The 113,944-nt window shown below is 60.8% G+C and carries 105 protein-coding genes (2 of these 105 only partly in view); 54 read left to right on the top strand and 51 right to left on the bottom strand.

Features of this window, described 5'->3' with window-relative positions:
* Positions 1 to 673 carry the 5' portion of an NAD-dependent epimerase/dehydratase family protein gene (locus ACZCWR_RS23380; protein WP_487303986.1) on the bottom strand. Its footprint begins 332 nt before the window's first position, so 673 of the gene's 1,005 nt are visible here — the first part of the coding sequence; it begins with the start codon at positions 671 to 673; its stop codon lies off the left edge, out of view.
* A 94-nt stretch (positions 674 to 767) separates the two neighbouring features.
* Between ACZCWR_RS23380 and ACZCWR_RS23375 the strand changes: the two genes are divergently transcribed.
* The 3 genes from ACZCWR_RS23375 to ACZCWR_RS23365 all read left to right on the top strand — a co-directional run bounded on the left by ACZCWR_RS23375 (position 768) and on the right by ACZCWR_RS23365 (position 3,820).
* Complete coding sequence (locus ACZCWR_RS23375; RefSeq protein ID WP_487303985.1) at positions 768 to 1,670, top strand: LysR family transcriptional regulator; 903 nt, start codon at positions 768 to 770, stop codon at positions 1,668 to 1,670.
* Between the two features lie 97 nt (positions 1,671 to 1,767).
* Positions 1,768 to 2,406, top strand: coding sequence for a LysE family translocator (locus ACZCWR_RS23370; protein ID WP_487303984.1), 639 nt, complete (start codon positions 1,768 to 1,770; stop codon positions 2,404 to 2,406).
* Between the two features lie 151 nt (positions 2,407 to 2,557).
* Complete coding sequence (locus ACZCWR_RS23365) at positions 2,558 to 3,820, top strand: FUSC family protein (protein WP_487304788.1); 1,263 nt, start codon at positions 2,558 to 2,560, stop codon at positions 3,818 to 3,820.
* A 28-nt stretch (positions 3,821 to 3,848) separates the two neighbouring features.
* Here ACZCWR_RS23365 and zwf read toward each other — a convergent pair whose 3' ends face one another.
* The 11 genes from zwf to ACZCWR_RS23310 all read right to left on the bottom strand — a co-directional run bounded on the left by zwf (position 3,849) and on the right by ACZCWR_RS23310 (position 16,374).
* Positions 3,849 to 5,324, bottom strand: coding sequence for a glucose-6-phosphate dehydrogenase (gene zwf, locus ACZCWR_RS23360; protein ID WP_487303983.1), 1,476 nt, complete (start codon positions 5,322 to 5,324; stop codon positions 3,849 to 3,851).
* Positions 5,325 to 5,508: 184 nt separating this feature from the next.
* Complete coding sequence (locus tag ACZCWR_RS23355; RefSeq protein WP_487304787.1) at positions 5,509 to 6,408, bottom strand: LysR family transcriptional regulator; 900 nt, start codon at positions 6,406 to 6,408, stop codon at positions 5,509 to 5,511.
* Between the two features lie 111 nt (positions 6,409 to 6,519).
* Positions 6,520 to 7,413, bottom strand: a complete 894-nt coding sequence (locus ACZCWR_RS23350; protein ID WP_487303982.1) for a hypothetical protein — start codon at positions 7,411 to 7,413, stop codon at positions 6,520 to 6,522.
* Positions 7,414 to 7,417: 4 nt separating this feature from the next.
* The gene (locus ACZCWR_RS23345) at positions 7,418 to 7,756 is read right to left on the bottom strand and encodes a hypothetical protein (RefSeq protein WP_487303981.1); all 339 of its coding nucleotides are present in this window, start codon (positions 7,754 to 7,756) and stop codon (positions 7,418 to 7,420) included.
* A gap of 7 nt (positions 7,757 to 7,763) precedes the next feature.
* Positions 7,764 to 8,657: a hypothetical protein gene (locus tag ACZCWR_RS23340; RefSeq protein WP_487303980.1), complete on the bottom strand. Its 894-nt coding sequence runs from the start codon at positions 8,655 to 8,657 to the stop codon at positions 7,764 to 7,766.
* 4 nt (positions 8,658 to 8,661) lie between these two features.
* Entirely contained in the window at positions 8,662 to 12,612 is a 3,951-nt protein-coding gene (locus ACZCWR_RS23335; RefSeq protein WP_487303979.1) for a type VI secretion system Vgr family protein, read from the bottom strand.
* Entirely contained in the window at positions 12,609 to 12,731 is a 123-nt protein-coding gene (locus ACZCWR_RS23330) for a hypothetical protein (RefSeq protein WP_487303978.1), read from the bottom strand. Before ACZCWR_RS23330 ends, ACZCWR_RS23335 begins: the two co-directional genes overlap by 4 nt.
* 132 nt (positions 12,732 to 12,863) lie before the next feature.
* Positions 12,864 to 14,951, bottom strand: a complete 2,088-nt coding sequence (locus ACZCWR_RS23325; RefSeq protein WP_487303977.1) for a pyridoxamine 5'-phosphate oxidase family protein — start codon at positions 14,949 to 14,951, stop codon at positions 12,864 to 12,866.
* 24 nt (positions 14,952 to 14,975) lie between these two features.
* The gene (locus ACZCWR_RS23320; RefSeq protein WP_487303976.1) at positions 14,976 to 15,596 is read right to left on the bottom strand and encodes a glutathione S-transferase family protein; all 621 of its coding nucleotides are present in this window, start codon (positions 15,594 to 15,596) and stop codon (positions 14,976 to 14,978) included.
* 155 nt (positions 15,597 to 15,751) lie between these two features.
* Entirely contained in the window at positions 15,752 to 16,015 is a 264-nt protein-coding gene (locus ACZCWR_RS23315; RefSeq protein ID WP_487304786.1) for a hypothetical protein, read from the bottom strand.
* Positions 16,016 to 16,191: 176 nt separating this feature from the next.
* Entirely contained in the window at positions 16,192 to 16,374 is a 183-nt protein-coding gene (locus tag ACZCWR_RS23310; protein WP_487303975.1) for a DUF1289 domain-containing protein, read from the bottom strand.
* Between the two features lie 236 nt (positions 16,375 to 16,610).
* On the opposite strand from ACZCWR_RS23310, the gene ACZCWR_RS23305 reads away from it, so the two are divergent.
* A complete protein-coding gene (locus tag ACZCWR_RS23305) occupies positions 16,611 to 18,632 on the top strand; it encodes an AI-2E family transporter (RefSeq protein WP_487303974.1) in 2,022 nt (673 codons plus the stop codon).
* Between the two features lie 6 nt (positions 18,633 to 18,638).
* Here ACZCWR_RS23305 and ACZCWR_RS23300 read toward each other — a convergent pair whose 3' ends face one another.
* Positions 18,639 to 18,872, bottom strand: coding sequence for a hypothetical protein (locus ACZCWR_RS23300; RefSeq protein ID WP_487303973.1), 234 nt, complete (start codon positions 18,870 to 18,872; stop codon positions 18,639 to 18,641).
* Positions 18,873 to 18,951: 79 nt separating this feature from the next.
* Positions 18,952 to 19,767: a 3-hydroxybutyrate dehydrogenase gene (locus tag ACZCWR_RS23295; protein ID WP_487303972.1), complete on the bottom strand. Its 816-nt coding sequence runs from the start codon at positions 19,765 to 19,767 to the stop codon at positions 18,952 to 18,954.
* 434 nt (positions 19,768 to 20,201) lie between these two features.
* Here ACZCWR_RS23295 and ACZCWR_RS23290 point away from each other — a divergent pair, with 434 nt between their 5' ends.
* Genes ACZCWR_RS23290 through ACZCWR_RS23280 form a run of 3 tightly spaced genes read left to right on the top strand, consistent with a single transcriptional unit; the run spans position 20,202 to position 24,185 of the window.
* Entirely contained in the window at positions 20,202 to 21,329 is a 1,128-nt protein-coding gene (locus ACZCWR_RS23290; protein WP_487303971.1) for a metallophosphoesterase family protein, read from the top strand.
* A complete protein-coding gene (locus ACZCWR_RS23285; RefSeq protein ID WP_487303970.1) occupies positions 21,326 to 23,980 on the top strand; it encodes an AAA family ATPase in 2,655 nt (884 codons plus the stop codon). Before ACZCWR_RS23290 ends, ACZCWR_RS23285 begins: the two co-directional genes overlap by 4 nt.
* A complete protein-coding gene (locus ACZCWR_RS23280) occupies positions 23,973 to 24,185 on the top strand; it encodes a hypothetical protein (RefSeq protein WP_487303969.1) in 213 nt (70 codons plus the stop codon). The genes ACZCWR_RS23285 and ACZCWR_RS23280 overlap by 8 nt, the downstream gene beginning before the upstream one ends.
* Position 24,186: 1 nt before the next feature.
* On the opposite strand, the gene crcB is transcribed toward ACZCWR_RS23280, so the two are convergent.
* Together crcB and ACZCWR_RS23270 are read right to left on the bottom strand one after the other, a co-directional pair.
* Positions 24,187 to 24,576: a fluoride efflux transporter CrcB gene (crcB, locus tag ACZCWR_RS23275; RefSeq protein WP_487303968.1), complete on the bottom strand. Its 390-nt coding sequence runs from the start codon at positions 24,574 to 24,576 to the stop codon at positions 24,187 to 24,189.
* Positions 24,577 to 24,585: 9 nt separating this feature from the next.
* Entirely contained in the window at positions 24,586 to 25,173 is a 588-nt protein-coding gene (locus ACZCWR_RS23270) for a histidine phosphatase family protein (RefSeq protein WP_487303967.1), read from the bottom strand.
* A 217-nt stretch (positions 25,174 to 25,390) separates the two neighbouring features.
* On the opposite strand from ACZCWR_RS23270, the gene ACZCWR_RS23265 reads away from it, so the two are divergent.
* The gene (locus ACZCWR_RS23265) at positions 25,391 to 26,452 is read left to right on the top strand and encodes a hypothetical protein (RefSeq protein WP_487303966.1); all 1,062 of its coding nucleotides are present in this window, start codon (positions 25,391 to 25,393) and stop codon (positions 26,450 to 26,452) included.
* Positions 26,453 to 26,467: 15 nt separating this feature from the next.
* Here the strand turns inward: ACZCWR_RS23265 and ACZCWR_RS23260 are convergent, their stop codons facing one another.
* Positions 26,468 to 27,223: a COG4705 family protein gene (locus ACZCWR_RS23260; RefSeq protein WP_487303965.1), complete on the bottom strand. Its 756-nt coding sequence runs from the start codon at positions 27,221 to 27,223 to the stop codon at positions 26,468 to 26,470.
* A gap of 263 nt (positions 27,224 to 27,486) precedes the next feature.
* On the opposite strand from ACZCWR_RS23260, the gene hpnI reads away from it, so the two are divergent.
* The 4 genes from hpnI to ACZCWR_RS23240 are packed head-to-tail and all read left to right on the top strand — an operon-like array spanning position 27,487 to position 31,976.
* A complete protein-coding gene (hpnI, locus tag ACZCWR_RS23255; RefSeq protein WP_487303964.1) occupies positions 27,487 to 28,740 on the top strand; it encodes a bacteriohopanetetrol glucosamine biosynthesis glycosyltransferase HpnI in 1,254 nt (417 codons plus the stop codon).
* Between the two features lie 14 nt (positions 28,741 to 28,754).
* The gene (gene hpnJ, locus ACZCWR_RS23250; RefSeq protein ID WP_487304785.1) at positions 28,755 to 30,176 is read left to right on the top strand and encodes a hopanoid biosynthesis associated radical SAM protein HpnJ; all 1,422 of its coding nucleotides are present in this window, start codon (positions 28,755 to 28,757) and stop codon (positions 30,174 to 30,176) included.
* Between the two features lie 4 nt (positions 30,177 to 30,180).
* Complete coding sequence (gene hpnK / locus ACZCWR_RS23245) at positions 30,181 to 30,993, top strand: hopanoid biosynthesis-associated protein HpnK (RefSeq protein WP_487303963.1); 813 nt, start codon at positions 30,181 to 30,183, stop codon at positions 30,991 to 30,993.
* The gene (locus tag ACZCWR_RS23240; RefSeq protein WP_487303962.1) at positions 30,990 to 31,976 is read left to right on the top strand and encodes a flippase-like domain-containing protein; all 987 of its coding nucleotides are present in this window, start codon (positions 30,990 to 30,992) and stop codon (positions 31,974 to 31,976) included. The genes hpnK and ACZCWR_RS23240 overlap by 4 nt, the downstream gene beginning before the upstream one ends.
* Here ACZCWR_RS23240 and ACZCWR_RS23235 read toward each other — a convergent pair.
* The 9 genes from ACZCWR_RS23235 to ACZCWR_RS23195 form a co-directional block, all read right to left on the bottom strand.
* On the bottom strand, positions 31,966 to 32,349 hold the full coding sequence (locus ACZCWR_RS23235) for a histidine kinase (RefSeq protein ID WP_487303961.1): 384 nt from the start codon (positions 32,347 to 32,349) through the stop codon (positions 31,966 to 31,968). The two genes, ACZCWR_RS23240 and ACZCWR_RS23235, sit on opposite strands and share 11 nt — an antisense overlap.
* A gap of 23 nt (positions 32,350 to 32,372) precedes the next feature.
* On the bottom strand, positions 32,373 to 33,152 hold the full coding sequence (locus tag ACZCWR_RS23230; protein WP_487303960.1) for a COG4705 family protein: 780 nt from the start codon (positions 33,150 to 33,152) through the stop codon (positions 32,373 to 32,375).
* 926 nt (positions 33,153 to 34,078) lie between these two features.
* On the bottom strand, positions 34,079 to 35,137 hold the full coding sequence (locus ACZCWR_RS23225; RefSeq protein WP_487303959.1) for an ABC transporter ATP-binding protein: 1,059 nt from the start codon (positions 35,135 to 35,137) through the stop codon (positions 34,079 to 34,081).
* Positions 35,134 to 36,672 carry an ABC transporter permease gene (locus tag ACZCWR_RS23220; protein ID WP_487304784.1) on the bottom strand — a complete coding sequence of 513 codons (1,539 nt, stop codon included), beginning with the start codon at positions 36,670 to 36,672 and terminating at the stop codon, positions 35,134 to 35,136. Before ACZCWR_RS23220 ends, ACZCWR_RS23225 begins: the two co-directional genes overlap by 4 nt.
* A 77-nt stretch (positions 36,673 to 36,749) precedes the next feature.
* A complete protein-coding gene (locus tag ACZCWR_RS23215; protein ID WP_487304783.1) occupies positions 36,750 to 37,745 on the bottom strand; it encodes an iron ABC transporter substrate-binding protein in 996 nt (331 codons plus the stop codon).
* Positions 37,746 to 37,816: 71 nt separating this feature from the next.
* Complete coding sequence (gene efeB, locus ACZCWR_RS23210; RefSeq protein WP_487303958.1) at positions 37,817 to 39,103, bottom strand: iron uptake transporter deferrochelatase/peroxidase subunit; 1,287 nt, start codon at positions 39,101 to 39,103, stop codon at positions 37,817 to 37,819.
* A 33-nt stretch (positions 39,104 to 39,136) separates the two neighbouring features.
* Positions 39,137 to 40,291 carry an NHL repeat-containing protein gene (locus ACZCWR_RS23205; protein WP_487303957.1) on the bottom strand — a complete coding sequence of 385 codons (1,155 nt, stop codon included), beginning with the start codon at positions 40,289 to 40,291 and terminating at the stop codon, positions 39,137 to 39,139.
* Positions 40,292 to 40,336: 45 nt separating this feature from the next.
* Complete coding sequence (locus ACZCWR_RS23200; RefSeq protein WP_487303956.1) at positions 40,337 to 41,821, bottom strand: carbohydrate porin; 1,485 nt, start codon at positions 41,819 to 41,821, stop codon at positions 40,337 to 40,339.
* Between the two features lie 284 nt (positions 41,822 to 42,105).
* Positions 42,106 to 42,756, bottom strand: coding sequence for a hypothetical protein (locus tag ACZCWR_RS23195; RefSeq protein ID WP_487303955.1), 651 nt, complete (start codon positions 42,754 to 42,756; stop codon positions 42,106 to 42,108).
* Positions 42,757 to 42,912: 156 nt separating this feature from the next.
* Between ACZCWR_RS23195 and ACZCWR_RS23190 the strand changes: the two genes are divergently transcribed.
* From ACZCWR_RS23190 to ACZCWR_RS23175, 4 genes are all read left to right on the top strand, one after another.
* Positions 42,913 to 43,575 carry a response regulator gene (locus ACZCWR_RS23190; RefSeq protein WP_487304782.1) on the top strand — a complete coding sequence of 221 codons (663 nt, stop codon included), beginning with the start codon at positions 42,913 to 42,915 and terminating at the stop codon, positions 43,573 to 43,575.
* Positions 43,572 to 44,942, top strand: coding sequence for an ATP-binding protein (locus tag ACZCWR_RS23185; RefSeq protein ID WP_487303954.1), 1,371 nt, complete (start codon positions 43,572 to 43,574; stop codon positions 44,940 to 44,942). The genes ACZCWR_RS23190 and ACZCWR_RS23185 overlap by 4 nt, the downstream gene beginning before the upstream one ends.
* A gap of 156 nt (positions 44,943 to 45,098) precedes the next feature.
* The gene (locus ACZCWR_RS23180) at positions 45,099 to 45,761 is read left to right on the top strand and encodes a response regulator (RefSeq protein WP_487304781.1); all 663 of its coding nucleotides are present in this window, start codon (positions 45,099 to 45,101) and stop codon (positions 45,759 to 45,761) included.
* A complete protein-coding gene (locus tag ACZCWR_RS23175; protein ID WP_487303953.1) occupies positions 45,758 to 47,047 on the top strand; it encodes an ATP-binding protein in 1,290 nt (429 codons plus the stop codon). Before ACZCWR_RS23180 ends, ACZCWR_RS23175 begins: the two co-directional genes overlap by 4 nt.
* Positions 47,048 to 47,099: 52 nt before the next feature.
* Here the strand turns inward: ACZCWR_RS23175 and ACZCWR_RS23170 are convergent, their stop codons facing one another.
* Positions 47,100 to 47,837, bottom strand: coding sequence for an iron-containing redox enzyme family protein (locus ACZCWR_RS23170; RefSeq protein WP_487303952.1), 738 nt, complete (start codon positions 47,835 to 47,837; stop codon positions 47,100 to 47,102).
* Positions 47,838 to 47,915: 78 nt separating this feature from the next.
* Here ACZCWR_RS23170 and ACZCWR_RS23165 point away from each other — a divergent pair, with 78 nt between their 5' ends.
* Positions 47,916 to 48,101 carry a hypothetical protein gene (locus ACZCWR_RS23165; RefSeq protein ID WP_487303951.1) on the top strand — a complete coding sequence of 62 codons (186 nt, stop codon included), beginning with the start codon at positions 47,916 to 47,918 and terminating at the stop codon, positions 48,099 to 48,101.
* Between the two features lie 95 nt (positions 48,102 to 48,196).
* Positions 48,197 to 49,471, top strand: coding sequence for a HipA domain-containing protein (locus ACZCWR_RS23160; protein WP_487304780.1), 1,275 nt, complete (start codon positions 48,197 to 48,199; stop codon positions 49,469 to 49,471).
* On the opposite strand, the gene ACZCWR_RS23155 is transcribed toward ACZCWR_RS23160, so the two are convergent.
* Positions 49,472 to 49,858, bottom strand: a complete 387-nt coding sequence (locus tag ACZCWR_RS23155) for a hypothetical protein (RefSeq protein WP_487303950.1) — start codon at positions 49,856 to 49,858, stop codon at positions 49,472 to 49,474. It lies immediately after the preceding gene.
* 51 nt (positions 49,859 to 49,909) lie between these two features.
* Between ACZCWR_RS23155 and ACZCWR_RS23150 the strand changes: the two genes are divergently transcribed.
* Positions 49,910 to 50,128, top strand: coding sequence for a hypothetical protein (locus tag ACZCWR_RS23150; RefSeq protein WP_487303949.1), 219 nt, complete (start codon positions 49,910 to 49,912; stop codon positions 50,126 to 50,128).
* A 706-nt stretch (positions 50,129 to 50,834) separates the two neighbouring features.
* Here ACZCWR_RS23150 and ACZCWR_RS23145 read toward each other — a convergent pair.
* Positions 50,835 to 52,235: a GntP family permease gene (locus ACZCWR_RS23145; RefSeq protein WP_487303948.1), complete on the bottom strand. Its 1,401-nt coding sequence runs from the start codon at positions 52,233 to 52,235 to the stop codon at positions 50,835 to 50,837.
* A gap of 281 nt (positions 52,236 to 52,516) precedes the next feature.
* Between ACZCWR_RS23145 and ACZCWR_RS23140 the strand changes: the two genes are divergently transcribed.
* The 3 genes from ACZCWR_RS23140 to ACZCWR_RS23130 all read left to right on the top strand — a co-directional run bounded on the left by ACZCWR_RS23140 (position 52,517) and on the right by ACZCWR_RS23130 (position 55,603).
* A complete protein-coding gene (locus tag ACZCWR_RS23140; protein WP_487303947.1) occupies positions 52,517 to 53,950 on the top strand; it encodes a sigma-54 interaction domain-containing protein in 1,434 nt (477 codons plus the stop codon).
* A gap of 143 nt (positions 53,951 to 54,093) precedes the next feature.
* A complete protein-coding gene (locus ACZCWR_RS23135) occupies positions 54,094 to 54,357 on the top strand; it encodes a hypothetical protein (RefSeq protein ID WP_487303946.1) in 264 nt (87 codons plus the stop codon).
* Positions 54,358 to 54,388: 31 nt separating this feature from the next.
* Positions 54,389 to 55,603 (top strand): serine hydrolase domain-containing protein, encoded by a 1,215-nt coding sequence (locus ACZCWR_RS23130; RefSeq protein WP_487303945.1) that lies wholly within the window; start codon positions 54,389 to 54,391, stop codon positions 55,601 to 55,603.
* A 6-nt stretch (positions 55,604 to 55,609) separates the two neighbouring features.
* Here the strand turns inward: ACZCWR_RS23130 and ACZCWR_RS23125 are convergent, their stop codons facing one another.
* Both ACZCWR_RS23125 and ACZCWR_RS23120 read right to left on the bottom strand, forming a co-directional pair.
* On the bottom strand, positions 55,610 to 56,179 hold the full coding sequence (locus tag ACZCWR_RS23125) for a lipocalin family protein (RefSeq protein WP_487303944.1): 570 nt from the start codon (positions 56,177 to 56,179) through the stop codon (positions 55,610 to 55,612).
* 726 nt (positions 56,180 to 56,905) lie between these two features.
* The gene (locus ACZCWR_RS23120; protein ID WP_487303943.1) at positions 56,906 to 57,136 is read right to left on the bottom strand and encodes a DUF4148 domain-containing protein; all 231 of its coding nucleotides are present in this window, start codon (positions 57,134 to 57,136) and stop codon (positions 56,906 to 56,908) included.
* 476 nt (positions 57,137 to 57,612) lie between these two features.
* Here ACZCWR_RS23120 and ACZCWR_RS23115 point away from each other — a divergent pair, with 476 nt between their 5' ends.
* Entirely contained in the window at positions 57,613 to 58,164 is a 552-nt protein-coding gene (locus ACZCWR_RS23115) for an NADPH-dependent FMN reductase (RefSeq protein WP_487303942.1), read from the top strand.
* Between the two features lie 54 nt (positions 58,165 to 58,218).
* On the opposite strand, the gene ACZCWR_RS23110 is transcribed toward ACZCWR_RS23115, so the two are convergent.
* The 3 genes from ACZCWR_RS23110 to ACZCWR_RS23100 form a co-directional block, all read right to left on the bottom strand.
* Entirely contained in the window at positions 58,219 to 59,604 is a 1,386-nt protein-coding gene (locus ACZCWR_RS23110; protein WP_487303941.1) for a hypothetical protein, read from the bottom strand.
* A gap of 101 nt (positions 59,605 to 59,705) precedes the next feature.
* Positions 59,706 to 61,973: a hybrid sensor histidine kinase/response regulator gene (locus ACZCWR_RS23105; protein WP_487303940.1), complete on the bottom strand. Its 2,268-nt coding sequence runs from the start codon at positions 61,971 to 61,973 to the stop codon at positions 59,706 to 59,708.
* A gap of 344 nt (positions 61,974 to 62,317) precedes the next feature.
* Positions 62,318 to 62,467 (bottom strand): hypothetical protein, encoded by a 150-nt coding sequence (locus tag ACZCWR_RS23100; protein WP_487303939.1) that lies wholly within the window; start codon positions 62,465 to 62,467, stop codon positions 62,318 to 62,320.
* Between ACZCWR_RS23100 and ACZCWR_RS23095 the strand changes: the two genes are divergently transcribed.
* The 8 genes from ACZCWR_RS23095 (at position 62,448) to ACZCWR_RS23060 (ending at position 70,066) form a co-directional block, all read left to right on the top strand.
* Positions 62,448 to 62,816, top strand: coding sequence for a response regulator (locus tag ACZCWR_RS23095; RefSeq protein WP_487303938.1), 369 nt, complete (start codon positions 62,448 to 62,450; stop codon positions 62,814 to 62,816). The genes ACZCWR_RS23100 and ACZCWR_RS23095 overlap by 20 nt on opposite strands.
* Complete coding sequence (locus ACZCWR_RS23090; protein WP_487303937.1) at positions 62,809 to 63,447, top strand: chemotaxis protein CheC; 639 nt, start codon at positions 62,809 to 62,811, stop codon at positions 63,445 to 63,447. Before ACZCWR_RS23095 ends, ACZCWR_RS23090 begins: the two co-directional genes overlap by 8 nt.
* 10 nt (positions 63,448 to 63,457) lie before the next feature.
* Entirely contained in the window at positions 63,458 to 64,399 is a 942-nt protein-coding gene (locus ACZCWR_RS23085) for a sensor domain-containing diguanylate cyclase (RefSeq protein WP_487303936.1), read from the top strand.
* A gap of 242 nt (positions 64,400 to 64,641) precedes the next feature.
* A complete protein-coding gene (hpnD, locus tag ACZCWR_RS23080) occupies positions 64,642 to 65,490 on the top strand; it encodes a presqualene diphosphate synthase HpnD (RefSeq protein WP_487303935.1) in 849 nt (282 codons plus the stop codon).
* A complete protein-coding gene (hpnE, locus tag ACZCWR_RS23075; RefSeq protein WP_487303934.1) occupies positions 65,490 to 66,779 on the top strand; it encodes a hydroxysqualene dehydroxylase HpnE in 1,290 nt (429 codons plus the stop codon). Before hpnD ends, hpnE begins: the two co-directional genes overlap by 1 nt.
* Positions 66,776 to 68,764 carry a squalene--hopene cyclase gene (gene shc / locus ACZCWR_RS23070; protein WP_487303933.1) on the top strand — a complete coding sequence of 663 codons (1,989 nt, stop codon included), beginning with the start codon at positions 66,776 to 66,778 and terminating at the stop codon, positions 68,762 to 68,764. The genes hpnE and shc overlap by 4 nt, the downstream gene beginning before the upstream one ends.
* Before the next feature lie 26 nt (positions 68,765 to 68,790).
* Complete coding sequence (locus tag ACZCWR_RS23065) at positions 68,791 to 69,483, top strand: phosphorylase (RefSeq protein WP_487304779.1); 693 nt, start codon at positions 68,791 to 68,793, stop codon at positions 69,481 to 69,483.
* 112 nt (positions 69,484 to 69,595) lie between these two features.
* Entirely contained in the window at positions 69,596 to 70,066 is a 471-nt protein-coding gene (locus ACZCWR_RS23060; protein ID WP_487303932.1) for an acyl-CoA thioesterase, read from the top strand.
* Between the two features lie 867 nt (positions 70,067 to 70,933).
* Here the strand turns inward: ACZCWR_RS23060 and ACZCWR_RS23055 are convergent.
* Both ACZCWR_RS23055 and hpnN read right to left on the bottom strand, forming a co-directional pair.
* Entirely contained in the window at positions 70,934 to 71,833 is a 900-nt protein-coding gene (locus ACZCWR_RS23055; protein ID WP_487304778.1) for an MlaA family lipoprotein, read from the bottom strand.
* A 2-nt stretch (positions 71,834 to 71,835) separates the two neighbouring features.
* Positions 71,836 to 74,496, bottom strand: coding sequence for a hopanoid transporter HpnN (gene hpnN, locus ACZCWR_RS23050; RefSeq protein ID WP_487303931.1), 2,661 nt, complete (start codon positions 74,494 to 74,496; stop codon positions 71,836 to 71,838).
* A gap of 269 nt (positions 74,497 to 74,765) precedes the next feature.
* Here hpnN and ACZCWR_RS23045 point away from each other — a divergent pair, with 269 nt between their 5' ends.
* Positions 74,766 to 75,383, top strand: coding sequence for an MlaC/ttg2D family ABC transporter substrate-binding protein (locus tag ACZCWR_RS23045; RefSeq protein ID WP_487303930.1), 618 nt, complete (start codon positions 74,766 to 74,768; stop codon positions 75,381 to 75,383).
* Between the two features lie 17 nt (positions 75,384 to 75,400).
* Here ACZCWR_RS23045 and ACZCWR_RS23040 read toward each other — a convergent pair whose 3' ends face one another.
* Both ACZCWR_RS23040 and ACZCWR_RS23035 read right to left on the bottom strand, forming a co-directional pair.
* Positions 75,401 to 76,036 carry a response regulator gene (locus ACZCWR_RS23040; protein ID WP_487303929.1) on the bottom strand — a complete coding sequence of 212 codons (636 nt, stop codon included), beginning with the start codon at positions 76,034 to 76,036 and terminating at the stop codon, positions 75,401 to 75,403.
* Entirely contained in the window at positions 76,026 to 77,450 is a 1,425-nt protein-coding gene (locus ACZCWR_RS23035; protein WP_487303928.1) for a cache domain-containing protein, read from the bottom strand. Before ACZCWR_RS23035 ends, ACZCWR_RS23040 begins: the two co-directional genes overlap by 11 nt.
* Positions 77,451 to 77,598: 148 nt before the next feature.
* On the opposite strand from ACZCWR_RS23035, the gene ACZCWR_RS23030 reads away from it, so the two are divergent.
* From ACZCWR_RS23030 to ACZCWR_RS23020, 3 genes are all read left to right on the top strand, one after another.
* Positions 77,599 to 79,683: a carbon starvation CstA family protein gene (locus ACZCWR_RS23030; protein ID WP_487303927.1), complete on the top strand. Its 2,085-nt coding sequence runs from the start codon at positions 77,599 to 77,601 to the stop codon at positions 79,681 to 79,683.
* Between the two features lie 10 nt (positions 79,684 to 79,693).
* A complete protein-coding gene (locus ACZCWR_RS23025; RefSeq protein WP_487303926.1) occupies positions 79,694 to 79,888 on the top strand; it encodes a YbdD/YjiX family protein in 195 nt (64 codons plus the stop codon).
* 150 nt (positions 79,889 to 80,038) lie between these two features.
* A complete protein-coding gene (locus tag ACZCWR_RS23020) occupies positions 80,039 to 80,227 on the top strand; it encodes a hypothetical protein (protein WP_487303925.1) in 189 nt (62 codons plus the stop codon).
* A gap of 61 nt (positions 80,228 to 80,288) precedes the next feature.
* Here ACZCWR_RS23020 and hpnH read toward each other — a convergent pair whose 3' ends face one another.
* From hpnH to ACZCWR_RS23005, 3 genes are all read right to left on the bottom strand, one after another.
* Positions 80,289 to 81,440, bottom strand: a complete 1,152-nt coding sequence (gene hpnH / locus ACZCWR_RS23015) for an adenosyl-hopene transferase HpnH (protein ID WP_487303924.1) — start codon at positions 81,438 to 81,440, stop codon at positions 80,289 to 80,291.
* 14 nt (positions 81,441 to 81,454) lie between these two features.
* On the bottom strand, positions 81,455 to 82,432 hold the full coding sequence (ispH, locus tag ACZCWR_RS23010; RefSeq protein WP_487303923.1) for a 4-hydroxy-3-methylbut-2-enyl diphosphate reductase: 978 nt from the start codon (positions 82,430 to 82,432) through the stop codon (positions 81,455 to 81,457).
* 195 nt (positions 82,433 to 82,627) lie between these two features.
* Entirely contained in the window at positions 82,628 to 82,861 is a 234-nt protein-coding gene (locus ACZCWR_RS23005) for a hypothetical protein (RefSeq protein ID WP_487303922.1), read from the bottom strand.
* 13 nt (positions 82,862 to 82,874) lie between these two features.
* On the opposite strand from ACZCWR_RS23005, the gene ACZCWR_RS23000 reads away from it, so the two are divergent.
* Positions 82,875 to 84,077, top strand: coding sequence for a glycosyltransferase (locus ACZCWR_RS23000; RefSeq protein WP_487303921.1), 1,203 nt, complete (start codon positions 82,875 to 82,877; stop codon positions 84,075 to 84,077).
* Between the two features lie 836 nt (positions 84,078 to 84,913).
* On the opposite strand, the gene ACZCWR_RS22995 is transcribed toward ACZCWR_RS23000, so the two are convergent.
* From ACZCWR_RS22995 to hpnA, 3 genes are all read right to left on the bottom strand, one after another.
* Complete coding sequence (locus ACZCWR_RS22995; RefSeq protein WP_487303920.1) at positions 84,914 to 85,471, bottom strand: hypothetical protein; 558 nt, start codon at positions 85,469 to 85,471, stop codon at positions 84,914 to 84,916.
* A 210-nt stretch (positions 85,472 to 85,681) separates the two neighbouring features.
* Positions 85,682 to 87,922, bottom strand: a complete 2,241-nt coding sequence (locus ACZCWR_RS22990; RefSeq protein ID WP_487303919.1) for an NADP-dependent isocitrate dehydrogenase — start codon at positions 87,920 to 87,922, stop codon at positions 85,682 to 85,684.
* 218 nt (positions 87,923 to 88,140) lie between these two features.
* Positions 88,141 to 89,151: a hopanoid-associated sugar epimerase gene (gene hpnA / locus ACZCWR_RS22985; RefSeq protein WP_487303918.1), complete on the bottom strand. Its 1,011-nt coding sequence runs from the start codon at positions 89,149 to 89,151 to the stop codon at positions 88,141 to 88,143.
* A gap of 173 nt (positions 89,152 to 89,324) precedes the next feature.
* On the opposite strand from hpnA, the gene ACZCWR_RS22980 reads away from it, so the two are divergent.
* The 5 genes from ACZCWR_RS22980 (at position 89,325) to ACZCWR_RS22960 (ending at position 95,400) form a co-directional block, all read left to right on the top strand.
* The gene (locus tag ACZCWR_RS22980; RefSeq protein WP_487303917.1) at positions 89,325 to 92,414 is read left to right on the top strand and encodes a response regulator; all 3,090 of its coding nucleotides are present in this window, start codon (positions 89,325 to 89,327) and stop codon (positions 92,412 to 92,414) included.
* 5 nt (positions 92,415 to 92,419) lie between these two features.
* A complete protein-coding gene (locus ACZCWR_RS22975; RefSeq protein ID WP_487303916.1) occupies positions 92,420 to 93,265 on the top strand; it encodes a CheR family methyltransferase in 846 nt (281 codons plus the stop codon).
* A gap of 2 nt (positions 93,266 to 93,267) precedes the next feature.
* A complete protein-coding gene (locus ACZCWR_RS22970; RefSeq protein WP_487303915.1) occupies positions 93,268 to 93,894 on the top strand; it encodes a chemotaxis protein CheB in 627 nt (208 codons plus the stop codon).
* Between the two features lie 16 nt (positions 93,895 to 93,910).
* Positions 93,911 to 95,035, top strand: coding sequence for a hybrid sensor histidine kinase/response regulator (locus tag ACZCWR_RS22965; protein ID WP_487303914.1), 1,125 nt, complete (start codon positions 93,911 to 93,913; stop codon positions 95,033 to 95,035).
* Positions 95,036 to 95,103: 68 nt separating this feature from the next.
* A complete protein-coding gene (locus tag ACZCWR_RS22960; RefSeq protein WP_487303913.1) occupies positions 95,104 to 95,400 on the top strand; it encodes an acylphosphatase in 297 nt (98 codons plus the stop codon).
* Between the two features lie 4 nt (positions 95,401 to 95,404).
* Here the strand turns inward: ACZCWR_RS22960 and egtD are convergent, their stop codons facing one another.
* Positions 95,405 to 96,373: an L-histidine N(alpha)-methyltransferase gene (gene egtD, locus ACZCWR_RS22955; RefSeq protein ID WP_487303912.1), complete on the bottom strand. Its 969-nt coding sequence runs from the start codon at positions 96,371 to 96,373 to the stop codon at positions 95,405 to 95,407.
* A gap of 295 nt (positions 96,374 to 96,668) precedes the next feature.
* Between egtD and rarD the strand changes: the two genes are divergently transcribed.
* Positions 96,669 to 97,643: an EamA family transporter RarD gene (gene rarD, locus ACZCWR_RS22950; RefSeq protein ID WP_487304777.1), complete on the top strand. Its 975-nt coding sequence runs from the start codon at positions 96,669 to 96,671 to the stop codon at positions 97,641 to 97,643.
* A gap of 92 nt (positions 97,644 to 97,735) precedes the next feature.
* On the opposite strand, the gene ACZCWR_RS22945 is transcribed toward rarD, so the two are convergent.
* The gene (locus ACZCWR_RS22945; RefSeq protein WP_487303911.1) at positions 97,736 to 98,032 is read right to left on the bottom strand and encodes a hypothetical protein; all 297 of its coding nucleotides are present in this window, start codon (positions 98,030 to 98,032) and stop codon (positions 97,736 to 97,738) included.
* Between the two features lie 314 nt (positions 98,033 to 98,346).
* Between ACZCWR_RS22945 and ACZCWR_RS22940 the strand changes: the two genes are divergently transcribed.
* Together ACZCWR_RS22940 and ACZCWR_RS22935 are read left to right on the top strand one after the other, a co-directional pair.
* Positions 98,347 to 98,682: a hypothetical protein gene (locus ACZCWR_RS22940; protein ID WP_487303910.1), complete on the top strand. Its 336-nt coding sequence runs from the start codon at positions 98,347 to 98,349 to the stop codon at positions 98,680 to 98,682.
* Positions 98,683 to 98,777: 95 nt separating this feature from the next.
* Positions 98,778 to 99,146, top strand: a complete 369-nt coding sequence (locus ACZCWR_RS22935) for a hypothetical protein (protein WP_487303909.1) — start codon at positions 98,778 to 98,780, stop codon at positions 99,144 to 99,146.
* Positions 99,147 to 99,298: 152 nt separating this feature from the next.
* Here ACZCWR_RS22935 and ACZCWR_RS22930 read toward each other — a convergent pair whose 3' ends face one another.
* A complete protein-coding gene (locus ACZCWR_RS22930; protein WP_487303908.1) occupies positions 99,299 to 99,865 on the bottom strand; it encodes a transglycosylase SLT domain-containing protein in 567 nt (188 codons plus the stop codon).
* Between the two features lie 356 nt (positions 99,866 to 100,221).
* Positions 100,222 to 100,629: a helix-turn-helix domain-containing protein gene (locus ACZCWR_RS22925; RefSeq protein ID WP_487303907.1), complete on the bottom strand. Its 408-nt coding sequence runs from the start codon at positions 100,627 to 100,629 to the stop codon at positions 100,222 to 100,224.
* Between the two features lie 509 nt (positions 100,630 to 101,138).
* Here ACZCWR_RS22925 and ACZCWR_RS22920 point away from each other — a divergent pair.
* The 6 genes from ACZCWR_RS22920 to ACZCWR_RS22895 all read left to right on the top strand — a co-directional run bounded on the left by ACZCWR_RS22920 (position 101,139) and on the right by ACZCWR_RS22895 (position 106,922).
* Entirely contained in the window at positions 101,139 to 102,020 is an 882-nt protein-coding gene (locus ACZCWR_RS22920) for a DUF6088 family protein (RefSeq protein ID WP_487303906.1), read from the top strand.
* A gap of 842 nt (positions 102,021 to 102,862) precedes the next feature.
* On the top strand, positions 102,863 to 103,186 hold the full coding sequence (locus ACZCWR_RS22915) for a hypothetical protein (protein ID WP_488876492.1): 324 nt from the start codon (positions 102,863 to 102,865) through the stop codon (positions 103,184 to 103,186).
* A gap of 138 nt (positions 103,187 to 103,324) precedes the next feature.
* Positions 103,325 to 103,708, top strand: a complete 384-nt coding sequence (locus ACZCWR_RS22910; RefSeq protein ID WP_487303904.1) for a hypothetical protein — start codon at positions 103,325 to 103,327, stop codon at positions 103,706 to 103,708.
* A 335-nt stretch (positions 103,709 to 104,043) separates the two neighbouring features.
* Complete coding sequence (locus ACZCWR_RS22905) at positions 104,044 to 104,922, top strand: type II toxin-antitoxin system HipA family toxin (RefSeq protein WP_487303903.1); 879 nt, start codon at positions 104,044 to 104,046, stop codon at positions 104,920 to 104,922.
* Positions 104,923 to 105,563: 641 nt separating this feature from the next.
* Positions 105,564 to 106,574, top strand: a complete 1,011-nt coding sequence (locus tag ACZCWR_RS22900) for a hypothetical protein (protein ID WP_487303902.1) — start codon at positions 105,564 to 105,566, stop codon at positions 106,572 to 106,574.
* A gap of 168 nt (positions 106,575 to 106,742) precedes the next feature.
* Positions 106,743 to 106,922, top strand: a complete 180-nt coding sequence (locus ACZCWR_RS22895) for a hypothetical protein (protein WP_487303901.1) — start codon at positions 106,743 to 106,745, stop codon at positions 106,920 to 106,922.
* Between the two features lie 355 nt (positions 106,923 to 107,277).
* On the opposite strand, the gene ACZCWR_RS22890 is transcribed toward ACZCWR_RS22895, so the two are convergent.
* Together ACZCWR_RS22890 and ACZCWR_RS22885 are read right to left on the bottom strand one after the other, a co-directional pair.
* Entirely contained in the window at positions 107,278 to 107,751 is a 474-nt protein-coding gene (locus ACZCWR_RS22890; RefSeq protein WP_487303900.1) for an HU family DNA-binding protein, read from the bottom strand.
* Positions 107,752 to 108,064: 313 nt separating this feature from the next.
* Positions 108,065 to 109,795: an Ivy family c-type lysozyme inhibitor gene (locus tag ACZCWR_RS22885; protein ID WP_487303899.1), complete on the bottom strand. Its 1,731-nt coding sequence runs from the start codon at positions 109,793 to 109,795 to the stop codon at positions 108,065 to 108,067.
* Positions 109,796 to 110,138: 343 nt separating this feature from the next.
* On the opposite strand from ACZCWR_RS22885, the gene ACZCWR_RS22880 reads away from it, so the two are divergent.
* The 4 genes from ACZCWR_RS22880 (at position 110,139) to ACZCWR_RS22865 (ending at position 113,317) form a co-directional block, all read left to right on the top strand.
* Positions 110,139 to 111,446 (top strand): hypothetical protein, encoded by a 1,308-nt coding sequence (locus ACZCWR_RS22880; protein WP_487303898.1) that lies wholly within the window; start codon positions 110,139 to 110,141, stop codon positions 111,444 to 111,446.
* 10 nt (positions 111,447 to 111,456) lie between these two features.
* Entirely contained in the window at positions 111,457 to 112,149 is a 693-nt protein-coding gene (locus ACZCWR_RS22875) for an OmpA/MotB family protein (protein WP_487303897.1), read from the top strand.
* The gene (locus ACZCWR_RS22870) at positions 112,146 to 113,000 is read left to right on the top strand and encodes an HNH endonuclease family protein (protein WP_487303896.1); all 855 of its coding nucleotides are present in this window, start codon (positions 112,146 to 112,148) and stop codon (positions 112,998 to 113,000) included. The genes ACZCWR_RS22875 and ACZCWR_RS22870 overlap by 4 nt, the downstream gene beginning before the upstream one ends.
* 194 nt (positions 113,001 to 113,194) lie before the next feature.
* Positions 113,195 to 113,317 (top strand): hypothetical protein, encoded by a 123-nt coding sequence (locus ACZCWR_RS22865; RefSeq protein WP_487303895.1) that lies wholly within the window; start codon positions 113,195 to 113,197, stop codon positions 113,315 to 113,317.
* A gap of 64 nt (positions 113,318 to 113,381) precedes the next feature.
* Here ACZCWR_RS22865 and ACZCWR_RS22860 read toward each other — a convergent pair whose 3' ends face one another.
* Positions 113,382 to 113,944, bottom strand: partial view of a hypothetical protein gene (locus ACZCWR_RS22860; protein WP_487303894.1) — the 3' end only. The gene runs 1,267 nt beyond the window's last position; only the last 563 of its 1,830 coding nucleotides appear in the window; its start codon lies beyond the right edge, outside the window — the gene reads right to left on this strand; the stop codon is at positions 113,382 to 113,384.

Below are 113,944 nucleotides of genomic sequence, written 5' to 3'. Positions count from 1 at the left end.
CCATGTGAAAGCGCGCGAATGGTTCGAGCGTGGCGCGGCGCGCGAGCAGTTCGACCATCGTGCGCGCAACGTCCGGCAAATACGCCCATTGATGCCCGACGCCGCGCGCATTCGGATTCGCGATCTTCGTCACCGCTTTTCCCGGCTTGACGAGTCCTTGCGCGAACCAGTTGTTGCCCGCCTGCGGTCCGAAAAAATCCCCCGCGCGCACGATCAGCACGCGCGCGCCTTCCTCGCTCGCACGTTGCAGCCGCGCTTCCATTTCCACGCGAATCGCGCCTTTTTTCGTCACGGGATGCTGAGGCGCATCTTCATCGATGAAGGGAAACGCGTCCGGCCCGAAGTTATAGACCGTACCCGGCAACACGATGGTCGCGCCCTGCGCCTTCGCCGCCGCGATGGTGTTATCGAGCATCGGCAGCACGAGGTCGGCCCAGCGCTTGTAGGCAGGCGGATTCACCGCGTGCACGATCACCGATGCACCGTGCGCCGCGCGCGCCACGTCGGCGGGGTTCATCGCATCGCCTTGCAGCCATTCGATGTTGTCCGCAGGCGCATCCGCTTTTGCCGCGCCGCGCTTGAGTCCGCGCACGCGCCAGCCCGCATCGCGCAATTGCCGCGCGACTTCGCCGCCGATGCCGCCCGTTGCTCCGAGTACCAGAACCGTTTCCATTTTCCGCGCTCCGTTGCTGTCGATGAACCCATTGTCAGCGCTTTCCCGTCACAATAAAATTGCCGAACATCGTTGATCCGATATACAAAAACGTATGGCAGAAAACATCGGCTGGGAGCTTTATCGAACCTTTCTCGCCGTGGTGAACGAAGGTTCGCTGTCGGGCGCGGCGCGTGCGCTCGGCATCACGCAGCCCACGGCGGGGCGTCATGTCGAAGCGCTCGAACGCGCGCTGAAGGTCAGTCTTTTCACGCGCTCGCAAAACGGCCTTCAGCCGACCGATGTCGCGCTCGCGCTGCGCACGCATGCCGAGGCGATGCACAGCACGGCGGCATCCCTCGAACGCGCCGCCAGCGGCCACGCCGATGCCGACGCCAACGGCGCAGGCGTGCAGGGCGTCGTGCGCGTATCGGCGAGCGAGGTGGTCGGCGTGGAAGTGCTGCCGCCGGTCATCGCGGGGTTGCGCGAGCGGCATCCGCGCTTGATCGTCGAACTCGTGTTGTCCAACCGTGTGCAGGATTTATTGAGGCGCGAGGTCGATATCGCCGTGCGCATGGTGCGGCCGCGTCAGGCGCAGCTTGTCGCGCGGCGCATCGGCGTGATCGTCGTCGGGCTGCATGCGCGGCGCGCGTATCTCGACCGGCACGGCACGCCGCGCACGATGGCGGCGCTCGCGGACCACGCGGTCATCGGCTACGACCAGCCGAACGCGTTCATTCGCGACGTGAGCCGCAAAGTGCTCGGCTATCGTCACGCGACGTTTTCCCTGCGCGCCGACAGCGATCTCGCACAACTCGCGCTGATTCGCGCGGGCGCGGGCATCGGCGGATGTCATGAAGCGATCGCGCGCCGCGATGGCCTCGTGCGCGTGCTGCCCAAGGCGTTCGCGCTCGAACTGGAAACGTGGGTCACGATGCACGAGGACTTGCGCGCTAGCCCGCGTTGCCGCGTGACGTTCGATGCGCTGGCGGAAGGCATCGAACAGTACGTGAGATAACGGCGTGACTGGCCTGTTCAAAGGCGCCGGAAGCGTGACTGTGCGCGGCGGCGCGGCTCGTTGAGAATAGCGGATCGACATACGGAGCCTTTTCGTCATGACCAGTCCCGCTTTCATCAGCGCCAATCTTTTGCTCGCGTGGTCGGCGTATTTCGTCGGCACCGCCAGCCCCGGACCGAGCAATCTCGCGATCATGTCGATCGCCAGCCACTCGGGACGACGCGCCGCGTTCGCGTTCGCGGCGGGCGTCATGTCCGGCTCCTTCTTCTGGGCGATGCTCGCGGCGCTCGGGCTGTCCGCCGTGCTGACGGCGTATTCGGGCTTTCTCGTCGCGGTGAAGATCGCGGGCGGCGTGTATTTGCTGTGGCTCGCGTTCAAGTCGGGACGCGCGGCGTGGCGGCCGCCGGTGCGCGCATCGGCGACGATGGCCGATGAACCGAGCGCTCGCCGGCTTTACGCACGCGGCGCGCTTTTGCATCTCACCAACCCGAAAGCGATTCTCGTGTGGATGTCGGTGGCGGCGCTCGGTTCGTCGGCGGGGCAAGGACCGGCGCATATGCTGGCCGTGGTCGCGGGCTGTCTGTGCATTGGCGTGTGCGTGTTCTCCGGTTACGCCGCGCTGTTCTCGATGGCGCGCGCCCGGCGTTTCTATGCGCGCATCCAGCGTTATCTGGATGCTTGCCTCGCGCTCGTATTTGCCGCCGCGGGCATCCGCCTGTTGACCTCTCGCGTCTAAGCCAACCGATTCGCACTTTTGCAACTGTCAGCACGCCGATTTTTTTCGTGCTTTGCGTCGCGCGCGATCCGAGTCTAGTCTGCAAACAGACGCCTACGAATCCGACACGATGCCACCCAACGACACTTCGCCGCTCGACTCGCACGTTTTCATGCGGGATTCGTCCGCCGTACTCGGCGCGCTTGCCTTCACGGTGCGCGACGCCGTCTTCGCCCTCGGACGCGAACTCGTCGCGATCCGGCCCAGCGCGGCGCGGGCGCGCTTCGCCACGCAAGCCATGTTGTCGGTCGCGCTGGCCGTGGCGCTGGCCTACGTTTTTCATCTGGAGAACATCTGGTGGGCGGCGATCAGCGGCTTCGCGGTGATGCAGTCGAAGTTCTCCGCGTGCGCCCAGCGCGGCGTGCATCGCATGCTCGGAACGATTGCGGGTGCGTTGATCGGCGCTGTCGCCGGTCCCGTCATCGGCGATGTGCCGTGGTTGTTCGTGCCGTTGCTCGGGGTGATTGCAGGCGTGTCGGTGTATCGCGCGCTGGTGTCGGACGCGGGCTATGCGTGGGTGCTCGGCGCGGTGACGTCGCTGATGGTGACGTTCGAGGCGCACGAACTCGCGTCGGCGGCGGCGACGGCATCGTTCGCGTTGCTGCGTGTGGCGGAAGTGGGCGTCGGCACGTTGGCGAGCGTCGCGGTGTCGGCGCTGTTTCATGCGGGCGTGCAGCATTACCGCAAGTCGCGCGGCGCGGCACCGGTGCCGGTGGCGCAGGCGGCATCTACCGTCGATCGCGTCGATGGCCGCAACGTGCCGCCGCAAGTTGTCGCCATCGTGCCGTCCGATGCCGCGCAAGCCGTGCGCGCGCTCGAAGGCACGCACGCCGCCCGCGCGCAACTCGCCGCGCAGGTCATGCGCCGCCGTCTGGCGTGGCAATGCGCGTGGGCGGTGATGATCCTCGCATCGCTGGCTTATGCGTGGAATTTGCCGGGCTTCGCGCAGGCGCTGGTGACGGCCATCGCGGTGCTGATTCTGCCGGCATCGGCATTGGGCAAGCCCACGCGCAAGCCGATCGCGACGCGCATGGTTCAGCGCGTGCTCGGTTGTCTGCTGGCGGGCGCGGTGAGCCTGGCGCTGCTGCCTTTGCTCGGCGATGACGCGCTCGCCTGCATGCTCGTGCTATGCGTGGGCGTGTGGCTCGGCTGTCACGTGCAAACCGGCACGCAGGGCGCGAGTTATGTGGGACGGCAGTTCACCATCGCGTTTTTGATGGTGTTCGTGCAGGACCATCACTGGTCGTCGGACCCGATGCCGGCGTTGATGCGGTTGTCGGGGATTTTGGGCGGGATTGTGGTGTTGGCGGGGGTGATGGCGGTGGCCAAGGCGTGGTCGCAGCGCAAGACGAGAACGCAAATGGCGATGCGGTGACCGTGCGGCCACCGCATCGCGCTGAACCTTACGCCTCTTCCGCCCAGGCCAGATTCTCCCGCGCCATCAACGCCGACGAAGCCGCCGGCCCGAACGTCCCTGCCGTATAACTACGCGGCTTGTCGCCCAGTTCCTTCCAGCCGTTGAGAATCGGTTCGACCCACGTCCACGCCGCTTCCAATTCATCGCGGCGCATGAAGTGCGTCAGCCGCCCGCGAATCACATCGATCAGCAAGCGCTCGTAGGCTTCGGCGCGGCGTTGCGTCATCGCCTGCTGAAGATCGAGATTGAGGTTGACCGGTTGCATCTGCATGCCGCTGCCGGGTTCCTTCGCCATCATCTGCAACTGGATGGATTCCTCCGGCTGCAAGGAAATGGTCAGCCGGTTGCCGTAATGACGCGGCCCGCTCGGGATGATCGAAAACGGCAGGTCCGCGAAGTCGATGACGATCTCCGAACTGCGGTTCTGCATGCGCTTGCCGGTGCGCAGGAAGAACGGCACGTTGGCCCAGCGCCAGTTGTTGATCTGCGCGCGCAGGGCGACGAAAGTTTCCGCGTGGCTATCCGCCGGAACGTTGGCTTCCTGAAGATAACCCTTCACCGCCTCGCCGCCGACCGCGCCCGCCGAATACTGGCCGCGCACGGTATCGCGCGCGATATCGGCAACCGTCATCGGCCGCAGCGATTTCAGCACCTTGAGTTTTTCATCGCGCACGGCGTCCGGGTCGAGCGACACAGGCGGCTCCATCGCGACGATGCACAGCAGTTGCAGCAAATGGTTCTGCACCATGTCGCGCAGCGCGCCGGTGTGATCGTAGAAGCCCGCGCGGCTGCCCACGCCCACCGTCTCCGACACGGTAATCTGCACGCTCTTGATATACGGCGCCTGCCACAGCGGCCCGAAAATCGCGTTGCCGAAGCGCAGCACCATCAGGTTCTGCACCGTCTCCTTGCCGAGATAATGGTCGATGCGATAAATCTGGTCTTCCGTGAAATGCCGGCCCACCGCGTCGTTGATGGCGCGCGCCGAGGCCAGATCGTGCCCGAGCGGTTTTTCCAGCACCACGCGCGCCGTCGGATCGACGATGCCCGCGCCCGCGAGGTTGTCGCAGATCGTCGTGAACAATTCCGGCGATGTCGAAAGATAGAACACGCGCTGCGAATCGGGCCGCACGGCCTGCGCGAGCCGCTGAAAGTCCGACGGATTTTCCACATCCACACGCACGTAATCGAACAGCGCGAGGAATTTGTCCCACGCCTGGGCATCGAACGCGTTCTTGTCGATGAACGGGCGCGACTGCTCCTCCATGAAATTCTTGAGGTAGTCCTCGCGCGTCCAGTCCTTGCGGCCGATGGCGAGAATGCGCGTGTCGGCGGGCAGGTTGCAGTGCGTGTGCGCCATGTAGAGCGCGGGCAGCAGCTTGCGCGCCGCCAGATCGCCGCCGCCGCCGAAGATGATCATGTCGAGCGGGCGCTCGTTGCCAGCAGAAGTTTGAGTCGTCATGGTGCGTGAGCCGTTGAAGGTCTGTTAAGCCGAAAACATGCCGGTCGGGACAACCGGCGCAGACGCTTATGTTGCATGGTTTGCGGCCGTTTTGCACGGCGCGCGCCCTAACGTCCGTTCGATTCGGACGATTTGTTTCGCCGATGCGTGTCGCCATCGAGTGTTTAGCGCAAACCTCGCAACATTAGTTCAGCGATTCGTCCGCGCGCAGCGTTGCCACAGCGAGATCGAGAAACGCGCGCACCTTCTGCGTCACATGCCGCCCTTCGCGATGCACGAGGTGAATCGGCACCGGCTTCGGCTCGAAACGTTCGAGCAGCGGCACGAGCGTGCCCGCCTGCACATGCGGCGCGACCTGATACGACATGTTCCGCGCGATGCCGAAGCCCGCGATGGCCGCCGTGATCGCCGCATCGTTGGTGGTCGTGGTGAGGCGCGGATGCTCGCGCACGAGAATCTGCCGGTCTTCGTCGTAGAGCCGCCATTCGGTCGGCGACGACGAACCGGACGTCGCGATGAGCGTGTGATTCGCGAGATCGTCGGGATGCGTGGGCACGCCATGTTCTTCCAGATACGCAGGCGATGCGCACAGCACGCGCCGCACGTGTCCGACCGGAATCGCCTGCAAGGTGGAATCCGGCAGCGACGCAATGCGCACGGCCACGTCGATGCCTTCATCCACCAGATTCACCACGCGGTCGACGAACCAGCAGTTCGCGTCGGCCTCGGGATAGCGCGTGAGGTAATCGAGCACGATGGGCGTGACATGCAAGCGGCCGAACATGACCGGCGCGGTGATCGTGAGCATGCCGCGCGGCGACGAATGCGCGCCGCCCGCCGACGATTCCGCCTGATCGATCTCGCCGAGAATGCGCCGGCAATCCTCGAAATAACCGCGTCCCGCTTCGGTCAGACGCACGACGCGTGTGGTGCGCGTGAGCAGCCGCACGCCGAGCAGTTCTTCGAGTTCGGTCACGACGCGGCTGATCACCGAAGGCGACACGTCCAGCTTGCGCGCCGCCGAAGCGAAGCCGCCGGTATCGACCACGGTGACGAAGGTCGTCATTGCCTGATAGCGGTCCATGAGCGAGCGCGAAATCGGCGCGGTATCTGCGATGCCGTGCATTTTCGGGGATGCGGCAGTTGCTTGCAATCGTGTGGTTGCAGGTCGAGTTTAAACGCGCCGCATTGCGATTCAAGTCATGTGGTATTGAAGTCTGCGCAGTGGCACCATGCGTTCACCCGCCAGCTCGTCCTGATGCTCGGAACAAAGCCAAAAATATCGGGCATTTACGGCATATACGCGGCTTTCGCGGTACGTTTTCGCAGAATTGCGTGCCGTGGGAAACTGACCGCCGAACTTCATGAGTTCGACGTCAAGTATGCCGTTCGGCCCCCATGCTTCCCAGAAACCTGATTCTGGGCAGGCCATGCCTGAGCAAAGATTCATGTAGCCGTATTTCTGGCGCTTGGCGTCGTTACGCTGCCGAAGTTCTTCGGGCGTAAGGTAAGAGCGCACTATTTCAAGTGAACGGAAATCGGTGGTGTTTTCGAATGTTGATCGCGCGGGCTTATCAGGCGCGCGTTGATATTCTAGATTGACGTACACATCAAACGGTGAGTCTTCCGGCAAGGGAAGGCGTAGATTGAGGCCAACTCTGTTCGGAAACGGTGTTGGAAGAATGGGCACATTGAAATAGTTCAAGACCTCTTTCCTAATCCCGTCTATCAATTTCCCTCTCTGTACACGATGCAAGCCAAGACCTTGTTCAAGCGTGTCACGCGGAATATTGGATGTAATCCAGTCTTCTACATCCAAAGAAAATCGCCTTGATATGTGATGTTTTTGAAGATCCCACTTCGTCTCAATGTAAAATTCGGCGGCAAAGCCATCGAAGCCGTAGATATACGATTGCTTATCGCCGGGAAGAACAGGAGCCTTCTTTCCTAACTCTTTCTGCACTTCGTCCATACTCATGGTCCCGGCGACCCACGTCAGGCCGATATTTGTCACGCGGAAAATCTGTTCGCGTTGCTTATCGGTCAAATCGCGTTGTGCGGGCCAGCCGATTCTAGAGTTATCAATCATCGTCTTAGGCTCTGTTACCGGCGGGGCAGTATCGCTCGCGACCGTTATGGGCGAGTGTATACTGGCGGCTGCACTGATTACCAACCAAACCATCCGGCGCGTGATCGTTGCTCCAGTATTCCCCTGCAATTTCACCACAGAAGAAGGCGTCATTTTCCCAAGGGCGCGCTTGGTAACCTTCACCAAGGCCTGCCAGCATGTCGTCAATATCAATTGTGGTTCCTCCCGCTCCAAAGTCTTTAAGAATTTCTTTCGCCTGCTTATAGGCGCGGTTATATTCATCAGTGAGTGCCGAAGCATCCGGCGCGAAAGGCGAACGCGACGCAAATGCGTCGCGCCGCATTTGCGATTCAAGTCATGTGGTATTGAAGTCTGCGCAGTGGCACCATGCGTTCACCCGCCAGCTCTTCCTGATGCTCGGAACAAAGCCAAAAATAACGGGCATTTACGGCGTATACGCGGCTTTCGCGGTACGTTTTCGCAGAATTGCGTGCTGTGGGAAACTGACCGCCGAACTTCATCAGTTCGACGTCAAGTATGCCATTCGGCCCCCATGCTTCCCAAAAACCTGTTTCTGGGCAGGCCATGCCTGTGCAAAGGTTCATGTAGCCGTATTTTTGGCGCTTGGCGTCGTTACGTTGTTGGAGTTCTTCGGGCGTAAGGTAAGAGCGCACTATTTCAAGCGAACGAAAATCGGTGGTGTTTTCAAACGTCGACCGTTCGGGCTGATCAGGCGCGCGCTGATATTGTAGATTCACGTAGACATCAAAAGGCGAGTCGTCCGACAACGGAAGACGAAGATTGAGGCCGACTCTATTAGGAAAAGGTGTTGGAAGATTAGGTGCATTATAGTAGCTCAAAACCTCTTTCCTAACCCCGTCTATCAATTCCCCTCTCTGTACTCGATGCAGGCCAAGACCTTGTTCGAGCGTGTGACGCGGAATATTGGACGTAATCCAAGCTTCTACGCCCAATGAGAATCGCCTAGTTATTCCATCCCTTTCTGCCTCCCACTTCGTCTCAATGTCGAAGTCAGCGGCAAAGCCATCAAAGCCGTAGATATACGATTGCTTATCGCCCGGAAGAAACGGAGCCTTCTTTCCTAGCTCTTTCTGCACTTCGTCCATACTCATGGTTCCAGCGACCCACTTCAAGCCGATATTTGTTACGCGTAAAATCTGATCACGCTGCTTATCGGTCAGATCGCGTTGCGCGGGCCAGCCGATTCTGGAGTTATCGGTCATCGTTTTAGGCTCCGTTACCGGCGGGGCGGTATCGCTCGCGACCGTTATGGGCGAGTGCATACTGGCGGCTGCACTGATTACCAACCAAACCATCCGGCGCGTGATCGTTGCTCCAGTATTCCCCCGCGATTTCACCACAGAAAAAAGCGTCATTTTCCCAAGGGCGCGCTTGGTAACCTTCACCAAGGCTTGCCAGCATGTCGTCAATGTCAATTGAGGTTCCTCCGGCTCCAACGTCCTTAAGAATTTCTTTCGACTGCTTATAGGCGCGGTTATATTCGTCGGTCAGCGCCGAAGCATCCGGTGCGAAAGGCGGATACCATGCGTTTCCGGCGTTTTTGCTGCTCTGCCTCCATATGCTTAGGTCCCAAACATATATTCCGGCTGCCATTTGCTTTATGCCTGCAATAATCAGACTGTCGTTAGGGATAGGCTGATGTGCGGCGATAGCCGCGATCTTGGCTCCGTCCTTTAGTTTTGTCACCACGTTAGGCCAGGCTGCGATGTTGGGAGTATCGGGAAACATCGCAGTCATCTGCTGCGCTACCGCGTAGATCCAAAAATACTGCTGGCAGTGCCGCGTTTCATGAAAAATCGTGTCGGCGAAATCTCGTAATTTTGACTTGATAAAAATCTCGCGTTGAACCTGCTCTTGGAGGCCGCACGGTTGAAAAAGAATCTGCAACGCTTCCGTATTGATAGAGAGGCTCCAGTTATCGCCGTCAAATGCTCCCTTGGCGCCGCCTATTAGTACCGTGTCTGTCACGATGACGGTTGGTATAGCTCTAACAGGAAGAGCATATGTGCCACCGCCCGAGGAAGTGAGCGCCATCGTTATGACCGGAGAAAGTAACTTACGAAGGTTTGTAGTATTGAGTTCTCCAAGCGGAAACCGCTCAACGGTAATCTCCGGCCGCCCCTTACCAAAATAGTTTTCACCCCATTTCACTTTCTCAATCAGCACATCTGCGAGATCGATTGCAAATTGCCGCGCCACCGGGAACGCCAGTCGTTTCGGGTTTTCGCTGTCCTTCACGCTATAGCGCATCCCCCAGTTATACGGCTGGCAAATCGCATAGTAAATGCCATGGCCTGACGATTCAGGCGAAACGTCATTAACTTGAAGCTCACGATTACCCACGCGGCTCGTTTTCTTATCAGCGACGATGGCGGGTGGCGTACCTCGATTGGCAGATTGCGTGAGCACTGCGGACAGGATCGCGGTGGGATTGTCCGTGCCATCGTTATGCAGCACTTCCACGGTGGCGGGCTGCATGGTGTTGGCAAGGACCAATGCCATTTCCCCGGCGTCGTTGGTCTGGCCTTTGATGACCTGTCCGTCCTCCAGCGTGATGCGGTAGGGCTGGTTTGCAATGCGCAGCCCCGAGCGGTTATCAACCAGCACGAACGACTCTGCAATCTTCGCGTCTTCGATATCGGTCATCGGCAGCATGACCGGTTTTTCCTGTGGCGCGTCCGTCGCGTGACTTGCCGCATGAATCAGAAACTCGCCGAGGGTGAAGCCGCGCAGGCCTTGCGGACCAATCTCAAGCACCGAGCCGCCTCCATGCAGGCGAATGCCTTTGGCCGCGGTCAGATTGATCCAGCCATCCGTGCTGACGAGTTCGGTATCTTTGCGAGCGATGATTTCCACACCATCACGCTGCGCTTCGATCCGAATCCTGCCCGCTGCCGCCGTCAGCGCGATGCCCGCCTTCTGCACAAACAGCGCGAAGGTATTCGCGACGTTGGCAAACATCGAACGTGCCGCCGCGATGCTGACATTGCGCCCGCTCGTGACCGCGAGGTCTTCGCCGCTCGCAACATGCGTGCTGCCGGCCGTGGTGCTTTGAATCCCCACCGGACTCGACAGCGTGAGATGCGGCTTGGTGTATTCGGGGAAGGTGTCGGCGTCGCTCGTGCCGTTCCCGCGTAAATCATCGTTCGCCGCTTTGATCGTCCGGGCGACGTCGGTCTGATTACCCGCGCCGGGTTGCGCGCCGTGGTGCCTTGCAAGTTCGGCCAGCGTCTCGTGAAGATCACGCGCCTGCGTGAGCCGCGCAATCGTCTCGCCCATGTCGAGCGCGTGACCGCTCGCGTTAGGACGCGCCTTTGTCGTTATGAGCAGACCCTTGGCCGCGCGCGCCGCGCCGTGTCCGTCTGTCCGCAGTTCAAAACCCGATCCCCTGGGCCGTCCTCTTCCCGAGTGGCCGTCCATGAACGTATTAAAGCCCAGGCTCAGAATCGACTTGTCGTGATCGCTGGCCAACTGCGCCTGCATCTTCCCGAACGTGTCATCCAAAAAGCAGTGATTCGACGCCTGGCTATTGCCTAAACTCTGGCTTCGCTGGCCGCTGACGGCGGCGTTGTGCGGCAAATCCAAAGGTGTCCGGTTGTACTTATCCACCACGAAACCGGAGATATAAGGCCGATCAGGATCGCCATGAACGTGCGAGACAATGACCATCTGCCCGGCGCGTGCGGGCGTGACCACGCCCATCTCATTGCCTTGCCATTGCGACGCAAGCCGCACCCAGATCGATGTCGAGCCGTCGAACTTCGCCTCTCGGTCCCAATCGTATTGAATCAGCGCCCGGTTCTTATCGTCGATCCACCACTCATAGTTTCCGCCCTTGCTGTCTTTGGGCGTGACGATGACCGCATACTCATTGCCGACATGCGGACGTGGCGTGACTTGCGGCAAGCGATAAAACTCCGTGGCGGGCTGAAGTTCGAACGCCGTGTGCACGCTGTAATGACGCCACGAACCGGATGACGTGCCGACTTCCGTCAGTTCGAGTTCGCACGACAGAACGATATATTCACGGTTCGCCGCCTCTTGCGGATAATTCGCGAGCGTGAACGTGCGCCCCGGCTGAAGCCCGCGCAAATGCCCCTTGCCGTGCGCGCGCAATCCTTCGCAGCGCACCGCCTGAAGCATCACGCGCGCGAAGAGCTGGCCTTCCTCGTGGGCATTGTTGCTCGCATGCGGGCCGTCATACGAATCCGGTTGCGCGAACTCAGCGGGCGCATAGATTTCGATGCGCTCGTTGGCCGTGCCTTGCGGGTCCTCGTATTCCTCACGCAGCGGCGCATTGGCGCGGCGCAAGCGCGGGCGCATGTAGTCGTGATCGTTGACGGTCGCCTTGCCTGCGGTGGCGGTATAGGTCACCGACAACTCGTTGATGTGCTCCTCATCGATACGCCCGTCCGTGTGATACCGCAACGTTTCATAGGCGATGCCGTGATCGTGAAAGCCGCCCAACGTGTCGGAGATAACGAGCGTGTGTCCGTGATCGTTGTGCTCGAACCAGAAGCACAGCCCCCATTCCTCCATGAGCCGCAGCGCGAAACTCCAGTCGGTTTCCCACGCCTGCCGGATGAAGTCGCGCGGCGGATACGCCCGCATGCCGCTCCACGGCCCCGCGATGCGCCAGTCGAGCATGGTGCGATCGCGCAGCAGTTCTTCGAGGATGTCGGTCACCGAGCCCTTGAAGATGCGCGAGTTCCGGTTACGTGTCGCCCACCACACGGACGGCCGCAGCACGAACTCATAGACCGCCGCGCGATCCTCCGCGCAAATGATCCGGGCCGTTGCGATATTCCCGGCGATGTAGCGCGTATCGGCACCGATGTTCGCGCGTCCCGTATCGCCTTTCTGCGCGGCGCGAAATGTGCCGATGCCGTCGATTTGAAGCGAGACAATGCCGTGCGTCCCAACGATACGCTGTAGATCGACTTGCGCCGCGTCGCTCACGTTGACCAGAACATCGGGATGCTCGACCTCGGCGAGAACCGTATATTCGAACAGTTCGCCGACTGCCTCCCGTCCGCGAATGCTGCGCACGGTCAGCAAGGGCTCGCTGTATTGCTTACGGTCCGGTCCTCGATAAATGGTCTCTGGCAGCGCGGGACAATCGAACGTGATGGTTCGCGTTTGAATCTTCCACGTCATGCGAACCTCACGCGCCGATCAACGAGATGCGCGAGTTCAGCCGCGGCCTCGATGATCGTGCCGCCGTGGTCCGTCCTGTCGCCGAAGCGCGCGACTTCGCGACCAGCTCCATCTTTCATGATTTGTCATCCTTACTACGAGGCGAAGGCGACGAACCATACGCGTCGATTTTTTCAGGATGAATGAGGGGAACCCCTTAAGCGGATTCTGCTGATGACAGGCAACAAATGTCGAATTGAACGCTGGAGCGCTCAAAGATCCAGCTTAACCACAGCAGACTCATCGTCAGCAGACGCAGCAGGCACCGCACAACAAATCAGCGCTTCATCCTCGCCGACCTTGAACGACGGCTCACTCCCATACGTCACCGCGCCTTTCTCGACACGCGTCCGGCAAGTCCCACACGTTCCCCCGCGACACATGAATTCCGCATCGATACCGTGCGCCTCCGCGAGATCGAGCAGCGTGCCACTCTCCGGCTTCCACTCGACCGCCTTGTTCGACTTGACAAAGCGCACCGTCGCCTGCGTGGCGGCGGGCGCCATTGGCTTGACTTCAACCCCGCGATCCGCCGTGCGAGCCAATGACGCCGGACCGAACGCTTCCGCATGAATCCGCGTATTGCTGATGTTCAACCCGCGCAGGCCGTCATAAATCGACTGCATGAACGCGCCCGGCCCGCACAGATAAAAATCGTAGTCATTGAACGGCAGAAAGCTCGTCAACAAACCCATGTCGATGCGGCCCGAAACATCGTAATCGCGCTTGAATTCCGCGCCGCTCGCATCGCTCAGTACGCGAATAAGCGTGACCGCGCCGCCCGCACGCTTCACGAGTTCATCGATCTCGCCAGCAAACGCGCGATTCGCAAGCGTCCGCGACGACACGATCATCCACGTCGGACGCACGCGCCGCTTGCGCAAGCCTTCATACACGATGTGACGAAGCATCGCGAGCATGGGCGTAATGCCGACGCCTGCCGCGAGCAAGACCGCAGGACGTCGCTCCAGCGCATCGAGCGTGAAATCGCCCGCTGGTGCGCGCGCTTCGATGACATCGCCGACTTTCAACGTATCGTGCAGATACGCCGACACACGCCCCTCGCGCTTCACGCTGATGCGCACGATGCCATCCGATGGCGCGACCGACAGCGTATAAGTGCGCAGCATCGGTTTCGCCTCGCCCGGCAGCGCGACGCGAATCGGCAAATGCTGACCGGCGGCGTGCGGCACGATGCCCGCGCCATCCGCCGGTTCCAGGTAGAACGAGCGGATCACATCGCTTTCATCTTCGATGCGGCTCACGCGAAACGGACGCCACGCGTTGGCAAGCGCCGCCGCCTTCACGCGTTCGGCGGCTTCGTTCCAGTTGCCTGTCATCAGCGCGTTCGGCGACCACCCTTCCTGTCGGAACGTCCAGCGCAACGGCAGCGCCGCTTCGCGCAGCACGATATGACGCGGCGTGAAGCGCCACAGCCGTTCCGCGCCTTGAAACGCAGCGGTTTCGTGTGAATCGAGCAGGACTTCGGCATCGCCGGAAAGCTGGAGCATGTCGCCCGTTTCGAAGTCGGGAAACAGCAAACCCGCGCGGCCATTCACCAGAATATTGCCGAGCGTGTTGAAGAACAGATTGCCCGCGAAGTCGGGGATCGTGAACGTGCCGTCCTCGCCGATACGAACAAAACCCGTGCGCCCGCCGCGATGCGATACATCCACCTGACGATGCCCGTCTTCGCGGTCGAAATACGTCGCCACGAAGAACGTGTCGGCGCGTTCGATCATCGCGCGGGCATGAGGCGAGAGCGTATCGAGCACGACGGGTTGCGAGGCGGAAGCCAACGCCGGATCGCGCACGAAGGAAAAATCGCGCAACTGAATGTACTGCGGGCAATTGCCGAAGCTCTGCTCGACCGCCACCGCGAAACCTTCCGCGCCCGCGCGATGAATCACGCCATTCAGGCGATTGCGCCGCCGCGTATGCAGTTCAATGCCAAGCATGCCGATGGATGCGCCCTCGTTCATGCTCACCTGAGCCGGATCGAGCGGATCGCGCGTGCTTTGGATGGCGAGCGTCACGGCATCCGGCGTGGACATGAAACCCGGATGACCCGCGAGCAGCGTTGCCCACGGATCGCCGCGTTCGTCCACGCTCGCCGCGACCATGAACGGCAATTGCGCGAAGAATTGCCGATGCTGGTCCGGCATATACGAACGCACCGAACGCGCGCCGACTTCGCTCATGCGCGCATCGGCGCCGACGGTCTTTTGCAAGGCGATTTCACCGCGATGCCACGGTGAAGGCACAGTCTTCGGCAGAGCTTCAGCGGGCAGCGCGGACATGATCGTCGCCTCCGGAAAGGTCACTCAGGCAGCAAGCCCGATACGCGTCTTTTGAAACGGCAGGAATCCCGGCAACGCCTCGACGCGCCGCAGCCACGCATTGACGTTCGCATAATCGGCGAGATCGACATTGCCTTCGGGCGCGCTTGAAATATAGCTATAAAGCGCGATATCGGCGATGGTCGGATGCGACGCATCGATGTCCGCGATCCACTCGCGCCCGTGCAGTTCTTCGTCGATAACCTTCAGCACGACATGCGCGCGGGCGATGACTTCATCGCTATTGAACGGACTGCCGAACACGGTGACAAGCCGCGCCGCGGCCGGACCGAAGGCAATCGGGCCTGCCGCGACCGACAGCCAGCGTTGCACGGCGGCGGCATCGCGCGGCGCTTCGGGCAGCCATTTCGTGCTGCCGGTTTTCTTCGCGAGATAGACGAGGATCGCGTTCGAATCGGCGATGACGTGATCGCCGTCGATGAGCACGGGAATTTGCCCGAAGCGATTCATCCGCAGAAAGTCGGGCGTCTTGTGGCCGCGCGCGGCGAGATCGACTTCGATCGCTTCATGCTCGACCCCGAGCAGATGCAGAAAGACGCGCGCGCGATGCGAATGACCCGACAGCGGATGGTGATAGAGCTTCATGGCAAGTTTCCTTGGGTGTCCAGAGTGAAAGCCGGGAAGGTCCGGCGTCTGAAACCCAGTATGAAATATTGCCGTTTAAAGCGGAATAGGCCTGAAAATCAAATCACCGTTCGCGTTTCGAGAACGGTGATCCTGCGCATGCTGCTTAAATCACCCTAGTTTTGCGGCGCGTTGGACTTCACGCCCGCGAGCGGCGAACCATACCCGCCGCTTTGCGCATTGTTCGGCAGACCGTTGACGAGTTGCGCACGCGGATCGGTCGGGTTGAGGTTCAGTTCTCCGGCCTGTGCGTTGCCATGCGATGGATATTGGCTACCGACCGGCGCATCCGGCATGAGCTTCGGGCTGTTTTGCGGCGAGGACATATCGGTTTCCGCGCTCGGCGGATGCATTTGCGCGAAGGCGGCGGAACCGGCCATCGACGAAACCGAAACCACGACGATCAAACCGGCCAGCCGTAAATGAGCTTTCATGATGAGTCTCCTGACTAAGCCGTTGCACGTCCTTATATAACGTGGCGGCGCGTATTGAGTGTAGTCCCGTGCGACAACGCCAGAGCCGATCGCCCTACGGGCGACCAGACCAGCATTTGTCGTTACTTCTTGTGCTTCTTGAGCGCAGCCTTGCGCGCGTGCCGGTCATCGATGATGCGCACGCGCTGTTTGTCCTTGAGCTTTTTCCATTGCTTGCATTCCTCCTTCGTCCGCAGACAGCCGATGCACAGGCCAGTCTTTTTGTCGAATTCGCAAATCTTGATGCAGGGTGATTCCACGCCCATGACCTTTTCCAAATGACATCGTGATGAACGAATTTCGCATGCGGCGTGCCCGCGCGCTCAAATGAACGTGGTCCCGAACTTTCTCACCCTGGCGCGGCATGCTCCCGAATCTTCTCACCGGTCCGGCACATGCCTTGCTTACGGAAGGACAAAAGCTGACCAGACAGGACAACGGTCATACAACACATAACGCGTGCGCCGCGCGTTTTCATCCAGCGTCATCTACGAGTTCATTCATGCCGCAAGCGCCCGCGCCACGTCGTCCGCCCACCAAGATTCTTCCGCCCGACGCGCCCGGCTTGCGCGCGCTTGCATCGCTGGTGACGGGCGTCATCGTCATCTGCGCGCTGTATTTCGGCCGAGCGGTGATGATTCCGATCATCCTCGCGATTCTGTTGAGCTTTCTGCTCGCGCCGTTCGTGGATATGTTGCGGCGGTTTCGCTTCGGGCAAGTGCCATCGGTGATTGTCGCGGTGTTGGTGGCGCTCACCGTTTTGACAGGCGCGGGCGCGTTGATCGGCGCGCAGGTCGCGCAACTGGCAGGCGATCTGCCGAAGTATCAGGTGGCCATCGAACGCAAGATCAGCACGGTGCAAAGCCTGACCGTGGGACGCGCGGATCAGTTTCTTGGCCGTGCATCGAGCGCGTTGAAGCGCCTTTCGCCTGCGCGCGAGCAGGAACCGCACAAGGACGAGAACAACGCCACATCGTCGCCGATCGATCAGCCGATGCCCGTCGAAGTGCACGAGCCGTCGCCGTCGCCTTTGGAACTGGCGCAGCGGTTTCTGTCGCCGGTCATCAGTCCGCTGGAAACCACGGGCATCGTGCTCGTGGTCGCCATCTTCATCTTGTTGCAGCGTGAAGACCTGCGCGACCGGCTGATACGCCTGTTCGGCTCGCGCGATCTTCACCGCGCCACCACCGCGATGGACGAAGCCGCGCGCCGCCTCTCGCGCTATTTCCTCGCGCAACTCGGCATCAACGTGGGCGTGGGGATCGTCATTTCAATCGGGCTGGCGGTCATCGGCGTGCCGGGTGCGCTGCTGTTCGGCGTGATGACCGCGCTCCTGCGCTTCGTGCCGTACGTCGGCACGTGGATCGCGGCGCTCGTCGCGGTGGTGTTCGCGGCGGCGGTCGGTCCCGGCTGGAGCATGCTCGTCTGGACGATGGTGTTGTTCGGCGTCACCGACATCATCGCGGGACAGGTGGTGGAACCGCTGCTGTACGGTCACAGCACCGGCTTGTCGCCGTTCGCGGTGATCGTCGCGGCGATCTTCTGGAGCTGGATCTGGGGACCGGTGGGCCTCGTGCTCTCGACGCCGCTCACGCTTTGCCTCGTGATTCTGGGCCGTCACGTCGATCGACTCGAATTTCTCGACGTGCTGTTCGGCGACCGCCCCGCGCTCACGCCAGCGGAAAATTTCTATCAGCGCTTGCTCGCCAACGATCCCGACGAAGCGCTCGTTCAGGCGGAATCGCTGCTGAAGGAACGCTCGCTGATCGCCTATTACGATGAAGTCGCGCTCGAAGGTCTGCGCCTCGCGCATAACGACGTGTTGCGCGGTGTGGTGACGGCGGACCAGTTGAGGCGCATCAACGAATCGGCGCTGGATATCATCGAAGGACTGGAGGACACGGAAGACTTGCCCGTGGTCGTGACGCGCCGGGAGGAATTGCCCGCGAGTCTCGAATCGCCCGATGAGATGGCGCGCATCGCGCCGGAAGCGCCGCCGCCGCGTTTCGATGCCGAGAAGGAAGGGCACACGGCATCGGTGCTGTGCATTGCCGGGCGCAGCGAACTGGACGATCTGGCCGCGACCATCGCCGTGCAGTTGTTTCGCAAACACGGTCTTTATGCCGATCTCGCGGGCTACGAACGCTTTTCGCGCGGACGTTTCGGCGAGGTGGATCTCACCGGCGTGACGATCATCTGCGTGGTGTCGTTCGATGCCGCGGAATCGCCGCCGTATCTGCGTAATTTGCTGCGGCGGCTGCATCAGCGCGCCCCGGGCGCGGACTTGATCGTCGGCCTCGTGGTGCCCGAGAGCGAGTTGCAAGGCGAAGTGCTGGTGCGCACGAGTTCGGCGGCGGTGTCCTTCAAGGAGCTCGTGGATGCCAGCGTGGCCGCCGCGCGCCGTCAGTCCACGGACGGCGTGCCGTGGGCCGGCATGGATGCGCTGACCGGCGAAGCCGCGCTGAACGGACCGCCCGCGCCGGACGCACCGTTGCAGGAAGCGCCCGCGCTGCGCAATGCTTAAACGGCCTTAGCGATTTCCGTCGAACAGATCGTTCAGCATGGTGTCGAACGCGGCCTGCGCATCTTCGAGTTCCTGCAAGGCGGCGTCGAACGTCTGCAAAGCCATCTGCGTCGGACGGCCATCGCCTTCGGGCGGGAAATGCGTCTGCAGCGCGACGAACGCCGCCTGCACCTGACGCGTCGCGTTGACGATCCGTTCCATCGCGCGCGCTTCTTCCGCGCGGTTGTTCTCTGCGGTCATCCGGTGTGCTCCATGAGTCGAAAGCAGCGATGGTATCAAGCGGCGCACCGCGCGCCGCCGTGACTATCGCGCCTGAAACTTACTGCGCGCTCCACGCGCCGTCGATCTTCAGTTCCGCGCCGCGCATCTCGCTCGCGGCATCCGAGCAAAGGAACACGGTCAGGTCGCCAATCTGCTGCGTCGTGACGAACTGCGCGGACGGCTGCTTTTCACCGAGCAGCTTGGCGCGCGCGGCGTCCTGATCGAGCGAATCGCGCGCGGCGAGATCGTCGATCTGCTTTTGCACCAGCGGCGTATGCACGAAGCCGGGGCAAATGGCGTTGACCGTCACGCCCGTGCGTGCGTTTTCCAGCGCCGCGACCTTCGTCAGTCCGATGATGCCGTGCTTCGCCGCGACATACGCCGACTTGCCGACCGAGCCGACCAGCCCATGCACCGACGCGATATTGACGATGCGCCCCCAGCCACGCGCGCGCATGCCAGGCAGCGCCACGCGCATGGTGTGAAACGCCGAACTCAGATTGATCGCGATGATGGCGTCCCAGCGTTCAACGGGAAATTCGTCGATGGTGGCGACGTGCTGAATGCCCGCGTTGTTGACCAGCACGTCGACGCCGCCGAAGGTGTCGTGCGCGTACGCGATCATGGCTTCGATCTGCGACGGCTGCGTCATGTCCGCATCGTGATGGACGACCTTCACGCCGAGCGTCTCGATCTGCGCGAGCGCGCCGCGCACATCGCCGAAGCCGTTGAGCACGATGTTCGCGCCCGCCTGCGCCAGCGCCGTCGCGATGCCCAGCCCAATGCCGCTGGTCGAGCCGGTGACGAGCGCCGTCTTGCCGGCGAGCGGTTGATGAGCTGTCGTGGATTGAGTCGGGCTGGCGCTTTGAGTCATGGACGTGTTTCCTCCGGTTTGGGATCTTCTCGTAAGGTAAATCTTGCCAGTGCGATGGCCGCGTGGTGTTTATTGTATTGCGTGAGCGCGCAAGGCGGGCGGGCCGCAGATTTTCGGCGTTCCGTTCGGATGCCGAACCAAAAGAAAAAGGCGCCGGCGGGAGGAGATCCGCGCGGCGCCCGAAAAATAGCTCAACCGCCGGGGAGTGGATGAGCTTGGCAACGAACTCATCATACGTGCGCGTGCTTATTTCAAAGCGCCGGAAAAGCGCGGTTTACCCGCCGACTTCAGCGTTTAGAAACGCACGCGCGTTCATCACGCGCCTTCGATTCAGACGCGATATGTCCTGTTCGTCCGCTGCAATCGGAAGCCCTCACGGCGCTCCGATAGAATCAGGCGCTTCATCGTCAAGCAAGGTACGAGAAAGGAACGGCATGAGATTTCTGCACACGGCGGACTGGCAGATCGGCACGCAGTTCGGCCAGTTCACCGCCGAGGAGGCCGCGCATCTGACGGAAGCGCGTTATGAAACCGTCCGGCGCATGGCCGCCGAGGCGAACGCGCGGCGCGTGGATGCCGTGCTCGTCGCGGGCGATGTGTTTGACCAGCAAACGGTATCCGATACGGTCATTCGCAAGTTGTTCGCCGCGCTTGGCGGTTTCTCGGGACCGTGGTTCATGCTGCCGGGCAATCACGACGCGGCGCTTGCCGAAAGCGTCTGGACGCGCGCGAAACGTCTGGGCTGCGTGCCGGCGAACGTGCATTTGCTGCTCGAACCGGGCGTGTTCTTGCTCGATTCGCTGTCCGTCGCGCTGCTTCACGCGCCGCTCACGCAGCGCAATACCTACGACGACACCACGGAATTCTTCGACCGCACGGAAACGCCGGATGGATTCATGCGCATCGGCATTGCGCATGGCAGCGTGAGCGGGATTCTTCAGGAAGGCATCGACTCGGCGAATCCGATCTCGCCTGCCCGCACCGATTCTGCGCGCCTCGATTATCTGGCGCTCGGCGACTGGCACGGCGTGTATGAAGTGAATCCGCGCATCTGGTATTCGGGCACGCCGGAACAGGACCGTTTTCGCGCGAACGAGCCGGGTTTCATGCTCGATGTGCATATCGATGCACCGGGCGCGCTGCCCGTGGTCGAGCGCGTGCGCGTGGGCAAATATCGTTGGCACGACTGGACGCCGCATATCGATGTGCCAAGCGCCATCGATGTGCTGCGCACGCGACTCGAACAACTCGCCGATACGGACGTCCTACGCGTGCGCCTGACCGGCAGCGCCGCGCTTTCGGACACGCAAGCGCTGCATGTCGCGCTCGACGAAGCGCACGCGCGCGTCCGGGCGATGCGCGCATCGACGACGGAACTCAAGGTTCTGCCGACCGAAGAAGACCTGGCCGCGCTCGGCGCACGCAGCGGCTATCTCGCGGGCGTGGTCGAACGCCTGCGCGCGCTGCAAGCCGACGAAACGCAAGCCGCCGCCGCATCCGAAGCCTTGCTCCTGCTCGCGGGTTTTCAGCGCGAACGACACCACGACGCGGGGGCCGCGTGATACTCGAAAGCATCGTGATTCAGGACTTCCGCAAGCTCGCGGACCGGCTCGCCATCGATGGCTTCGAGCCGGGGCTGAACATCATCGCGGGGCCGAACGAGACGGGCAAGAGCACGATTGCCGAAGCCATTCGCACGGTGTTTCTCGAACGCTACAAGGTGACGACGCTCGGCGCGATCGTGCCGTCGCATCGGCCGGACGGGCAGCCGACCGTGGAAGTGCGCTTCAGCGTGAACGGCGTGCCGCATGTGCTGCGCAAGTCGTTCGTGCGCAAGAGCCGGTGCGAATTGCGCATCGGCCAGCAATCGTATTCGGAGGACGAAGCGGAGGAAAAGCTCGCCGAACTGCTCGGGTTTTCGCGCGCGAAACAAGGCACGAGCCGGCCCGAACATGCGGGCATTCCGGGGCTTTTGTGGGTGCGTCAGGGACAAACCGACAAGGTGCGCGACTCGGGCAATCACGCGATCAGTTATATCCGCGATGCCTTGACGCAGCTTTCCGGCGGCGATGCATCCGGCGGCGAAGACGTGCTGATTCGCGCGGTGCAGGTCGAACGCGGCAAGCTGCTGACGAAGACCGCACGGACCACCGGCGCGCTTGCCGAAGCCGAAACGAAACTCGCGGAACTCAATGAAGAACGCGGCGAATTGAGCGAGCAGAAACATCGCTTCGACGAAAGCATCGGCGAGCTTGAGCGTCTGCAAACCGAACACGACGACGCGAAAAAGAAAAAGCCGTGGGAAGCCGTCGAACAGAAAGCCGCCGATGCCCGCAAGCGCGCCGAAGCGTTCGCCGCGATGGAACGCGTGCGGCAGGAGTTGATGCAGAAGCGCGAACTCACGCAGACGCAGCGCGATGGTTTGCTGCAACAGGAAAAAGCCGCCGTGGAGATGGAACAGGCCGTCGAGCGCGACCGCAGGCAGTTACAGACAGCGCAGGCGGCGGGCGAGGCGGCGGCGGAGCATCATCGGCGTGCGGGTTTGGCTGTGGCGGAGGCGCAGAAGCATCACGACGACGCGCATGCCGCGCACGAACGCGCGATGGCGGCGGAAACGGCCACGCTGCTTGCGAGTCAGGCGGCGAGTACCCAAGCCGAATCTGTGCGTCTGAACGATGCGCTAACCAAGGCCGAATCCGCGCAGGCGGATGTCCACGCGCTCACCGCGCAGATGGCGCAGGCCGAAATCGACGCGAGCAAGCTCAGGCGCTTGCGTGCCGTCATCGAAAAGATGTTGCCGTTGCAGGCGCGCAAGGATGCGGCGCTCACGCGTATCGAATATCGATTGACAGCGCCGATCACGGTCGATGGCGTGACGCTCGAAGGCACCGGCGCGTTGTTGCTCGAAAGCGAAAAAACGCTGACGTTGCCGGGCTTGGGCGAACTCGTCATCAAGCCGGGCGAAACGAGCCTTGCCGCCTTGATGGACGAATGGCGCACGCTGGACGCCGAACGCGCGCGGCTGCTGCTGGAACTTGGCGTCGCCGACGTGACGGAAGCCGCTGCGCGCCATGACCGCTGGCAGGCGCTGTCGCAGCAAAAAGCCATTCATGCGCAAATGCTCGCGCTTCACGCGCCCAAGGGCATCGACGTTTTGCGCGACGATTGCACGGCGGCGCGGGCGCGTCTTGCCGGCATCGAGGAACATCGCGCGCGATTGCCGGATGGAGCAGGCGCGCTGCCATTGGCCGATGCCCGCAGCGCCTTCGATACGGCGCGCGCATCGCTCGAAGCGGCGCGTCATGCGCAGGTCGATGCATCGGAGAAAAAAGCGAATGCCGTGGCCGATGAACGCGCCATCCGCGAACGGCTCACGATCAACGAAGCACGTTTAGCAGAACCGGACTTCGTGCGCGACCGTGAAGCCCGGCAATCGCAACTCATCGAAAAGGATGCCTTGCTGCAAGGCTATACGCGCGAACTGGACGAATGCGGCCGGAAGCTCGACGAAGCGCGTCTGGACGATCCCGCCGCCGAGGAACAACGCTTCACGCGCTCCGCCACCAATCTGCGCGCGGAACACGCCGAACGCGACACGCGGCTCACGCAGTTGCGCACGCGGCTGGAAACGCTCGGGGCGTCGGGCATCGGCGAGCGGCTGGCGCACGCGGATGCGGGCATCGAGCAACAGGCGCGGCGTCATGGCGAACTGCGGCTGCGCGCGGATGCGTTGCAACTGCTGGAATCGGTGCTGGTGGAAGAACGGGATACGGCGCTGGCGACGTTGCGCGCGCCGTTGACGGAGCGCATCGGCCATTATCTGAAGCGCGTGTTTCCGGCAGGCGAGCTATCGTTCGACGATGCCCTCACGCCCGCCGCTCTCGTGCGCGGCGAGCAGACCGAAGCGCTGGATTCGCTCAGTCACGGCACGCAGGAACAATTGGGCATTCTGGCGCGGCTCGCTTATGCGGACTTGCTGAAGGCGGCGGGACGGCCCACGCTGCTCCTGTTCGACGATGCCGTGGTCCACACCGACGACGCGCGCCGCGATGGCATCAAACGTGCGCTGCTGGAAGCGGCGCGGCGGCATCAGATTCTGGTGCTGACGTGTCATCCGGCGCATTGGGACGATCTGGGCGTGAAGCAGCGGTATCTGGCGGATTTGAAGGAAGCGTCGCGGGCGGCGCTTTTGAAGGAGAGTGGAGATGCCTGACGTAAAACTGCTGCACAACGACGACGAAGCCCTCGACCCCGCCGACGCAACCCTGCGCGCACGCGGCACGCTCAAAGTGGACGGCCACGAGCGCGGGAGTTGGGAATCGCATCGGGACGGACAATGGACGGCGTTGCTCGATGGCGCGACGATACGCGCGGCATCGGAGGAAGCGTTGATCGCGGAGATCGCGGCGCGCGCGTGAACTAGCGCGTGCGCCGCGCCAGAAGTGACACGGTTGCGATACCCAAGGCCGTCATCGCGAATGAGGAAAGCAGGTGAATGCCGACTTCGCCCGCCGCCCAGCCGTACTGCGCGTGCTGAAGATCCAGCACCACTTCAGCCGAGAACGATGAAAACGTCGACAGGCCGCCCATCATCCCGGTAATGACGAACAGCCGCCATTCGATGGCGAGCTTCGGCAGTTTCGAAAACGTCGCGATCGCCACGCCGATCACATACCCTGCGATGATGTTCGACGCCAGCGTGCCGAGCGGAAGCTGAGGAAGCATCGCGTTGAGTTGCAGCCCGAGCGCCCAGCGCAGCAGCGACCCGAGCGCCCCGCCAACGCCGACGGCAAGAATGGACAAAAACATCCGTCGAACTCAGGGCAAGTGCTGAAGATTCCAGCGAACGATGGCGCGCGACTCACGCTCGAAGCCGAGCACGCTGACCGCCGCCGTATCCAGCACGAGATGCGCGCCGAACGCGGACGAACCGGTCGCCCACTGCGCGGCGAAGGTCCGCAGAAAATGCGCATGCGAGAAACACGCGATCTGATGCGCACCCGTCGCAAGCAACCGGTCGATGAGCCCCTGCGCCCGCGCGCCGATCTGCGCGGCATCCTCACCTTCCGGAATCGGCGACGTCCACACCGACCAGTCCGGCACTTCCTGGCGGATATCCGCCGTCTTGCGCCCTTCGTACACGCCGTAGTTCCACTCACGCAGATCCGGCTCGATGCTCGACTGATCGCCCAGCCCGGCGAGCTTGCACGTTTCGATCGCGCGGGACATGGGACTGGTCAGCACGAGATCGAAGCGCTCGGCGGCGAGCAACGGAGCGAGCGCCGCCGCTTGCTTGCGTCCCTGTTCGGTCAGCGCGATGTCCGTCGTGCCGGTGTGCTGGCCGGACTTGCTCCATTCGGTTTCGCCGTGGCGGATCAGCCAGATTCGAAGGTCGTGCGTGCTCATATCGGATGGGCTTCGTTCGTATGATGAGATTGATCGGTTCGGCTGGGCCGAATCGCCGCGTATTGTGCGCCGGAATGGCGGCGGGCGCTGGAAAGTGCGCATCGGCGCCGCACACGACATGCCTTGTGCATGGGTTATCTTCCGAAATACGCATGGCTGTGCTAGCGTGATTTAGTCGGCTTAAAGTAGTGCGAATCGACCTTCCGATGGGAGCGACATGGACCACCGCGGTACATCGCTGGCGCTTTACCACGTGATTTGCCCTCGCTGCGAGACCGTCTCCCACGTGGAGGAATCCGCGTGTCCGTATTGCGGCGCGGACCGTCACGGCGCGGTGCTGACGAAGGGCAGCGCGGGCGCCGTGCGGGCTGTGCAGGCGGCGCGCGCGGTCATCGGCCATTCCGGCGAACCGGCCGAACCGCGTCGCGTGGAAGGGCTCGTGCGCATGCGGCCTTTCGAAAGCGATACGCAATTGCCGGTGCCATTGGCCGCTGGCCGGGCCGGCATTCGCGCGCTGCTCGCCGCGCCGCGCGTATCCAAGCGCAGCTTCAATCCGGCTTTGATTGGCGGCGCAATCATTGGCGCGGTGGCGTTGTGCGCGTTCTTCTGGCAACGCGTCGCGCTCGACAGCGATGTGTTGAACGCACGCATGGCAGGTGTCAGCGTGGCGGGCGCCATCCGAAAGGCCGATCCGCCGATGCAGCAAGCCGCCGCTGCGCATGTACCGCCGACGCGTCCGGTGCACAGCGATCCCGCCGTGAAGGCCGCGCAGACGCGTTTCCTCGCCATGGCGCTGCCGACCTCCACGGTGACATTCGATGCAAGCGCCACGCAGCCGATGACAGGCGCGCCGAAATCGCCGCTGTCGTTCGATTGCTGCGCGGTGCCGTCCGACCTGAGCGAACGGCCAGTCGCTTTTTCGCCCGACGCGCCCGCGCCGGTTCTTGCCGAAGATCGACCGCCCGCGCCTGTCGTGGAAGACACGCATCGGCAAGCGGCGGTGGTCCATGCGCAGACAAAGCCGAAGACCCTTGCGCCGCCGCGTAAGCCGGCGTGCGCGCAGAAGAACCACAAGGCGTGCATCGAGCGCACGTCGCGGCATCCGGCCAAGCCCGAGCCAATCCAGAAGCGCGCACAGGTGCGGCCGGTTCGGCGCGATCCGACCGCTGCCGCCGCGCAGACGACATCCGTGCCGCCCGACTACTCGCGAGTGAGCGCGCCTCCGCCGCCTGTCGTGACAACCGACCGAACCTGGATGCCGGGCGACAAGGCGCATTAGCCATTCAATGCGCCGTCAATGCGCGGTGCGCGCAGGCTGCTGCCTGAACAACAGCAGACACACGACGATGAACACCACCAGCGCGATGGACGCCCCATAGCGGCTCATGTTGAGTCCGCCATTCGCGATCGGCTTGTCGAGAAAATCGCCGACTACCGCACCCAAAGGCCGCGTCAGGATGAAGGCACTCCAGAACAGGATCGTGCGTGAGATGCTCGTGGCGTAATACGCGATTGCGATGATCGCCAGCATGCCGCCGAAAATCAGCGCGGCGCCCGTATAGCCGAAGCCCGCGCTATCTGCCGTCCAGTCGCCGAGCGCGGTGCCGAGTGTCTGCGAGAACATGATCGTCACCCAGTAGAACATTTCCGCCTTGGGCGACGAAACCGTGGAGATCGACACCGAACCCATCGCGCGATGCCACGTGAAAAGCGACAGCAGCAACAGCGCGAGCAGGATCGAACTTCCACCCGCATAGCCGATGCCGAGCGACCGGTCCGCGAAGTCGGCGAGCGTGGTGCCGACTGTCGTCGTCGCGACGATGGTGATCCAGTACAGCGCGGGATGAAAGCGCCGCGCCCTGATCTGCGCAATGACCGCGACGATAAAGACCCCGGCGAAGATCACGGTGCTCAACGCATAACCGAGCTTCATCGACATGGAGACGGCATCGCCGCCGGTTTCGCCGAGCGTCGTCGCGATGATCTTGACGATCCAGAAGATCAGCGTGACTTCGGGGACTTTGGCGAGGGTTTCGTTTTGGTGCTGCACATTCGTTCTCCGTCGGTGGCGGGGCAATCTTTGATGACCAGCATAGCGGCGTATTGCTTATGAAAGCCTTAGCGTCTGCTTAATAAACTCCTTCCTTAGCGCATTCTTTCGCCGCATTTACGGTCCGATTTCACCGGAGTACGAATCTTTTCAACAACACTTTCCTTAAGCATTTCTTAAGCAATCGGGCCGCAGGCTTCCGTTCGACGCAAACGGCACGGGGAGCCTGAAATGCATCGACGCACCTTGATTCTGGCGGGCGCATGACGGCGGTATCGATTCCGCCGGTCTTATGGTTCATCATCGGGGTGTGCTGCGTGGCGACGTGTTACGCGACGCTGGCTTCGCTCGTTTATCCGGGACGGCGTTCGTCGAGCGTGCAGCACCCGCCATTCGACGATGCCGAGATATTCGTGACGCCGATCAGCGTGCTCAAGCCCCTGTGCGGGGCCGAGCCGCGCCTCGCTGCCAATCTCGAAACGCTGTGCATGCAGACTCATTCGTCCTACGAACTGGTTTTCGGCGTGGCGAGCGAATCGGACCCGGCGGCGACGGTCGTGCGGCGGCTGGCTCGCGCGTATCCGCATCTCACGATCAAACTCGTGATGGATGCCACCACGCACGGCAACAACCGCAAGGTGGCCAACCTCATCAACCTCGTCGCGCACGCGAGCCACGATGTGCTCGTGATCGCGGACAGCGATATCGCTGTCGAAGCGGATTATCTCGAGCGCGTCATCGCGCCGCTTGCGCGTCCGGATGTCGGCATCGTGACGTGTCTGTATCGCGGGCGGTGCGTGGGCGGCGGATGGACGCGCATGGGGACGCTGTTCATCGACAAATGGTTCGCGCCTTCGGTGCATGTGGCGAATGCCGTGGGCGCGGCGCGTTTCGGCTTCGGCGCGACGCTTGCGCTGTCACGAGAAACGCTCATTCGTGCAGGCGGTTTCGAAGCGCTGCGCGATTGTCTTGCGGATGACTTCTGGCTCGCGGATCGCGTGCGCGCGCTCGGGTTGAAGACTGCGCTGTCCGAAGTCGTCGTCACGACCGATGTCACGGAGCGCAATTTGAGCGACCTATGGCGGCGCGAAACACGCTGGCTGCGCACCATTCGCTCGGTGAATCCGTTCGGCTTCGCGTTTCTGTTCGTCACCTTCACCACGCCGTGGCTCGCCATGAGCGGCCTGCTCGGCGTGAGCTTCGACACGAGCGGCGGCGATCTCGCGCAGTCCACGGCTGATTTGATCGTAGACCTGAGCACTTCGTTCGGCCTGAGCGCGAGCCTCTTGCTGCACTGGCGCACCGCGCGTTCATGGCGGCGTTTCTGGCGCGATCTTCCGCTCATTCCCTTGCGCGATGCATTGAGTCTCGCGGAATGGCTGGCCGCGTGCTTCGGTTCGAGCGTACTCTGGCGCGGTGCGCGCGTGCCCGTCGAACCCCGCGCGATGACCATGGCCTTCGAAGAAGACGAACCCGCCGCGCCGGTGGAAGCCGCGGACCGGCTCGACCTTAGCTAACAGGATTGCCCATGATGAAGACACTGTTCCTGCAAGCGCCGTCCTTCGACGGTTTCGATGGCGGCGCGGGTTCGCGCTATCAAGCCAAGCGCGAGATACGCTCGTTCTGGTATCCGACGTGGCTCGCGCAGCCAGCCGCGCTGATTCCCGAAAGTCGCGTGCTCGATGCACCCGCGGATGGTCTGTCCGTCGAAGCAACGCTGGAGATCGCGACCGCTTATGAGTTGGTCATCATTCACACGAGCACGCCTTCGTTTCCCACCGATGCGTTGTTCGCGGAACATCTGAAGCAGCGCGCGCCGTCGATACGCATCGGCATGGTCGGCGCGAAGGTCGCGGTCGATCCGCATAACTCGCTCACGGCGAGCGCGGCGATCGATTTCGTCTGTCGCGAGGAATTCGATTTCACCTGCAAGGAGATTGCGGAAGGCAAGCCGTTCGCAGATATAAAAGGCATGAGCTATCGTCTGGCCGATGGTTCCATCGAACATAACGAAGCGCGGCCGATCCTCGAAAACATGGATGAATTGCCGTTCGTGGCGCCCGTGTACAAGCGCGATCTCAACATCGGCAATTACTTTATCGGCTATCTGAATTATCCGTACGTGTCGATTTACACGGGACGCGGCTGCCGTTCGCGCTGCACGTTCTGTTTGTGGCCGCAGACGGTGGGCGGGCATCGCTATCGCGTGCGTTCGGTGGAGAACGTGCTCGAAGAAATAAAGTGGATTCGCGACAACATGCCCGAGGTGAAAGAGATCATGTTCGATGACGATACCTTCACCGATTTCAAGCCACGCGTGGAAGAGATCGCGCGCGGACTCGGCAAGCTCGGCGTGACATGGTCCTGCAACGCGAAGGCGAACGTGCCGTATGCGACGCTCAAGATCATGAAGGAGAACGGTCTGCGTCTGCTGCTCGTGGGTTATGAATCCGGCGACGATCAAATCCTCCTGAACATAAAAAAGGGCTTGCGTACCGACATTGCAAGGCGTTTCGCGGACGATTGCCGCAAGCTCGGTATCAAGGTGCATGGGACGTTTATTCTCGGCTTGCCGGGCGAGACTAAAGAGACCATCGAAAAGACGATACGGTATGCGAAGGAAATCAATCCGCATACGATTCAGGTGTCGCTTGCCGCGCCTTATCCCGGTACAACGCTATATTCGCAGGCGGTAGAGAACGGTTGGCTCGAAGAGAACAAGGTCATCAACCTCGTCAGCAAAGAAGGCGTGCAACTGGCGGCGATCGGCTATCCGCATCTTTCGCGTGACGAGATCTATCACGAACTCGAGCGCTTCTATAAGCGCTTTTACTTCCGGCCATCGAAGATATGGGAGATCGTGCGCGAAATGCTCATGAGTTGGGACATGATGAAACGCCGCTTGCGCGAGGGCGTCGAATTCTTTCGCTTCCTGCGCGCGCACGAGGCATGACGCGATGCGCGGCCTGATCGTCACCGCCGACGACTTCGGTCTGCATGAACGCGTGAATCGCGCGGTGGAGACGGCGTATCGCGAAGGCGTGCTCGATTGCGCGAGTCTGATGGTGAGCGCACCCGCCGCGAACGATGCCATCGAACGCGCGCGACGCATGCCGGGCTTTCGCCTCGGGCTGCATATCGTGCTCGCGGATGGCATGGCGACATCGTCGCCGAATGCGATTCCCGCGCTTGTCAGTCACAGCGGACGCTTCGAAGATCGCATGGTGCGCGATGGTTTCCGCTTCTTTTTTCTGCCGCACGTTCGCCGCCAACTCGCGCTCGAAATTCGTGCGCAGTTCGAAGCATTCGCGGCGACGGGATTGTCTTTGGATCATGTGAACACGCACAAGCATTTTCATCTGCATCCAACGGTGCTGGCGCTCATCATCGAAATCGGACGCGAGTTTGGCATGCGCGCCATGCGCCTGCCGCGTGAGATGAACGGCGCAGGTTTGCTCATGCCGTGGGCCGCTTATGTGAAGAGGCGTTTGTGTCGCGCGGGCATCGCGCATAACGATTGGGTGGCGGGCATTGCGGCGACCGGGCGCATGGATGAAGCTACCGTGCTCGACTTGCTCGCGCGTGCGCCGGATGGCGTGCTCGAACTGTATAGCCATCCCGCGACGGCGAGCGATACGCCACTCACTGCATCGATGCACGATTACCGCCACGCGGATGAACTCGCCGCGTTGTGTTCGCCGCGCGTGGCGAGCGCGATTGCAGCAAGCGGTGCGCGACGTGGCGCATTCGCCGATCAATTCGCCACATGAAAATGCTCAAACGCCTCGCGTGGCTGCGTTGGCCAATAGCCATTGGCGTGTTGATCGCGCTCGCGCTGCATGAGGGCATAGCCGATGCCTTTGCACTCATCGAGCACACCGGACCGGTGCTGCTCTGGCTCGTGCCTTTGCATGCGCTGCCGCTTCTGCTCGATGCGCGCGCCTGGCACTTGCTGCTCGACGAACGCATTCCGTTTCCCGCGCTGTGGTGGATCGCGGTTGTGCGTGAAGCGGTCGGGCGCTTGCTGCCGGTGCTTGGCATCGGCGGGGAACTCGCGGGCATTCGGCTGGCAAAGCGCTATTTGCCCGATATCAGCGCGGTGAGTGCAACGGTGATCGTCGAAATGTTGGTGACCATCGCGGTGCAATACGCGCTTGCCGTTCTAGGCCTTGCGATACTTTGCAGCGCGTTGAGCGGCGCCAGCGGATTGCCGCAACTCATCGCGTGGGCGTTGGCGATGTCATTACCCGTTGCCATCGCTGCATTCGTCATGGCGCATCGCGGCGCGCCGTTTCGCAGGCTCGAGGCGATTGCGCGGCGTTGGCTCGGATCATCGAACGAACTGATTGCGAAGCTCGACGGCGCGCGGCTCGATCAGGGCATCCGCATGCTCTTGCAAAGAAAGTGGCTTTGTTTAAGGGCTTTTGCGTGGCAATTTTTCGGTTACGTGCTCGGTGCGTTGGAAGTTTATTGGGGCTTCGAATTGCTTGGCCATTCGGTTTCCTTATCGGGCGCGGTGGCCATCGAAGCGCTCACGCAAAGCGTGCGTAACGCTGTCTTCTTTGCGCCGGCAGGAGTCGGCGTGCAGGAAGCGGCCATCGTCGCGATTGCATCGGCTTTCGGTGTGGATCGCGATGCCGCATTGTCGTTCGCATTGGTGCGACGCGCGCGCGAATTCGCGTGGGGCGGACTCGCGCTGATGTTGCTTCGATGGGTCGGGCGGCGACCCATCGAAGCCCTTTCTACGCGCTGAGCTTGTCCATCGTGTTAAGCAGATCGGCGAGCGCTTTCTTGCAGCGAGTCTGATCGGGCGCCTTGGCGCGAAGCTGTTCCAGCGCGTTATCGATGGCCTTATCGACCGCGTGCCAGTCGCGTGCGGCGCGCGGCTTCAGCGAAGGCTCGGCCTGATCCCACGACATCTCCAGATCCTTGATACGTGCCTTCGCGCCCGCGAGATCGCCGTTATCGACCTTCGACGACGTATCCACCACGATGCCGCGAAACGACGATAAGTCTCCGAGTTTCGATGCGGCTTCCGCTTGCGTCATCCAGACGAGACCCGATGGCGAGACTGCCGCGAACATCGCCGAAGCGCCGATAATAAAACTCAATGCAATACGTTTCATGCTTTCTTCTCCAATAGGATTATTCAAGCGTTCAGGCGATCCACGCCGGAAGCGGACTTCCGGCCAACGCTTAGATAAATAACGAGTGCAACGATGACGGCGAGAAAAACGCAACTGGTCGCGACTGTTCCAAATCCTGCGCCGCCATACTGTCGAGGCTGCGATAAAAGGTCTCCTAACGACGCCCCCAGCGGACGCGTGAGCACATAGGCAATCCAGAACGCCAACACGCGATTCAACCCAAGACGCGCGGCAATCGCGGTCACGGCGATGGCGCCGCTGAAAATGAACACGCCCACGCTGAAGCCCCATCCCAGTGCTTCGGTGGCGAGGTCGCCAGCGGCGGTGCCGAGTGCGAATGTGCAGAGAATCGCGGCCCAATAAAACCGCTCGCGCCGCGATGTATCGATCGAGCGGATCGACAACGTGCCTTCCGTGCGATGCCAGAGCCAGAACATGAGCGCGAGCAGCATCGAGAAAACGCCGGTGCTCACGTAGAGACTCACGCCTGCGCCATCGGTGAGCGCATCCGTGATCTGCGTGCCGACGATGCTTACGAGCACGACTGTGAGCCAGTAAAGCCACGGCACGTAGCGTCGTTCGCGCAACTGCATCACTAACGCTCCTATCAACAGTGCGCTGGTGATGGCGTCGGTCGCGAGCGTGCCCAGGCCTACATTGACCGCGAGATAATCCGCGCCGGTTTCGCCGACTGTCGTCGAAAGTATTTTTATTAGCCAGAAGACTAAGGTGACTTCAGGGACCTTGTTGATGGTCCGTATCAGTTTTTGGGCGGATGGCATGGCGGTTCTCTCGGGTCATGTCGGTTGAGAGGACACTTTCGGGGTTTGTACTTAGCTGGCGCTTAGGGCTCTGTTTTGTCGGTTTGTCGTGGAAGGGGCTTCTGTTGTTTGTGTTGTTTATTCAGTAGCCGCCTCCCCGGCGGGGGGGTAACTTTCTTTGCTGCTGCAAAGAAAGTCACCAAAGAAAGCAGCTTTTTACCCCATGCTCGCTGGCTGGAGAGGGTTGGTCTGGATTAACGGATGCAGTGGCCGCAATAGGACTATCCACGCATAACAAATCGCTTAGGCAACCTGGCGATTACGCGCTCGAAGAATCAACGCTCAGTGGACCGCATTCATTCATTCGGCCATGCGCTACGCGCGCCGAGAACGTAAGAACGGAATCCCGCAGTCTATAAGCGCCCAGCCACATCACGCTTCTCCGTAAGATTGCTATTCGGCCCTACCTTGGTTAGTGCTCCGACTAAAAGGTGACTTGCGTTGGTGTGCGTGCTTTGCCCAGAAGCGCTTATTAAGGTTGGGCCGAATAACGACATAGCGGTGAGGTGTGAGGTGGCTGGGCGCTTATAGGCTGCGGGATTCCGTTCTTAAGCTCTCGGCGCGCGTAGCGCATGGCCGAAAGAATGAATGCGGTCCACAAAGTCAAAAGAATTCGAGCGCGTAATCGCCAGGTTGCCCACACGCTTAACGAACCGTGGGACATCCTATTGCGGCCACTGTATCGTTAATTCAGACCACCCTTTCCAGCCAGCGTGCTTGGGGGTAAAAGCTGCTTTCTTTGGTGACTTTCTTTGCAGCAGCAAAGAAAGTTACCCCCCCGCCGGGGAGCCGGCTACTGAATATAAAGCCCAAAAACGAGAAGCCCCTTGCACGCAAGAAAGAACAACAAAATCATCTCGGCAACGAAAGAAAAAAGACACTGTCCGTCAAGCTAAGCGCTGCTGTCCATACGCCATGACATCCCCTTCCACGTGTACACACACCGTCTCGTCGATACGCGGCGCACAATGCCCCTGAACACACGCGGTAATCGAAAAATCGTCAGCATGCCTGAGCTTAAGCGTAACGATGGCATCGCGGCCATTAAAGGTGACATCAAGCACATGTGCGGTGACCGCATCCAAAACGCGCGAATCATTCGGCGACAAGCGAATTTGCTCAGGGCGGATCATCACATCGACCGCACCCTCGGAGGTGTGCTGCATCAGCCTGAGGTTACCGAGCGCGCAGCGTACAAATACCCCTTGCGCGACACCGCCCAGCAACACCGCATCGCCGACAAATTCAGCCAACTCGCGCGTGGCAGGCCGTCGATAAATCTCCTGCGCAGACGCGCTTTGCACAAGACGTCCATCGAGCAGCACGGCCACGCGTTGACCCATTGAAAGCGCTTCGGCCTGATCGTGCGTGACGAGCACGGCGGTGGTTCCGGTGTCCGCCAATGCACGGGCCACCGCACGGCGCGTATCGTTACGTAAAGCGGCATCCAACGCGGAAAACGGTTCATCGAGCAGGACAAGATCGGGCGAGGGCGCAAGGGCGCGGGCCAATGCCACACGTTGCTGCTGACCGCCCGACAACTGTTGCGGCGCACGCTTCGCATAATCCAGCGGCAGGCCCACCAGTTCCAGTAATTCATCCACACGATGCCGCGCTCGTCGCGCCGCACGCGGCAATCCGAACACGATGTTCTCCGCGACCGAAAGATGCGGAAACAACGCGCCTTCCTGCGGCACATAACCAATCCGCCGATGCTCCGGCGGCACATGCACGCCCGGCGCTTCGACACGCCGCCCGTCCATGTCGATGGTGCCCGCATCCGCACGCTCGAAGCCGCAGATCAGGCGCAGCAGCGTGGTCTTGCCGCTGCCCGATGGCCCGAGCAACGAGAACAGCGTGCCGCGCGCCACCGTGAGATCGACGCCATGCAAGACAGGATGACCGTCATACGCCTTGCGAAGACCCGAAACGTGAAGTTCGCTCATGGATTCACACCGCGCGAATCGGCCAACGCGGAGCGGCCGAGCAGCACGAACAACAGACCCGTCGCGCAGAAGGAGAGGGCGGTCAGCAACGCGGCGTACGGCGCGGCGGCGGCGAAGGCGAGCGTCGATGTATCCGACCAGACTTGCGTCGCAAGCGTGTGCGTGTCGAGCGGTGCGAGCAGGAGCGTGGCGTTGAGTTCGGTGACCACAGAGATGAAGACCATCGCGGCGGCCGCGCCGAAGCCCGGTCCCGCGAGCGGCAGCATCACGCGATTAAAGGTTTGCATGTGATTCAGTCCGAGCGAACGCGCGGTGTCTTCGAGTCGAGGTTGCGCCTGCATCAGCGCGGCTCTCACGCTGACCAGCGCGAGCGGCAAAAACAGGATGGCGTAAGCGGCGATCAGCAACGTGAGCCCTTGATACAAGGGCTGCAACGCGCGCACGGACAATGACACGATGGCAAGCGCGATGACAAGTCCCGGCACGCCCTGCGCGAGAAATACGGTGCGCTCCATCGCGGTCGCGATGCGTCCCGGATAGCGCGCCAGCAGCAGCGCGAGCGGAAAGGCGAGCACCACGGTGACGAGCGCAGCAAGCAGGCCGAAGCCGACCGACGACATCGTCGCATTCCAAAGCAGTTGTGGCGAAACTTCCGCAGGCGTCACAGCCGCTGCGCCTTCCTGCGTGAGCCAATACCCGATCATGCCGAGCGGCACGCCCAACGTGACGATGGCAAGCGACACGAAGCCCACAAGTACGGGCCAACGCGAAAGGCCGAGTTCATAGCGCAAGGCCGCACGTCGCGCGCCGCGATCGACACGTTCATAACGCGCCTTCCCACGTAAGCGAAATTCAAGTGCAAGCACGATCAGACACAGCAGCAGCAACACACACGCGACGAGCGATGCCCCGCCGTTATCGAAACTCGTGCGATATTCCGCGTAAATCTCGGTCGTGAACGTGCGATAACGCAGCATCTGAAACGCGCCGAACTCGGACAGCACGCCGAGCGCGACGAGCAACATGCCGCCGAAAAGCGCAGGCCGCAATTGCGGCAGCACGACGCGCATAAACACAGCCCATCTTCCGCAACCGAGCGCACGCGCGCTTTCTTCGAGCGCCGGGTCCATGCCGCGCAATGCCGCCGCAACCGGCAGATAAACCAGTGGAAAATAAGCCGACGTAATGACGAGCAACGCGCCCGCGAAGTCCTGCAAATCGAGGCTGATGGACACCCACGCATAGCTCGAAACGAACGCAGGCATGGCGAGCGGCGCGGCGCATAACATGGCCCACATGCGTCGTCCCGGCAGATGCGTACGCTCGATAAACCACGCGCAAGCCGTGCCGATAAGCGCTGATACCACCGTCGCGCTCGCCGTGATCATGAGCGTGTTGATGAACAACTCGCCGACGAGCGGACGAATCAACAACTCGATAGCGTCATCCCAACCCGACGCGCTCGCGCGATACATCGTGAAGACGATCGGCGCGAGCACAAGCAGCACGCCGAGCGATGCACTTGCGAACAACATACGTGGCGCATGGCGCACGACACGAACGGAAGCCGCGTCTATGCGCGGCTCGATGACATCGCTCACTTCGGGCGTGTTCAGATCAGTCCGGCTTGACGCAGGAGCTTGCCGGCCTGACTGTCGTCGCCGAGTTGTTCGAGCGTGAGCGACGGCGGCTGCAACTCATTAAATGGCTTGAGCAGCGGATCAGGCGCGACGCCCGCATGCAGCGGATATTCGAAGCTCACATGGCTCTTCGCCATCAACGCCTGCGCGCGTTCGCTGACGAGATACTTGAGGAACTGCTGCGCGCCATCCACGTTATGCGCGTTCTTCATGATCGCCGCGCCCGAGACGTTCACGAGACCGCCGACATCGCCATTGCCGTAGTGATAGATCGCGCTGCGCGTGTTCTTGTCGCCGAGTTCGGCATGCAGACGCGCCCAGTAATAGTTATTGATGACGCCCGTCACCACACCGCCGCGATTCACCGCCGCCACCACGCCTTCGTCGTCATCGAAAATCTGCGCGTTGGTCTTGAGGCCCTTGAGCCATTGCAGCGTCTGGTCCTGGCCTTTCAGCGCGAGCACGGCGCTGACGAGCGGGAGAAAATCCGCATCGCTCGGTGCAATGCCGATCTTGCCCTTCCATTCCGGTTTCGCGAGATCGAACAACGAAGGCGGTAGTTGGGATGCCTGAATTTTGCCCGTGTTGTAGGCAAGCACGCTTTCACGCGCCGTCACGCCGACCCACTGACCCGAAGGCGAACTGAAGCGCGTCGGCACGGTTGTCAGCGTGGCCGGATCGACCTTGGTGAGCAAGCCCTTTTCTTCGAGCAACATCAGTTCGGGCGAGTTCTCCGTGAAGTACACATCCGCTGGCGTATTCGCCCCTTCGGCGACGAGCTGCGCCGCGAGCGCCGGACCTTCGCCGTTGCGAATCTTCACCGAGATGCCGCTCTGCTGCTCGAAGTCCTTCGCGAGCATGTTGACCACTTGTTCGTGCTGCGCGCTATAAAGCGTGATCGATGCCGCCTGCGCATGCACCGCCGCGATCGACAACGACAACATCACCACCTGCGACACGCGGCGCATTACGACGAACCGTGACTGAGCCATCGGGCTATTCCTCTTGACGTTATGGTTTTGAGCGCATTTTGAGCGCCTTATGCTTCGAACAATTCCGCGCCGATATACGAGCCTTCCTTCGCACCCGGCGGCACCGCGAACACGGCGCTGCCGACATGCGTGGTGAACTGATTCATCATGTCGAACTTGGCGAGCTTCGCGTTGATCGGAATGAAGCCGGTGCGCGGGTCCGACTGATGCGCGATAAAGATTAGTCCTGCGTCGTATTCGGTTTCCTGACGCCATGGCGGCCAGCGTTCCACATAGAAGTTCGTGCCGTCGTTGTACGAATAGGAGCGACGCAGAATCTGCATGCCGCTGTTCGTCAAATGATTCGAGAGCCGCACATGCGAGTTCTCCGCGATCACCGGATTGCCGTCTTTGTCCGCTGCATCGAAATCCACGGCATCGAATTCTTTCTGCTTGCCGATGGGCGCGCCCGTGTACTTGTGCCGCCCGAACACCTGCTCCTGAAAGCCAAGTTCCATCGTGTCCCAATGTTCGAGCGTGATGCGGATGCGTCGCACGACCGTGTACGTGCCGCCGTTCATCCACGGTGCATCGGCGCCATCGGCCCAGACGAATTGCTTCATGAGCGGCGGTTGCGCCGTGGACGGATTGTTGGTGCCGTCCTTGAAGCCCATGAGATTGCGCGGCGTCTGTCCCTTCGGGCCGGACAGAAAACCCGCCTGACCCCAGCGCATGGTCGTCACATTGGCGAGCGTGCCCATGCGCGCGAGTTGGCGCACCGCATGGAAGGCGACTTGCGCATCGTTCGCGCAGGCTTGGATCATGAGATCGCCGCCGGTTTTTTCGGGCACCAGTTGATCGCCATTGAAGCGCGGCAGATCGACCAGCGCCGCAGGCCGTTTCGATGCAAGTCCGAAGCGGTCCTTACCATCGCTCGTCTTGAAGAGGCCGGGACCGAAGCCAAATGTGATGGTCAAAGCGGACGCACCGATGCCGAGGACATCCGCCGAATCGCCCGCGGATTTATCGTCGGGCGTGTTCAGCGCGGCGGCCGTGTCGCCACGCGTCATGCGCGCGGCGGCGAGCGTCCAGTCGCGCAACAGCGCCACGAGTTCATCGCGCTTGTCGGTCTTCACATCGAACGCGGCCATGTACGTGTGGCTCTGCTGCGGCGTCACGATGCCGGCCTGATGCGCGCCGTAAAACGGTTCGGTCTGCCGAAGAGCGTCGTCGGCAGGCGTGCGCGTGAGCGCGGCCCGCGCGACGCCCGCCGTGCTTGTCAGTCCCGCTGCCGCGCTTACCTTGAGGAAACCGCGACGGCCGGGCCGGCGTGGCTTCGATTGATCGTCATTCATGTTGCTGACTTCCTTCGCTTGCCTGACCTCTCGTTACTTCGCGATCACGAGCGTGTTGACATCGTCCTGCACATAATAAAACCCGTCGCCTTCCGGCGTCATGACGATGCCGAACAAGTCGCCGTTGCCGGGCGGGCTTTGCGCCTTGTCGGTATCGATCCAGCGTGCATAGAGTTGCTTGCCGGTCTCGGGAACTATTTCGACCACCTGACCATTCAGCGCGTTGGTCACGAGCAGATGCCCGTTCGGTGCGGTAACCATCGCGAGCGGGCGATGCAGCAGGCCATCGGCGGTCAGTTGACGGCCCACGCCTGCGCTCGTATCGCGCGTGAGCGGGTCATCGATTTCGGTGATGCGGTTGCCAATGGCATCCGATACGTACAGCAGCTTTTGATCGCCTGACAGCGCGAGGCCGGTCGGCCCGACGAGGAACACGCCTTTATCGGCCTGCGCGCCGAAGCCGCTGCCGACGACCGTTTCCTTCTTCACCACCGGCGCTTGTCCTTCGGCGATGTCGAGATCCATGCGCAGCACGGTGGCCTGCTTGAACACGGGCGGATTGCCGTTTGCATCGCCCACACCGAAACCGGCCATGCTGATGAACAACGTCGCGCTCGAACCGTTGTCCGCGACGGCCATGTTGCCCCACGGATCGTTGATGTTCGGGCTCGACCACACCTTCGCGATCTTGCCGTGCGAATCGAGCACGATAAGACAGCCCGCGCCCTTGGTGCCGGTCGTGCCGTCATTGCTCGGCGTGCTGCCCACGATCACCCAGCCGGACTTGAGCATGGTCATCGCCGTGGAAAGACCCACGCCACCGGGACATTCCTTCAGATCGCGCGGAATCTGCGCGAACAGCGTCATTTCCTTCGTGTCGGGATGGTAATTGACGATGGTGCTGCCCGTGCCCTGCAAATTCGCCGCGTTGTTGAAGTTGTCGATCAGCACATCGCCCTGCTTGATGCTGCCCGACGAAACCGGTGCGACGAAAAGTGCGTAGGGGTTCTGGTCCCCGTTGTCCGGCACCGTGTTGATGAGCGTGGTGTTCCGGTGCAGCGTTTCGAGGAAGCCTTGCGCCTCGGCATGCGCCGCGCACGGTGCGATGAGCGTCGTCAACGTGGCAAGCGCGGCGAACAGGGATTTCGTCGAGTTGAAGACTGCGCGCGTTCTATGAAGTGCCGTCATGATCTTGTATGTGCTGTGTCGTGGTTTATCGCGCGTTCGATGGGCTTAGAACGTGAGGTTCGCCCGCACGCCGATCACGAAGGTATTGCGCAAGGGCGCAGTCGGATCGTTCGGATTCTGGCCGGCGCCTGCGTTGAAGGTGTATTGCGCATCCGCCTGCATGGACCACCACGGCGTGACCTGATACACATAGGTCGCTTCCAGCGTCGTTTCCTGCGTTCTCACGCCATAAGGCGTGCCGAGAAAAGCGCGCGAATCCAGATCGAAATCGTGAACGTGATTGCCGACCTTGATATACGTGACCGCCAGCCCGGCGCTGTCGTTGTCGCGCCCCTTGAACGGCGCCTTCATGACGATGCCGAAGTTCGCCGCGAAGCTCACGAGGTTGCGGTCGCCCGGTGCGCCCATCAAGCGCGTGAACACGCCGATGCTGCGAGGCTCGTCGGGATCGGGACGCCAGATCATCTGATCGGCCACGGCATAGAAGCTGTAATTACCGTGATGCGATTGCGCGGTGCCCGACGTTCCGGGGTCCGCTTGCGACAGACCCGTGTTGTCGAAGCGCTGATCGTCGAAGCGGTTGTTGTTGTACCAGACGCCCAGCTTGTACGTGCCGGGCAGCTTGTTGCTGTTCATGCCGACCATCTCGCCATCGGACGGCTGGTTGATCGCATACTGCACTTCGCCGATGAACAGCGTGCCGTTGTGCAGATTAAAGTTCGTACCGCTTAGATTGTTCGGGTTGTTGCCGAGCGGGTCGCCATCGAACACGCCGGCAAGGGCCGTGATGGACGGCGTGATCTGTCCGCGCACGCGCACGCCGAGCGCCGACAGCGGATAAGCGGGACCGCCCGAAGGCATGTCGTAGGACGGCAGCGCGGGCCAGCCGAACATCGTGTTGATGAAGGTGGCCGCGTACGTGCTCGTGATGAATTCCTGATCGATACTTTGCTGACCGACCTTCACGTCCACGCGCTTGTTCAGGAACGACTGCTGATACCACAACTCCCACAGGCGCGTGGTGGCGTCCGCCTCGATGCCGCTGGCCGTGTTCAGCGTGCCGAGCTTGTCGGCGCTTAAGTTACGGCCATGAATCTGCAATGCGCTTGCGTTGAACAAACCGCCCTGCAAACCGAATGCCTTTTGCGTATCGACCTGAACCGTTGCCGTGGTGAGGCCGTCGTAATCGCCGCCGCGGCTCAGGCCGCCGCGCACGTTCGCCAGATATTCGCTCGTTTCAGTCAATTGAAACGAAATACCGTATTTGCCGAGCCACGGGCGCAGACCGCCCATGTCGCCAAGCATGTTCTGACGCGTCCAGAAACCCGTGAAGAAATTGCCGGGCTGCGCGGTGATGTTCAAATCGGCTTCCGGTGCTTCAGGTGTGGCATCCGGACTGGCGGCCGCGTATGCGCCGCTCACAAGCGAACCCCACGCGATCGCGGTCGAACAAATCAGTCGCGCGGCGACCGGACGATTGCGCGACGACACTCGTCGCCTTCCCTGAGTTGAGAGCCGAAACATTTTCATTGAAGTCCTAATTATTCTGTCAGGTCTGTCGAATTTCGAACCGCCTCGATGGTTCCGATATCGCCGTCGGCCTGAATCCTCATGCGTCTCTATCAAGTCTTCTTGACTCGGATGCGATCGTAGCCGGGACGTTACTTCCAGTCAATTAAAAATGAGAACGATTCTCTATAAGCCTTACGGACGACTATCTTCAGATTTCGTTAAAGATTACGAATGTAATTTAAGGAAGGAAATTGCTAAGTAAAGACACGTTTAAATACGCGGATTTCTTAGCTAAGGCGCGCTTACCAGCCTCTTTGCGTTGGTCTGGTAAAGCCAAAGGCATCGACGGTTTCGATGCGATGTTCCGTCATGGCGACGCTGCAAAGGCCACCGGGCATTGGCAACGCGAGGGAATAGTGAGGAAGGGGCGCATCGTGGTCGATCCGCTCGCCGCTGATACGCGAGGCTTCGGCCCACAGCGCGTCGCCCGTTGCGGACGTGCGCTCGTTCGGCATCACGGTGAGACCGACGCCGACCTTGCACGCCGTCGCGACCATCACAATCCAGATGCCCGAATAAGCGATATCGACGCCGACCATGCCGAAGTCACCGCACGCCACCGTGATGCGCTCGCCCGGACGCTCGACGAGTTCGATATCCGAAGGCGCGCAGGCGAACATCTGCGAGAGCACGAGCCTGAGCGTCGCACGCGCTATACCGAAGCGCCTGCCGATCGATACCTGCGGATGATTGCGCACGCGCTTGCGCTCGGCAGCCGTCAGCCAGTGCCCGACATTCGATGCGGACGCGAGCCGCGATTCGGTCGGCATCAGCCACGCAAAGGCGTGACCTTGCGCGGGCGGCGCCTTGACGACGAAGCTCGATTTGGAAAGATCGTGATGCCGCCATTCAACGGCATTGAGCACGGTCGGCTCATCGCAATCCAGAGTCATAGGGCGCACGCTAAGAAATAAGCAAATTGTGCGCGTTGGTTGCTTAGGAAACGCTTAAGCGTTCGCTAAGAAATTCGCCTTGCTTTATCGCTAAACATATGACGTGGACAGTTACAATGAATTGGTCTTGTGACCCGTTCATACAAAGGGAATGACGTGCGCCTGCTTCTGGTTGAAGACGACGAGATGATCGCGGAATCGGTGGCGGCGGCATTGCGTCGCGCCGATTACACGGTGGACTGGGCGCGCGATGGCCGCGAAGCAGAGCTTTCGCTCGATAACGACGTCTACGATCTCGTTCTTCTGGATTTGTCGCTGCCGCGACGCGACGGTCTGGACGTGCTCGGCGCATATCGTGGCCGTGGCGGCGATGCGCCCGTGCTCATCATCACCGCGCGCGATGCCGTGGATGACCGCATCCGCGGACTCGATACCGGTGCCGACGACTATCTCCTCAAGCCTTTCGATCTCGCCGAACTCGCGGCACGTGTGCGCGCGTTGCTGCGACGTCGCACGGGCAAGAAGCATCCTGTGTATTCGCATGGCGAGTTGACGTTGGACCCGGCCGCGCACGAAGCGGCCAAGGGCGGCGTGCAACTCGGTCTGGTGCCACGCGAATTCGCCTTGCTACAAGCGTTGATCGAAGAACCCACGCGCGTGTTTCGCCGCGCCGAACTCGAAGAAAAACTCTATGGATGGGGCGAGGAAATCGGCAGCAATGCAATCGAAGTCCATGTGCACAGCCTGCGGCGCAAGATCGGCGCGGATGAAATCGTGACCGTGCGCGGCGTGGGCTATCGCCTCAAGAGACTGGCATGACATCCATTCGCCGCTGGCTGCTGGGCTGGCTCATTTGCGGGCTCGGCGTGGCGTGCCTCGTCGCCGGATACGGCATTTTCAGTCTCGCGCAGGTCGAGGCGGGCGAACTCTTCGATTACGAACTGCGCACGGTCGCGCTGTCGCTACCGGTGAGCATCGGGGCATCGGAAGCGGCGAAAGAACGTGCGCCAGAATTGCGCGGCATCGACGACGACCGGCTGGTCATCGACATATGGGATCGCACCGGGCGGCTCATTTATCACTCGCCGCATGAGCCGGAATTGCCCCGTTTCGGCGATGGCTATCGTTCCATGCAACGCGAAGGACTGCGCTGGCGGGCTTTCGGCACCACCGAAGCCACGCGCTTCGTGCAGGTCGCGCAACCCGAGAGCGTGCGTGAGGAGCTTGCCGCGAGCCTCGCCATGCGCACTCTGGTGCCGCTCGCGATATTGATCCCCGCGCTGCTGGTGATCGTGCTGCTGATCGTATCGCGCGGATTGTCGCCGGTGCGCATGGTGTCGCGCACGCTGGCCGCGCGTTCGCCGGAATCGCTCGAACCCATTACTTTCGATGCGCCCGTTCCCATCGAACTTCTGCCGCTCGTGCAGGCTTTGAACGATCTGCTTGCACGCGTGAACGAATCTTCGGAGGCACAACGCGCGTTCGTCGCGGACGCGGCGCACGAACTGCGCACGCCGCTCACCGCGCTCAAGCTGCAGATTCAAGGCGCAATCGGCGATGGCTCGCTGTATATCGATGCAGCCACGCGCGAGAAGATCGACGGACGGTTGAATCGCGTAATCCACTTATCGCAGCAACTTTTGAGCATGGCACGCGAGGATGCCGCGCGCGATGCCGCAATGGTGCAAACGAGCCTGCGTCGTTTGTGCGAATTGCGCGTGAGCGATTTCTCGCTGCTGGCGGAAGAAAAGTGCCTTGATTTAGGGCTTGAAATAGAAAACGAGCGCGACGAAAACGACGCGTTCCTGATTCACGGCGACCCGCATGCACTCGCCGTTCTCCTGAATAATTTGCTCGACAACGCGATTCGTCATACACCACGAAACGGCCGGGTCGATGTGATTCTCGCGCGTGAATCAGCAAGTATTTCTTTAAACGTGCTCGACACGGGCGCGGGCATTCCCGAAGACGAAATCGAGCGTGTGAGCGACCGTTTCTATCGCGTCGCTGGCACGACCGGGCATGGAAGCGGGTTAGGGCTTGCCATTGCATCGCGCATTGCGCAGCGGCATCACGCCACGCTCGACATCGCGAATCGCCGCGACGCGCGCGGACTTCGCGTGTCGATTCGCGGATTGGGCGCGCTCACTCGCGACGCCATCGGACTTCAGGAAGCTGCCCGCTGAAAATTCGCGGCGAAGGTCTTTTTCCTAAGGGTCTCATAAGTATCGGACCACTATTCTGGGGCTATCAACATTCCAGCCTCGAGTGAGCCCGATGATCGATTCGCCCCGCTCCCTGGCCATCGCTTCTACACGGCGATGAGCACACGGAGACCCATGATGAGGATATTGCTTGTCGAAGACGACCCGATGATCGGGGAGTCGGTTCAGGACGCGCTGCGCGACAGCAGCTACGCGGTCGATCTTGTGCAGAGCGGCAAGACGGCACTCCTGAGCATTTCGTTGCATGCCTACGATGCCATTCTTCTCGATCTCGGCCTGCCCGGAACGGATGGACTGGACGTGCTGCGCACCGTGCGGCGCGGCGGCGGCCATGTGCCCGTCATCATCATCACGGCGCGCGATTCCGTGGAAGACCGCATACGCGGTCTCGACGAAGGCGCGGACGATTACCTCATCAAGCCGTTCGATCTGTCGGAACTGAAGGCGCGCATGCGCGCGGTCATTCGCCGGCGCGGCGGTCAGTCGGCGCCGGTGCTGTCCAACGGCACGCTCTCGCTCGATCCCGCCACGCGCGAAGCCAGCGCGCAGGATGTGAAAGTGCGTCTGTCGGGGCGCGAGTTTTCGCTCTTGCAGGCGCTGCTCATTCGTCCGGGCGCGATTCTCTCGCGCGCCGATCTCGAAGGCCATATCTACGGCTGGAACGAGGAAGTGGAGAGCAACGCCGTCGAATTCCTGATTCATTCGCTGCGCAAGAAGCTCGGCGCGACGGCCATTAGAAATGTGCGCGGCGTCGGCTGGATGGTGTCGAAGCAGACATGACGCGCTCGTTGCAGTTCAGGCTGTCCGCGTGGCTGTCCGCCGCGATCGTCGGTATCGCGGCGCTGGGAAGCGTGATCGCGTTCAAGACCGCGTTTCATGAGGCAAACGAAGTGCAGGACGGACAGCTTCTGCAAGTGCTCGCGCTCATCACGCCGCGCACGCTAGATGCAATGGAGTACGAAGCGCTCGAACGCGTGAAGGGCGCGGATGCGGAGTCGAAGCTCATCGTTCAGACGATCGATGAAGTCAGACCGCTCATGCTTGCGCGCGATCTCCCGGACGGTCTGCAAAATGCCGACGTGAACGATCAGCCGTGGCGGCTCGCCGTGCGCACGCTGGATAACGGCAAGCGCGTGGTCGTGGCTCAGATGACCGTCGGACGCGATGAAATCGCCCGCAACAGCGCGCTCGCCACGGTCATGCCCTTGCTGGCGCTGGTCGTCGTGCTGCTCGCCGCCTTGCATGTGATCGTGCGACGTATGTTCAGGCCGCTCACGGCGCTGTCGGCGAGTCTCGATAAGCGGCCCGAGCACGATCTCTCCGCGCTGTCCGACGAAGCGTTGCCCGGAGAGATAAAGCCGTTCGTCATCGCGATCAACCGGCTGCTTGCGCGCGTGGAAGCGTCCGTTGCCGTGCAGCGCCGTTTCGTGGCCGATGCCGCGCACGAACTGCGTTCGCCGCTGACCGCGCTTTCCTTGCAAGCCGAGCGTCTGGATGCCACTGAATTGCCCGGCCCCGCGCGTGAGCGGCTCGATGCTTTGCGTCGCGGTCTTCGTCGCACGACTGTTTTGCTTGCTCAACTGCTGACCTTTGCGCGCGTGCAAGACCGCAGTCCCGAACGGCTTGCGGAACTGCATGCAGGCGAGTTGTTCCGCAGCGTGCTCGAAGACCTCATGCCGCTCGCGGAGGCGAAGGATATCGATATCGGCGTATCGACGCGCGAAGATATCGTGCTGAATGCGCCTCGCGACGATCTCGCCATCCTGCTGAGGAATCTCGTCGATAACGCGATCCGTTATACGCCGCATGGTGGCCGCGTAGATCTGTCGAGCGGCATGACGGACGGCGTGCCGTGGCTGCGGATTGCGGATACCGGGCCGGGCATCGCGCCCGCCGAACGTGCGCGCGTATTCGATCCGTTCTACAGAATATTGGGCAGCGGCGCGGAAGGATCGGGGTTGGGCTTGTCTATTGTCAATACGATTGCGGCGCGGATGCACGCGCGTGTCGAACTGGCGGATGCCCGGCCTCATGGTCTCGAAGCGACCGTTACGTTCGCTGCCTGAAAATGCCAAAAGCCCCGGGCGTATGCGCGGGGCTTCTTTCATTGCAAAGACATCAAAGGCAACTGTCGAACGTGAGCTTCAGATACTCATAGCTCTTGCGCGTGGCCGCGGCGACTTCCGCGACTTGCGCAGGCGTCGGGTTATTGCCCAGCACCGTCGCGATGATTTCCAGCGCTTCCCACGGATGCTCGTCGTCGTAGTGCGAATGCAGCTTCAGCCACTTCATGGCCTTGGCGCGAATCTCATCCGGGAAGGTCTTTTCGTAGGTATCGTCTGCGCAGATGAAGCACGAGATTTCACCGGTCGCGCCTTCGATTGCGTAGTTGGTTGCTGCCATGGCAACGGCGAGCGAATCACGCACGACGGTATGACCCGCCCAGTGCGAGAGCGCATGCGTGGCCGACGGTGCGCCGCGACCCGTATGCAGATCGCTCAACGAAACATCGTGCGCCGCGCTCCAGTTGACCCAGTGTTCCGCATGATTCTGCTCGACGCGGATATTGCGCACGAGATAACGGCGCGCCATGTCTTCGCCGCGCGAATGACCATAGCGTGCCTTTTGCAGCGTCATCGCCATGAACTGCGGAAACTGTTCGATGGTCGGCCACAGACCGACGAGGAACGGCCGCGCGACCTTGTATTCGAGCGTGCCGGCACGCATCGCAAGGAAGATCGGGTGATGCACGAGAGAGCTTTTTAACTCGTCGTTCTCTGCGACGATGTCCTGCGCCCAGAGAGGGTAACTGGTGACATCCATGAGTCCGCCTTCGCGGATGAATTCAGCGTTCATTGGCCTCGCTCCTTGGTGGGAGCGCTTAATGTAGCGGTACGAACGGTCAGACCTTTGTTATTGATCGCACTAAACGTAATGAATAAAAATACCAATGCAGCGGGCGAAATAGCAGACAAAAAAGTTTTGAAATGCTTGGGCTTTTTGTTGGCGTTTTTAGCGCTAAAGACTGAAGAGTACGTTTGCGCCAATGACCTAAATTTTCAAGTTTCCACGCCGTTATTCAGTAGGGCGATCAGTGCGCCAGCGATCAATCAACTGTAAAAAGGGGCGGCGAAACAAGCCGCGACAAGGCATCGGAATTGAAAAGCTCGAAATCTCGTTACCTTCACGTGTTCGATGGCAATGACAAGGTAGGCATGCTCGCGCTGGAATCGCGAGAGAGTCCGGTCACTTTTTCCTACGACCCTGCGTGGCTTGCGCGCGGCGAGGCTGCGTACGCTATTTCTCCGCATCTACCGATGTCGGACGAATGTGTTCCGACGCTGGCTATGTCTCGTTTTCTGGCCAATCTGCTGCCCGAGGGGCGCGCTCTGGATGCAGCGGCCAACCTGTACCGGCTTGTGAGGAACGACCTCTTTGGCCTGATCGCCAAACTGGGCCGCGAGTCGGCAGGTGCGTTGACCATCTCCGAATCCGACGAGCCTTTGCCGCCATCGGAGGACGAGGCTGTTCGGATATCCGATGAAGAACTGAGCGAGCGCATCAAAAAGGATACGACGCCGCACTTCGCGATTTGGCACAAACGTTTCTGCGCGTCGCTTGCCGGAAAAGAAGACAAGCTTCCGGTTCGGATCGAGGCGGATGCCATTTTTCTTGCCGATGGTCCACGCTGGTCGACGCACATCCTGAAGCCCGAGCATCAGCTTGCAGTCGGCGCCCATCTGGTCGCTAACGAGCATTACTGCATGACCTTGGCGAAGGCTTTGGGCCTCGCCGCGGCAGCGGTTTCGATTCGCCGCGTTCCTGAGCCGGTACTCGTCGTCGAACGATTCGATCGTTGCCGGGAAGGCGACGCTATCACGCGACGGCATATCATCGACGGCTGTCAGGCGCTCGATCTGCCACCGGGTTTCAAATACGAACGTGTTATCGACGATGCCGACGCACCCGAGCCCACCTATACGCGGATCGGCGTGAGTCTGCGCGGTCTTCTTTCCTGCGGCTTAGGCGAACAAAGCGAGTTGGCGCGCTGGCAGTTGGTCAGTTGGTCCTTATTCAACTTCGTGATCGGCAACAGCGACGCGCACGGCAAGAACGTGTCCTTTCATGTTTCCGGCAGCGGTCTGAGCGTGGCGCCGTGCTATGACCTCCTAAGCGTGGCGGTGTATGGCGAAGCCATGACCGGTTCGATGGCAATGGCATTCGGCGACCAGTTCGATGCCTCGTTGCTCACCGCTCGCGATATGCGAGCGCTGGCCCGGCAGGCTGGTTTTACCGCGGAGGCTGTCGCGCTGGAAATGGCGTTGCTGAGTCGCAAGGCGGTGGAACTCGCGCCCGCGCTGGCAGACTCGGCGGATTATGTCGGCGCGGAAAGAAGCATGGTTCGGGAGATCGCATCGCTTGTCGTGCGCCGCGCGCGACGGCTCGAAGAAATGGCCGACGAACTGATGGCCGTGCGGCTTGCATCGTGATCAATGCGGCGGCAGCCTCCCGTTGGGCGGCGCCACATAGAGTTGCGACGGGACGATGAAGTACTGAGCGTTACTCGATGCGTTGAGCGTACCCACGGCGACGATCGGCTTGCCGACCGGCGGCACGAGTCCGGCGATTCCCAGTCGAGTTACGCTGATACGCCCTTGCGGGTCGTTTGAGAAACGTTTGTCGATCACACACAGGGGCGGGTCCACGGAAATTATCCAAACCTTTTTTGGATGACCGTCTGACATTTTGATGTTTTCTGATGAGGCGCGGCCGTAGAGGGTAATCGACGCGCCTGGCGGGTAGCACATCTGAGCATGCGCTGTCGCGAACGCTGTAAGCAGTGTCGATGCAAACAGCCAGCGCTTGATGGAGGGCATCGCTTTTTTCCCTTTCTCGTGCGGGTGGGAGGAGGTTAGCACGATGTTAGGGTGGCTAACGAACTGCTGCGCTATGGGATGCTCGATTTACGTTTATTTGCTGATACTGGTGTTATATGTCGTGCAAAGGGCTGCTTTTGTTTGGGATGTTTATTCAGTAGCCGCCTCCCCGGCGGGGGGGTAACTTTCTTTGCTGCGGCAAAGAAAGTCACCAAAGAAAGCAGCTTTTTACCCCATGCACGCTGGCTGGAAAGTGTTGGTCTGGATTAACCGATGCATTGGCCGCAATAGGACTTTCCACGTATAACAAGCCGCTTAGGCAACCTCGCGATCACGCGCTCGAACAATCAAAGCTCAGTGGACCGCATTCATTCTTTCGGCCATGCGCTGCGCGCGCCGAGAACGTAAGAACGGAACCCCGCAGCGTATCAGCGCCCAGCCACAGCACACCGCATCGCACCTCTCCCATTGGGCCCAACCTTGGTAAGCGCTTCTGGGCAAAGCGCACCCACCAACGCAAATCACTTTTTTAGTCGGAGCACTAACCAAGGTAGGACCGAATAGCAATCTAGCGGGGAAGCGTGATGTGGCTGGGCGCTTATAGACTGCGGGATTCCGTTCTTACGCTCTCGGCGCGCGCAGCGCATGGCCGAAAGAATGAATGCGGTCCACTAACGCTAAAGGATTCGAGTGCGCAATCGCCAGGTTGCCCAAGCGGCTCGCTATGTGTGGCAAGTCCTATTGCGGCCACTGTATCTGTTAATCCAGACCAACCCTTTCCCGCCATCGTGCATGGGGTAAAAAGCTGCTTTCTTTGGTGACTTTCTTTGCAGCAGCAAAGAAAGTTACCCCCCCGCCGGGGAGGCGGCTACTGCAATAAAAGCCCAACAAACAGCAGCCCCTTGCACGACAAACAAAAACAAACACCAACACCGTCTGTCACTTCAAGCGCTGCTGTCTTCTCCTACGCCAAACCTCAAACAATCCCCGTCGCGTAATAAACCCCAATCACAAAAAACACCGCCATCGTCTTAATAACCGTCACCGCGAAAATATCCCGATACGACTCCCGATGCGTCAACCCCGTCACCGCGAGCAGCGTAATCACCGCGCCGTTATGCGGCAACGTATCCATCCCGCCACTCGCCATCGCGACCACGCGATGCAGCACTTCCAGCGGAATATGCGCCGCATTCGCCCCCGCGATGAACGTATCCGACATCGCCGCCAGCGCGATACTCATCCCGCCCGAAGCCGACCCGGTAATGCCCGCGAGCGAACTCACCGAGATGGCCGCATTCACGAGCGGATTCGGGATGCTCTTCAACGCATCCGAGACCACGAGAAAGCCCGGCAGCGCGGCGATCACGCCGCCGAAACCGTATTCGGACGCGGTGTTCATCGCTGCAAGCAAAGCGCCCGCCACGGCCACGCGCGTGCCGGTCGCGAAGCGCGCCTTCACGCGCGAGAACGCCGTCAGCAACACCAGCACGATACCCAGCAACAACGCGCCCTCGACCGCCCAGATCGCGACCACCGTTTTCACGGCCGTTGTCACCGGCGCGTGAACGCCCGGCAGCACTTCGGGCGGCACGGTGTAGCTCGCGCCGTACCACGTCGGGATCCACTTGGTCAGCGCGAAGTTGGCGACGCCCACGAGAATCAGCGGCGCAATCGCCAGCGCCGGATTCGGTAGTTTCGCGGACTCGACATGCTCCGGCTCGTTCACCAGCGACGTGCCATAACCTTCGCCGGTCGCCATCGCGCGGCGGCGTCGCCATTCGAGAAACGAAAGCCCGACCACGATGATGAACACCGAGCCAATGACCCCCAGCCACGGCGCGGCCCAGCCGGTCGTCTTGAAGAACGTCGTCGGGATGATGTTCTGAATCTGCGGCGTGCCCGGCAGCGAATCCATCGTGAAGGAGAACGCGCCCAGCGCAATCGCGCCCGGCATCAATCGCTTGGGGATATTGCTCTGGCGATACATCTCCGCCGCGAACGGATAGACCGCGAACACGACGACGAACAGCGACACGCCGCCATAGGTGAGCAACGCGCACACCGCGACGATCACCGCATTCACGCGCGACTTGCCGATATAGCGAATGGCCGCGACGACGATGGCTTCCGAAAAGCCCGACAGTTCGATGACCTTACCGAACACCGCGCCCAGCAGGAACACCGGGAAATAGAGCTTCACGAAGCCGACCATCTTCTCCATGAAGATGCCGGAAAACACCGGCGCGACGGCGGCGGGATCGGTGAGCAGGACCGCCGCGAGCGCGGCGATCGGCGCGAACAGGATGACGCTGTAGCCGCGATAGGCGGCGAGCATCAGGAACGCCAGGGCGGCGAGCACGATGATGAACGACATTGAGTCTCCAGATGGTTGTTGTTGCGAGCCTCTTGTAAAGGCCCTCGACGCGAAGATAACGCGACGCGCGGGCGAATGCAGCTTTCGTGCCAAAGCGCCGTGCGTCAAGGCTGGTGCGGCCTCGGTGCATTATCGCTGTGCTTCGTTTCGCGAGGATGTCTCCGAACCGAGACGTGCCGCTTGTTCAGGATGCCGCAAAAGCTCGTAAGGACAACACGTTACCCGGAGTCTCGTTGATGAGATAATCGATCTCAATAAAGAGACAACGGAGACAAGGCAGCATGCGCAACGACTGGATCAACGTGCCCGCGGACTACAGCGACGTCATGCGCCGCGCGATGGAATCGCTCTTCAAGACCTTCGAGAACCTGAGCGAAGGCACCTTTATCGTCGATGCGGACGCGCGCGTCGTGTGGATCAACAAACGCTACGCGGCCCGCTTCGGGTTCGCCGATCCGGCCGAGGCCATCGGACTCGATTGCGAAGCAGTCATCCCCAATAGCCTGATGCGCGAAGTCGTCGCGACCGGCAAGCCCATCTTGCTCGATGTGCTGGAAACGGACCGCGAACCGCTCGTGGTCACGCGGCTGCCGCTGCGCGACGATCGCGGTGAGACGGTCGGCGCAATCGGCTTCGCGCTGTTCGACGAGATGAAAGCGCTTACGCCGCTGTTCGCGCATTACTCGCGCGTGCAGCAGGAATTGATTGCCACGCGGCAATCACTCGCGCAGGCGCGACGCGCCAAATACACCTTCGCGAGTTTCGTCGGCACGAGTGCGGCAAGTCTCGAAGTGAAGCGGCAGGCGCGCCGCGCGGCGCTCGTCGATTCGCCGGTGCTGCTGCTCGGCGAAACCGGCACCGGCAAGGAACTGCTCGCCCACGCGATTCACGGTGCATCGACGCGCGCGGCGAAACCGCTCGTCACCGTGAATGTCGCCGCGATTCCCGACACGCTGCTCGAAGTGGAATTCTTCGGGGCCGCGCCGGGCGCGTACACGGGCGCCGAACGCAAGGGGCGCATCGGCAAGTTCGAACTGGCGCATGGCGGCACGCTGTTTCTCGATGAAATCGGCGATATGCCGATGCCGCTTCAGGGCAAATTGCTGCGCGTGTTGCAGGAGAAGGAGTTCGAGCCGCTCGGGTCGAACCGCATCGTGAGGGCGGAGGTGCGGATCATCGCGGCGACGTCCGCTGATTTGCCCGCGCTGGTCGCGGCGGGACGGTTTCGCGCGGACCTGTTTTATCGGCTCAATGTGCTGACCATTCATGCGCCGCCCTTGCGTGAACGTCTGTCCGATATCGAAGCGCTCGCCTACGCGATCCTCGAAGACCTCGCGGGCGAAACGCGCGCGGGCCGCGTCAGTCAGTTCGTATTGAACGACGACGCGCTGCGCCTGCTTACCTCGTACGCGTGGCCGGGCAACGTCCGCGAGTTGCGCAATACCCTGGAGCGCGCGTTGATGCTGTCCGACAGCGATCGCATCGATGCCAACGCGCTGCGTAATTTTCTCGATGCGGGGCGTATCGCGCCATCGTCTGCTCAAGCCGATGCTGCGCCGCTCCAATACGCCGATGCCATGACCGGCTTCGAACGCCGCTTCCTCATCGATGCCCTGAACGCGAGCGGTGGCCGCGTCGCGGATGCGGCGAAGAATATCGGCATCGGACGAGCGACGTTGTACAAGAAAATCGTCGCGCTGGGCATCGCCGTATAAGGGTCTTTTGTCAGATTGTGTTAAGTCGCGCGCAGGCTTGCGCGGGTGAAATCGGTGTGTCGGGATTGCGTGGCATACTCGCGAAATCGCGCGCTGAATCAAGCGCATAGCCTAAAGAAAAAGCCAAAACTCAGGGGTGTGGGATGAAATTCGGCAAAGCCGTCGTTCTGTTCGGAATGCTCACGTTGAGCGTGTTTTCACTCGGCGGATGCAGCAGCGCGCCGCCGCTCTTTTCCGCCGACGGACGCCCGACGCAACAGATCACGTGCCCGGCCTACGGCGGCTGGACCAACTGCACGGACAACGCGAAGGCCATGTGTCCGGCAGGCTATGATCTGATCGATCAATCCACCGGCAACAATCAGAACACCTTGCTGGTCGCGTGCAGGGCAGGCGCGAGCCAATAAGCGGCCGGTCAGCTTCCACGAGGATCAACCGATGACACCAGGCGGATTCGATTCCGCGCGGCTCGCCGATGCGCGCGCCGCCATGCAACGCTTCGTGGATGCGGGCGAAGTCTCCGGCATCGTCACGCTGTTATGGCGCAACGATGAAATCGCCCAGTTCGATGCGCTCGGCGTGCGCGACCTCGACAGCCGCGCACCGATGACGCGCGACACGCTGTTCCGCATCGCCTCGATGACCAAGCCGGTGACGAGCGTCGCCGCGCTCATGCTCGTGGAGGAAGGGCGCATCGCGCTGGAATCGCCGGTGGCGAAGTGGCTGCCGGAGCTGGCGAATCCGCGCGTGTTGATCGCCCCGGATGGGCCGCTGTCGCAGACCGAACCGGCGCGTTCGCCTATCACGCTGCTCGATCTGATGACGCATCGCGCGGGGTTCGCGTATCACTTCACGGCGGCGGGCGAACTCGCGGCGACGTATGAAGGCATCTTCAATGGTTTCGATGTGCGGGTCGATCCATCGCTATGGCTCGCGCATGTCGCCGAACTGCCGTTGATATTCCATCCCGGCGAGCGCTGGCATTACGGTGTTGCGACGGACGTGCTCGGTGCGCTGGTGCAGCGCGTGTCTGGCATGTCGCTCGGTGAGTTCTTCCGCACGCGTATTTTCGAACCGCTCGGCATGGTGGATACGGGCTTCTTCGTGTCGGCGGAACAGGCATCGCGCTTGTCGACTTCGTATGCGGCGGGCGCGGATGGAAAGCTGGTCGTCGAGGATCATCCATCTTCCAGCCGATGGCTGGATGCATCGCGCTTCCAAAGTGGTGGCGGCGGTCTCGTGTCCACCGCCGACGATTACCTGCGCTTCGCCCGCATGCTGCTCGGACGCGGACGTTTGCAAGGCACAGGACGCATGGAAGGCCCGCGGCTTTTGTCGCACAAATCCGTCGACTTGATGCGCTCGAATTTCCTCACGCCTGCGCAACGCCAGTTTCCGGCGTTCGGCTATCCGGTGTGGCGCGCGCAAGGGTTTGGACTAGGCGTTGCGATCATCGATGAACCCGCGCAGCAACTGCCCGCAGGCTATCGCTCGGCGGGCTCGTTCGCGTGGCCGGGCGCGCTTGGTACGGCATGGTTCGCGGACCCAGTGGAGAACATGATCGCCATCATGCTGATTCAGCGGCGCGCGGAAGAACCGTTTCCCATCGCGAAGGAATACGAGCGGCTGATCTATGCGGCCATCGACGATTGACGATAATCAGCCGTGCTGCGTTTCCCGCAGCAAGGTCACGTCATAGCCGAGCGCGCGTGTGCGTTCCAGCAGCGTGCGGCGCAACGTTGGCGACGGTTTCCGCTCGCGCGTGAGAATCCACAGATAACGCCCGGTCGGCTCGCCGACGATGGACCACGCGTAGTCGTCGGCGTGATCGAGAATCCAGTAATCGCCGATATAGAACGGCCCGAAGAACGACACTTTCAGCTTCGCGCCGTTCGAACCGGGGACGATCTTCGCGCGCCCTTCCGCCGATCGCCACGGGCCGTTCAGGCCGCCTTGCCTGCATCCGTTGATGACGGAGATGAGCCCGTCTTCGCGCTTTGCATAGTTCGCGGTTACGGCTTCGCAGCCGCGCTCGAAGCGGTTCTCATAGCGGGCGAACTCATGCCAGTGACCGAGGTAGCGTTCCAAATCGACGGCCTTCGATGGTTCGGGCACCTGTTCGTTGCCGCTCTTGCGCGCGCTGCTGGAAGCCCACACCAGCAAGGCGCCGATTCCGCCGATGGCGACAAGCGCCGCAGCGCCGTAAGCCCAGGGACGTCTGATATTCATGTCGTGTCGATGTTCGATCGTGAGGTGGCCGGGAAGAGAAGTCAGCAAGCTTCGTTCCGTTGGTTTTCGGTCCCGAAAAGCCTCACCTTTGGATGCTCGCAATAGCGCACGGTGCGGTCAGCGTCGAAACGCCGAAGCCTGCCAAGTCATTGTTAATGCTCGCTTTCTGCCGTTATTGCTTGAAAGCGTTAAGCACCAAAACGCGCCATGCACGAGCGTTTCACCGAACTCCCGAATTTCCTCACCTGATGTCATTGCACGCTGGTTTTCGTGTCTTCGCGATGACTTCGAGCACTTCTTGCGCAATTTTCACCCGCACAACTAAATTCCTTTGCGAACAAAGCGTTGCATCGCAAAAGCGACAAAATGCGCGAAGGTTTTGGTGTGCCAAGCGTGAGCAGCCTTTGCCGCTCGGGGCTCACCGTTGGCGTGATCCCGGAAGCGCTCACCTTTATGTCCCGAAGAAGCTCACCTCTCTAACGCCGCGCTGTTCTTTATCTTTTTTGCGCTTTCGAAGCGATCGGGTTCCGAGCTTGTTCATCGCGACGCTTGGGCGCGTGGCCGTGTCGCTGACCGTGATGCTCCAACCGGATCGTCGACGAAAAAACGCCCGGCGCGGGGACGTCGGGCGAAACCACCTTCTGTTCGATGGTGGAGGAGGGACTGCACGTACTGCTGTCTTTAATTTGCTGCGAACTTACTCTGTTGGGTGGCGACTGCTGCCGATCACTGCGTCGCGCGGACGTTGGCGCTCTGCGCTTTGGCGTGACGTTCCTGATACGGACGCAGTTGCGGATAGCTCAGCGAATTGACCGGTTCGAGGTCGCCTGCGCGGCGCGCGCTCGCCAGTTCCGCCTTCACTTCAGCGCGGGATTTCACGACATCTGTTTGCGCGAAAGCAGGCGCGGTAGCCAGCAGCGCCGAGAGAACGAGACCGCCGATCAACGTGTTTTTCATGGTGCTGCTCCTGAGTTTCGTTGCGTCGGGCGACGCTTGAAACGAAGTCTAAGAGCATTCCTATTGGACAAAAATACCGATTGAACCAACACATTGTTGTCCAGACTGGTTGAATCCTGGCCCGATTTCCGCGTCGCGCAAGCGCTTGCGAAGACCAACGCGACCCCATTAAAACAGACGAAACATGCACGAAGTCTGCGCGTTTGTTTCGTCGACGAATCAAAAATTGATTTCGAAAATGGTCAAACTGAAGTTATCCACAATTTATGTGGATAAATATGGGGATAAGCAGCCGCGAATCGCGTCACCATGCGGCACGGAGTGGTTTGACGTTTTGTAGGCATCAACAATAATCAGACAAATCTGGCAGCGCGTGACGCGGCGTATCGGATGCCCCTATCATGTCCCTCGCACGTCGTCCGGCGGATGACGCTGCTCGCCGGTTTCGCGTTTTCATCCACGTGGGAGAAAGTTTCATGACCTACAAGATTGCGGTCGTGGTCGGAAGTCTGCGCAAGGGTTCGTTCAACAAGCAACTGGCGCACGCGCTCGAAACCCTCGCGCCGGAGGATTTTTCATTCGAGCATCTGGAAATCGGCAACTTGCCGCTTTATAGCCAGGATTACGACGCCGACTATCCCGAAGTCGCGCGCACGCTCAAGCAAAAGATCACCGAGGCGGACGCGTTGCTGTTCGTGACGCCCGAGTACAACCGCTCGATTCCGGGCGTGCTGAAGAATGCGCTCGACTGGGGTTCGCGGCCGTGGGGCCAAAGCGCGTGGGGCGGCAAGCCGGGCGCGGTGATCGGCACGTCCATCGGTGCGTTGGGGACGGCGCTGGCGCAATCGCATCTGCGGGGCGTGTGCGCGTATCTGGATATCGCGTTGCTCGGTCAGCCGGAAATGTTCATCAAGCATGATGAAAAACGAATCGATGCGGATGGCAACATCGTGAGCGAGGACACGCGCGCGTTCCTGCAAGGCTTCATGGATCGCTATGTCGCGTGGGTGCGCAAGCTCGCAGGCTGACGCAAAAAAGGCCCGTGCCAACCTACGCACGGGCCCTTCAAAACTAAACAAGCATTAAACGTGATGATGTCCGGTCACGCGATCCCAGCCGTGACGCACCGCCGCCTTGAAGCGCTCCCACGTATCGCCTTCAGGGTGACGCGTGTCCCAGTCGCGGCGCATTTCATACTCCATCTGATCGTCCCACGCGCGGCTGCGATAACGGTCGTCGTTGCCCAACATCGCGCCATAGCGATACGCGCCCTGATAGTCCTCATACGGCTCGCCGGTCGCGGAATACTTGGCGTCGTAATCGGCGCGGAAGTCTTCCTCGTATTCCATGTATTCGTTCGGCGTGGATTGCGGACCTGACGGACCGACAGGACCATCTGCCTGCGTGCCTGCCGACGCGCGTACCGAGTCAGGCGTCGAACCCATCGACTGCATGGACTGCGATTGCGACTGCATGCCCGACGCGCCTTGATACGGCTTTGCGGCTTCATCGAGCGGGCCGAGCGGTTCGGTCAGCGGATCGCTCACGGGACGCCATTCGGCTGCGTTATCGGCACGCACGCCCGGCACCGAGCCCAGCGTGCCGCTTTCCTGACGCATGCGTGCTTCGTGTTCGTTCAGCATGCCGGTGGATGCCGTATCGGTCGCGGGACGCAGCGCGTCACGGCCGGCGAGGGCATCGCGTTCGGAGAGCGACTCAGCCGGCAAATCGGCGCGCGACGAAAACTGATCCGCGCCATGTTCCGTGCTGGTCGTCGAATGACGCGGCATCAACGTATCGTCGGCGGGATCGCTGATGTAATCGCGCGAGGAAAGCGCCGTCGGGTCACGACGTGCAAGCGGGTCGCCCAGCGGAACGGCGAGCGGATCGATCAGCGGCTCGGCGGCCGGATCGCCCATGTCCGAACGCGGATAGGCCCGCGCCCGCGCCGTGTTCACGCTCGGCGTGTTCACCGGATCGCGTCCCGGTACGGCGCTGCCGCGTCCCAGACCGAGTTCGTCGAGCACGGAATGATCGCGCTCGTCCGTGGTGACATCGGTCGTGGCCGTGCCGTGGTTGAGTGACGCCCAACTTGCCGCGCGTTCATCGATATCGATCGCGCCCTGATCGCCGAGCGTCGCGCGTGCGAGATCGGCCTGTTCGATGCTCGGCGTATCGACGGAAACGAGCACCGCGCCACGCCGCACGGCTTCCGAGTAATGCGCGACTTCGGGCGGCGCATCGCGTCCGCCGAACAGCATGCTGAAGAAGCGCTCGATGCTCGCGAGCACGCCCGGCTCCTGATGGGTTTCGACATCGGGCAGGGCGGAAGGCTCGGCGGCGTCATCACGCCGGGGATTGGCCTGGAGTTCGATATCGCTGTGCGGAAAGCCCGCTGCGACCAAAGCCGCGCGCGCGTCCTCGGCCTGCGAGTAAGTGTCGAAAACTCCAATGACGGTATGTCGCATTTACGCCTCCTGAGATGGCGAGATCCGGGGATCGGCAGCGCCCGCCGCCGCTTGTCCGTGGTGTAAATGCCAACCCGCAACGAGCGTGCCGGGTGTCAGGATCAGCGATTCGCCGTGCGCGGCGTATTGTCCGATGCAATCTGCTCGCTGATATCGCGCAGCAGCGAATCGAGCAGCGCGATATCGAAGGGCTTCGACAGCACGCGCGTATTGCCGCGTCGCGCGCGGTCGAGTTCTTCCGCGTAGCCGGTCACGAGAATCACCGGCACGCGCGGCTCGAAGCGCGCCATGTGCTCGGCCAGATCGATGCCGTTGAGCTTGCCGGGCATGTGGATGTCGGAGAGCACGACATCGAAGGGAAAATCGCCGGAGGGCGCGGTGTCGCGCGCGGTTTCGAGCGCGTTCACGGCGGTGTCGGCGTTGAATACGTAGGTGACGCGGTGGCCCATCATCGTGAGGAGCGCCTCGGTGCCGGCGGCGACTTCCTCGTTGTCTTCGACGAGCAATACGCTCAGACCGTCGCCGGACTTGTTCTGCGCGGGCGCGGGCGTCGATGCGGTTTCCGAGGCACTCGCAGGCACAGCGGCGGCGCGTGGCAAGTAAAGCCGCACGGCGGTGCCCGCGCCGATCGCGCTGTCGATGGTGGCAAGGCCGCCCGCGCGCTCGCAGAACGCGAAAACCTGCGGCAAGCCGAGACCCGTTCCCATGCCTTTCGGCTTGGTCGTGAAGAGCGGTTCGAAGGCGCGCCCGAGCACTTCCTGACTCATGCCGATGCCGGTATCTTCAAGAGAAAGCTGCACGAAATCGCCGGTGATTGGAAAGCCGTCTTCATGACGGAAGCACACGTTATCCGCGCGAACGGTGAACGTGCCGCCATTGGGCATCGCGTCGCGCGCATTCACCGCCACGTTGATGAGCGCCAGTTCCAGTTCCGCCGGATCGACGCGGATCGGCCAGATATCCGCCGCCACTTCCACGGTGAGCGCCACCTTCGCGCCGAGCGATGCCCGCAGCAACTCGCGCCCCGCCGGCACCCATTTGCCGATGGCGATGGTCTCGCTCCTCAACGGCTGCTTGCGCGCGACGCCGAGCAATTGCCGCGTGAGCGACTGGCCGCTCTTGAGCGCGCGTTCCATCGCCGTGAGTTCGCGGTCGAGGTCCACCGCGCCGCGCCGTCGCGCAATCTGCACATTGGCCGAGACGATCATCAACAGATTATTGAAGTCGTGCGCCACGCTGCCGACCAGATTGCCGAGCGCTTCCATCTTGCGCGCCTGCCGGTAGGCGGATTCGATGGAGCGGCGCATCGACGCTTCCGCCTGCCAGCGCGCCCACGCTTCTTCCTCCGTGGCGAGTCGTCTCAGCGACTGAAAGATCACGCCCCACAGCACGACACACGGCGCGAAGATCGACAAGGCCAGCACGCTCACATGACGCCACCATTCGGACCACAGCGTGGCGATGGGATAACCGCTCGACACATACACCGGATAGCCGCCCACGCGCCGGAACGCGACGATCTTCAACTGCTGATCGAGTCCCGAGACCATTTCGACGACGCCCGCCTTGCGCCCTTCGTGATACGCCTGACGCAAGGGCGATTCGGGCGCGAGCGACATGCGATCGGCCGGACGCGGCGGAAACCATGCGAGCACTTCGCCATCCTCGCGCGACAGGCCGAGCGACACGGTGGGTGAATCGCCGAGCAATTCGCGATAGAACGCGCTGAAGTAATTCGGCCGCATGGCGATGGACACGATGCCATCGAACTTGCCATCCACCGTGCGCCGGATCACCGCCGTGTTGAACACCGGCTCGCCCGCCACGCGTCCGACCATCACGCGCGAAACCTGTTCGATGCTGCGTTGCGCGCGCAATCCGCCGAAGTCCTCGCGCGCGGCAATAGTGATATCCGGCGTGGGAAACGTGCGGCTGGTGGCGAGCAGCTTGCCGTCCGGTCCGAACACCGACGCCGCCGCGACCTGCGGATAGCCGATGCTCATCGCGCGCAAATGGCGGTGGATGGCTTCGTCGTCGTGACGGATGGCGCTCGTACTCAGCCCGTCGAGCAGATCGACAATGCGTTCGTTCAGCGTGACGTTGAGATCGAAGACCTTGAGCGCGTGTTCTTCGGCGACGCGTGCATTGCGCGCGACCGAATCCGCGGCGGCGGTTTCGCGGGCGTGGTAATCGGTCCACGCCGTCACGACCACATAGACACAAGGCAGCACGATGGCCGCGATCAACAGCGCATACAGGGTCATGCGCTGCGCCGCGAAGTTGCGCTCCGGCACCACCGGAAACGGCGGTTCTTCCTGCCACCGTTCCGCTGCGGGATCGGCGTCTGGCTCCTCTCGATGCGGCGTCATTTTTGGCGGCAGTTGAAATCTTTACGCGTGGCGCATGGGCACCGGTTGGCGCGGAGCCCCGGTAGAAAGGAGCCGAGCCAGTTTAGCCGCCAGTAGCATGCAGGTTTTGTGCCTCTCATAGTTCTTAGGGCGACCTATCGGACAACGTGCATTCAGTAAAAGGTCGTCCGGCGCAAACGTACACCAAGGTACAGAACGTACCATGCAAACATCAGACGAGTAATTTTTGTCCAATTGTCTTACCAATAGTTCAATTCATTTCGCTGTCGGCGTTTTGTCGAGTTGCCTTGAGTTTCCATTGGACCGACAATTGAAATCGTACGATGGTTCGTCGTGCGCAATGATTACGCGCCGTCCAATGCGAACCGGTGCATAAAGATCCGCGCCGCCCGGCCGTAAACAAGACCGAGCCAGCCGAATACGGTTTCGAAGCTCACAAGCCCGAACAAGAACCGCTCACCGATTCCTGCCACCATGCCGTTGCCGATCGTCATTGCCGATGATTCCCTACTCGCGCGCAAAGTGCTGACGCGCGCCTTGCCCGAAGACTGGGACGTCGAGATTTCCTACGCGACCAATGGGCGCGAAGCGTTGGAGTTATATCGCGCGGGGCGCGCCTCCGTGATGTTCCTCGATCTGACCATGCCCGACATGACCGGCTATCAGGTGCTGGATGCGCTCAAGCACGAAGACCTGAACACGTTCGTGATCGTGGTATCAGCCGATGTGCAGCCGATGGCGCAGGAACGCGTGCGCGCGCTCGGCGCGGTGGCGTTCTTGCCCAAGCCGGTGTCGCCCGAGGCGCTGCGCCCCGTTTTGAAGGAGTACGGACTCCATGGCTGATCAAGCTCATCAACCGCAAGCCCTGAACGAAGACCAGCGCGACGCGCTTCAGGAAGTCGCCAACATGGCGATGGGTCAGGCCGCCACGCGTCTGTCGAAGCTGCTCGGCACGTTCATCGAATTGTCGGTGCCGCGCGTGCGCGTGGTCGATGTGTCCGAGGCATCCAACGCGCTGCGCGAGATGACCGGCATCACCGATACCGTGACCGCCGTGCGGCAGGGCTTTCGTTCGGACATCAAGGGCGAGGCCATCGTGCTGTGCAAGAGCGGCAGCGTGGACGATCTGTGCGCGCTCGTCGACGACCCGTACACCAAATCCACCTACGAAGCGACCACGCGCGCCGAACTCATTTTCGATGTCGCCACCGTGCTGATGGGCGCGTGCGTGTCCTGCATCTTCGACAATCTCGGACGCGCGCCGATCTTCTCGCCGCCGGGCATGCTCGGCAACGAACTCGCGCTCGACGAAGTGTTCCAGCCCGCCATGCTCGCGTGGCGCACGGCGCTGCTGCTCGAAGTGAATTTCGCGCTGGAAGATCACAGCTTCCGCGCGCACCTCGTCATGCTGATGGCGGAAGATGCCATCGCGCATCTCAATCAGGCGCTCGACGCGCTGCTGTCCAGCCTCTGACGCGGCATCGATGGAACAGCTCCGGCAGGTCCTGAACGAACTGGTGATCGAACGCGTGGGGTTCGGCATCTTCGTGCTCGACCGCGAACTGAACGTGGTCATGTGGAACCGCTTCATGGCGGACCACAGCCACAGGAGCGCGGAGCAAGTGGTCGGCAAGTCGATCTTCGCGAGCTTTCCGGAGTTGCCGCGCGTGTGGTTCACGCGCAAGGTCGAAAGCGTGTTTCAGTTGGGCAGCTTCGCCTTCAGTTCGTGGGAGCAGCGGCCTTATCTGTTCAAGTTTGATCACGACCGGCCGATCACCGGCGGCGTCGATTTCATGCAGCAGGATTGCACCTTCATGCCGCTCACGCACGAACGTGAAGTGCGCGCCGTCTGCGTGACCATTTCCGATGCCACCCACGCCAGCATGATGCAGCGCGCCCGCGACGAAGCCGTCGCCAAGCTGCGCGAATTCGCGGACCGCGACGGGCTGACGGGCATCGCCAACCGGCGCTACTTCGATCTGCGTCTGCGCGATGAATTCATCCGCTGGCAGCGCTACGGCGGCGAACTCGCGTTGCTGCTGTTCGACCTCGACCACTTCAAGCGCATCAACGACGAACTCGGCCATCTGGTCGGCGATGTCGTGCTGCGCGTGATGGCCGAACGCGTGGGCCGTTCCGTGCGCGTGCAGGACGTGTTCGGCCGATTCGGCGGAGAGGAATTCGCGCTCTTGCTGCCTTGCACGCCGTTCGAAGACGCGATGGCGGTCGCGGAAAAAGTGCGCTGCGAGATCGGCGAAACGCCCATCGACGTGCAGGGCGCGCGCGTGCCGGTTACCGCCAGCGTCGGCGTGGCGTGTGCGAAGACGGAGATTACGTCTTCTTTCGAGGCGCTCATCAACGAAGCCGATGCCGCGCTTTACACCGCCAAGCGTCAGGGCCGAAACCGCTCGGTAGGCTTCGCGTAAGCATCGGCCGGGCGCGGCCAAAGCGCGCAGGAATTGGTATACTCTGTGCCGCTCCCGGCGCAGTTTTAAGGCCGGCGCGCGCCGGCTCTTCATCGTTCGGGCTGTCATGTCCGAACACTCGAAATTGCTCCAGCGCCACGCTGTTCCGCGCGCATTCGGGTGTCGCTGCCGGCGCCCGATCTCTTAATGTGCCCTCGACTTTCGTCGTCATGTCTGCCGGGGGCGCCACAGCGGAGTCCGCCTTGGCCGTATCCAACATCATCGCCGACGAATCCAGCGCCGAGGCCGCCAAGGCCTCCTCGGGGAGTTCGTTTTATCTCGCCATGCGCATCCTTCCGGCAGCGCAGCGCGACGCGATGTACCAGATCTACGCTTTCTGCCGCGCGGTGGACGATATCGCCGACGAAGGCACGCTGCCGCGCCGCGAACGCGCCGTTGCGCTCGACCGCTGGCGCGAGGACATCGACGCGTGCTATCGCGGCACGCCCAAGCCCTCGCTCGAAGCGCTCACGCGCCACATTCAGGCGTTCCAGCTTTCCCGCGACGACTTCCAGGCCGTGATCGACGGCATGGCGATGGACGCCGCCGCCGATATCGTCGCGCCCGACGAAGCCACGCTCGATTTGTACTGCGACCGCGTGGCGAGCGCGGTGGGGCGGCTATCGGTGAGGATATTCGGGATGTACGAAGACGCCGGACGCCGGCTCGCGCATCATCTCGGCCGCGCGCTTCAACTCACCAACATCCTGCGCGATATCGACGAAGACGCGGGCATCGGCCGCGTGTATCTGCCGCGCGAACTGCTGGCGCGCGAAGGCATTTCTACGACCGACGCGGCCAGCATCGTTGCCGATGCGCGGCTGCCGCGCGTGTGCGCCACGCTCGCCGAGCGCGCGAAACTCCACTACGCGCAGTCCGACGCGATCATGGCCGCATCGCCGCGCGTTCAGGTGCGCGCGCCGCGCATCATGTCGGCCGCCTACCGCGCCGTGCTCGACGCGAACATGCGACGCGGCTTCGACCTGCCACGCACGCGCGTGCGCGTTTCGCGTGCGCGTCTGCTGTGGATCGTGGCCCGTCATCTGATCTGATGTTCCGGCGGGTCATCGTCGTGGGCGCGGGACTGGCGGGCTTGGCCGCGGCAGTTCAGGCGCAGCGTCGCGGCGCGCGCGTCGTGCTGATCGATGCCGCCGCGCACGCGGGCGGGCGCTGCCGCTCGTATTTCGACGCGCGCCTCGGCGTGACGGTCGATAACGGCAATCATCTTCTGCTGTCCGGCAATCATTCGGCGATGTCGTACCTCCGCGCGATCGGTGCGACGGACACGCTGATCGGCCCGCCGCTTCCCGACTATCCGTTCTTCGATCTCGCGAGCGGCGCGGCGTGGACCATCGGCATGTCGTCGGGCCGTTTGCCGCGCTGGATTTTCGATGACGACGCGCGTCTGCCCGGCACGCAACCCGCCAATTATCTTTCGATGCTGCCGCTCTTTTTCGCCAAGCCGGGCCGCACGGTTGGGCAATCGCTGCGGCATCACGGGCGCGTCTATGACCAGCTCGTGCGTCCGCTCCTGCGCACGATGTTGAACACAGATCCGTCCGAGGCAAGCGCGTCCGTCGCCGCCGGATTGCTGCGCGAAACGCTCGCGGCGGGCGGTCAGGCGTGCCGGCCGCTCATCGCCAAAACGGGGCTGTCGAACGCGTTCGTCGATCCGGCGCTCAGGCATTTGCAGTACGGCGGCGCGGAAATCCGGCTCGGCGCGCGGCTGACGGAAATAGGTCGATCCGGCACAAATTGCGAGGAACGTGTAAGCTCGCTCGCTTTCAGGCACGCGGGCGAAGGCTCGGAAAATCTTGCGCTGACGCTTGATGACGGCGTGGTGCTGGCCGTGACGCCCGACGCCGCGCGCGGTCTGTTGCCGGGTCTGGCCGCGCCGGACGCATTCCGCGCGATCGTCACCGTGCATTTCGCGGTGGACGTCACCGCCGGTTTCCAGCCGATGACGATGCTCGTGAACGGCATCGCCGACTGGCTGTTCGCGGCGGACCGGCGCGTGTCCGTGACGCTCGCCGCCGCCGATGCGCACCTCGCGACGCCGCACGAGGAACTCGCGCGCGCCGTCTGGCAAGAAGCGGCGAAGGCGCTGCGCATGCCGGCCGCGCCCGTGCCGCCGTGGCAAGTGATCGCGGAACAACACGCGACTTTTGCCGCGATACCCTCGCAGGAAGGCTTGCGCGCCGCCACGCGCACGCGCTGGAACAATCTCACGCTCGCGGGCGACTGGACGGCTACCGGTCTGTCCGCGACGATCGAAGGCGCGATCCGTTCGGGCCAAAAGGCCGCGGATGCGCTGATGAACCCATCGATGGAACGCAGATGAACGACTTGTCCCTGCCAGATGCGCACGCGCCGGAGTCGCCGGCGCCGAACAGCGCGCTGGATCACGCTGTCAAGGAAGCCACGAACGCGCTGCTCGCGGATCAGTCGCCGCAAGGCTACTGGCTGTACGAACTCGAAGCCGATGCAACCATTCCGGCCGAATACGTGTTGCTCGTCCACTATCTCGGCGAGGAAGCCAACCTCGAACTCGAAGCGAAGATCGGCCGCTATCTGCGCCGCATCCAGCGTGAAGATGGCGGCTGGCCGCTTTTCACCGATGGCGCGATGGACATCTCCGCCACCGTCAAGGCATATTTCGCGCTGAAAATGATCGGCGATTCGCCCGATGCCGACCACATGCAGCGCGCGCGCGGCGCCATTCTCGCGGCAGGCGGCGCGGAAAAGTCCAACGTATTCACGCGCATCCTGCTCGCGCTGTTCGGCGTGGTGTCGTGGCGCGCCGTGCCGATGATGCCCGTCGAAGTCATGCAGTTGCCGGTGTGGTTTCCGTTCCATCTGTCGAAGGTGTCGTACTGGGCGCGCACGGTCATCGTGCCGCTGCTCGTGCTCAACGCCAGAAGGCCACGCGCGCGCAATCCGCGTGGCGTGCGCATCGACGAACTGTTTCGCGAGCCGCCCGTGAACGCCGGCATGCCCGCGCGCGCGGGGCATCAGAGCCGCGGCTGGTTCACGTTTTTTCGCGCGGTCGATTCCCTGTTGCGTCTGACGGATGGCGCGTTTCCCAAGGCGGGCCGCGAGCGCGCCATCAAGGAAGCCGTGCGTTTCGTCGATGAACGCCTCAACGGCGAAGACGGCCTCGGCGCGATTTTCCCGGCGATGGCCAATTCCGTGATGATGTACGACGTGCTCGGCTATCCGCCGGAGCATCCGAGCCGCGCCATCGCGCGCCAGTCGCTGGACAAGCTGCTGGTGATCGACGAAGCGCCGGACGGCGAGGCGTATTGCCAGCCGTGCCTTTCGCCGGTGTGGGATACCTCGCTCGTCGCGCATGCGTTGCTGGAAACCGGCATGCCGAAGGCGCGCGCGGCGGTCACGCGCGGGCTCGAATGGCTCGCGCCCCTGCAGATTCTCGACGCGCGCGGCGACTGGGTGCTGCGTCGTCCGAACGTGCGGCCGGGCGGCTGGGCGTTCCAGTTCGCCAACCCGCATTACCCGGATGTGGACGATACCGCTGTCGTCGCCATGGCGATGGAACGCGCCGATCGTGAAAACGGCACCGCGATGTACGGCGAGGCCGTGTCGCGCGCGCGCGAGTGGGTCGTCGGAATGCAGAGCAGCGACGGCGGGTGGGGCGCGTTCGAGCCGGAAAACACGCATCACTTCCTCGACAACATTCCGTTCTCGGACCACGGCGCATTGCTCGACCCGCCGACCGTCGATGTCTCCGCCCGCTGCCTGTCGATGCTCGCGCAACTCGGCGAGACGCCCGCGAACAGCGAGCCGGCGCGCCGCGCGTTCGATTTCATCGTGCGCGATCAGGAGCGCGACGGAAGCTGGTATGGGCGCTGGGGCATGAACTACGTGTATGGCACGTGGTCGGCGCTGTGCGCGCTGAACGCGGCGGGCGTCGGACCGGCGGACTCGCGCATGAAGCGCGGCGCGGACTGGCTCGTGAGCATCCAGAACGCGGATGGCGGCTGGGGCGAAGCGGGTGAGAGCTACAAGCTCGACTATCGCGGTTACGAGCAGGCGGCGAGCACGGCATCGCAGACGGCGTGGGCGGTGCTCGGGCTGATGGCGGCGGGACGTGTGGGCGATGTCGCGGTGGAACGCGGCATCGACTATCTGATCCGCACGCAACAGCCGCATGGCCTGTGGGACGAAACGCGCTTCACCGCGACGGGTTTTCCGCGCGTGTTCTATCTGCGTTATCACGGCTATCGCAAGTTTTTCCCGCTGTGGGCGCTCGCGCGTTATCGCAACATGACGCGCGAAGGTGAGACGCGCGTGACGGCGGGCATGTGAGCACGCCTTTCGTGCGCTCCGTCGAGATGACCGCCGGTCTGCCGGTGATCGCCGTGACGGGCATGGCGTTCGAGGCGAAGATCGCGCGCGGGCGCGGCGTCGAAGCCGTGTTCGCGGCGCGCGCGGACTGGCTGGAGCGCGCGTTGTCGGATGCGTTGACGCGGGGTTGCTCGGGCATCGTGAGCTTCGGCACGGCGGGCGGACTTGCGCCGGATTTGCAGCCGGGCGCGTTGATCGTCGCGGATACGGTGTGCGGGCCGTTCGGGCCGATCAGGACCGATGCCGCGTGGTCGGCGCGCATCGTCGAAGCGTTTTCGGGCACGCCGCTCGAACGCATCACGCGGCGCGGCACGATGGCGGGCGTCACCGCGCCGGTCAAGAGCGAGGCGGAGAAACGCTCGCTGCATTCATCGACGGATGCGCTGGCGGTGGATATGGAATCGCATATTGCGGGGGCCATCGCGACGGCGCGCGGGTTGCCGTTTGCGGTCTGCCGCGCCGTGGTGGATCCGGCGTGGCGCACGTTGCCGCCCGCTGCCACGGCAGGATTGCGCGACGACGGCACGACCGCGCTCGGGCCGATTCTGCGGGAATTGCTGCGCCAGCCATCGCAACTCGGCGCGATGCTTCGCCTTGCCGCCGATGCCCGCGCGGCGCGGGCCACGCTCATTCAGGCGCGGCATGCGCTGGAAGTGTCGCGGGGTCTCGTCTTTTCTTGATGTCGTCTCTTGTGTACTGCGGGTTAACCCTCATCTCGTTATAATCAGGGAAAACCCTAGGTCGTTTTGTTCCGTTCGGAGCAGGCGGTCAAGCAGAGTGAGGACACATCAAATGAATTTTCATACCCGCAAATGGGTCAAGCCGGAAGACTTGAACCCCAATGGCACCTTGTTCGGCGGCAGCCTGCTGCGCTGGATCGACGAGGAAGCCGCCATCTACGCCATCTCGCAACTGAACAATCAGTTCGTCGTGACCAAGTTCATGTCGGAAATCAACTTCGTGAGTTCGGCGCGGCAGGGCGACATCATCGAATTGGGCATTACCGCGACGCATTTCGGCCGTACGTCGATCACGCTGCGTGCGGAAGTGCGCAACAAGATCACGCGCAAGAGCATTCTGACCGTCGAGAAGATGGTGTTCGTTAATCTGGATAAGCAAGGCGATCCGGCGCCGCATGGGCGCACGCAGATTCGTTACGCGGATGAGATTTTTGAGGCGTATCGGACGGATATGGGCGCGGTGGAAGCGCCGAAGTTGTCGGGGGAGGATTTGGTGGTGAGCGATTTGGAAGAAGCGCATTGATGGCTTCGGGTGATGTGTTGCCGTTTTGTCGTTTTGTCGTGCAGAGCGCTGCTCTTGTTTGGGACTTTATTGCAGTAGCCGCCTCCCCGGCGGGGGGGTAACTTTCTTTGCTGCTGCAAAGAAAGTCACCAAAGAAAGCAGCTTTTACCCCATGCACGATGGCTGGAGAGGGTTGGTCTGGATTGACGGATGCAGTGGCCGCAATAGGACGTTCAACGCATAACGAGTCGCTTAGGCAACCTCGCGATTTCGCGCTTGAGTAATCAACGCTTAGTGGACCGCGCTCATTCTTTCGGCCATGCGCTGCGCGCGCCGAGAACGTAAGAACGGAATCCCGCAGCCTATCAGCGCCCAGCCACCTCACGCTTCCCCGCAAGATTGCTATTCGGTCCTACCTTGGTGAGTGCTCCGACTAAAGGTGACTTGCGTTGGTGTGCGAGCTTTGCCTAGAAGCGCTTACCAAGGTAGGACCGAATGACGACATAACGGCGAGGTGTGAGGAGGCTGGGCGCTCATACGCTGCGGGATTCCGTTCTAAAGCTCTCGGCGCGCGAAGCGCATGGCCGAAAGAATGAATGCGGTCCACTAAGACCCAAGGATTCGAGCGCGAAATCGTTAGGTTGCCCACATGTTTAACGAACCGTGGAACATCCTATTGCGGCCAACTGTATCGTTAATTCAGACCACCCTTTCCAGCCAGCGTGCGGAGGGGTAAAAGCTGCTTTCTTTGGTGACTTTCTTTGCAGCAGCAAAGAAAGTTACCCCCCCGCCGGGGAGGCGGCTACTGCAATAAATGCCCAAACAACAGCAGCCCCTTGCACTCACGCAAGAAAGAACAACAAACACTATTTCTCAGTTCGAGAACTGCTATTTCCCCGCCCCCGGATCCTCATAAAGCGGCAACCCATTCGCCTTACTCGAACTCGGCGAAGCATTAGCACCACCTGCCCCCGGATCCGAATAATTCGGCAACCCCTGCTCCGAAGAACTCCCACCCGTCGCCCCCGGCGGCGCACTCGCCGCATCCGGCGCCGATGCCCCTTCATCCCCATAATCCGGCAACGTCGAAGCCCCTCCACCCGTCAACAAAAACTGCCGCCGCTGAATATACGCATCCCGAACGAACGCGTATTTATCGAGCGCCGCTTGCGAAAGCAGATTTGTCGCGCCGATCAAATCAGCCCGCTCGCTGACGAAATTCACGCCATACAGCGGCCAGCGGATATCGGCATCCGTGTAGCTGATCGGATTCACGCGCCAGTCCACCGCCCACATGGTGGCATCGCGGAAAGAACTCGGACCGAGCAACGGCAGCACGAGATACGGACCGGACGGGACGCCGTAATGCCCGAGCGTCAGCCCAAAATCCTGATGATGCTTCGGCAACCCCGCAGGCGACGCAATGTCGATCAACCCGCCCAGACCGAACACCGAATTCATCGCGATCCGCATCAAATCCTGCGTCGCATCGGTGATCTTCAACTGCACGAGGTCGTTGGCGAAGTTGCTGAAGTCGCCGAGATTCGAGAAGAAATTGCTGACGGCGGTGCGGAACGGACTCGGCGTGTAGTCCACGTAGAACTGCGCAACCGGCTTGGCGATGTAGGTATCGAGGGTATCGTTGAACTTGAAGACGGTGCGGTTCATCGGCTCGAGCGGATCTTTCGGATTGCGGTCCGGTCCGGTCGCGCAGCCCGCGCTTGCGAGCAGGCAGGCAACGGCTGCGATCGTGGTCGCTTGGCGTCGGGCGTCCGCGGCAAAAACCATCGTCATTCTTCGATTCCTCTTAGGTTGTCATGCCTTTGCGCCGCCCGCAGCTTCGCCCGGTCGGCGGCGCGCACGCGGCGCGGCTTGCCCATCAAAACTGGCTGGAACACGACCGCGCCGACCAGCGTGCAGAACAGCGACAGCGCCAGCAGCCGCCCCATGCTGGACGTGCCCGGATGATGCGAAAACCACAGGCTGCCGAAGGCCGTCGCGGTAGTGGCGGCGCTGAACATCACGGCGTGGGTGAGACTCGATTGCAGCAGGCGCGTCTGGCCCGAGCGCCACGCCATCACGAAATAGATCTTGAAGGCGACGCCCACGCCGAGCATCAACGGCAACGCGATGATGTTCGCGAAGTTGAGCGGCATGCGGAACACGACGCACAACTCCAGCGTGACGATCGCGGAGACGAGCAACGGTACCAAAGTTCTTAAAACATCGCCGAAACGACGCAGCGCGATCCACAGCAAAATGGTGATGGCGACGAGCGAATAAATCGCCGCTTGCTGGAACGCCTTGATGATGGTCTCCGCCGAATGCCGCACCGAAATGGGCCCGCCGATGGCGTTCGGCTCGACGCGCTGCACGGCATCGGCGAAATGGGCGAGCAGCGTGTCGTCGCCGGGATCGACACCGGGCGGCGTCTTCGGCGACACCGTGACGAGCGCCTGACCCTTCGCGTTGACGAGGTTGTCGGCGAGCCCCGGCGGCAGCGTCGCGCGCGTGATCTCGGTGGGCGTGAGCAGCGCGCGCAACTGCGCCAGCGCGATGCGCAGCGGATCGGACATCGCGTGCTCGGCGCGGTCGCGGGTGGCGGCATCGGCTTGAGCGAGTTTGGCGAGCGTTTGCGACAGATGCTTCGCCTCGTTCGCGCCTGCGCCGGGATGATCGTCGGCGGCGAGCGACAGCGCATTCGACGCGCGCTTGAGCGTGGCGACGCGCACCTGATCCGTCACGGGCGAGGCAACCTGCTGATCGAGCGCGGGCAAAAGCAGGTCGGCGGCGGTCTTGATGAGCGCGAGCTTTTGCGGCTGATCGGCGGGAATGAGCGAGGACAGCGTGGTCGCGCTTTCGACTTGCGGCAGCTTGCGCAACTGGTCCGCGATTCGGTCGGCATCGGCGAGATTCGGCGCGAGCACGGAGACGTCGTTCACCGCGGCTTCGGGCGAATCCTTCAACGCCGCGAGCGTTTCCATCGACTCCGTGTGCGGGTCTTTCAGATGCAGCGGGTTGAAGTCGAAGCGCAATTGCGTGAGCAGCGGCAGTGCGCCGATCACCACCACCAGCGTGCCGATCAGCACCGGCTTGCGATGCCGGTCGAGGAATTCATCGACGGGGGCGAGCACGGGAAAGCCCGGCGAATGTGCTTCGCCCGGCGGCGCGAACACCTTGATGAGCGCGGGCAGCAAGGTCATGTTGGTCAGATACGCGACGAACATGCCGACGCCCGCGATCAGCCCGAGTTCCGACACGCCGCGATACGCCGTCGGCAGGAACGAGAAGAAGCTCGCGGCGGTCGCGGCGGCGGCAAGCGTAAGCGGCACCGCGACGTGGCGCGCGGTTTCCGCCAGCGAGACATCGAGCCGATGGTGCTTGTGCCGCTCCTCGCGATACTTCACGCCGAACTGAATGCCGAAGTCCACGCCGAGCCCGACGAACAGCACCATGAACGCGACAGAGATCATGTTGAGCGCGTGGACCATCATCAGCCCGAGCGCGGCGGTGATCGCCAGTCCCACGAACAGCGTGATGAAGACCGCGACGATCATGCGCTTGGAGCGCAGCGCGACCCACAGAATCATCAGCACGACGAGGAAAGTGAGGATGCCGTTGAGCGCCGCGCCGTCCTGCACGGAGGCGAATTCCTCGTCGGCGAGCGGTTGCGCGCCGGTCAGATGCACGCTCGCGCCGTATTTCTTCGCAAGGCCGAGTTCGCCGAACCGCGCGCGGATTTCATCCGACGCACCCGCCGCCGCCTTCAGCGCGTTGAAGTTGAGTTCGGGGATGACGGTGACGAACGCGCGTCCGGGTTGATCGCCCTTGGACGAATCCGCGACATCGCGCCAGGAGAACGCAGCCGGTTGATTGGCGAGCACGCGGTCGAGCACATCCGCGCTGTGGCCGAGCAGATTCGACATCTTGCCGAGCGTGATCTGGCCGGTGAGCAGCGGCACGTTGAGCGTGGTGTTCAACGTCTGCGCGAGGCCGGTAAGCGAGGGATCGTGCGCCAGCGTGTTGATGAGCGGCCGCGCCTGCGCAAGCTGCTTCGTGGTCTGATCCACCTTGTCCGTGGACAGATAAAGAAGGCCGTTGTGCTCGAAGAAAGCGCCGCCTTCCGGTTGCGCCACGGACTTGAACTGTTCCGGTTCCTTCGCCAACGCAGCGGCCAGTTCGCTCGCGGCGGCGCTGGCGAATTCCGGCGCGGGCGCTTCGACCACGATCAGCAGCGTCGCACCGCGATTGGGAAAGGCATCGTCGATGGCCTTGTCGCGCGCGGCCCATTCTGGCTCGTTCTCGATCAGTTGGCTGACATCGGTGCTGATGCGAAAGTGCTGAACGACATAAATCGTGCTCAGCACGCCGAGCAGCAGTGAAATGACGATAATCCACACCGGCTTGCGAATGGCCAGCGTGACGAAGCGTGTAATGTTGGACGTCAGCATGAAGACGCTACCTGTGTGTCCTGTTATTTTTGCGCACCGCCGCATGATCCAGCGCGATGCGCGTGATGCCGACAGCCGACCTTCGCATCGCCCGCGAAAGGCGCGAGGGATGCCGCGCAAGTATAACGGGCGGGCGCTTCGGGCATCGGCACGCGATGTCGTGAACTGTCATACGCGCGCGCTGTCGATATACTGCCGAATGCCCGGTTTGCTCCTCGTTGCGATCCTTCGCACGGCCGACGACCATCAAAGAATAGAGAACGGTTGCCATGAAACGCTATTTGTCCATTTGTTTTGCTGTCCTCCTCGCTGCGCTGTCCTTCTCCGGCGAGGCGCTCGCGCAAACGAGCCCCGACGCGGTGGTGAAGAACGCCGTCGAAGGCACCGTGAACGCCATGAAGGCCGACCCGCAAGCGCGCGGCGGCGACATGGCGAAGATCACGCAACTCGTTCAGACGCGCTTCCTGCCCGCCACGGACTTTCAGCGCACGACGCGCATCGCGGTAGGCAAGGCGTGGGCCAGCGCCACGCCCGACCAGCAAAAACAGCTTTACGAACAATTTCAGACGCTGCTCACGCGCACCTATGCGGCCTCGCTTTCGCAACTGCGCGATCAGGACGTGAAGTTCAGCTTCGAGTCGCCCAACGTGGATGCCAACGCGAAAGACATCGTCGTGCAGTCGCATGTGGTGTCCTCGGGCGGCGACAACCCGGTGCGCTATCGCCTCGAAAAAGGCCCGCAAGGCTGGAAAATCTACGACATCGACATGATGGGCGCGTGGCTCATCCAGGTCTATCAGCAGCAGTTCGCCGGACAGTTGCAGAAGGGCGGCGTCGATGCGCTCATCAAGTATCTCGCCGATCACAACGCGCGTTCGGAAGGCTGAAAACGGCGGACTTAAAATCAGTTCCGGCGATGTTCCACCGCGAACTTGATGAGTTCGGCCTGACCGTCGATATCCAGCTTGCGCTTCATGTTCAGCCGGTGCGTCTCCACCGTGCGCACCGACAAGCCATGCTGCTGCGCGATCTGCTTGCTCGATAAACCCTCCGCCAGCGCGTCCAGAATATCCAGTTCGCGCGGCGTGAGGCGATCGATGGGCGTCTGCATCGATTGTGCCTGGATCATGCGCACGGCCAGTCCCGCGCTGAAGAACGTCTTGCCCGCGAGCACCGCATCGATGGCGTGAATGATCTCGGTCGCAGGCGAATCCTTCAGCACATAACCGCTCGCGCCCGCGCGCACCGCTTGCGTCACGTATTCCAAGTTGTCGTGCATCGACAGCATCAGCACGCGAATGCCCGGAAAGCGCTCGTGAAAGAGCGCTGCCAGTTGAATGCCGCTCATGCCCGCCATGCCCACGTCCATCAATGCGAGATCGGGCGGATGCTCGGTGCCCGCGAGCGCGAGCGCTTCGTTCGCGTTGCCCGCTTCGCCGATCACGCGCAGATGCGGCATGGCTTCGAGCCGCGCGCGTAGGCCGTCGCGCACGAGCGGATGATCGTCCACGAGGATGATGCGGGCGGGTTCAGTGTTCATGGGTCATTCCGGTGTTGGGTGCCGCGAGTGGCAAAGGCACGCTAGCCGCAATCGATGTACGTCCCACTTGCGATTCAATTCGAAGCCCACCGCCGAGCGTATCCAACCGCTCACGCATGTTGCGCAGTCCGATGCCGCTCGCGGGATCGGCGAGCACGGCGGGCACATCGAAGCCTCGCCCATTGTCGATGATGCGCAAGCTCACCGCATGCGGCGCGATGTCGAGCATGAGCGTCGCGCGCGTGGCGTGCGCGTGCCGCGCGATGTTGGCGAGCGCTTCCTGCGCGATGCGGAACAGCACGGTGTTGACCGTATCCGGCAGACTCGCGCTCTGCGATGCACTCGGCTTGCCATCCGCCGTCGCTTCGAACGTCACTTCGATACCGTCCTGTCCGTCGAGTTCGCGCGCGAGTTGTTCGAGCGCGGCGGCAAGGCCCAGATCGTCGAGCATGGCGGGACGCAGCGCATGCGAGATGCGCCGCACTTCGCGCAAGGTGCCGGACAGCCGCCCGAGACTCGTGGCGAGCGCGGCTTCGGCATCCGGTTCGCGAGTCGTCGCGCGTTCGAAGCGCAACAACGCGGATTCGAGCAACAGCTTCACCGACACCAACATCTGACTGATGCCGTCATGCAGTTCGCGCGACAGCCGCGCGCGTTCCTGTTCCTGCGATTCCACCACTTGCCGCGCGAGCCGTTTGAGCTTCACGTCCGCGCTGCGATGCTCGCTGATGTTGAGCACCGCCGCGCACAGCGTGATGCTTGCCAGCGCCGCCAGCGCGATTGCGCCGATCCACATCACCGTGCGTTCGATGTTCGCGGCAGCCTGCGCATCGATGCGCCCGAGCGCCGTTTCCACGTCTTCCAGATAGATGCCCGTGCCGATCATCCAGCCCCATCGTTCGAGCGGGACGACATAGCCGAGCTTGGGCGCGAGCTTGCCCGTGGACGGACGCCGCCAGACATAACGCACATACCCGCCGCCCTTCGATGCCTGTCCGATCAACGCTTGAATGGTCAGCGCGCCGTTCGGGTCGCGCATGAGCCAGAGATCGCGCCCGACGAGTTCCGGCTGGCGCGGATGCATGAGCGACGTGCCGTGCATCGTATAGACGAAAAAGTAGCCGTCCTGACCGAAATCGAGCCGTTGCAATGCATCGAGCGCGAGTTGTTGACGCTCCTGATCGCTGTGCGGGTCGCTTGCCGGAGCATCGTAATAAGGCGCGATGGCGCTGCGGGCGATCTCCACGTAATGCCGCAATTCGAGCTCTTTGCTCGACATGTACGCGGTCTGCGTGGTGGCGTGCTGCGCATCGGCAAGGCTCTCGGCCTGTCGCCGCACGCCATATTCGATACCGCCGATCGCCAGCGCGAACGGCACGATCGCCAGCAGGAAGATCTTGACCTTGAGATTCATCGATGAGGGTTTGCCGCTACGTGAAGCTACGTAGCGCGCATACGTAGTGTTGCGCTTGTGAGCCTTGCAGCGAAAGCGAATACTACCGCCCAATGCGTCCCTTGCGGCGCTGAATCGCCCCATTGGGGTTTATAACTAAGGAGACACCATGAATCGGGCTTCCGGATTCCTGGTCTGGATCGCGCTCGCGCTGGTGGGCGCGTTCGCATTCGGCACCATCGCGCTCGCGCACGGCGAGCGGATCAGCGCACTGTGGATCGTCATCGCGGCGGTCTGCGTTTATCTCATCGCTTACCGTTTTTATTCGCGCTTCATCGCGGGCACGGTGCTCAAGCTCGATGGTTTGCGCATGACGCCCGCCGTGCGTCACAACGATGGCCTCGACTACGTGCCGACCAACAAGTACGTGCTGTTCGGCCATCACTTCGCGGCGATTGCTGGCGCGGGTCCGCTGGTCGGGCCGGTGCTTGCCGCGCAGATGGGCTACACGCCCGGCATGCTGTGGATTCTCGCGGGCGTGGTGTTCGCGGGCGCGGTGCAGGACTTCGTGATCCTGTTCATCTCCACGCGCCGCGATGGCCGCTCGCTCGGCGATCTCATCAAGATGGAACTCGGCACGGTGCCGGGTGTGATCGCGCTGTTCGGCGCGTTCCTCATCATGGTCATCATTCTCGCGGTGCTGGCGCTGATCGTCGTGAAGGCGCTGACGAATTCGCCGTGGGGCACGTTCACGGTGGCGGCGACCATTCCGATTGCGCTGTTCATGGGCCTGTACACGCGCTATATCCGTCCGGGACGCATCGGCGAAGTGTCGATCATCGGCTTCGTGCTGCTGATGCTGGCGATCACCTTTGGCGGTCAGGTCGCGGCATCGCCCGCTATCGCGCCGTTCTTCACCTTCACCGGCGTGCAATTGGTCTGGATTCTGATCGGCTATGGCTTCGTGGCGTCCGTGCTGCCGGTCTGGCTGCTGCTCGCGCCGCGCGATTATCTGTCCACCTTCCTCAAGATCGGCACGATTCTCGGACTGGCCATCGGCATTCTCGTGGTCGCGCCGGAACTCAAGATGCCGGCCTTCACGAAGTTCGTCGATGGCTCGGGTCCGGTGTGGGCGGGCAATCTGTTCCCGTTCCTGTTCATCACGATTGCGTGCGGCGCGGTGTCGGGTTTTCATGCGCTGATCGCATCGGGCACCACGCCCAAGATGCTCGACAACGAAGCGAACATGCGCCTGATCGGCTACGGCGCGATGCTGATGGAATCGTTCGTCGCGATCATGGCGCTGGTCGCCGCGTGCGTGATCGAGCCGGGCGTGTACTTCGCGATGAACAGCCCCGCCGCCTTGCTCGGCTCGACGCCGGATGCGGTCGCGCAGACGGTATCGAGTTGGGGCTTCATGCTCACGCCGGACATGCTGACGTCCACGGCGAAGGCGGTCGGCGAGACGACCATCGTCGCGCGCGCGGGCGGTGCGCCGACGCTGGCCGTGGGCATGGCGCAGATTCTGCATCAGGTCATCGGCGGCCCGGCGATGATGGCGTTCTGGTATCACTTCGCCATTCTGTTCGAGGCGCTGTTCATCCTCACCGCTGTCGATGCAGGCACGCGCGCGGGGCGCTTCATGCTTCAGGATTTGCTCGGCACGTTTCATCCGGCGTTGCGTCGGACTGAATCGCTGCCGGCGAATTTGACCGCGACGGGTTTGTGCGTGGCGGCGTGGGGCTATTTTCTTTATCAAGGCGTGGTCGATCCGTTTGGCGGCATCAACACGCTGTGGCCGTTGTTCGGCATCTCGAACCAGATGTTGGCAGGCATCGCGCTCATGCTCGGGACGGTGGTGCTGTTCAAGATGAAGCGCGAGCGTTACGCGTGGGTCACGCTGCTGCCGACCGCATGGCTGCTGCTTTGCACGCTGACCGCAGGCTGGCAGAAAATTTTCGATGCGAATCCGAAGGTGGGCTTCCTCTCGCACGCCGCGAAGCTCAAGGATTCGTTCGATGCAGGCAAGGTGATGGCGCCCGCGAAATCGCTGGCGGAGATGCAGCGCATCATCTTCAACGATTATGTGGATGCCGCGCTGTCGGGTTTGTTCATGCTGGTGGTGGTGAGCATCGCGATATTTGGCGTGTTGACGGTGCTGCGTGCGCGGCGCGAATCGCGTCCGACGGTCGTCGAAACTCCGTTCGAAGCGATGCCTTCGGGCGCGTCTGCGGCCATGCGTTCGGGTCATTGAGGAGCATGCGATGTTCGACGATCTTCGACAAGCGGGCCGCTATCTCGGCCAAACGATGCGTCTGATGGTCGGCATCCCCGATTACGATGCCTACGTCACGCATATGCAGACCACGCATCCCGATAAGCCGATGATGAGTTATGCGGAGTTTTTTCGGGAACGGCAGGAAGCGAGGTATGGGAGTGGGGCGGGGAAGTGTTGTTGATTGGGGATTGAGGGAACGCGTCCGTTAGGGCGCGTTTTTTCTTTGGCAAAGGGGTGACCAAATTTGACCGAACGGGATGACTTCAGAAGAATTTAGTAAGGGATACTCGATTGAAAGAGCGGTAACTCATTCATTCGGGAGAACATCATCGTGACCAGTCATACGAAATCACAGCGCGAAGTTCCGCAGACGGGCGATCATGTACCGTCGCCATTGGAGGTACTTCGCGGAAGCGTGCTGTTTTACGAACGCCCGTTGGACCCGGTCGGCGAGGATGACTGGAAGATGTTGGACGAGGCCTACGAGCGTCCAACGCCAGAAACAAGTGACGATCTCTGATCCACAAACAAAAAAGGGCGGACGACCTCTCGGTCATCCGCCCTTTTCAGCACCTAAACCCTCAATGCGCCGCCACCGTCTTAGCGCCCTTATCCTTCTTCATCCGCCCGATCTCTTCCAGCTTGATCTCCACATGCTTGGAGAACACAAAATCCGCCGGCCGTTGCTTATCCATCGGCAATTCCTTGGCAAACGCGCCCGTCGTGCGCGGCCCTGACAGCGCGATCTTCGCGGCCTTCAGCGGATGCGCCACCGTATCCATCACCGCCGTTGCTTCGAAGCCGCAATGGACCATGCAGTCCGCGCACTTCTCGTACTTGCCGGTGCCGTACTTGTCCCACTCGGTGGTTTCCATCAGTTCCTTGAAGGTCTTCACGTAACCTTCGCCGACCAGATAGCACGGCTTCTGCCAGCCGAACACCGTGCGCGCCGGGTTGCCCCACGGCGTGCATTGATACGTCTGGTTGCCCGCCAGAAAATCCAGGAACAAGGTGGACTGGCTGAACGACCAGTTCTTGCCGTTGTTGCCGCGCTTGAAGATCTCACGGAACAGGTTCTTGGTCTTTTCGCGATTCAAGAAGTGCTGCTGATCCGGCGCGCGCTCATACGCGTAACCCGGCGATACCGTGATGCCATCCACGCCAATCGGACCGAGCGTGTCGAAGAAATCTGCCACGCGATCGGGTTGTGCATCGTTGAAGAGCGTGCAGTTGATGTTCACGCGGAACCCACGACGCTTCGCTTCCTTGATGGCCGCGACCGCCTTGTCATACGTGCCCGGTTGCGACACCGAATGGTCGTGCGCTTCGCGGTCGCCATCGAGGTGAACGGACCAGACGAAGTACGGGCTCGGCTCGTAGTCGTCCATCTTCTTTTCCATCAGCAGCGCGTTCGTGCAGAGATACACGAACTTCTTGCGCGCCATGATGCCCTTGACGATCTGCGGCATTTCCTTGTGCAGCAGAGGTTCGCCGCCCGCGATGGAAACGACCGGCGCGCCGCATTCGTCCACCGCGCCGAGACACTCTTCCAGCGACAGGCGCTGGTTGAGGATCGGGTCCGGATAGTCGATCTTGCCGCAGCCGTTACACGCCAGATTGCAGCGGAACAGCGGTTCGAGCATGAGCGCCAGCGGATAGCGCTTGGTGCGCGTCAAGTGCTGCTTGAAGATGTATGCGCCTACGCGCGCCTTTTGAAGCATCGGAATAGACAATTTGCCTGTTCTCCTTATTCTTCGCGAACGGCTGCCGCCGTGACTGCCGCGCCCTGAACGGCGGCGAGCGGCTGCATGAGTTTCGCGGGGAGTTTGAATTCGACCTTTTCCTCGCGGCCGGCCATGGTCGTCACTTCGACGGGGCCAAGGGCGCGCAGGGCATCGATCACATGTTCGACCATTTCCTCGGGCGCCGATGCGCCCGCCGTGATGCCGACGGTCCGCGCATTCGCGAACCACTCGGCCTTGAGTTCCGAACCATCCGCGACGAGATAACTCGGCACGCCGCTCTCGGCGCCGATCTCGCGCAGCCGGTTCGAATTGGAACTGTTGGTGGCGCCGACCACGAGCAGCACATCCACATGCGTGCTCAACTCGCGCACGGCGGCCTGCCGGTTTTGCGTCGCATAGCAGATATCGCGCGTATCCGGTCCGACGATATCGGTAAAGCGCCGCTGCAAGGCATCGATGATGCCGCGCGTGTCGTCCACCGACAGCGTGGTCTGCGTGACATACGCGACCGGCGTATCGACCGGCAGCGCGAGCGTCTCGACTTCCGCTTCGCTCTGCACCAGCACGACCTTGCCGGGAATCTGACCGACCGTGCCTTCCACTTCGGGATGCCCCGCATGACCGATCAGAATCAGCGTGCGCCCCTGCGCCACGTACTGCCGTCCCTGCACATGAACCTTGGTGACGAGCGGACAGGTGGCATCCAGCACATCGAGCCCGCGCGTCTGCGCATCCTGTTCAACGCTTTTGGCGACGCCATGCGCGCTGAAAATGGCGACCGCGCCGTGCGGCACCTCGTCCAGTTCCTCGACGAAGCGCGCGCCCTTGCCGCGCAGATTATCCACGACGTGCCGGTTATGCACGATCTCATGGCGCACATACACGGGTGCGCCGTTACGTTCGAGCGCGCGATCGACGATCTCGATCGCACGGACCACGCCCGCACAAAAGCCGCGGGGTTGAGCAAGGATGATACGCATATTCGAACGAACTCCGACTGGCGCGGGTTTCGGGTAAGCGGGGGCGAAGCTCGCGCATTTGCGTACTTCCTGCGATCTCACTTCGCGGCGTCGCCTGTTATTTACGATTGAATTACGAAGTACCACAACGCGTATCGAACGAACCCGGAAAAAACCACCGAATAACCGTCTGGACGCCTGACTTGACCGCGTATTCTATCGCGTTCCCTTTTTGGGTGCTTGCAGCACAGCGCCGTGGGAAGCGCCATCGTGCAGGTAAATACGGCGAGTGGAAGAACCCATTAAACTCTTGGGTTCTCGAAGGCGCGTATCCGGCGGCTTTCCTTGCGCGATGCCTTCAGGCAGGTTTCGTTTGCGCAGGATGAGAAGCCTGCATCGTATTTTTCTTGCAACGTCTGGCGCGCCGCGCGCGGCATCGTTCACGTTCATCGTTCTTCACTTCATGCTACTGATCGCCTGGCTTTCACTGTTGATCTGGGTCGTGCTGCTCGTCGGGCGCGGCGGATTCTGGCGCGCGCGGCCCGCGCCGGCGTTATCGGCCACGACCATTCACGCGCTCGGCCGTGCGGAGATCGCGCGGCACGGCGCATGGCCGGGTCTGGTCGCCGTGGTGCCCGCGCGTAACGAGGCCGAAGTGATCGGCCGTGCGGTCGGCTCGCTGCTGAGGCAGGACTACGAAGGCGCGTTCCATGTGATCGTCGTCGATGATCACAGCACCGACGGCACCGCCGCCGCCGCACTTGGCGCCGCGCGCGATCTCGGGCTGGAGGATCGCCTGACCGTGCTGACCGCGAAGCCGCTGCCGCCGGGCTGGTCGGGCAAGGTCTGGGCGCAGTCGCAGGGCATCGGCGCGATCGATACGCTCGGTCTGCCCGCCGAATTCCTGTTCCTCACGGATGCCGACATCCACCATCCCGTCGATGCCGCCACGCAACTCGTCGCGCGCACCATCATGGAAGACCGCGATCTCGTGTCGCTGATGGTGCGTCTGCGTTGCGATTCGCCGTGGGAAAAGGCGCTGATTCCGGCGTTCGTGTTCTTCTTCGCCATGCTGTATCCGTTCGCATGGGTGAACGACACGAAGAAGGTCACCGCAGGCGCGGCAGGCGGTTGCATGCTCGTGCGCCGGACGGCGCTTGCTCAGGCGGGGGGCATTGAATCGATCCGGCAGGAATTGATCGATGACTGCAGTCTCGCGCAACGCATCAAGCATCGCGCAGGAAAGAACGATGCGCGGCCCATTCGCCTCGATCTGGCGGATCAGAGCGAATCGCTGCGTCCTTATGATTCGTGGCGCGAGATTTGGAACATGATTGCGCGTACGGCGTTCACGCAGTTGCGTTATTCCGCGTTGCTGTTGGCGGGGACGGTGATCGGCATGGCGGTGATCTATCTGGCGCCGCCTTTGTTCGCGCTGATCTTGGGCGCGCGTGCGTGGCCCGCTTGGATTGCTTGGGCGCTGATGTGTATCGCGTATGCGCCGATGTTGCGGTATTACCGGAGGTCGCTGCTTTGGGCGCCGTTGTTGCCGCTTGTTGCGCTGTTCTATGTCAGCGCGACGGTTGGGTCGGCGGCGCGGTATTGGAGTGGTAAGGGCGGGCAGTGGAAGGCGCGGGTGCAGGCGCCGACGCGGGGGGAGTCTTGATTTGAGCGGTGCTCGACGGTGTTGGTGTTTGTTTTTTCTGTCGTGCAAGGGGCTTCTGTTTGTTGGGCTTTTATTGCAGTAGCCGCCTCCCCGGCGGGGGGGTAACTTTCTTTGCTGCTGCAAAGAAAGTCACCAAAGAAAGCAGCTTTTTACCCCATGCACGCTGGCTGGAAAGGGTTGGTCTGGATTAATGGATGCAGTGGCCGCTATAGGACTATCCACGCATAACTTGCCGCTTAGGCAACCTCGCGATTGCGCGCTCGATTACTCAAGTCTAAGTGGACCGCATTCATTCATTCGGCCATGCGCTACGCGCGCCGAGAGCTTTAGTACGGAATCCCGCAGCCTATTAGCGCCCAGCCACATCACGCTTATTCGCAAGATTGCTATTTGGCCCTACCCTGGTTAGCACTTGAGGCAAAGGCAAACGTTGGCGTGCGCCGCTTCACGGAAGTGCTAATCGTGGTAGGGCCCAATGGGAAGGGTGCGATGTGGCTTGAAGTGGCTGGGCGCTTATACGCTGCGGGGTTCCGTTCTAAAGCTCTCGGCGCGCGAAGCGCATGGCCGAAAGAATGAATGCGGTCCACTAAGACTCAAGGATTCGAGCGCGAAATCGTTAGGTTGCCTTCGCGCTTAACCAACCGAGGGACATCCTAATGCGGCCACTGTATGGTTAATTCAGACCACACTTTCCAGCCAGCGTGCGGAGGGGTAAAAAGCTGCTTTCTTTGGTGACTTTCTTTGCAGCAGCAAAGAAAGTTACCCCCCGCCGGGGAGGCGGCTACTGAAAAAGCAGCACAAACAGAAGAAGCCCTTGCACCACAAAACAACAACAATCACTTCCGCGTAAGCAACGTATAAAGCTCAACAACCTGATTCGGCGTAAACGTAAACGGCACCCACCCATGCCCGTTATGCCGCAGAATCAGCAAACGATCCCCATTGGCCTGCTTCTGCGATGCCATCACAGGATTCAACGTCGCCGCGAACCGCCATCCCGGCGCGATGCCGCCAGGCTGATCCACCGACATCGATGCACGCACGTTCGCCAGTTCCTCGATCAGTTCCGACACGCCTTCCGCGCTCAACAGCGTGGTCTTGCCCCCGATGGTCATCTGAATGACATCGCGCTCGGGCCGCGAGACTTCGAGCCGCAACGGTCCTTCAGGCTCCGAAGGCGCGCTCGCCGAGATGGCGGCCTCCTCGCTCACATCGAGCGGAGCGGGCTCATGCACGGGCACTTCCTCGTCGATCGCACGCGCGCGATTCGGCAGCGGAGCGGGCTGCGGCTCTTTCTGGGCGGACGAAGGGGAGTCGGCATCCTCGCCGGAAGCTGCCCTGATAAGCGCATCGAGGCCGGACTCGAGCGCGCCAAGCTGATCGTGTAGATTCATTCGAGTGTGTCTTTGACTTGCGCTTGCAAACACTTGCAAACGGCAGCGAGAACAGGATTTTACCTTTTCGGACTTTCCCGCGACCGGCACACGTTGTAACCAAATGCATTGCGTCACACGAAACCGCAACGTATGAGCCGACTGTGAGCCGAAAAGCAAAACCGGCATCCAGAGGATGCCGGTTTGGGGTGCAGCGCGCGTCTAAACGCTTTACTTCACGCTATCCAGCGCCGCGTTGAGCGTCTTGCTCGGACGCATGACGGCTTCGAGCTTCGCTTCATCCGGCTTGTAATAGCCGCCGATGTCCGCTTCCTTGCCCTGCACGGCCGCGAGTTCATCGATGATCTTCTGCTCGTTGTCCGCCAGCGTCTTGGCGAGCGGCGCGAAGCGTTCCGCCAGTTCGCGATCTTCCGTTTGCTGCGCGAGTTCCTGCGCCCAGTACATCGCGAGATAGAACTGGCTGCCGCGATTGTCCAGCGCCCCGGTCTTCGGCGACGGGCTCTTGTTGTTGTCGAGCAGCTTGCCGGTGGCGGCATCCAGCGCCTTCGCCACGAGCTTCGCGCGCGCATTGTCGTTCTTGATGCCGAGTTCTTCCAGCGACACCGCCAGCGCCAGGAACTCGCCGAGCGAATCCCAACGCAAGTGGTTTTCCTGCACGAGCTGCTGCACGTGCTTCGGCGCCGAGCCGCCCGCGCCCGTTTCATACAAACCGCCGCCCGCCATCAGCGGAACGATCGACAGCATCTTCGCGCTGGTGCCGAGTTCCATGATCGGGAACAGGTCGGTCAGGTAATCGCGCAGGATATTGCCCGTCACCGAGATCGTGTCCATGCCGCGAATGACGCGTTCCAGCGTGAAACGCATGGCGCGGACCTGCGACATGATGTGCAGTTCCAGACCCTGGGTATCGTAATCCTTGAGATACGTTTCGACCTTCTTGATGAGTTCGGCTTCGTGCGGACGATACGGGTCGAGCCAGAACACCGCCGGCATGCCCGAGTTCTTCGCGCGCGTGACGGCGAGCTTGATCCAGTCGCGGATCGGCGCATCCTTCACGAGACACATGCGCCAGATATCGCCCTGCTGCACTTCCTGCGTGAGCGATTCGATCACTTCGTTCGTCGCGTTATCGACAATACGCGCCGTGCCGTCCTGCGCAATCTCGTAGGTCTTGTCGTGCGAGCCGTACTCTTCGGCCTTCTGCGCCATCAGGCCGACGTTCGGCACCGTGCCCATGGTCTTCGGATCGAACGCGCCGTTGGTCTTGCAGAAGTTGATGATCTCCTGATAGATGCGCGCGAACGTGCTTTCCGGAATCAGGCACTTCGTGTCTTGCGGACGGCCATCGGCGCCCCACATCTTGCCGCCGGCGCGGATCATCGCGGGCATGGAGGCATCGACGATCACGTCGTTCGGTGCGTGCAGGTTCGAGATGCCCTTGGCCGAATCCACCATCGCCAGAGCCGGGCGATGTTCATGGCACGCGTGCATGTCGCGGATGACTTCATCGCGCTGCGATTCCGGCAGCGTTTCGATCTTCGAGTACAGATCGGACAGCCCGTTGTTCACATTCACGCCGAGTTGCTCGAAGAGCTTCGCGTGCTTGACGAACGCGTCCTTGTAGAACACCTTCACCGCGTGACCGAAGACGATCGGGTGCGAGACCTTCATCATGGTCGCCTTGACGTGCAGCGACAGCATGACGCCGGTCTTGAACGCGTCTTCCATCTGGTCTTCGTAGAACTCCACGAGCGCCTTCTTGCTCATGAACATGCTGTCCACGATCTCGCCTTCCTGCAGCTTAACCTTCGGCTTGAGCACGATGGTTTCGCCCGACTTCGTGACGAGTTCCATGCGCACTTCACGCGCTTTATCGTTCGTGATGGATTTCTCGCCGTGATAGAAGTCGCCATGCTTCATGTGCGCCACGTGCGTGCGCGAAGCCATGCTCCACTCGCCCATGCTGTGCGGATGCTTCTTCGCGAAGTTCTTGACCGCGAGCGGCGCGCGGCGGTCCGAATTGCCTTCGCGCAGCACCGGGTTCACCGCCGAACCGAGACACTTGGAATAGCGCTGACGAATGGATTTTTCCTCGTCGTTCTTGGGCTCTTCCGGATAGTCGGGCACCTTGAAGCCCTTGCTTTGCAGTTCCTTGATGGCGGCGACCAACTGCGGCTGCGACGCGCTGATATTCGGCAGCTTGATGATGTTGGTATCGGCGTCCTGCGTGAGTTCGCCCAGATGCGCGAGGTTGTCGGGCACTTTTTGCGCGTCCGTCAGGAACTCGGCGAATTCGCCCAGAATGCGGCCGGCGACGGAAATATCGCTGGTGGTGATATTGACGCCCGCGGGCGTCACGAAGGTACGGATGATCGGCAGAAAGGCGCTGGTCGCGAGCAGCGGAGCTTCGTCGGTCAGGGTGTAGATGATGGTGGGTTGCTGATTACTCATCGCTTGTCTCGACATCCGAAAACAGGTTGGAAAGAACCGCCGGCCTTGACCGCCCCTCCGGCAACAAACCGCTATTCTGCCTGATTTTGCGGGGCAGGCGTGCGAAAGCGGGCGCTGGTTGCGGGGTGAAACGGGGGTTTTTCTTGTTGGATCAGGGAGTTAGATTTTTTTGGGTCTTATAGAAGAGTTGGGGTTTTTGAAATGATGCACGACCGGCATCACCGCTTGAGATACCCATTCCCCCCAAACCACCCCAACGCATCCTTCAACCCCTCGATATAAGGCCGCGCCCCATACCCCAACTCCCGTGTCGCCTTCTCCGACGTAAACCACATCTTGTTCTTCGACATCTTCAACGCATCCCGCGTCACCATGGGTTCGCGACCGCTGAATCGCGCAAACCATTCCGCCCCGAGCGCCACCGGATAAAGCGGCCCGCGCGGCAACCGAATGGTCGGCGGCTTGCGCCCGACAATCCCCGCGATATCCGCCAGCATCTGCTGCAAGGACAAATTCTCGCCGCCAAGGATGTACCGCTGCCCGACAACCCCGCGCTCCAGCGCCAGAAAATGCCCACGCGCGACATCATCGACATGGACGAGATTGAGGCCCGTATCCACGAACGCGGGAATCTTGCCCGTCGCGGCTTCCACGATGATGCGCCCCGTCGGCGTCGGCCGCACATCGCGCGGGCCGATTGGCGTCGACGGATTCACGATCACCGCCGGCAAGCCGTCCTGCGCGACCATGCGCTCCACCGCGCGCTCGGCCAGCACCTTGCTGCGCTTGTACGCGCCGATGGTGTTCGCGGCATCCGCAGGCTTGGTTTCATCGATGATCGCGCCCGAACTCGTCACCTTCAGCGTCGCCACGCTGCTCGTATATACGATCCGCTCGACGCCTTCGGCCAGCGCCGCGCGCATGGTCGCCTCGGTGCCGAGCAGGTTCGCGCGCTCGATCTCGCTCGGGTCCGGCGCCCAGATTCGATAGTCCGCCGCGACGTGAAACAGGATGCGCACGCCCTTGAGCGCGGCGCGCATCGATGCCTCGTCGCGCATGTCGCCGACGACGATCTCGGCATCCAATGACTCCACGTTCTTGCGCGGACTGGTCGCGCGCACGAGCAGACGCACATCGAAACCACGCTCGATGGCAAGCCGCGCCACCGCCGAGCCGACGAAACCGGAGGCGCCCGTGACGAGCACGCGAGCGCCGGAAAAATCAGTCATTCTTACCTCGATATAAAGGCTTGCGCGGCCTTATTTCGTCAACATTGCCGCGCTTCCGGAACTTCGTCAAAAGGCCGCCGAGCCCGATATGACAAGGGCTCGCGGCTCGTGATATGGTCGCTGACTGCCGCGCGAGCGCCCGCGCGGACGTCGAACAATAAACCTGGTAAACGATGCCTCAAGACACTCGAAACCGCGCTTCGTGGATCTATCTCGCCATTGCGATCGCCCTGTCGGTCGTCTTCGCCATCGACCTGCTGACGCCCACGCGCATCGCGATCTGGGTGTTCTACATGCTGCCGGTCGCGCTGTGCGTGTGGGTCGGAAAACCCATCGTGCCCATTTTCACGGCAGTCGTCTCGGCGGTGCTGATCGTCGCGGGCTACGTGCTCTCGCATTCCGACAGCCTCGCCAACCCCGAAGTGTTGCAGATCAATCGCGCGATGGGCATCGTCGTGATGTTCGTGCTCGCAGCAGTCGCGCATCTGTATATCAAATCGCGGCTGGCGGTTCAACGGATTGCGTGGCTTCAGCAGGGCGTCGTGCAGATGAGCCAGCAGTTGCGCGGCGAGCAGTCGCCCGCGTCCATCGGCGTGAGCGTGCTGCGCTCGCTGGTGCCGTTTCTGAACGCGAAGGTCGGCGTGGTCTATTCGCTCGAAGACGATGCGTTGGCGCGCGTCGCATCGTGGGCCTTGCCGGATGAAGATGGCGCGCCGAAGCGCATCGCGCGCGGCGAAGGGCTCGCGGGACAGGCGGTGGTAGAGAAGCGCATCCTCGAATTGCGCGATGCCTCGCCGCATTATCTGAAGGCCGGTTCGGCGCTCGGCGCGGTCACGGCCTCGCGCGTGCTGATCGCCCCGGTGCAGGCGGATGGCGAAGTGACCGGCGTCGTCGAACTCGGTTTTGTTGGCGATGAAGGCCAGTTCGACGATGCGCGCGCCGTGCTGGAGAACGCATCGGAAAGCATCGGCATGGCGCTGCGTTCGGCGCGTTATCGCATGCGGCTTGTCGAGTTGCTCGAAGAAACGCAGCGGCAAAGCGAGGAATTGCAGGTGCAGCAGGAAGAACTGCGCGTGTCGAACGAGGAACTCGAAGAACGCGGACGCGCGTTGCAGGACTCGCAGGCGCGGCTCGAACAGCAGCAGGCGGAACTCGAACAGACCAACGTGCAGTTGGAAGAGCATTCGCAGAATCTGGAACGGCAGAAGTCGGAACTGCTTCACGCGCAACAGGAACTCAAGACCAACGCGTTGCAGATGGAACGCGCGAGCCAGTACAAGTCCGAGTTTCTCGCCAATATGTCGCACGAATTGCGCACGCCGCTGAACAGTTCGCTGATCCTCGCCAAGCTGCTTCAGGACAACAAGCAAGGCAATCTCTCCGACGAACAAGTGCGCTATGCGGCGACCATTCATTCGTCGAACAGCGATCTGCTTTCGCTCATCAACGATATTCTCGATCTTTCGAAAGTCGAAGCAGGGCAAATGGATGTGCAGTTCGCACCCGCCGCCGTCGATTCGATTCTCCAGACGCTCCGGCAGAGTTTCGCGCCGGTGGCCGAGAACAAGGGCGTGGAGTTCATCACGTCGCATGCGGATGATGTGCCGAAATACTTCGTCACCGACACGCAACGCCTGCTGCAAGTGCTGCGCAACCTGCTATCGAACGCCTTCAAGTTCACCGAACGCGGCAGCGTGACGGTCGCCGTCGTGCGCGCCGGCGACGATACGCTGCGCTTCGAGGTGCGCGATACGGGCATCGGCATCGCGCGCGAAAAGCAGGAGATGATCTTTCAGGCGTTCCAGCAAGCGGACGGCACCACGAGCCGCAAATATGGCGGCAGCGGTTTGGGTCTGTCGATATCGCGCGAGTTTTCGCGGTTGCTGGGCGGTTCGGTCGCGGTGACGAGCGAGCCGGGGCAGGGCAGCACGTTCTCAGTGACCTTGCCGATCGCGGCGCGCGAAGGCACGGTCACCGCGAAGCTGGAACCGATCGTCGAAATGAAAGAGCCGGTGCGCGAACATGTTCCTGCGCCCATCATTCAAGTCCCGCCTATTGCCGATGATCGCGCCGCGCTCAAGCGCCAGGGCCGCACCATTCTTGTGATCGAGGACGATCAGCCGTTCGCGCGCATTCTCTACGATCTCGCGCACGAACTCGATTTCGACTGCGTGCACGCGGCCAACGCCACGCAAGGCGTGGAACTCGCGCGCACGCTTCAGCCGAGCGGCATTCTGCTCGATGTCGGTCTGCCCGACCAGTCGGGCCTGACCGTGCTCGAATGGCTCAAGCACGATCCGCTCACGCGCCACATTCCCATCCATATCGTCTCCGCGACGGATCACGCCGATGTCGCGCTGCATCTCGGCGCAATCGGCTACACGTTCAAGCCGAGCGCGCGCGAAGACCTCGCGCAGGCCATGCGCAAGCTCGAAGCGCGTTCGTCGCAGGGCATGCGGCGCGTGCTCGTGGTCGAGGACGATCCGACGCTGCGCCAGAGCATTCACGCATTGCTGGCGAGCGAGACGGTGAGCATCGTCGAGGCGGGTTCGATTGCGGAAGCGCTGGACGAAATGCAGCGCGCCGTGTTCGATTGCGTGGTGATGGACCTCGCGCTTCCCGATGGTTCCGGTTATGAATTGCTGGAACGCGTATCGACGAGCAGCGAGCAGGCATCGCCGCCGGTTATCGTCTACACGGGGCGCATGTTGTCGCAGGACGAGGAACAACGTCTGCGCCGATATTCGAAATCGATCATCATCAAAGGTGCGAAGTCGCCCGAACGTCTGCTCGATGAAGTCACGCTCTTTCTTCACAGCGTGGAAAGCGCGCTGCCGCCCGAACAGCAGCGCATGCTGCGCGCGGCGCGTCAGCGCGATGATGTGTTCGAAGGCCGCTCGATCCTGCTCGCCGAAGACGACGTGCGCAATATCTTCGCGTTGTCGCGCGTGATCGAACCGCTCGGCGCGAAGCTCGAAATTGCGCGCAACGGACGCGAGGCGCTCGAAGCGCTGGCGCGTCACGATGACATCGATCTGGTGCTGATGGACATCATGATGCCGGAGATGGACGGCCTCACCGCGATGGCCGAGATTCGCAAGGAGCCGCGGCATGCGCGTTTGCCGATCATCGCGCTGACGGCGAAGGCCATGCAGAGCGACCGCCAGAAGTGCCTCGAAGCGGGCGCGGACGATTACATCTCGAAGCCCATCGACGTGGACAAGCTGGTGTCGCTGTGCCGCGTGTGGCTCAGGCAACGATGAACGCTATGAACGCCATGAACGAAGATAAGCACGAGGACGAAGCGACGTTCGATATCGAACTGAAACTGATCCTCGAAGCGATCTACCTTCGATATCAGCACGACTTCCGGCATTACTCGGTAAGTTCGCTGCGGCGCAGACTGGCGCAGGCGGTGAACGATCTGAACATGCCGACGCTTTCGCATCTTCAGGAAAGGATTCTGCGCGACCCGGAACTCTTCGCGCGGCTCTTTCAATACCTGACGGTGCAAGTCAGCGAGATGTTCCGCGATCCTCATTATTTTCGCGCGATTCGCGAACAGGTCGTGCCGATCTTGCAGACGTATCCGTCGATCAAAGTGTGGGTCGCGGGATGCAGCAGCGGCGAGGAATTGTGGTCGCTCGCGGTGCTGTTCGCGGAAGAAAAGCTCGCGGAACGCACCGTGTTTTATGCGACCGATATCAACGCCGAAGCGCTGCGCGCGGCGGAAAATGGTATTTATCCGCTGGAGCGCGTGGCGGGCTTCAGTCAGAACTATCTGGCGGCGGGCGGCAAGCGTTCGCTGTCGGACTACTATCACGCGGCTTACGGCGCGGCGAAATTCTCGCAAACGCTCAAGTCGCGCGTGGTGTTCGCGGATCACAGTCTCGCGACGGACAGCGTGTTTCTGGAGGCGCATCTGGTGTCGTGCCGCAATGTGCTGATCTATTTCGACCGCGCGTTGCAGGATCGCGCGTTGAATCTGTTCAGCGATTCACTCGTGCGGCGCGGTTTTCTCGGACTCGGCAGCAAGGAAAGCCTGCGCTTTTCGAAGCACGCCGATCGCTTCGCGGACTTCAATCCGCGTGAGCGGCTTTATCAGAAGGTGTAGCCATGATCTTCGCGGCCGACCCTGCTTTCGATGCCGTGGTGATCGGCGCATCGGCGGGCGGCGTCGAGTCGTTGACGCGGCTGTTGCCCGCGTTGCCGCGCGATTTCGCGGCGGCGGTGCTGATTGTCGTGCATGTGCGGCAGGGTCAGCCGAGTTTGTTGCCGGATCTGTTCGCGCAGCGCTGCGCGTTGAAAGTGGTCGAGCCGTTCGACAAGGACGAAATCACGCCGGGCACGATCTACTTCGCGCCGCCCGGTTATCACATGCTGGTGGAAGCGGAAGGCAACACGCCACCGGCGATTGCGCTGTCGGTCGATCCGCCCGTGCGCTTCTCGCGGCCCTCGGTGGATGTACTGTTCGAATCGGCGGCGCATGCTTATGGCGCGCGGCTGCTCGGCATCGTGCTGTCCGGTGCGAACGATGACGGCGGCCACGGCACGCGCGCCATTCGCGAAGCGGGCGGCGTGTGCTGGGCGCAGGAGCCGGAAACGTCCTTCTCGCCCACGATGCCGCTTGCGGCCATTGCGGCGGGCGCGAATGAAGTGCTCACGCTGGACCAGATGGCGATGCGTCTGTCGAACGTGTCGAACTTGTTGAAAGGCACGCAGGATACCGAACGAAATGAATGAGGCAAGGAGTCACCAGATGACGCAACCCATCCACGTGCTGATCGTCGACGACATCCGCAATAACATCACGGCGCTCGAAGCGTCGCTGGCGCGGCCGGACGTGTCGGTGCTGAAGGCCGAATCGGGGCCGGCTGCGCTCGAACTGCTGCTCAAGCACGAGGTCGCCCTCGCGATCCTCGATGTCAACATGCCCGGCATGGACGGCTTCGAACTCGCCGAACTCATGCGCGGCAGCCCGCGCACCGCGCATGTGCCGATCATATTTTTGACGGCGACCGCGCAGGACGCGAGCCGCACGTTTCGCGGTTACGAAGCGGGCGCGGTGGACTTTCTCTACAAGCCTTTCGATTCGCGCATCCTCAATTCGAAGGTGGACGTGTTCATCCAGATGGACCGCCAGAAGCAGCAACTCGCGACGCAACTCGCCACCATGCAGCAATTGCTCGATGCAAACGAAATGCTGATGGCCGTGCTCGGTCACGATCTGCGCACGCCGCTGTCGGCGGTGATCGCGTCCGCCGAATATCTCGCGCGCTTCGTGAAGGACGAGAACGTCGCGAATATCGGCAACCGCATCAAATCGAGCGGCATGCGCATGGTGCGCATGGTGGACCAGTTGCTCAATCTCGCGCGGCTGCGTGGCGGGCGCGTCACGTTGCAGCCGCGCGCGGTGGATGTGACGGCGCTGGCGCAGAACATCGTCGAGGAATATGAGGCGCGCGTGGGACGTGGGCGCATTTTCGTTTTGCGCGATGGCGACACGCTCCTGCAAGGCGATGGCGATTTGATCTCGCAGGTGTTTTCGAATCTGATCGGCAACGCGCTGCAACACGGGCTGGAAGGTTCGTCCATTCAAGTGCGCTTGCAGGGTCGTGTGGACGAGGTGGTCGTCACCGTGCAGAACGCCGGAGAGATTCCGGTCGAAGTGTTGCCGACCATCTTCGCGCCGTATCGTTCGGGAAGAAGGCAAAGCGAATCGAGCGGGCTCGGCCTCGGTTTGTATATCACGCGCGAAATCGCGCAGATGCACGGCGGCGATGTCACGGGCCGCTCGAACGCGCAGGAAGGCACGGTGTTCGAAGTGACGCTGCCGCGCTCGCCGCGTCCGTTCAGTGGCGCGCAGCCGTTTCGTCTGAGTTGAAACGCGTTGGAGCCGCATCGTTACAATGCCGGCTGTGAAGTTCAACCGACAACTCAGAGGAATGCACGATGTCCGGCCCGGATCTGGATAAGCGAATCGAAACTTACTATGTGCACGTGAAAGGCGTGGTGCAGGGCGTGGGCTTCAGGCATCACACCGTGCGGCGCGCGCATGCGCTCGGCGTGCGCGGCTGGGTCGCCAATCTCGATGACGGTTCGGTCGAGGCTATCGTGCAGGGTGCGGCCAATCAGGTCGATCTGATGCTCGAATGGCTGCGACGCGGGCCGCCGCATGCCCGCGTCACCGAGTTCTTCAGCGAAGAGCGTCAGGTCGAGAAGCGCTACGAGCGCTTTGAGCAACACTGACGTTTCAACGCGCCACCAACAGGCTTTCCGCGAACTGCCATTCTTCGTCGCGCCACTGGTGCGTGGATTCGAAACCCGCATCGGCGGCAATCGGCGCGACTTCGGCCGCTTCGTACTTGTGGCTGCTTTCCGTCCAGATCGTTTCGCCTTCGCGGAATTCCACGTTCAAGCCGGCATCGCGCACGCGCACCGACAGCGGCCGCTTCGCGCGCAGATGCATTTCGATGCTGCGTGCATCGGGATTGAAACGCGCGACGTGCTCGAAGGCATCGATCGGAAATTCACCGCCCAATTCGCGGTTGATGCGCGCCAGCAGATTCAGATTGAACGCCGCCGTCACGCCGATGGGATCGTCATACGCGGCGATCAGCGTGGGCAGCGGCTTGATGAGGTCGGTGCCGAGCAGAAGGGCATCGCCGGGCAATAGCATGCCGCGAATCGAGCACAGAAAGCGCGTGGCCGCGAGCCGCGCGAAATTGCCGATGGTGCTGCCCAGAAACAGCACGAGCAAGCGTTCGCCTTCACGACGTTTCGCGCCGACTTCGGCCAGGCCCGCGAGATAGTCGCGTTCATGTCCGACGATCGACACGCGTTCGATATCGCCCAGTTCGCGGTGGCAGAGTTGCAAGGCCGTGCGCGATATTTCAATCGGATGATAGGCAGTCGGCTGTTTCTTGCAGAGCGCTTCGAGAATGCGGCGCGTCTTGCGTCCGCTGCCGCTGCCGAGTTCCGCGACCTTCACATTGCCGGGCAAAGCCGCGACGATATCGGCGGCGTGTTCCTTCAACACGCGTTCCTCCGCGCGTGTCACGCCGTATTCAGGCAACGCGGTGATGACTTCGAACAAGGCCGAGCCGACTTCGTCATACAGATACATCGACGGAAGTTCTTTCTGCGGCTCTTTCGACAAACCAGCACGCACAGCTTCGGCGAAAGCATTCGGAATGTGGGGCGACAAGGCAGGTTGAGTCATGACGTCTCCATCGATGCGGCGTTTTTTTCGCGTGGCCGCTTCTGGCATGCGGCACGGTGTAGGACGTAGCGGCACATGTTGCGCCGGTCCGTCAGCGTCGCCGATCAATGTGACCGGCTCGGGACATCTGAGCTACATCTTGCTATTGGGTTTTGAAACGGCTGGCTGAGGCTTCTTTAGCAAAAAGCGCGCACGTCGCCGAAAAATGTTTGAAGCAGATTGTGAAAAGCAGGTGTGCCACACGTTTAGAATGCGCGGTTCCACACTCTACTTCGAAATCTTCGAGACTGCTTCGATGGATCAGCCTGTATTGGGACGCGGCATCGCGTTGTCGCTCGCCGCATCCGCGCTTTTCGCGCTCATGTCCGGCTATACGAAATGGCTCGCGCCGCTGGATGGGCTCGATATTTTCGCGTGGCGCATCGTATGGACGGCACCGGGCGCGCTCTTGCTCGTGGCCTTGCGTCGCCGTTGGCCGCAGTTATGCGCGCTCGTTTCGATGCTTGTGCGCAGGCCTCGTTTGCTCGTGGCGTTTTCTGTCGCGGCGGGTTTGCTCGGCGTGCAGCTATGGATTTTTCTATGGGCATCGCTCAACGGACGCGCGCTGGAAGTGTCGCTCGGCTATTTCCTTTTGCCGCTTTCGATGGTGCTGCTCGGCCGCTTCTACTATCACGAGAAGCTCGACGCGCTTCAATGGGCGAGCGTGGCAATGGCGATCGTCGGTGTCGCGCATGAACTCATTGCGACGCAGGCGTTCGCGTGGCCGACGATGGTCGTCGTGCTCGGTTATCCGCCGTATTTCGTACTGCGTCGAAAGTTGAACGCCGATCCGCTCGTGGCGTTTGCGGCGGAAATCGTGCTGCTCGTGCCGGTGGCGGTGTGTATGTTGTTCGCGCGTGGATCGTTTGCGCCGATCGCGGATAAGCCGCTTTTATGGGCGGTTTTGTTGCCGGGGCTCGGTGCGTTGAGCACGGTGGCGCTTGCGTCTTATTTGCGTGCGAGCCGCTATTTGCCGATCGCGTTGTTCGGCATTCTCGGTTACGTGGAGCCGGTATTGCTCGTCGGTGTCGCCGTCTTATTGCTAGGCGAACCGTTCAATGCACATCAACTCGGAACGTATGGACCGATCTGGATTGCCGTGGCATTGACCGCTTTGCATAGCGTGCGGCTTTTAGTGCGTGAGCGCGCCAATCGCGCATTGCCCGTCAGCGAACATCATGCAAGCGCGGAACACGAAGTCAGTGCGCAAAGCGCCGAGCGACAAAACTAAAACAGGCGAGCCCAAAGACTCGCCTGAAGAAAACGCACCGGATATTCTTAACGTTTAAGCCCGGTGCGCGATGCGATGACGCCGGCCTCCCCTTACTGCTTCGCCGCGTCTACCTTCGCATCGGCGGCCGACTTGTTCGCGTCGCTTTGCGCCACGACTTTTTGTTTGTCGGCCTTCGCTTGCGCTACGTCGGCATCCTTCGCCGCTTCCTGCTTCTTCTTGTCCGCCTTGGCTTGCGCGGCGTGCTTCTTGGTGTTGGCTTTCGCCTGTGCTTCGGTCTTCTCGTGGTTCGCCTTGATTTGCGCCTTGCTCGCGTCGGTCGAAGCGGTTTGCGCGAATGCGCCGGTGACGAGCAGTGCGGATGCGAGAGCAGCGACGATCTTTTTCATGGATGCAACTCCTTGTTGCTTCGTAGTTGGCGCAACGTAGTTCGCTGCGCTGACCGTCAAAACGCACGCCGATGACGCGGCGTTGACGTGCATCGAGTGACAAAGGGTAACCAGACGCGAGCAAATGAAACGAAGCGCGGGCGGGCCTAACGTCTTGTTACATGTGCGCGGGATAGTTGGGTATCCATATCGATTTATTCGCTAAGCGAGACTTGTAAGTCTTGAAATGCGCGCTTACCAATTGCATCAGTTATTTCTTAGGCTGCCGCTTAAGATCGTTTCATGAACCCGGGAAACGGGAATGGGAGAAGGCCATGAAACGCGCAGCACTCGTCTTGTTGATGATCGGCAGTCTCACGGTGGCCGGTCAGGCATCCGCTCACGGGCGTGGCGGCTATGGCTACGGACACGGGCACGGCGGTGGCTCGAATGGCGGCGCGATTGTCGGCGCGTTGATCGGCGGCGCGGTGCTGGGTGCGCTGGTGAGTTCGGTGGCCAACGCGCAGCCTGTGTATCAGCAGCCTGTGTATCAGCAGCCGGTCTATGCACAGCCCGCCTATGCACAACCCGCGCCGCCCCCGCCGGGCGCTTGCTACGACAGCTACCAACGCGTGTATGTCCAATGCGCGCCCGCAGGCTACGGTTACTAAGCGCCTGGATGCGGCACGTCACTTGCGCTAAGGAGACCACGGACGTCGCGGCATAGTGACCGCCTCGGACGACAGTCAACCTTTGGAGACTTGCAATGAACGCGATCACGAAAAAGCTGGTGATTTCCACCCTGATGCTCGGCCTCGCAGGCGGCGCTTATGCACAAGCGGGCGGCGGCGGTGGAGCGGGTGCAGGCGGTGGCGGCGGTGCTGGCGCAGGCTCAGCAGGTGCAGGCGGTAATGGCGCTGGCGGCGCGGGCGCGGCAGGTTCGGGCGCAGGCAAGGGCGGCGGCGTCGGCATGAATGGCGCGGGCATGGGCGGCACGCCCGACACGACGACCGGCACCGGCGCCAAGAGCGGCATGGGCAATAGCTCGATGCAACCCGGCACGCCGAACAATCAAATGAACTCGAACGGTGTCAATTCGAACAGCGGCACGTCGAATCAGGGTAAGGGTTACTAAAGAATTGAGCAGCCGCGTTTGACGCGCTAGCGCCTGCGGGTGCGATCGCCGCTAAGAAGCATTGCGGCATCCGCCACGCGGTGGCGCGCAGCGAAGCATTGAAGCAGCAACAGAAGGTCTACAGACTTGCGCTGGACGCAATACAAAGGCGCTTACTGGCCCGACGCGGATGAAGCGTTGGCAGGCACTGCCGCCGGTTCGAACGACTTCACGCGCAAACTCACTTTCTCCGCATAGGCATACGAGCCGCCATAGTTCTTGAGCGCGGTATCCATGTCGCCGCGTGCGGATTTCAAATACCCATGAAGGATTTGCGAGCCGGCATCGATATTGTCTTCGGCGTCGAACAAATCGTGGTCACGCACCAGCGTCTTGTGTGCAGACGGCACGACTTGCATCAAGCCCGATGCGTTGTTCGGTCCGACAGCGGAGTCCTTGAAGCGGGATTCGATCGAGATGATGGCGAGCAACAGCGCGGGCGGAAGCGAATAGCGGGAAGCGGAACTCATGACAGCCGCCGCGATGGTCTGCGCCTTCTCGCGCGCCACGCCGAACTTGCGGCTGATCAAATCGGAAATCTTGTGACTGGCCTGCGCGGTTTGTGCGTCTTGCGGCGCATCCTGTGCGAGCGGTTCGCTTGCGGCTTGCGCGCTCTCTTGCGCGAAGGCGGCGTGGGCGAAACTCAGAGAGAGGATGAGAAATAGGAAAATTCGACGCATCGGTCCAAGGCAGGTCAAAAACGAAGTCGCATTATAGGCTCAACAAATTCCCTTGTGGATCATGGACTTGTCTTAAATCTGATGAAAGATTTTACAAATCGGTAGGGATTACGTCCGCTAGAGCTTCACAACATAGTCTGACGCATTGCCATCCCACCGCATTTGTGACAACAAAGTTCGACGCTTACAACGAAAACATGGTGCGACGCAGCAAGCGTTCTCAACCGCGTCAAAGAAAACCCTATGGGCGCCAGGTTACGCGCTTCGTCTATGTCGATGTACACGGCAAATCACGATACAAGGTAAAAAGTACCGATTGCTGCAATATCGTTTTCAATAGGCCGCGTCTCGAGCGTCTACACGAGTAATTGCCAAGCCTGCACGCCGAGGGCCTCCGCCACGGCGCCTAACGTGTCGACCCTGACGGACACGTTTTTGCTTTCAATTTTGTAAACTTGTTTGCGGTCCAGACCGCTGCGGGTCGAGAGCTCTTCTTGGGTCAGTCCACATGCATTTCTAAAGCGCTTTAGATTTTGGGCAACGCAGTCGGCTAAAACCCGCGCGTCGTATGGCGCAGGTCCGACCTCGACATCTGGATTCAATAAAACCGTAGGGTCGAGGTCAAGGGCGATGGAAAGACGGCTGAGGGTCTCTAGGCGAACGCCCGGCGCTTTTTTCTCGATGTGTCCGACGGTATTCGCAGCCAGCCCGGCAGCGCGCGCAAGCGCCACCTGAGAAACGCCAAGGCGATTTCGGTGGGCCACTAGATTCTTCGCGAGGAGGATATTGACGGACGTTAGCGCTGGCATACAGCAGCAAACTGTAATTAAGTGACATATCGCCGTCTATATCCTTAAAACAGGTATCTTTTATTCATTGTGACATGGGGTTTAAAATTCTCATCACATCCCTTACAAGATTGGGACAAAGGGGATGAGTGCGGAAAAATAAATCGTCATATACACCCTTTTTATCGGGGTATACGACACGTGCTGACCGGGCGTTTGACCTCTAAACTCGTTGAGGTCCGGCTGGTCGGCGGCGAATGACCCTTTAGGTTCGCGGCATCTGCTGCGCACCGCGTGCTCGCTCCGTCGTCCCGTCTTGGCGGCCACGGCTCTAGGGGAGCGAGTGGGCCGCGTGATGCGCCCGATACGTTGCGTGGTCAGACATTTCCGCTTCGAGGCATCAAGGTGCCGAACGACATGTGGCTGCGTGCGCCCCGTCACTACGAGACACGGGCCGCTGTCGCGGCTTTGTTTACTGCCAAGTCATGGAGGCCGTGGAGGAAAGGTTGACACTTGACGACCGTGTTCGGGACGCAATTGCTAGGCGGCGAAGTGTCGTCGTTTTGCGCGCTGAGTTGGCGCACTTAGGAAGCCCTTCGCACCTCAGTCGGGTGCTTCGGCGAATGGTGCACAAGGGTTCGTTGGTACGGGTCAGCCGAGGCGTGTACGCTAAAACAAGGTTGAATAAGTTTACTGGCCGAATGGCGCCGGCGGCGCCATTCGAAACAATCGCTGCAGAGACATTGCGCAAGCTCGGCATCGAAGTGACGCACGGTTTGCTAGCAGCCGACTACAACGCTGGTCGAACCACCCAAATTCCGGTCCTTCCTGTCGTCAACACAGGGCGACGTCGTATCAGAAGGCGGATACAAGTCGGTCGCAAGATTCTGTTGTACGAACGCGCTGAAATTACACGACGCATAAGTCGTGGGGGAAATGAGGACAAGGGCGGCGCGATGAGTGACAAGCAGAGGTTGAGTGGTGTTCTCACGGTGGTTCACACCCAAGTCGCGGTTTATTTGGGCGATGGTGGCGGCGATAGTCTCTTTCTCGTGTGTGACGCTGTATCAGAAGTGCAAGGCGTGTCCGTTTGGCATCGGGCTCTTGATGCTCTCGCAAGCCCTTCACCGCGAGGCCCCTATCCTGTTTCGCAAACTTTCATGATTGTCATCCACGACATCGTTACCGATACAACCGGCAAACAGGAATGGTCAACGACTTATCAGCTTTTGGTCTCATGCAAAGGTCGACGCGCCTCAGCAAAACTGGACACGGCGGAATCTGGCAAAACATTCGCAGTCGTTCCCTACATCATAGGTGACGACGTCATAACGATAGCGAGACAAGTTCTCGCGAGAGCAGAATGAGTACTGCTTGCAGTCGAGGTCAAAGTTATCTCGGACCAACTTAGCTAAGGTTGGTCGAGTAGCAGATTAGGGGAGATGATGAACCAGATGCCTTCGCGAGAAGAGCTTCTCACGCTTGACGAATGCGGGAAGACTCTTGACGTGACGGAACAGCAGTTCGCTCAACTACTACAAGATGGCAGCATGTTCGTACTAGATGTCGACAACGTCCCCTTGCTGCCAGCGCTTTTCGTAGACCGAGCTTTGAATCGAAATCGCTTGCTGAAGATTTGCAGAATCATCGTCCCCGCACCGCCTGCAAGTCGACTCGATTTTCTAATTTCACCACACGGAGGACACAGTTCCCGCAGCCCACTTGAGATGCTTGAGGACAGTCAAGACTTTAGAGAATTGCTGAAGGAGGCGATGGCTTGGGCCGCGGCATGGTCGCGCACTACCGTCTCCGTGTATCGAGGCGCGAACGCAACGAGGCCAGACGCTGTCGCGCCACTATACGCAGCGAGTACGGAAGTCGACCCGCGACGTCCCCTGTGGAAGCGCGCTTGGCAAGCCCTCCGAATACATGAGTATGAGTGGCCGTTGGCACCTTATCCACGCGTCCACAGCTTCACAATCTTTGTTGAGCGACAGATGATTGGGGAACCTGCACGAACATTGGAAGCCTGCGTGCAGGTCTCTGTTGACAACGGAACCGTAGCAGTGGAGGTTAAAGCCGTACCTTCCGGGGCTGCGCACTCCGAAACATTTTCGTCCAGAGCGGGCGATGGTTTGGTCGATATCACGAAGCAAGTAATCGACCGCCTCAGGTACATGAGGAACAATTCAATGGGACGTTGACGACAATGGACATGGACGCATTTGTGGCGCAAATCAATCATTTACTCCTTCAGCGCGGACTTTCTATCGAGGCGCTTATCGAGCATGCGGGGAGCGCGGCAGCAGATTATCGACAGGGGCTGACTGACGGCCGCGACCTTGCAGGCTCGACTTTGCATCAGCTTGCAGGCGCGCTTAACGCTGAATGGGTGTTGGTTCCAGCAGAGCATGTCCTTAACGTGCGACGCATGTTAGATGCTGAGGGCGTAAGCCCAGACTATTCCGCACCTGGTGCAGCCGAGCTTTACCTTAAGTCGTTACCGGGCACCAGGGGTGGCGACGATGAATGAGCCCGAGTCGGAAAAGGTCTTATCCGTTGCCGAGGACAGAAGCGGCGTTGGAGCTTCGACGGTTGACTCCGCCCGAAGATTATTTTGCGCATTAGCGGGGCATTGATGTCGCTAAGCCCTCAAAGCTCATGGAAGCGATTGCTGCGAGCAGAGCAACTGTTGCGTGACTGCCCCGCGAAACACATCTCGCCGTCAATGCGAGTGGTGACCGCATTTGATGCTATTTACCTGTGCTGCCTTGACGCCTGGGAGTTCACTTCAAGCGCTGAGCGTGACGAAGTGCGTCCGAACCCGGATGTGGTCTTGGCAGTAGCCGACTTACTTGCCGCATCGGCCGAAAAAATTGGCTTAACCACGGCTGGCAACGACCTGATTTTGCGACTGATGCAGTGGAGTTTCTTCGGCGCTGAGGCAGACATGCCTTGCACGCCTGAGCAAGCAATTGACCTCGCCGAGCAGGTGGCTAGGCGCACACGCTCGCTGCGTTTAGACGGCCAAAGCGACGCAGCTATTCAACATTAGGCAAGCCATGCGAATACAACCACCTGTAACAACATGCCTGACATCACACAGAGAAGTCTCCTCTCTGAATTGAAAGCAAGGTTCGACAACTGGTTCGGAAGATGAGCATGACGACGAACAGCACAGAGGCCGTTGTATTCGCGCACATCGACGGGAAGTGGGAGAACTGCGGCCGACTCATTCTCATAGAGCAGAACGGTGAACTCTGCCACTCCCAGTTTGAATATAGGGAGGGCTATCGCAATTCCAGACGTTCCATAGAGCTCGACCCAGTCCAACTTGCTTTCTCAGACAAGCCTACAAGGCCGCATACGAGGCTGGCTCCGAGAGGTGGCTTGAAATACTTCGGAGCGCTGCGCGACGCAACGCCCGACTCGTGGGGACGCCGCGTAATCGAGTCGGAACTCGGCGGGCAATTGAACGGCCTCCCAGAATCGCAGTACATCTTGCACGCAGGTAGCGAACGGGTGGGGATGATTGATGTGCGACTAACTTTTGGTGACCCACCGTTAGAGCAACGTGACGACTGGTCGAATCTCGGAAATCTCGCTCGGGCTGCAGAACTCATAGAGCAAGGCTTGCCCATCTCCGGCAAACAACGGGACATCTTCGCACAGGGTGTTGGACTGGGCGGTGCGCGACCAAAGGCATCTATCCGCGACGAAAAGGGTATTCTCTGGCTCGCCAAATTCTCAAGTCGCGGAGACCGGTTCGAAATACCCGCAGTTGAATGTGCGACCCTAAGGATGGCTGCGAAAGCAGGTATCCGCGTTCCCGATGTTGAAGTCACTCGTCTTGATGAAGGGTGCATGATGCTTATCCGTCGATTCGACCGTTTCTGGAAACATGCAGAAAGCCCGAGTCTTGATGAAGGAAGCCGGATGTCGAGCGTTCCGGGTGACGAGCGGGTAGAACACCGTACCCCCTTCATTAGCGCGCTAACGCTCATGGGTTGTGATGAGTCAGAGTCTCGAAACGTGAAGTATTCCAAATTGGCGGCGATGATGCTCCGTTACTGTCATCCCGCTGTCGTTCGAAACGACATGCATGAGTTGTATCGGAGAATGATTTTCAACATCGTCACAACGTGTGATGATGACCATCTCCGCAATCATGGGTTCATATGGGATGAAACGATTCGCGGGTGGCGGCTGAGTCCTCTCTACGACGTTGTACGCGACCCAGCATCGCTAGTGAGCGATATCTCCACCTAGGTGTTGGTGCGCAAGGTCGTCTCGCGACAATAGATAATGCGCTAACCGAGCATCGCGCGTTTGGCCTGTCTGAGCATGCCGCTACGGAAGCGATTTCGGAAGTCTGGCAAGTGGTACAAGATTGGCGGCGCCACTATGAAGCGTCAGGTGTTGACAGAAAGGACATCCAAACTATCGCATCAGCTTTTCGCAACCTTGATGAGATGGCGAGCGAAGACGTGCAGCGCGCCTTGCCATGACGCCGCCGCAGCCAGTTCCGCATGGTCGCTACGAGCAAGAAAGAGTAGCTTGAGAAACGAAATAACGACCCCTCGCGCTTTTGTCGAATTGAACGGACAATCCTCTGTTCGGTAGGGCGGTTACATTAGTTTCGTCGGCAAGAATTTTCTCTAACCTAAGCATGACCGGGTGTCCGGTTAAGCGGAGGCAGTTCCACTGAAGTCCTTATCTCGACCCTGCTTTGATTGTACAAGGTCAACCTAGAGCACCTATTATATGTCTGACTGCTCTTACGGTCTTGACAAAACTATGTGTTGTCGCGTTCTTGCATTTGAGCATACGAATTGCCTGTAAGAGTCTGCTGGTTGACCCGAGGCAACGCCATGCCCGTTTGAAGCAGGCGCAACTAATGGAGGTGTGCCATGACTGATACACAAATGCGGGAGGGTGAATTGGCTCTCGCTCCAGCCGAAATCCTCTGTCGATATCTCGACGCACAGATGCAAAGTTTATCTCTGGAAGATGCTGATTACGTGTGGGGTTATGTCACCGAGAGCGAAAACGACAGTCTGAAATCTATCGCGAGACGATTAGAGGCGGAATTAGCGCCGCACAGAATTCATCTGCTGCATCGCAGCGCACTGCGCGCTGTGTCTTTGATAATGGAGAATGAGTTCAACTGCACGTCAGGGTCTCGCGAGATGAGGGCAAAGAACTCGCCCCTATGTGAGTTGACTACGTTAATAGGCGGCATCGAGGAGCAATCCGGCTACTTCAGTACGTTATGGGATGCAGTAGTGTCAATTGTTAGTACTGTTCATTCGATTATGCGGAAGCCGCATGAAGTGGCTTTCTGTGAGCTGACCAAGTACCGTTTCGGCGTAGACATCGACATTGAGCCAGTCGAGTCGGACTATTTGCAGTTTACACTCCGGTTCGTTTCCAGATGCTCGGACAATGACTCAGAGCCAGTCGCGATTGCTCACGAAGAACTTCGCCGCGCTTTGAACTTGCTTGTAACAGGTCTGCTTCGGGCCCGACCAGCAATGCTTGTCAACAATGCCACTGTTCCTTCTGTACTTCCGCCATGGTTGAGTGCGAGGTTTAACGTCATCAATTACGAGAGCGAGAAGAAATTTGTCGCCATGGACGAGAGAGACTTGTTCACTCTCTTCGTAAATTCTGGCTATCAGAGGTACGAGTCAGCAGATGGGCAATGGGTTGTGACCACGGGAGCCGGAAAATTTTACGTCGATGCCTACTGGATAGATTTTCGACGGCCCTACGAACAACATGATGGTTTAAGGGAGCCATTGACTCGCGAAACGGCAGCGGATGTGTGCAGGCGATTCGGACTGTTCAGCCGGTCAATCGCTTCTCGGGAGGCTAAGGCACTTAGCGAAATCAACGCGGCAATCATCAGTCTCCGTTGATACGGCATTGTTGCCTGACCAAGTACCAGCGGCCACGCATTGCATGCACACGGAGCGGACCACGCACTAGCACGAAAAAAGTGTCAAACAATCGACGTCGGAAGGCACAATGGCAATGTGCAACGCCATGGGAACAGATGATTTGGGCGCAGCCAACGAAGTTGTATTGTGAACTTTCGCTCCTCCCATCCAGATGTGTTTCCGCCACAAAGCGTTATCGAGTCTATCCTGGTTGAGCACAGCATCGAAGTCTTGCTTGAGGAAGCTGAAGCTCGCTACAAGGCCTCGGGCATTGTGGCCGGAGATAATCGCGCCACGATTGCTAGACAAATCGAGCAGGACGTCTGACTTGGTTTAGCGTTGACGCAAAAGACACGAGGTTGCTCAACCTTGTCGCAGACCTGACGGGGCGCGGCGACCACCGACATTGGCGGCACACTCTCGATGCACGGGCTTTTCCTTATGAATTGCAACCTATGTCGAAGAAGCAGCACGCACTGTCGTTCGCTTCCACAGGTCGGTGTCAGTTATGCTCGCGCGCCTTTACGCAAGACGACGTGGGTCGTTGCTCTAGGTGCTTCGGTCTTCAGTATTGAACTCAGTGCGATGAAAACGAGAACCGTCCATCGCAATCTCATGTTGTCAGTCGATGCAAACAAAAAGCCCGCATGGAGCGGGCTTCGGTCTTTCGTTAGATTGCGGGTTAGGCGGCCGCGTCCTTCAGCTTCTTCAGCGCGCGAACCTTCAGTTTCACCGTCGCCGGCTTGGCATCAAACCATCGGTCCTGGCCCGTAAATGGGTCCTTGCCGAAGCGGCGCTTCTTTGCTTCCACTTTCTGCGCGTTGATTTTGAGCAAACCGGACAGCGTGAACTCGCCCAAACCCTTCTTGTTCACAGCACCCAGAATCGTGTCTTCGAGAGCGGCCAGCACTGCCTTAGCCTGCTTCGGGTCGACGTCGGCTTGCGTAGCCACATGAGCGATGAGTGACGCCTTGGTGAACGTGTCCTTCACCGGCTTGAGCGTGGCGCTCGCAGCAGTCTTCTTCGCCGAAGCGGTCTTGGTTGCAGCAACCTTCTTGGGTGCGGCGGCCTTTTTCGCAGCCACAACCTTCTTCGCGACTACGGCCTTTTTGGCCGGTGCAGCAGTTTTCGTAGCAGCAGCTTTCTTCGTTGCCATTGAGGCTCTCTTGAAGTTGAACGCTGCTTAAGACGAAGCACCTCGGGTGTAGGATGCACTCGACACATGCGTCGTCTTAAGCTGTCGAGTAGCGTAGCAACGGTTCATCCAATTGACAACAGGAATACCGGTTAAAACAAGGGTTTCTTTCGATTCTTGGGCATGTTAGCGACGTGAGTCTCTGCTACCGGATTGTTTCATTGCTAGATAATTGCGTAGTCCGGCTCTCGACTTCATTTTCGATGCCGTCGATTGAGCGATAGGCTATCGAGGCGTCGTGTGAGCAATATTGGAGGAGCCCGTCGGGCCCTAGTTAAGGGCCGACTCTTCCTGTTGCCGCCATTTCATTTAGCGCAATCTTTTGGTCGGCGTACCACCGAGCCAAACATTCCCGGTCATGGCACGTTTCCTCGCGATAATTCCATTGAGCGCGAGTGCGCTCACGGAAAGCTGTCTGGTCTGACACCGCAGCTTTTGCCTTTGCGTAGCCCGCGGCCAGCTCAATGTCAGCCTCGGCAAGCTGCGCATCGCCGCAAATTAGGTGCTCTGCGTCCGAGTGCGCTTTCGCGCAATCGAAGCTGGTCGGAAAGGTTGGCGGGACTGCGGTTGTAGTCACGCCTTCGGGAGCCGGCGCTGTGCCTGTTGTTTGCATAGAGTCGGCGAGCTGCTGCTGCTTCCAGTTAGCCAGTGGGGTTTGTTCAATGGCCGCGTCTTTCCATTGGTAGGTCGTGAAGACCGGAGTGTTACTGGGCGTATGCATCATAATAAGTACGCCCTTACCAGTAGTCTCGTTGATGGCAAACGCGGCCTTCTCGGAATTGCACTCGTGAGCCATGCATCCCTCGCCGACAAGAAAGCCGTCCTTTGATTCAATTCCGGCTTGATTGACAACAGTCAGCCGTTCGGCAATCTTCTTCCAATCGGCGCGCGCCACTCCGCGGAAGGCTGCTTTGAAACGATGGTCGTTCACGACGTTGTACGGATACTTTCCGACCATCCATGCGAAGGCGCTGTTTGTCTGATTAGCATCATCTCCGAAGGTATGTGACGTCACAGTCGCGGCAGGGGCTGATTCGTTAGCCGTAACGTCGGAAGCGGCGTCCTGGGTAGGCTGCGAGACGTGCGCGGACGCAGCGACTAGCATTGCAACGAGCGTTACGCTGGCGAACCCAATGGCTTTTATTTTGACGTTTTCGCCGACAGCGCGAAGTTGCGGGCGTGGAGAAATTTCTGTCGTCAGCAACGTATCGAATCGTTGCTCTGCAGCTTCGATTTCTGTCAGTGCCGCGTCTCGCCCGCGAAAATATTTCGTCGCGTTGGTTGCACCGTAAATGAGCGCTAACGCTGTCAAACCAAGGCCGGCTCCGATGCTGATTGCGTACGTCAGAAAGGCGCCCAGGAGGCCGACAATGAAGGCGCCTGTAAGGGAGGGCGCGGAGGGATAACTGCGAACAGCACTGAGCAGAGCGGACGCGGCCTCGCCGAGCTCCCCCTGTGAGCCATGATTCTCCGCGCACAGCTTTTCGATTTGGTACACCGCTCGCATCGCTTTCTCTTTCTCTGCGAGCGAGATTGAACCGATATCGACCGCGAGGCGGATGGCGCTTGTCGTCGCCTCAAATTTGTGCGACAGAGAGTTTAGGAAAGCCTGATGGTCCTCCAGGGTCACGGCGTCGCCCAGGTCCTCCGCAAGGACGTGGACCCCATGCGAGAGGAAGTAGTTGACCAGCGCAGTGGCAGTGCGATTCTGCACCTTCTCAACAAAGTCGCGAGTCGCTTGCTCGCGCTTCGAAAGCCGTTCGTATCCGTCAGCGTCCATACTTCGACTCCCGGCTACGACCGAATTGACTGTCCGTGACGTGTGCCTAGCGCTTTTGAGATTGTGGGTATAGCGTATTCCTGTGCCGGGAATGCTCGCCGTGACGCGGCCTCGTGTGTTGTACGTGAAGCCTCCGCCGCCGATGGACGTGCTTACGCCGCTTTTGCTGAAATTGATGCGAATTCCTGGCGCGACCTTGATACTTTTTCTAAATCCCCAACCCATCTTGTCCCCTCGTTGTTTTCTTTGAGTCGATGACTGCTTTTCCCTTCGGCAGTGCCACTGTAATACGTGGACAGTGCGTCAGGCATGTAAGCACCGGCCCCGGCTCGGTGTCACACATACTGGCGGTGTGGTCGATACGACGAGCTAGCCGGATAAATCGCAAAACGCCTCAGCAGTTAACGGCCAATGCTCGGCAAACTTGAGTTTGCAAACCGCTCAAGTTTTCGTTCTTGAGGACGTAATGAGAAGTGCGTCTGTGTCGTTTCTACGCGATGGCGCCGACAAAAATCACCCACAAAGAGTGCGCACGCGCGCGCGCCGTTGGACCTGAGAACAAGAAATCATGAAAGCAAGAGCAGTCCTCGCAATCGCCTGCGCCGCCTTATCGCCCTGTGCGTTCGCGAGCAGTCCATTTTCAGCAGTGTTCTCTGATACGACCACGCTGTTCTTCATTTTGTTGAACGTTGGCCTCACCGCTTACTTCCTTTTTTACAGGTTCAACCGCTTTTCGGTTGTGCACGGCCCGGAAATTCTGACGACAGTTGGTATCTTGGGCTGTTTCCTTGGCATCGCGCTCGCACTTCTTCACTTTGACGCGTCGAACGTCTCCGAGAGCGTCCCGCACCTGCTGGAAGGGGTGAAGACAGCTTTTTGGGCATCGGTGAGCGGCGTGGCCGGCTCTTTGATGATTCGTGCTCGACACGCTGTTCAGAAAACTCCGATTCCCCAAGTTGACGGTGCACCGAAATCGGCGACGCTGGACGATGTCGTAGCGGCGACCCAGGCTCTTCAACGGAGTCTGTCGGGAAACGAAGAGGGCAGCCTTCTTACTCAAATGAAGTTGATGCGCCAAGAGCAAGGCGATGAGCTAAAACAACTACGGACATCCTTCGACACGTTCGCCAAGCGCATGTCTGAGGATGGCTCGAAGGCGTTGATTGAAGCGCTGAAGGAAGTGATTCGAGACTTCAACACGCAAATCAATGAACAATTCGGCGAGAACTTCAAGCATCTCAATTCTGCGGTCGAGAAACTTGTTGTGTGGCAGCAGCAGTACAAGGAAGAGCTGGACAAGCTGCAGGCTCTTCAAAAATCGTCAGCAGATGACCTTCGCAACGCTTCGTCGGGCCTAGCTCTGTTTATCGACCGAGCGTCTGGCTTCGCAAGTACGGCAGAAGCGTTAGAACAAACTCTCAAGGGACTTGCGCAACAGCATCAACTGATAAACCAGTCGCAGCGGTCCATGGCTGAAGTCCTCTCACAGATGAAGGATGTCACGCCTACATTCTCGCGCAAGGTCGACGAGATGACTGAAGCTATGAAGCAAGGCGTAGCCAAAGTGCACTCCGACACGTCGGACGTAGTGAAGACGTTTGGGACGCAATTGCAGACATCATCGACTGAGCTCAAGCAATTGCTCGCGGAGACTCTCAAAAAGTCCCAAACGGAAGTGAACGACAACCTGACTCGGTCGATGGAATCCATTCGACAGAGTGTTGTAGCGTTGGACAAGGGGCTGCAGGAAGAACTCTCGAAGAGCCTCGAGTCGCTCGGACGGCAACTTGGGTCTCTTTCCGAGAAGTTTGTGTCCGACTACACGCCGTTGACGGAACGCCTGCGGGAAGTCGTCCGAATCGCTAAGACGGCTTAAGGGGCTTGCCATGGAAATCGAGCAAAGTAACCAGTCTTACTGGATTCCGATGGCGGACCTGATGACCGGCATGATGATGGTTTTCATGTTACTGACCGCCGCCTTCATGCTTCGGGTGGAGCAAACCACTACGCTTGTGGTCAAAGAATACGAGACCACGAAGCGCGATATGCAGCTTGCTCTGCAGAAGGAGTTTGCGAAGGATTTGAAGCAATGGAACGCTGAGATTCTTGGCGACATGACCATCAGGTTCAATGACCCGACCGTCCTGTTCGCTACTGGCTCGTCGGAGCTTCGGCCAAAGTTCAAAGAGGTTTTGGGACAGTTCTTTCCTCGTTACGTGAAATTGCTGACGTCGCAGCAATACAAGGATGCGGTCAAGGAAATTCGGATAGAGGGGCATACCAGTGCGGCGTGGACCGGGGCCACCGACGAAAAGGTAGCGTACTTCCGGAACATGGAACTGTCTCAAGCACGCACTCGAAGCACCCTCGAGTACTTGCTTTCGCTCAGTGCCCTTCGCGACAACGAGAAGTGGCTGGTCCAACACGTCACAGCAAACGGGTTGTCGTCATCGCGTCCGCTGTCATCGGACGAGCAGACCGCAAAGGCGCAGCTTGCAAATCAGCGAGTGGAGTTCCGCATTGTAACCAACGCTAGCGAGAAGATGGACGCTATCGCCGAGAAGCTGCAAAAGCAATGAGCTCCCGATTCCCAGATTTCCTCGCGTGGGGAACGCTAAATACTCTTCGCCTCAAGATGGGCGCCCCGTTGATTGAACGCTTCGGGGCGCCGGGGCGCATCAAAGAGATTGAACTACCAATTATCGAGCGGCTCGTAGACGGCGGTATAGACGTGAGCGTCGACCAAATCGAGGTTCTCGATGACGGCACTCTTGCGTATAAAGGCTACCGCGTACTCGTCTACATCCGAGACGTATCAAATCTTGGCCATCGGGAGGAGATGCCAAGGTATCACCTCGCGCATTGCCATACCCTCGATAAGATGTCCCGGAATAAGAGATTCGAACGCTATGTTGTCGCGAACTCTGACTCAGGCTTGTTTCAAGTCAACGTCATCGACGGTACAGTGCGAACTCAGCTCGTTGCACTCAATGTATGTCAGAACTGTCTAGCTCATATTTCCTGGCAAGGCTTTGACATGCAACTGCCTCGGCCGCAGCGGCTCGGCGCAGTCGCCGGCTTTAAGTTACCCGATTTTTTTACGGCGTATCCTCGCGACTTGATGTTGAATAAGCCAGGTCACACTTCGGATAGCGCACCGCTGAACCGCTACACGAAAGATTGGATTGACATATCTGCACGAGCAAGACAGCTTCGAGGTTACGCCTGCGGGAAATGCTATGTTGTGCTCAAGGGAAGTGGGGCGAGATACCTTCATGTCCATCATCGAAACGGGCAGAAGAACGACAATCGAGACGAGAATCTCGAAGTTCTTTGTATTGCATGCCACGCAGAAGAACCCCTTCACGTACACATGAAGCGGCTTCCCGATTACCGTCTCTTCATGGAGACCTACGGCGCGCAGCGCTAGCTGACGGTACCCTCCGTACGAGCTGCTCCGATAGGGGGCAGCTAGAGAGCATTCATGCTTGCAACCGAGCGGCAGGCAAGACGCCTCGCACCGTTCCTGCAATCAAGTCGGCGCTCGTGTCGCTGATTGGCTCTGCGCCCACAATCGATAGGCCCACAGGAGCCTTCTGGAAGGACGATACGAGCGCAATTTCGGTGAGCACTTACGACACCAAGCGCAAGTTCTATGCTGAGGGCGGCTACAGCACGATGAGCCTCATCGCCAAGATGACGAAAGTGTGGGAGCAGCAACGCGAGATTGCTTTGGACATTAACTAAACAGACCCGACTTACCCGCAGCCAAATGTTTCCGCCCGCTCGGGCCGGCTGTTGTTCGGCCTGCTCAGGCAGGAGTGACCTCCGCGATACGCGCGGTAGCCACGAGCGCGCGAGAGCTTTTTGCCTCCGTTTGCGCCGGCCAGAGGGCTAATGATTCAGCCGCGCGCTTGCGCCCAGCGTCGGTGATTCGAAACGACTTCTCTTTGGCGTGAGCCTCAAGTAAGCCCGCCTGAACCAGCAGTTGCAGGGAGCAATGGAGCCGGTCGGTCAAGATTGGCGGAGTTGTGAAGCTAGCCTCGTTTTCCAAGTCCCGTTCCAGGCCGTCATCGCCGGGAAGAATCCGGTAGCGGTCTCGAGGGTTACTCGTTTCAGCCTCCGAACGCTCACGGACAACCGAAAAATGTAGATTGACAACGAAGTCGCGAATCACCATCGCGACGAACTCCGTCACGAGCTTATTAGCGTAACGCCGAGCAAGGCTAGCCAAGTCGGCGGGTGACAGTCGGTCTTTCGAATTTTCTCGCAAGTAGGGCCCTTCTTCCGGCCAATTATCGGCTTCTGCGGCGCAGTACGTAAGCGCAACCACGATGAGCCGGACGGTTTTTTTAGCCTTCTCCAGTGTTTTGA

The organism is Caballeronia sp. A2-2 (assembly GCF_057612605.2).
The sequence above is the reverse complement of the archived record's forward strand: the minus strand, read 5'-3'. Positions and strand labels throughout refer to the sequence as shown.

Excerpts from the sequence above, each read along its gene's own strand:
- ACZCWR_RS23375 (WP_487303985.1), top strand. The coding sequence starts at position 768 with ATGGCAGAAAACATCGGCTGGGAGCTTTATCGAACCTTTCTCGCCGTG.
- ACZCWR_RS23370 (WP_487303984.1), top strand. The coding sequence starts at position 1,768 with ATGACCAGTCCCGCTTTCATCAGCGCCAATCTTTTGCTCGCGTGGTCG.
- ACZCWR_RS23365 (WP_487304788.1), top strand. The coding sequence starts at position 2,558 with ATGCGGGATTCGTCCGCCGTACTCGGCGCGCTTGCCTTCACGGTGCGC.
- zwf (WP_487303983.1), bottom strand. The coding sequence starts at position 5,324 with ATGACGACTCAAACTTCTGCTGGCAACGAGCGCCCGCTCGACATGATC.
- ACZCWR_RS23355 (WP_487304787.1), bottom strand. The coding sequence starts at position 6,408 with ATGGACCGCTATCAGGCAATGACGACCTTCGTCACCGTGGTCGATACC.
- ACZCWR_RS23350 (WP_487303982.1), bottom strand. The coding sequence starts at position 7,413 with ATGATTGATAACTCTAGAATCGGCTGGCCCGCACAACGCGATTTGACC.
- ACZCWR_RS23345 (WP_487303981.1), bottom strand. The coding sequence starts at position 7,756 with ATGCGGCGCGACGCATTTGCGTCGCGTTCGCCTTTCGCGCCGGATGCT.
- ACZCWR_RS23340 (WP_487303980.1), bottom strand. The coding sequence starts at position 8,657 with ATGACCGATAACTCCAGAATCGGCTGGCCCGCGCAACGCGATCTGACC.
- ACZCWR_RS23335 (WP_487303979.1), bottom strand. The coding sequence starts at position 12,612 with ATGACGTGGAAGATTCAAACGCGAACCATCACGTTCGATTGTCCCGCG.
- ACZCWR_RS23330 (WP_487303978.1), bottom strand. The coding sequence starts at position 12,731 with ATGAAAGATGGAGCTGGTCGCGAAGTCGCGCGCTTCGGCGACAGGACG.
- ACZCWR_RS23325 (WP_487303977.1), bottom strand. The coding sequence starts at position 14,951 with ATGTCCGCGCTGCCCGCTGAAGCTCTGCCGAAGACTGTGCCTTCACCG.
- ACZCWR_RS23320 (WP_487303976.1), bottom strand. The coding sequence starts at position 15,596 with ATGAAGCTCTATCACCATCCGCTGTCGGGTCATTCGCATCGCGCGCGC.
- ACZCWR_RS23315 (WP_487304786.1), bottom strand. The coding sequence starts at position 16,015 with ATGGCCGGTTCCGCCGCCTTCGCGCAAATGCATCCGCCGAGCGCGGAA.
- ACZCWR_RS23310 (WP_487303975.1), bottom strand. The coding sequence starts at position 16,374 with ATGGGCGTGGAATCACCCTGCATCAAGATTTGCGAATTCGACAAAAAG.
- ACZCWR_RS23305 (WP_487303974.1), top strand. The coding sequence starts at position 16,611 with ATGCCGCAAGCGCCCGCGCCACGTCGTCCGCCCACCAAGATTCTTCCG.
- ACZCWR_RS23300 (WP_487303973.1), bottom strand. The coding sequence starts at position 18,872 with ATGACCGCAGAGAACAACCGCGCGGAAGAAGCGCGCGCGATGGAACGG.
- ACZCWR_RS23295 (WP_487303972.1), bottom strand. The coding sequence starts at position 19,767 with ATGACTCAAAGCGCCAGCCCGACTCAATCCACGACAGCTCATCAACCG.
- ACZCWR_RS23290 (WP_487303971.1), top strand. The coding sequence starts at position 20,202 with ATGAGATTTCTGCACACGGCGGACTGGCAGATCGGCACGCAGTTCGGC.
- ACZCWR_RS23280 (WP_487303969.1), top strand. The coding sequence starts at position 23,973 with ATGCCTGACGTAAAACTGCTGCACAACGACGACGAAGCCCTCGACCCC.
- crcB (WP_487303968.1), bottom strand. The coding sequence starts at position 24,576 with ATGTTTTTGTCCATTCTTGCCGTCGGCGTTGGCGGGGCGCTCGGGTCG.
- ACZCWR_RS23270 (WP_487303967.1), bottom strand. The coding sequence starts at position 25,173 with ATGAGCACGCACGACCTTCGAATCTGGCTGATCCGCCACGGCGAAACC.
- ACZCWR_RS23265 (WP_487303966.1), top strand. The coding sequence starts at position 25,391 with ATGGACCACCGCGGTACATCGCTGGCGCTTTACCACGTGATTTGCCCT.
- hpnI (WP_487303964.1), top strand. The coding sequence starts at position 27,487 with ATGACGGCGGTATCGATTCCGCCGGTCTTATGGTTCATCATCGGGGTG.
- hpnJ (WP_487304785.1), top strand. The coding sequence starts at position 28,755 with ATGAAGACACTGTTCCTGCAAGCGCCGTCCTTCGACGGTTTCGATGGC.
- hpnK (WP_487303963.1), top strand. The coding sequence starts at position 30,181 with ATGCGCGGCCTGATCGTCACCGCCGACGACTTCGGTCTGCATGAACGC.
- ACZCWR_RS23240 (WP_487303962.1), top strand. The coding sequence starts at position 30,990 with ATGAAAATGCTCAAACGCCTCGCGTGGCTGCGTTGGCCAATAGCCATT.
- ACZCWR_RS23235 (WP_487303961.1), bottom strand. The coding sequence starts at position 32,349 with ATGAAACGTATTGCATTGAGTTTTATTATCGGCGCTTCGGCGATGTTC.
- ACZCWR_RS23230 (WP_487303960.1), bottom strand. The coding sequence starts at position 33,152 with ATGCCATCCGCCCAAAAACTGATACGGACCATCAACAAGGTCCCTGAA.
- ACZCWR_RS23225 (WP_487303959.1), bottom strand. The coding sequence starts at position 35,137 with ATGAGCGAACTTCACGTTTCGGGTCTTCGCAAGGCGTATGACGGTCAT.
- ACZCWR_RS23220 (WP_487304784.1), bottom strand. The coding sequence starts at position 36,672 with ATGTTGTTCGCAAGTGCATCGCTCGGCGTGCTGCTTGTGCTCGCGCCG.
- ACZCWR_RS23215 (WP_487304783.1), bottom strand. The coding sequence starts at position 37,745 with ATGCGCCGCGTGTCGCAGGTGGTGATGTTGTCGTTGTCGATCGCGGCG.
- efeB (WP_487303958.1), bottom strand. The coding sequence starts at position 39,103 with ATGAATGACGATCAATCGAAGCCACGCCGGCCCGGCCGTCGCGGTTTC.
- ACZCWR_RS23205 (WP_487303957.1), bottom strand. The coding sequence starts at position 40,291 with ATGACGGCACTTCATAGAACGCGCGCAGTCTTCAACTCGACGAAATCC.
- ACZCWR_RS23200 (WP_487303956.1), bottom strand. The coding sequence starts at position 41,821 with ATGAAAATGTTTCGGCTCTCAACTCAGGGAAGGCGACGAGTGTCGTCG.
- ACZCWR_RS23195 (WP_487303955.1), bottom strand. The coding sequence starts at position 42,756 with ATGACTCTGGATTGCGATGAGCCGACCGTGCTCAATGCCGTTGAATGG.
- ACZCWR_RS23185 (WP_487303954.1), top strand. The coding sequence starts at position 43,572 with ATGACATCCATTCGCCGCTGGCTGCTGGGCTGGCTCATTTGCGGGCTC.
- ACZCWR_RS23180 (WP_487304781.1), top strand. The coding sequence starts at position 45,099 with ATGAGGATATTGCTTGTCGAAGACGACCCGATGATCGGGGAGTCGGTT.
- ACZCWR_RS23175 (WP_487303953.1), top strand. The coding sequence starts at position 45,758 with ATGACGCGCTCGTTGCAGTTCAGGCTGTCCGCGTGGCTGTCCGCCGCG.
- ACZCWR_RS23170 (WP_487303952.1), bottom strand. The coding sequence starts at position 47,837 with ATGAACGCTGAATTCATCCGCGAAGGCGGACTCATGGATGTCACCAGT.
- ACZCWR_RS23165 (WP_487303951.1), top strand. The coding sequence starts at position 47,916 with ATGAATAAAAATACCAATGCAGCGGGCGAAATAGCAGACAAAAAAGTT.
- ACZCWR_RS23160 (WP_487304780.1), top strand. The coding sequence starts at position 48,197 with ATGCTCGCGCTGGAATCGCGAGAGAGTCCGGTCACTTTTTCCTACGAC.
- ACZCWR_RS23155 (WP_487303950.1), bottom strand. The coding sequence starts at position 49,858 with ATGCCCTCCATCAAGCGCTGGCTGTTTGCATCGACACTGCTTACAGCG.
- ACZCWR_RS23145 (WP_487303948.1), bottom strand. The coding sequence starts at position 52,235 with ATGTCGTTCATCATCGTGCTCGCCGCCCTGGCGTTCCTGATGCTCGCC.
- ACZCWR_RS23140 (WP_487303947.1), top strand. The coding sequence starts at position 52,517 with ATGCGCAACGACTGGATCAACGTGCCCGCGGACTACAGCGACGTCATG.
- ACZCWR_RS23135 (WP_487303946.1), top strand. The coding sequence starts at position 54,094 with ATGAAATTCGGCAAAGCCGTCGTTCTGTTCGGAATGCTCACGTTGAGC.
- ACZCWR_RS23130 (WP_487303945.1), top strand. The coding sequence starts at position 54,389 with ATGACACCAGGCGGATTCGATTCCGCGCGGCTCGCCGATGCGCGCGCC.
- ACZCWR_RS23125 (WP_487303944.1), bottom strand. The coding sequence starts at position 56,179 with ATGAATATCAGACGTCCCTGGGCTTACGGCGCTGCGGCGCTTGTCGCC.
- ACZCWR_RS23120 (WP_487303943.1), bottom strand. The coding sequence starts at position 57,136 with ATGAAAAACACGTTGATCGGCGGTCTCGTTCTCTCGGCGCTGCTGGCT.
- ACZCWR_RS23115 (WP_487303942.1), top strand. The coding sequence starts at position 57,613 with ATGACCTACAAGATTGCGGTCGTGGTCGGAAGTCTGCGCAAGGGTTCG.
- ACZCWR_RS23110 (WP_487303941.1), bottom strand. The coding sequence starts at position 59,604 with ATGCGACATACCGTCATTGGAGTTTTCGACACTTACTCGCAGGCCGAG.
- ACZCWR_RS23105 (WP_487303940.1), bottom strand. The coding sequence starts at position 61,973 with ATGACGCCGCATCGAGAGGAGCCAGACGCCGATCCCGCAGCGGAACGG.
- ACZCWR_RS23095 (WP_487303938.1), top strand. The coding sequence starts at position 62,448 with ATGCCGTTGCCGATCGTCATTGCCGATGATTCCCTACTCGCGCGCAAA.
- ACZCWR_RS23100 (WP_487303939.1), bottom strand. The coding sequence starts at position 62,467 with ATGACGATCGGCAACGGCATGGTGGCAGGAATCGGTGAGCGGTTCTTG.
- ACZCWR_RS23090 (WP_487303937.1), top strand. The coding sequence starts at position 62,809 with ATGGCTGATCAAGCTCATCAACCGCAAGCCCTGAACGAAGACCAGCGC.
- ACZCWR_RS23085 (WP_487303936.1), top strand. The coding sequence starts at position 63,458 with ATGGAACAGCTCCGGCAGGTCCTGAACGAACTGGTGATCGAACGCGTG.
- hpnE (WP_487303934.1), top strand. The coding sequence starts at position 65,490 with ATGTTCCGGCGGGTCATCGTCGTGGGCGCGGGACTGGCGGGCTTGGCC.
- shc (WP_487303933.1), top strand. The coding sequence starts at position 66,776 with ATGAACGACTTGTCCCTGCCAGATGCGCACGCGCCGGAGTCGCCGGCG.
- ACZCWR_RS23065 (WP_487304779.1), top strand. The coding sequence starts at position 68,791 with ATGACCGCCGGTCTGCCGGTGATCGCCGTGACGGGCATGGCGTTCGAG.
- ACZCWR_RS23060 (WP_487303932.1), top strand. The coding sequence starts at position 69,596 with ATGAATTTTCATACCCGCAAATGGGTCAAGCCGGAAGACTTGAACCCC.
- ACZCWR_RS23055 (WP_487304778.1), bottom strand. The coding sequence starts at position 71,833 with ATGGTTTTTGCCGCGGACGCCCGACGCCAAGCGACCACGATCGCAGCC.
- hpnN (WP_487303931.1), bottom strand. The coding sequence starts at position 74,496 with ATGCTGACGTCCAACATTACACGCTTCGTCACGCTGGCCATTCGCAAG.
- ACZCWR_RS23045 (WP_487303930.1), top strand. The coding sequence starts at position 74,766 with ATGAAACGCTATTTGTCCATTTGTTTTGCTGTCCTCCTCGCTGCGCTG.
- ACZCWR_RS23040 (WP_487303929.1), bottom strand. The coding sequence starts at position 76,036 with ATGAACACTGAACCCGCCCGCATCATCCTCGTGGACGATCATCCGCTC.
- ACZCWR_RS23035 (WP_487303928.1), bottom strand. The coding sequence starts at position 77,450 with ATGAATCTCAAGGTCAAGATCTTCCTGCTGGCGATCGTGCCGTTCGCG.
- ACZCWR_RS23030 (WP_487303927.1), top strand. The coding sequence starts at position 77,599 with ATGAATCGGGCTTCCGGATTCCTGGTCTGGATCGCGCTCGCGCTGGTG.
- ACZCWR_RS23025 (WP_487303926.1), top strand. The coding sequence starts at position 79,694 with ATGTTCGACGATCTTCGACAAGCGGGCCGCTATCTCGGCCAAACGATG.
- ispH (WP_487303923.1), bottom strand. The coding sequence starts at position 82,432 with ATGCGTATCATCCTTGCTCAACCCCGCGGCTTTTGTGCGGGCGTGGTC.
- ACZCWR_RS23005 (WP_487303922.1), bottom strand. The coding sequence starts at position 82,861 with ATGAACGTGAACGATGCCGCGCGCGGCGCGCCAGACGTTGCAAGAAAA.
- ACZCWR_RS23000 (WP_487303921.1), top strand. The coding sequence starts at position 82,875 with ATGCTACTGATCGCCTGGCTTTCACTGTTGATCTGGGTCGTGCTGCTC.
- ACZCWR_RS22995 (WP_487303920.1), bottom strand. The coding sequence starts at position 85,471 with ATGAATCTACACGATCAGCTTGGCGCGCTCGAGTCCGGCCTCGATGCG.
- ACZCWR_RS22990 (WP_487303919.1), bottom strand. The coding sequence starts at position 87,922 with ATGAGTAATCAGCAACCCACCATCATCTACACCCTGACCGACGAAGCT.
- hpnA (WP_487303918.1), bottom strand. The coding sequence starts at position 89,151 with ATGACTGATTTTTCCGGCGCTCGCGTGCTCGTCACGGGCGCCTCCGGT.
- ACZCWR_RS22980 (WP_487303917.1), top strand. The coding sequence starts at position 89,325 with ATGCCTCAAGACACTCGAAACCGCGCTTCGTGGATCTATCTCGCCATT.
- ACZCWR_RS22975 (WP_487303916.1), top strand. The coding sequence starts at position 92,420 with ATGAACGCCATGAACGAAGATAAGCACGAGGACGAAGCGACGTTCGAT.
- ACZCWR_RS22970 (WP_487303915.1), top strand. The coding sequence starts at position 93,268 with ATGATCTTCGCGGCCGACCCTGCTTTCGATGCCGTGGTGATCGGCGCA.
- ACZCWR_RS22965 (WP_487303914.1), top strand. The coding sequence starts at position 93,911 with ATGACGCAACCCATCCACGTGCTGATCGTCGACGACATCCGCAATAAC.
- ACZCWR_RS22960 (WP_487303913.1), top strand. The coding sequence starts at position 95,104 with ATGTCCGGCCCGGATCTGGATAAGCGAATCGAAACTTACTATGTGCAC.
- egtD (WP_487303912.1), bottom strand. The coding sequence starts at position 96,373 with ATGACTCAACCTGCCTTGTCGCCCCACATTCCGAATGCTTTCGCCGAA.
- rarD (WP_487304777.1), top strand. The coding sequence starts at position 96,669 with ATGGATCAGCCTGTATTGGGACGCGGCATCGCGTTGTCGCTCGCCGCA.
- ACZCWR_RS22945 (WP_487303911.1), bottom strand. The coding sequence starts at position 98,032 with ATGAAAAAGATCGTCGCTGCTCTCGCATCCGCACTGCTCGTCACCGGC.
- ACZCWR_RS22940 (WP_487303910.1), top strand. The coding sequence starts at position 98,347 with ATGAAACGCGCAGCACTCGTCTTGTTGATGATCGGCAGTCTCACGGTG.
- ACZCWR_RS22935 (WP_487303909.1), top strand. The coding sequence starts at position 98,778 with ATGAACGCGATCACGAAAAAGCTGGTGATTTCCACCCTGATGCTCGGC.
- ACZCWR_RS22930 (WP_487303908.1), bottom strand. The coding sequence starts at position 99,865 with ATGCGTCGAATTTTCCTATTTCTCATCCTCTCTCTGAGTTTCGCCCAC.
- ACZCWR_RS22920 (WP_487303906.1), top strand. The coding sequence starts at position 101,139 with ATGGAGGCCGTGGAGGAAAGGTTGACACTTGACGACCGTGTTCGGGAC.
- ACZCWR_RS22915 (WP_488876492.1), top strand. The coding sequence starts at position 102,863 with ATGGACATGGACGCATTTGTGGCGCAAATCAATCATTTACTCCTTCAG.
- ACZCWR_RS22900 (WP_487303902.1), top strand. The coding sequence starts at position 105,564 with ATGACTGATACACAAATGCGGGAGGGTGAATTGGCTCTCGCTCCAGCC.
- ACZCWR_RS22890 (WP_487303900.1), bottom strand. The coding sequence starts at position 107,751 with ATGGCAACGAAGAAAGCTGCTGCTACGAAAACTGCTGCACCGGCCAAA.
- ACZCWR_RS22885 (WP_487303899.1), bottom strand. The coding sequence starts at position 109,795 with ATGGGTTGGGGATTTAGAAAAAGTATCAAGGTCGCGCCAGGAATTCGC.
- ACZCWR_RS22880 (WP_487303898.1), top strand. The coding sequence starts at position 110,139 with ATGAAAGCAAGAGCAGTCCTCGCAATCGCCTGCGCCGCCTTATCGCCC.
- ACZCWR_RS22875 (WP_487303897.1), top strand. The coding sequence starts at position 111,457 with ATGGAAATCGAGCAAAGTAACCAGTCTTACTGGATTCCGATGGCGGAC.
- ACZCWR_RS22870 (WP_487303896.1), top strand. The coding sequence starts at position 112,146 with ATGAGCTCCCGATTCCCAGATTTCCTCGCGTGGGGAACGCTAAATACT.